This is a genomic window from Pseudomonas sp. FA117, assembly GCF_057370475.1.
This window is the reverse complement of record NZ_CM170675.1, coordinates 3448828-3563219: the sequence shown is the minus strand read 5'-3', so window position 1 is coordinate 3563219 and position 114392 is coordinate 3448828. Positions and strand designations below refer to the sequence as shown.

Annotated in this window: 102 protein-coding genes, 1 tRNA gene and 2 pseudogenes (2 of these 105 only partly in view); 41 read left to right on the top strand and 64 right to left on the bottom strand. The window is 63.6% G+C overall.

The annotated features are described in order from the left end of the window. From AC1TXO_RS16445 to AC1TXO_RS16365, 17 genes are all read right to left on the bottom strand, one after another. Positions 1-1845 carry the 5' portion of a dermonecrotic toxin domain-containing protein gene (locus AC1TXO_RS16445; RefSeq protein ID WP_486402736.1) on the bottom strand. The gene continues 2013 nt to the left of window position 1, outside the view, so only the first 1845 of its 3858 coding nucleotides appear in the window; its start codon is at positions 1843-1845; its stop codon lies off the left edge, out of view. 69 nt (positions 1846-1914) lie between these two features. Next, positions 1915-2718, bottom strand: a complete 804-nt coding sequence (locus AC1TXO_RS16440; protein ID WP_486402735.1) for a ChbG/HpnK family deacetylase — start codon at positions 2716-2718, stop codon at positions 1915-1917. After that, entirely contained in the window at positions 2690-3850 is a 1161-nt protein-coding gene (locus AC1TXO_RS16435) for a GNAT family N-acetyltransferase (protein WP_486402734.1), read from the bottom strand. The genes AC1TXO_RS16440 and AC1TXO_RS16435 overlap by 29 nt, the downstream gene beginning before the upstream one ends. A 3-nt stretch (positions 3851-3853) precedes the next feature. Then, the gene (locus tag AC1TXO_RS16430) at positions 3854-4543 is read right to left on the bottom strand and encodes a GNAT family N-acetyltransferase (RefSeq protein WP_486402733.1); all 690 of its coding nucleotides are present in this window, start codon (positions 4541-4543) and stop codon (positions 3854-3856) included. A gap of 34 nt (positions 4544-4577) precedes the next feature. Then, a complete protein-coding gene (locus AC1TXO_RS16425; protein WP_486402732.1) occupies positions 4578-6488 on the bottom strand; it encodes a hypothetical protein in 1911 nt (636 codons plus the stop codon). Next, positions 6485-7789 (bottom strand): lipopolysaccharide biosynthesis protein, encoded by a 1305-nt coding sequence (locus tag AC1TXO_RS16420; protein ID WP_486402731.1) that lies wholly within the window; start codon positions 7787-7789, stop codon positions 6485-6487. The genes AC1TXO_RS16425 and AC1TXO_RS16420 overlap by 4 nt, the downstream gene beginning before the upstream one ends. After that, positions 7786-8796: a polysaccharide deacetylase family protein gene (locus AC1TXO_RS16415; protein ID WP_486402730.1), complete on the bottom strand. Its 1011-nt coding sequence runs from the start codon at positions 8794-8796 to the stop codon at positions 7786-7788. The genes AC1TXO_RS16420 and AC1TXO_RS16415 overlap by 4 nt, the downstream gene beginning before the upstream one ends. Before the next feature lie 9 nt (positions 8797-8805). Further along, positions 8806-9942: a glycosyltransferase family 2 protein gene (locus AC1TXO_RS16410; RefSeq protein ID WP_486402729.1), complete on the bottom strand. Its 1137-nt coding sequence runs from the start codon at positions 9940-9942 to the stop codon at positions 8806-8808. Beyond that, positions 9935-10900 carry a glycosyltransferase family 2 protein gene (locus AC1TXO_RS16405; protein WP_486406853.1) on the bottom strand — a complete coding sequence of 322 codons (966 nt, stop codon included), beginning with the start codon at positions 10898-10900 and terminating at the stop codon, positions 9935-9937. Before AC1TXO_RS16405 ends, AC1TXO_RS16410 begins: the two co-directional genes overlap by 8 nt. Beyond that, a complete protein-coding gene (locus AC1TXO_RS16400; RefSeq protein ID WP_486402728.1) occupies positions 10900-12267 on the bottom strand; it encodes an O-antigen ligase family protein in 1368 nt (455 codons plus the stop codon). Before AC1TXO_RS16400 ends, AC1TXO_RS16405 begins: the two co-directional genes overlap by 1 nt. Continuing rightward, on the bottom strand, positions 12264-13412 hold the full coding sequence (locus AC1TXO_RS16395) for a glycosyltransferase family 4 protein (protein ID WP_486406852.1): 1149 nt from the start codon (positions 13410-13412) through the stop codon (positions 12264-12266). The genes AC1TXO_RS16400 and AC1TXO_RS16395 overlap by 4 nt, the downstream gene beginning before the upstream one ends. Further along, positions 13409-14983, bottom strand: a complete 1575-nt coding sequence (locus tag AC1TXO_RS16390; RefSeq protein WP_486402727.1) for a GumC family protein — start codon at positions 14981-14983, stop codon at positions 13409-13411. Before AC1TXO_RS16390 ends, AC1TXO_RS16395 begins: the two co-directional genes overlap by 4 nt. A gap of 14 nt (positions 14984-14997) precedes the next feature. Beyond that, positions 14998-16026 carry a polysaccharide biosynthesis/export family protein gene (locus AC1TXO_RS16385; protein WP_486402726.1) on the bottom strand — a complete coding sequence of 343 codons (1029 nt, stop codon included), beginning with the start codon at positions 16024-16026 and terminating at the stop codon, positions 14998-15000. Between the two features lie 11 nt (positions 16027-16037). Next, positions 16038-16685 carry a CpsD/CapB family tyrosine-protein kinase gene (locus tag AC1TXO_RS16380; protein WP_486402725.1) on the bottom strand — a complete coding sequence of 216 codons (648 nt, stop codon included), beginning with the start codon at positions 16683-16685 and terminating at the stop codon, positions 16038-16040. 1 nt (position 16686) lies between these two features. After that, positions 16687-17433, bottom strand: a complete 747-nt coding sequence (locus AC1TXO_RS16375; protein ID WP_486402724.1) for a sugar transferase — start codon at positions 17431-17433, stop codon at positions 16687-16689. After that, a complete protein-coding gene (locus tag AC1TXO_RS16370; RefSeq protein WP_486406851.1) occupies positions 17430-18494 on the bottom strand; it encodes an NAD-dependent epimerase in 1065 nt (354 codons plus the stop codon). The genes AC1TXO_RS16375 and AC1TXO_RS16370 overlap by 4 nt, the downstream gene beginning before the upstream one ends. Positions 18495-18505: 11 nt before the next feature. Continuing rightward, on the bottom strand, positions 18506-19870 hold the full coding sequence (locus tag AC1TXO_RS16365; RefSeq protein ID WP_486402723.1) for a UDP-glucose dehydrogenase family protein: 1365 nt from the start codon (positions 19868-19870) through the stop codon (positions 18506-18508). 385 nt (positions 19871-20255) lie between these two features. Between AC1TXO_RS16365 and AC1TXO_RS16360 the strand changes: the two genes are divergently transcribed. Next, positions 20256-21956, top strand: a complete 1701-nt coding sequence (locus AC1TXO_RS16360) for a sulfatase-like hydrolase/transferase (RefSeq protein WP_486402722.1) — start codon at positions 20256-20258, stop codon at positions 21954-21956. 172 nt (positions 21957-22128) lie between these two features. Here the strand turns inward: AC1TXO_RS16360 and AC1TXO_RS16355 are convergent, their stop codons facing one another. Next, the gene (locus AC1TXO_RS16355) at positions 22129-23553 is read right to left on the bottom strand and encodes an aminotransferase-like domain-containing protein (RefSeq protein WP_486402721.1); all 1425 of its coding nucleotides are present in this window, start codon (positions 23551-23553) and stop codon (positions 22129-22131) included. A 333-nt stretch (positions 23554-23886) separates the two neighbouring features. Between AC1TXO_RS16355 and AC1TXO_RS16350 the strand changes: the two genes are divergently transcribed. Then, positions 23887-25299, top strand: coding sequence for an amino acid permease (locus AC1TXO_RS16350; protein ID WP_486402720.1), 1413 nt, complete (start codon positions 23887-23889; stop codon positions 25297-25299). 57 nt (positions 25300-25356) lie between these two features. Here AC1TXO_RS16350 and AC1TXO_RS16345 read toward each other — a convergent pair whose 3' ends face one another. Then, the gene (locus AC1TXO_RS16345; RefSeq protein WP_486402719.1) at positions 25357-26091 is read right to left on the bottom strand and encodes a FecR family protein; all 735 of its coding nucleotides are present in this window, start codon (positions 26089-26091) and stop codon (positions 25357-25359) included. Positions 26092-26256: 165 nt separating this feature from the next. Between AC1TXO_RS16345 and tam the strand changes: the two genes are divergently transcribed. Next, positions 26257-27033 (top strand): trans-aconitate 2-methyltransferase, encoded by a 777-nt coding sequence (tam, locus tag AC1TXO_RS16340; protein WP_486402718.1) that lies wholly within the window; start codon positions 26257-26259, stop codon positions 27031-27033. Here the strand turns inward: tam and AC1TXO_RS16335 are convergent. The 16 genes from AC1TXO_RS16335 to AC1TXO_RS16260 all read right to left on the bottom strand — a co-directional run bounded on the left by AC1TXO_RS16335 (position 27023) and on the right by AC1TXO_RS16260 (position 45760). After that, positions 27023-27394, bottom strand: coding sequence for a DUF2784 domain-containing protein (locus AC1TXO_RS16335; RefSeq protein WP_486402717.1), 372 nt, complete (start codon positions 27392-27394; stop codon positions 27023-27025). The two genes, tam and AC1TXO_RS16335, sit on opposite strands and share 11 nt — an antisense overlap. Before the next feature lie 106 nt (positions 27395-27500). Next, positions 27501-28970: an NADH-quinone oxidoreductase subunit NuoN gene (gene nuoN / locus AC1TXO_RS16330; protein ID WP_486402716.1), complete on the bottom strand. Its 1470-nt coding sequence runs from the start codon at positions 28968-28970 to the stop codon at positions 27501-27503. A gap of 7 nt (positions 28971-28977) precedes the next feature. Beyond that, positions 28978-30510 (bottom strand): NADH-quinone oxidoreductase subunit M, encoded by a 1533-nt coding sequence (nuoM, locus tag AC1TXO_RS16325; protein ID WP_486402715.1) that lies wholly within the window; start codon positions 30508-30510, stop codon positions 28978-28980. A 58-nt stretch (positions 30511-30568) separates the two neighbouring features. Continuing rightward, entirely contained in the window at positions 30569-32422 is a 1854-nt protein-coding gene (nuoL, locus tag AC1TXO_RS16320; RefSeq protein ID WP_486402714.1) for an NADH-quinone oxidoreductase subunit L, read from the bottom strand. Then, positions 32419-32727, bottom strand: coding sequence for an NADH-quinone oxidoreductase subunit NuoK (gene nuoK, locus AC1TXO_RS16315; RefSeq protein ID WP_008096201.1), 309 nt, complete (start codon positions 32725-32727; stop codon positions 32419-32421). Before nuoK ends, nuoL begins: the two co-directional genes overlap by 4 nt. Positions 32728-32730: 3 nt before the next feature. Then, positions 32731-33231 (bottom strand): NADH-quinone oxidoreductase subunit J, encoded by a 501-nt coding sequence (nuoJ, locus tag AC1TXO_RS16310; RefSeq protein WP_486402713.1) that lies wholly within the window; start codon positions 33229-33231, stop codon positions 32731-32733. A 10-nt stretch (positions 33232-33241) separates the two neighbouring features. Next, positions 33242-33790: an NADH-quinone oxidoreductase subunit NuoI gene (nuoI, locus tag AC1TXO_RS16305; RefSeq protein ID WP_011534620.1), complete on the bottom strand. Its 549-nt coding sequence runs from the start codon at positions 33788-33790 to the stop codon at positions 33242-33244. A gap of 11 nt (positions 33791-33801) precedes the next feature. Further along, positions 33802-34809, bottom strand: a complete 1008-nt coding sequence (nuoH, locus tag AC1TXO_RS16300) for an NADH-quinone oxidoreductase subunit NuoH (protein ID WP_029614116.1) — start codon at positions 34807-34809, stop codon at positions 33802-33804. Continuing rightward, the gene (gene nuoG, locus AC1TXO_RS16295; RefSeq protein WP_486402712.1) at positions 34806-37520 is read right to left on the bottom strand and encodes an NADH-quinone oxidoreductase subunit NuoG; all 2715 of its coding nucleotides are present in this window, start codon (positions 37518-37520) and stop codon (positions 34806-34808) included. Before nuoG ends, nuoH begins: the two co-directional genes overlap by 4 nt. Before the next feature lie 132 nt (positions 37521-37652). Then, positions 37653-39017 (bottom strand): NADH-quinone oxidoreductase subunit NuoF, encoded by a 1365-nt coding sequence (gene nuoF, locus AC1TXO_RS16290; protein WP_486402711.1) that lies wholly within the window; start codon positions 39015-39017, stop codon positions 37653-37655. Further along, positions 39014-39511 carry an NADH-quinone oxidoreductase subunit NuoE gene (gene nuoE / locus AC1TXO_RS16285; protein ID WP_253095364.1) on the bottom strand — a complete coding sequence of 166 codons (498 nt, stop codon included), beginning with the start codon at positions 39509-39511 and terminating at the stop codon, positions 39014-39016. Before nuoE ends, nuoF begins: the two co-directional genes overlap by 4 nt. Positions 39512-39513: 2 nt before the next feature. After that, on the bottom strand, positions 39514-41295 hold the full coding sequence (gene nuoC, locus AC1TXO_RS16280; RefSeq protein WP_486402710.1) for an NADH-quinone oxidoreductase subunit C/D: 1782 nt from the start codon (positions 41293-41295) through the stop codon (positions 39514-39516). 79 nt (positions 41296-41374) lie between these two features. Beyond that, positions 41375-42052 (bottom strand): NuoB/complex I 20 kDa subunit family protein, encoded by a 678-nt coding sequence (locus AC1TXO_RS16275; protein WP_008096180.1) that lies wholly within the window; start codon positions 42050-42052, stop codon positions 41375-41377. A 10-nt stretch (positions 42053-42062) separates the two neighbouring features. After that, positions 42063-42476: an NADH-quinone oxidoreductase subunit A gene (locus AC1TXO_RS16270; protein ID WP_003251427.1), complete on the bottom strand. Its 414-nt coding sequence runs from the start codon at positions 42474-42476 to the stop codon at positions 42063-42065. 727 nt (positions 42477-43203) lie between these two features. Beyond that, the gene (gene aceA, locus AC1TXO_RS16265) at positions 43204-44529 is read right to left on the bottom strand and encodes an isocitrate lyase (RefSeq protein ID WP_012315229.1); all 1326 of its coding nucleotides are present in this window, start codon (positions 44527-44529) and stop codon (positions 43204-43206) included. A 496-nt stretch (positions 44530-45025) separates the two neighbouring features. Continuing rightward, positions 45026-45760 (bottom strand): secretin N-terminal domain-containing protein, encoded by a 735-nt coding sequence (locus AC1TXO_RS16260; protein ID WP_486402709.1) that lies wholly within the window; start codon positions 45758-45760, stop codon positions 45026-45028. Positions 45761-45947: 187 nt separating this feature from the next. On the opposite strand from AC1TXO_RS16260, the gene AC1TXO_RS16255 reads away from it, so the two are divergent. Together AC1TXO_RS16255 and AC1TXO_RS16250 are read left to right on the top strand one after the other, a co-directional pair. After that, positions 45948-47657, top strand: coding sequence for a S8/S53 family peptidase (locus AC1TXO_RS16255; protein WP_486402708.1), 1710 nt, complete (start codon positions 45948-45950; stop codon positions 47655-47657). Between the two features lie 133 nt (positions 47658-47790). Then, positions 47791-49233: a SulP family inorganic anion transporter gene (locus AC1TXO_RS16250; RefSeq protein WP_486402707.1), complete on the top strand. Its 1443-nt coding sequence runs from the start codon at positions 47791-47793 to the stop codon at positions 49231-49233. Between the two features lie 108 nt (positions 49234-49341). On the opposite strand, the gene fusA is transcribed toward AC1TXO_RS16250, so the two are convergent. Beyond that, positions 49342-51453, bottom strand: coding sequence for an elongation factor G (fusA, locus tag AC1TXO_RS16245; RefSeq protein ID WP_486402706.1), 2112 nt, complete (start codon positions 51451-51453; stop codon positions 49342-49344). A 71-nt stretch (positions 51454-51524) separates the two neighbouring features. After that, positions 51525-51953 carry a hypothetical protein gene (locus AC1TXO_RS16240; protein ID WP_486402705.1) on the bottom strand — a complete coding sequence of 143 codons (429 nt, stop codon included), beginning with the start codon at positions 51951-51953 and terminating at the stop codon, positions 51525-51527. Between the two features lie 166 nt (positions 51954-52119). On the opposite strand from AC1TXO_RS16240, the gene AC1TXO_RS16235 reads away from it, so the two are divergent. After that, positions 52120-52422 carry a hypothetical protein gene (locus AC1TXO_RS16235; protein WP_486402704.1) on the top strand — a complete coding sequence of 101 codons (303 nt, stop codon included), beginning with the start codon at positions 52120-52122 and terminating at the stop codon, positions 52420-52422. Positions 52423-52425: 3 nt separating this feature from the next. Here the strand turns inward: AC1TXO_RS16235 and AC1TXO_RS16230 are convergent, their stop codons facing one another. Continuing rightward, the gene (locus AC1TXO_RS16230) at positions 52426-53676 is read right to left on the bottom strand and encodes a 2-aminoadipate transaminase (RefSeq protein ID WP_486402703.1); all 1251 of its coding nucleotides are present in this window, start codon (positions 53674-53676) and stop codon (positions 52426-52428) included. Between the two features lie 122 nt (positions 53677-53798). Beyond that, positions 53799-54695: a transcriptional regulator GcvA gene (gcvA, locus tag AC1TXO_RS16225; protein ID WP_486402702.1), complete on the bottom strand. Its 897-nt coding sequence runs from the start codon at positions 54693-54695 to the stop codon at positions 53799-53801. Between the two features lie 296 nt (positions 54696-54991). Between gcvA and AC1TXO_RS16220 the strand changes: the two genes are divergently transcribed. From AC1TXO_RS16220 to AC1TXO_RS16180, 9 genes are all read left to right on the top strand, one after another. Next, positions 54992-55489, top strand: a complete 498-nt coding sequence (locus tag AC1TXO_RS16220; protein ID WP_486402701.1) for a PaaI family thioesterase — start codon at positions 54992-54994, stop codon at positions 55487-55489. Positions 55490-55579: 90 nt separating this feature from the next. Beyond that, entirely contained in the window at positions 55580-56275 is a 696-nt protein-coding gene (locus tag AC1TXO_RS16215; RefSeq protein ID WP_486402700.1) for a glutathione S-transferase N-terminal domain-containing protein, read from the top strand. Between the two features lie 43 nt (positions 56276-56318). Next, entirely contained in the window at positions 56319-56708 is a 390-nt protein-coding gene (locus tag AC1TXO_RS16210; RefSeq protein WP_486402699.1) for a DUF488 domain-containing protein, read from the top strand. Then, the gene (locus AC1TXO_RS16205; RefSeq protein ID WP_486402698.1) at positions 56695-57177 is read left to right on the top strand and encodes a GNAT family N-acetyltransferase; all 483 of its coding nucleotides are present in this window, start codon (positions 56695-56697) and stop codon (positions 57175-57177) included. Before AC1TXO_RS16210 ends, AC1TXO_RS16205 begins: the two co-directional genes overlap by 14 nt. Positions 57178-57340: 163 nt before the next feature. Then, positions 57341-57730 (top strand): helix-turn-helix domain-containing protein, encoded by a 390-nt coding sequence (locus AC1TXO_RS16200; protein WP_486402697.1) that lies wholly within the window; start codon positions 57341-57343, stop codon positions 57728-57730. Positions 57731-57793: 63 nt separating this feature from the next. Continuing rightward, a complete protein-coding gene (gene gacA / locus AC1TXO_RS16195) occupies positions 57794-58432 on the top strand; it encodes a response regulator transcription factor GacA (protein WP_486402696.1) in 639 nt (212 codons plus the stop codon). A gap of 6 nt (positions 58433-58438) precedes the next feature. Next, positions 58439-60262: an excinuclease ABC subunit UvrC gene (uvrC, locus tag AC1TXO_RS16190; protein WP_486402695.1), complete on the top strand. Its 1824-nt coding sequence runs from the start codon at positions 58439-58441 to the stop codon at positions 60260-60262. 33 nt (positions 60263-60295) lie between these two features. After that, positions 60296-60856 (top strand): CDP-diacylglycerol--glycerol-3-phosphate 3-phosphatidyltransferase, encoded by a 561-nt coding sequence (gene pgsA, locus AC1TXO_RS16185; RefSeq protein ID WP_486402694.1) that lies wholly within the window; start codon positions 60296-60298, stop codon positions 60854-60856. 64 nt (positions 60857-60920) lie between these two features. Further along, positions 60921-60996, top strand: a tRNA-Gly gene (locus tag AC1TXO_RS16180). Positions 60997-61097: 101 nt separating this feature from the next. Here AC1TXO_RS16180 and AC1TXO_RS16175 read toward each other — a convergent pair. From AC1TXO_RS16175 to tssB, 15 genes are all read right to left on the bottom strand, one after another. Further along, the gene (locus AC1TXO_RS16175) at positions 61098-61355 is read right to left on the bottom strand and encodes a PAAR domain-containing protein (protein WP_486402693.1); all 258 of its coding nucleotides are present in this window, start codon (positions 61353-61355) and stop codon (positions 61098-61100) included. Next, positions 61352-62245, bottom strand: coding sequence for a DUF6708 domain-containing protein (locus AC1TXO_RS16170; protein ID WP_486402692.1), 894 nt, complete (start codon positions 62243-62245; stop codon positions 61352-61354). Before AC1TXO_RS16170 ends, AC1TXO_RS16175 begins: the two co-directional genes overlap by 4 nt. Positions 62246-62247: 2 nt before the next feature. After that, positions 62248-65238, bottom strand: a complete 2991-nt coding sequence (locus AC1TXO_RS16165) for a T6SS effector BTH_I2691 family protein (RefSeq protein WP_486402691.1) — start codon at positions 65236-65238, stop codon at positions 62248-62250. After that, positions 65231-66151, bottom strand: a complete 921-nt coding sequence (locus tag AC1TXO_RS16160; RefSeq protein ID WP_486402690.1) for a DUF4123 domain-containing protein — start codon at positions 66149-66151, stop codon at positions 65231-65233. Before AC1TXO_RS16160 ends, AC1TXO_RS16165 begins: the two co-directional genes overlap by 8 nt. Further along, a complete protein-coding gene (locus AC1TXO_RS16155; RefSeq protein WP_486402689.1) occupies positions 66148-68316 on the bottom strand; it encodes a type VI secretion system Vgr family protein in 2169 nt (722 codons plus the stop codon). Before AC1TXO_RS16155 ends, AC1TXO_RS16160 begins: the two co-directional genes overlap by 4 nt. 73 nt (positions 68317-68389) lie before the next feature. Continuing rightward, on the bottom strand, positions 68390-68905 hold the full coding sequence (locus AC1TXO_RS16150; RefSeq protein WP_486402688.1) for an Hcp family type VI secretion system effector: 516 nt from the start codon (positions 68903-68905) through the stop codon (positions 68390-68392). A 134-nt stretch (positions 68906-69039) separates the two neighbouring features. Beyond that, positions 69040-69894, bottom strand: coding sequence for a type IVB secretion system protein IcmH/DotU (icmH, locus tag AC1TXO_RS16145; protein WP_486402687.1), 855 nt, complete (start codon positions 69892-69894; stop codon positions 69040-69042). A gap of 1 nt (position 69895) precedes the next feature. Next, positions 69896-71233, bottom strand: a complete 1338-nt coding sequence (gene tssK / locus AC1TXO_RS16140; protein WP_486402686.1) for a type VI secretion system baseplate subunit TssK — start codon at positions 71231-71233, stop codon at positions 69896-69898. A 52-nt stretch (positions 71234-71285) separates the two neighbouring features. After that, on the bottom strand, positions 71286-72080 hold the full coding sequence (gene tssJ, locus AC1TXO_RS16135) for a type VI secretion system lipoprotein TssJ (RefSeq protein WP_486402685.1): 795 nt from the start codon (positions 72078-72080) through the stop codon (positions 71286-71288). Continuing rightward, the gene (locus tag AC1TXO_RS16130) at positions 72077-72634 is read right to left on the bottom strand and encodes an FHA domain-containing protein (protein ID WP_486402684.1); all 558 of its coding nucleotides are present in this window, start codon (positions 72632-72634) and stop codon (positions 72077-72079) included. The genes tssJ and AC1TXO_RS16130 overlap by 4 nt, the downstream gene beginning before the upstream one ends. Continuing rightward, positions 72631-73647 (bottom strand): type VI secretion system baseplate subunit TssG, encoded by a 1017-nt coding sequence (gene tssG, locus AC1TXO_RS16125; protein ID WP_486402683.1) that lies wholly within the window; start codon positions 73645-73647, stop codon positions 72631-72633. Before tssG ends, AC1TXO_RS16130 begins: the two co-directional genes overlap by 4 nt. Continuing rightward, positions 73611-75377, bottom strand: a complete 1767-nt coding sequence (gene tssF, locus AC1TXO_RS16120; RefSeq protein ID WP_486402682.1) for a type VI secretion system baseplate subunit TssF — start codon at positions 75375-75377, stop codon at positions 73611-73613. The genes tssG and tssF overlap by 37 nt, the downstream gene beginning before the upstream one ends. 3 nt (positions 75378-75380) lie before the next feature. Continuing rightward, positions 75381-75791 carry a type VI secretion system baseplate subunit TssE gene (gene tssE / locus AC1TXO_RS16115; protein ID WP_486402681.1) on the bottom strand — a complete coding sequence of 137 codons (411 nt, stop codon included), beginning with the start codon at positions 75789-75791 and terminating at the stop codon, positions 75381-75383. After that, positions 75788-77278 carry a type VI secretion system contractile sheath large subunit gene (tssC, locus tag AC1TXO_RS16110; protein WP_486402680.1) on the bottom strand — a complete coding sequence of 497 codons (1491 nt, stop codon included), beginning with the start codon at positions 77276-77278 and terminating at the stop codon, positions 75788-75790. Before tssC ends, tssE begins: the two co-directional genes overlap by 4 nt. A 16-nt stretch (positions 77279-77294) precedes the next feature. Further along, positions 77295-77798, bottom strand: coding sequence for a type VI secretion system contractile sheath small subunit (tssB, locus tag AC1TXO_RS16105; protein ID WP_486402679.1), 504 nt, complete (start codon positions 77796-77798; stop codon positions 77295-77297). A 406-nt stretch (positions 77799-78204) separates the two neighbouring features. On the opposite strand from tssB, the gene vasI reads away from it, so the two are divergent. From vasI to tssM, 3 genes and pseudogenes are all read left to right on the top strand, one after another. Next, the gene (gene vasI, locus AC1TXO_RS16100) at positions 78205-78744 is read left to right on the top strand and encodes a type VI secretion system-associated protein VasI (RefSeq protein ID WP_486402678.1); all 540 of its coding nucleotides are present in this window, start codon (positions 78205-78207) and stop codon (positions 78742-78744) included. Continuing rightward, the gene (tssA, locus tag AC1TXO_RS16095; protein WP_486402677.1) at positions 78732-80183 is read left to right on the top strand and encodes a type VI secretion system protein TssA; all 1452 of its coding nucleotides are present in this window, start codon (positions 78732-78734) and stop codon (positions 80181-80183) included. Before vasI ends, tssA begins: the two co-directional genes overlap by 13 nt. Before the next feature lie 8 nt (positions 80184-80191). Continuing rightward, positions 80192-83806: pseudogene (gene tssM, locus AC1TXO_RS16090) on the top strand (type VI secretion system membrane subunit TssM). A 42-nt stretch (positions 83807-83848) separates the two neighbouring features. On the opposite strand, the gene AC1TXO_RS16085 reads toward tssM, so the two are convergent. From AC1TXO_RS16085 to AC1TXO_RS16070, 4 genes and pseudogenes are all read right to left on the bottom strand, one after another. Beyond that, positions 83849-84013, bottom strand: coding sequence for a hypothetical protein (locus AC1TXO_RS16085; RefSeq protein WP_486402676.1), 165 nt, complete (start codon positions 84011-84013; stop codon positions 83849-83851). A 1089-nt stretch (positions 84014-85102) separates the two neighbouring features. Beyond that, positions 85103-85321, bottom strand: a pseudogene (locus tag AC1TXO_RS16080) (single stranded DNA-binding domain-containing protein); the annotation flags it as partial. A gap of 227 nt (positions 85322-85548) precedes the next feature. Next, entirely contained in the window at positions 85549-86235 is a 687-nt protein-coding gene (locus tag AC1TXO_RS16075; RefSeq protein WP_486402675.1) for a DsbA family protein, read from the bottom strand. A 287-nt stretch (positions 86236-86522) separates the two neighbouring features. After that, the gene (locus AC1TXO_RS16070) at positions 86523-87002 is read right to left on the bottom strand and encodes an autoinducer binding domain-containing protein (protein WP_486402674.1); all 480 of its coding nucleotides are present in this window, start codon (positions 87000-87002) and stop codon (positions 86523-86525) included. Between the two features lie 272 nt (positions 87003-87274). Here AC1TXO_RS16070 and AC1TXO_RS16065 point away from each other — a divergent pair, with 272 nt between their 5' ends. Continuing rightward, complete coding sequence (locus tag AC1TXO_RS16065) at positions 87275-88261, top strand: zeta toxin family protein (protein ID WP_486402673.1); 987 nt, start codon at positions 87275-87277, stop codon at positions 88259-88261. An 18-nt stretch (positions 88262-88279) separates the two neighbouring features. On the opposite strand, the gene AC1TXO_RS16060 is transcribed toward AC1TXO_RS16065, so the two are convergent. Both AC1TXO_RS16060 and AC1TXO_RS16055 read right to left on the bottom strand, forming a co-directional pair. Then, on the bottom strand, positions 88280-89149 hold the full coding sequence (locus AC1TXO_RS16060) for a copper resistance protein B (protein ID WP_486402672.1): 870 nt from the start codon (positions 89147-89149) through the stop codon (positions 88280-88282). Between the two features lie 14 nt (positions 89150-89163). Next, on the bottom strand, positions 89164-90882 hold the full coding sequence (locus tag AC1TXO_RS16055; protein WP_486402671.1) for a copper resistance system multicopper oxidase: 1719 nt from the start codon (positions 90880-90882) through the stop codon (positions 89164-89166). A gap of 313 nt (positions 90883-91195) precedes the next feature. Here AC1TXO_RS16055 and AC1TXO_RS16050 point away from each other — a divergent pair, with 313 nt between their 5' ends. Beyond that, positions 91196-93607: a TonB-dependent receptor plug domain-containing protein gene (locus tag AC1TXO_RS16050; protein WP_486402670.1), complete on the top strand. Its 2412-nt coding sequence runs from the start codon at positions 91196-91198 to the stop codon at positions 93605-93607. Between the two features lie 72 nt (positions 93608-93679). Here the strand turns inward: AC1TXO_RS16050 and AC1TXO_RS16045 are convergent, their stop codons facing one another. Further along, the gene (locus AC1TXO_RS16045; RefSeq protein WP_486402669.1) at positions 93680-94657 is read right to left on the bottom strand and encodes a D-2-hydroxyacid dehydrogenase family protein; all 978 of its coding nucleotides are present in this window, start codon (positions 94655-94657) and stop codon (positions 93680-93682) included. Between the two features lie 211 nt (positions 94658-94868). Between AC1TXO_RS16045 and AC1TXO_RS16040 the strand changes: the two genes are divergently transcribed. The 18 genes from AC1TXO_RS16040 to AC1TXO_RS15955 all read left to right on the top strand — a co-directional run bounded on the left by AC1TXO_RS16040 (position 94869) and on the right by AC1TXO_RS15955 (position 109201). Then, positions 94869-95324, top strand: coding sequence for a VOC family protein (locus AC1TXO_RS16040; protein ID WP_486402668.1), 456 nt, complete (start codon positions 94869-94871; stop codon positions 95322-95324). Between the two features lie 147 nt (positions 95325-95471). Further along, complete coding sequence (locus AC1TXO_RS16035) at positions 95472-95912, top strand: Rrf2 family transcriptional regulator (protein ID WP_486402667.1); 441 nt, start codon at positions 95472-95474, stop codon at positions 95910-95912. A 232-nt stretch (positions 95913-96144) separates the two neighbouring features. Next, complete coding sequence (proP, locus tag AC1TXO_RS16030) at positions 96145-97644, top strand: glycine betaine/L-proline transporter ProP (protein ID WP_486402666.1); 1500 nt, start codon at positions 96145-96147, stop codon at positions 97642-97644. 86 nt (positions 97645-97730) lie between these two features. Continuing rightward, a complete protein-coding gene (locus AC1TXO_RS16025; protein ID WP_486402665.1) occupies positions 97731-98804 on the top strand; it encodes a helix-turn-helix domain-containing protein in 1074 nt (357 codons plus the stop codon). A gap of 175 nt (positions 98805-98979) precedes the next feature. Further along, positions 98980-99465 carry a DUF2589 domain-containing protein gene (locus tag AC1TXO_RS16020; RefSeq protein ID WP_486402664.1) on the top strand — a complete coding sequence of 162 codons (486 nt, stop codon included), beginning with the start codon at positions 98980-98982 and terminating at the stop codon, positions 99463-99465. A gap of 10 nt (positions 99466-99475) precedes the next feature. After that, positions 99476-100075: a DUF2589 domain-containing protein gene (locus AC1TXO_RS16015; RefSeq protein ID WP_063545193.1), complete on the top strand. Its 600-nt coding sequence runs from the start codon at positions 99476-99478 to the stop codon at positions 100073-100075. A 93-nt stretch (positions 100076-100168) separates the two neighbouring features. Continuing rightward, the gene (locus tag AC1TXO_RS16010) at positions 100169-100441 is read left to right on the top strand and encodes a hypothetical protein (protein ID WP_486402663.1); all 273 of its coding nucleotides are present in this window, start codon (positions 100169-100171) and stop codon (positions 100439-100441) included. Further along, positions 100438-100740 (top strand): hypothetical protein, encoded by a 303-nt coding sequence (locus AC1TXO_RS16005; protein ID WP_486402662.1) that lies wholly within the window; start codon positions 100438-100440, stop codon positions 100738-100740. The genes AC1TXO_RS16010 and AC1TXO_RS16005 overlap by 4 nt, the downstream gene beginning before the upstream one ends. Then, positions 100724-100957: a hypothetical protein gene (locus tag AC1TXO_RS16000; protein ID WP_486402661.1), complete on the top strand. Its 234-nt coding sequence runs from the start codon at positions 100724-100726 to the stop codon at positions 100955-100957. The genes AC1TXO_RS16005 and AC1TXO_RS16000 overlap by 17 nt, the downstream gene beginning before the upstream one ends. A 32-nt stretch (positions 100958-100989) precedes the next feature. Continuing rightward, entirely contained in the window at positions 100990-101370 is a 381-nt protein-coding gene (locus AC1TXO_RS15995; RefSeq protein ID WP_486402660.1) for a hypothetical protein, read from the top strand. A 103-nt stretch (positions 101371-101473) separates the two neighbouring features. Beyond that, entirely contained in the window at positions 101474-102256 is a 783-nt protein-coding gene (locus tag AC1TXO_RS15990; RefSeq protein WP_486402659.1) for a glycoside hydrolase family 19 protein, read from the top strand. Between the two features lie 66 nt (positions 102257-102322). Then, on the top strand, positions 102323-102850 hold the full coding sequence (locus tag AC1TXO_RS15985) for an EndoU domain-containing protein (protein ID WP_486402658.1): 528 nt from the start codon (positions 102323-102325) through the stop codon (positions 102848-102850). Positions 102851-102923: 73 nt separating this feature from the next. After that, on the top strand, positions 102924-103175 hold the full coding sequence (locus AC1TXO_RS15980; protein ID WP_486402657.1) for a hypothetical protein: 252 nt from the start codon (positions 102924-102926) through the stop codon (positions 103173-103175). A gap of 90 nt (positions 103176-103265) precedes the next feature. Beyond that, entirely contained in the window at positions 103266-104099 is an 834-nt protein-coding gene (locus AC1TXO_RS15975) for a hypothetical protein (protein ID WP_486402656.1), read from the top strand. A 126-nt stretch (positions 104100-104225) separates the two neighbouring features. After that, positions 104226-104741 carry a sigma-70 family RNA polymerase sigma factor gene (locus tag AC1TXO_RS15970; protein ID WP_486402655.1) on the top strand — a complete coding sequence of 172 codons (516 nt, stop codon included), beginning with the start codon at positions 104226-104228 and terminating at the stop codon, positions 104739-104741. Then, on the top strand, positions 104738-105685 hold the full coding sequence (locus AC1TXO_RS15965) for a FecR domain-containing protein (protein WP_486402654.1): 948 nt from the start codon (positions 104738-104740) through the stop codon (positions 105683-105685). Before AC1TXO_RS15970 ends, AC1TXO_RS15965 begins: the two co-directional genes overlap by 4 nt. 67 nt (positions 105686-105752) lie before the next feature. Then, a complete protein-coding gene (locus AC1TXO_RS15960; RefSeq protein ID WP_486402653.1) occupies positions 105753-108149 on the top strand; it encodes a TonB-dependent siderophore receptor in 2397 nt (798 codons plus the stop codon). A 146-nt stretch (positions 108150-108295) separates the two neighbouring features. Beyond that, positions 108296-109201, top strand: coding sequence for a LysR family transcriptional regulator (locus AC1TXO_RS15955; RefSeq protein ID WP_486402652.1), 906 nt, complete (start codon positions 108296-108298; stop codon positions 109199-109201). 48 nt (positions 109202-109249) lie between these two features. Here AC1TXO_RS15955 and AC1TXO_RS15950 read toward each other — a convergent pair whose 3' ends face one another. Beyond that, positions 109250-109666 (bottom strand): RidA family protein, encoded by a 417-nt coding sequence (locus AC1TXO_RS15950; protein ID WP_486402651.1) that lies wholly within the window; start codon positions 109664-109666, stop codon positions 109250-109252. Continuing rightward, on the bottom strand, positions 109666-110985 hold the full coding sequence (locus tag AC1TXO_RS15945) for a flavin-containing monooxygenase (protein ID WP_486402650.1): 1320 nt from the start codon (positions 110983-110985) through the stop codon (positions 109666-109668). The genes AC1TXO_RS15950 and AC1TXO_RS15945 overlap by 1 nt, the downstream gene beginning before the upstream one ends. A 279-nt stretch (positions 110986-111264) precedes the next feature. On the opposite strand from AC1TXO_RS15945, the gene AC1TXO_RS15940 reads away from it, so the two are divergent. Both AC1TXO_RS15940 and argE read left to right on the top strand, forming a co-directional pair. Further along, complete coding sequence (locus AC1TXO_RS15940; RefSeq protein ID WP_486402649.1) at positions 111265-111942, top strand: DUF1028 domain-containing protein; 678 nt, start codon at positions 111265-111267, stop codon at positions 111940-111942. Further along, positions 111935-113095: an acetylornithine deacetylase gene (gene argE, locus AC1TXO_RS15935; protein ID WP_486402648.1), complete on the top strand. Its 1161-nt coding sequence runs from the start codon at positions 111935-111937 to the stop codon at positions 113093-113095. Before AC1TXO_RS15940 ends, argE begins: the two co-directional genes overlap by 8 nt. 103 nt (positions 113096-113198) lie before the next feature. Here argE and AC1TXO_RS15930 read toward each other — a convergent pair whose 3' ends face one another. Then, on the bottom strand, positions 113199-114110 hold the full coding sequence (locus tag AC1TXO_RS15930; RefSeq protein WP_486402647.1) for a LysR family transcriptional regulator: 912 nt from the start codon (positions 114108-114110) through the stop codon (positions 113199-113201). Positions 114111-114231: 121 nt separating this feature from the next. Between AC1TXO_RS15930 and AC1TXO_RS15925 the strand changes: the two genes are divergently transcribed. Next, on the top strand, positions 114232-114392 hold the 5' portion of the coding sequence (locus tag AC1TXO_RS15925) for a CoA transferase subunit A (RefSeq protein WP_486402646.1). Its footprint extends 538 nt past the window's final position; 161 of the gene's 699 nt are visible here — the first part of the coding sequence; its start codon is at positions 114232-114234; the stop codon falls past the right edge of the window.

Below are 114392 nucleotides of genomic sequence, written 5' to 3'. Positions count from 1 at the left end.
CGCCTTTTCCAGGTATGCCGGCGCAAGGTCGTCCAGGCGCTCGTCCAGGCGCTTGACCAGGGTGCCCAGTTGCCAGTCCTGCGGGCGTTCGAGTTCGGCCCGCCACGCGCCTTTGCCGTCATGCACCAACAGTGGCTGGTAGGCGTCGGCATCGGTGGGGTGAACGAGCCTCCAGGCCTGCTGCTTCGTATCGAGGCGTCGCTGGTACCAATGACCGTCCATACGCAAGGGGTGGGTATCCTCCGTCCCGACAGGCGTGCTTTCGAAGCGGTAGGGCGAAAGGTCAGGTCGCCAGAGGCGTTGGCTGCCATCGCCCAGCTCGACGGGCGCGAGGCTTTCCATCAACGGCGTGCTGGACAGCCTGCCGACGACGGTGCCTGCAGCTCCCAGTCCGGCGATGATCGCCAGGTTCAGGCCGACCACCTTCAGATGGCCCAAGGCCTCGTGCCGATCACCGACGCTCCAGGCCTGGTAGCCTTCGTAGGTATCTTCCAGCAGTTGGCAGGCGGTCACGGCCAGCATCACCACGCCAGCCGCAGGAATGACAAAGCTGGCAGCCATCAGGGCATTCAGTCCCAGGCTCTGCCACTCGGCCAGGCGTCGCTTGCGCGCCTGCTCGTCCGCTTCGGCGGTGGGGACGGCGAACAGGCGCGCTTCGGCCTTGAGCCGAGCGAAGTGATCGTCATGCAGGAAGTCGAAGAGTGGTGCGTGGATGTCCAGGCGCTTCAGGTGCAGGTCCGCATTGGCGGGCAGGGTCCAGGGCTGGTCGTAGCCAGTCACCGTGGAGGTGTCGAGGTTCTGCCTGGCGCGGCTGAGGAATGCCGCCTGCTGCGCCTTTGGCAGGTAGCCGTTGAACCGCTCGCGCAAAGCCGGCGTCAGCAGGTCCTCACGCAGTTGCGCCTGCACGGCATCGATATCACTGAAGCTACGCAGCGATTTTTCATGCCGGGGAAGGTAGAGCAGCAGTCCGGCATCGCCGCGATCGATCAGCAGCGCTTCGTGCAGGCGCACGCCGAACAGCTCGAGCTGCTGGCAGTGGCAGGTCGAGTCGTCGTCGATCAAGCGTTGCACGACACTCACCGCAGCGCCGCTGATGTACTGGCGCAGGCGCGCCAGGTCGGCGCTGACGCGAAGGTTTGCCTTGTACAGCGCGATTGCCGAAGGTCGCACCTCGGCGCGGGCGAACTGGCTGTCCAGGTGTTGCTGGTACTGACCGCCCAGATCCAGCTCACGGCAGGTGGTTGCGAATAGCGCAGGGGCCAGGGGCAGTGCCTTGATCTCGAACCGTTCGCTGGCCAGTGCGATATCCACCTCGGTATCGCTGTCGCCGAGGGTCGTCTTGCCGGTCACCATGACCTGACGGACCTCGGTGTCGCCTTGCAGGGCGAGGGCGCTGTCGCGGCTGAAACCGACATCGTCGGCGAAATTGTGCAACGCAGCCTCCAGCAGCGAACGGCGTTCGTGGCTGGTGACGTAGACCTGATGGGTGAAAAGGTGGTGCAGCCAGACCAGTTCGGTCGTGTGCAAGGGGGCCTGGAACTGATGGTCACGCTTGAGACGCTCGGCAAGCAGCGGCTCGGCAAACCCGGTGATAGGCTGAAGCCCCTTCAGGGCACGGGCCAGGCGATAGCGTGCCGTGTCCAGCTGGCCCTGGCTTGCGAGCAGGGCTTCTCGCAATGCCGGTTGGGCGTTGGTGAACCAGTCGGCCTGATCACCCGGGAGTCCCTGTGCCGGCAGGAGACTGTCGCCCAGCTCCTGCCAGTGTGCGGCCGAAAGTGTCGAAGCCCAGATCGGCAGGCGAGTGTGCAGCAATTGCTGGTGAGGGTGGGTAGCGTCGTAGGGCATGGTGGTGCCTCCTGTTCAAGAAGGCGACAGGAGGCACGATTCAGTGACCCGGCGAGCGGTACATAGATGTCAGGTGAGGTGGTTGAATGTGGTACCCGGGGTGCGACACGACAGGTTCAGCTCGGTGTAGCCGATTCGCGCCACCCCCTGCAGGCGCTGGTCGACCAGGCTCTTGAGCGACTCTCCCGTGGCCAGGTACGCATCGCCGAAGTCATGTCCGCCCAGTGCGCTGGGGTGGGCGACCACTTCCAGTACACCATGGCTCGGGGCCAGTCCGGCCTTGAGGTCCAGGGGTGTGCAGACGTAGTCGGCAGTCACCCCGCACAGCTGCTTCAGGCGTCGGTTGAGTAGGGTCTTGAAGGCCCGCTTCACCGGGCCGATGTTGGCTCCGACGTTGCGTGCCAGGCGCACCGGCACGCCCCGCTCACGAGCGAAACGCGCAACCACCTCACCCACCGGCCAGATGTTGTGTACGTGCTGGTGCGAGTCCAGGTGGCTGGGCATGACGCCATGGGCCGCGCAGCGCTGCCATTGGGCCTCGAGCTCCTGGTGCACGGCCTCGCGCTCGCTTGCCGACAGGCGCAGGGTGCGCTGGCGCAGGCCCAGGTCGAACTCGCCCTGGGCGGTGCAGAAGCGTCGCTCGGCGAGGATCGCCTGGCTCAGCGGCCGGCCGTAGGTGAGGTTGAAGTGCAGGCCGATGCGGCCCTTGAGCAACGGCTGTTGCGCCAGCACGCAGGCGGCTTCGAAGGCCGGCATGTTGGCCATCAGCGTTGCCGAACTGATCAGCCCGGCCTGGAAGGCGTGCAGGATCACGGCGTTGATCGGGGCGCTGAGGCCGAAGTCGTCAGCGTTGACTATGACCTGGGATGGCATCCGGGCGTTCCTGTGTTGGGTTGGGGGTGACCGTAGCCGGGCTGTCGGTCTTGCGCAGGCGCGGCTTGAGCCAGCGCCAGCAGCGCAGGGCCAGGCCCAGGGCGATACCGTCGGGACGCCAGCTGTAGCAGCTCAGGCGCCATTGTTCGACCTGCCCGGTCTGGCGCTCGTGCAACTGATGACTGGAGTTCTCGAGGCTTACCCGCGAGGCGTCGATCCAGCTCCAGCCCTCGTCGAGGCCCCAGTGAATCCACTCTTCGAGCAACACCCGGCCACTGCCCAGGTCGCGTTGTTCGGGGACGAACGCCAGGTTGTAGTCGTAAAGCCGGCCACGTTCGAGCAGGCCCAGGCGGTAGCTGATGCAGCGCCCGTCAAGTTCCAGCAGCACCAGGCAGACCAGCCCGTCGGCGGCCAGCGTGGTCAAGGCCTGGTACATCCATTGGCAACGCTGGCTGCCCGAGAAGATGCCGACCTCATCGTCGCCTTTCCAACTGGCGGCCTCCACTGCACTGATCGCGTCGAGCAATGGCCTGATGTTGTCGCGATCCGCGATAACCCGGCGCACCTGGGCACCACAGGCGGCGATGCGCTTGCGTGCACGGCGCAGTTTGTAGCGCGGATCGCCGCTGACTTCCTGGCGATCACTCTCGCTGATCCGGTGCACCGGCACCCGGCAACTCAGGCGCTGTTCGAAGGTCGAACTGGCCGTCGCCCATTGGCGCAGCCAGGCCTGGTCGCCGCCTTCCGGCACCTCGCTCAGTTGCAGCAGGGCATGGGGCAGGTGTCGGCGGATGGCCTGCAGCACTTCCCTGGCATGCTGCGCCGGCAAGTCGAGCAGCAGGGCGATGCGGTCGCTCAGCGGATGGCCCAGGTGACGCACCACCGGCACGTTCAGCGGGCCGACCGCCTGGCGTTCGCGCACTAGCGGCAGGCACAGGCACAGGCGACCGTCGAGGTGACCGAGCAGAACCTGCAGCTGCTGGCCCGGCTGCAGCGTGGCCTCGGCAGCGCGTAGCCAGCCCAGGTGGTTGAAGGGGGTGCTGCCGGCCACGCGCTGGCGCAGCGCCTCGTAGGCGGCGGCGGGGAAACCGTGGGTGCGCAGCGAGGCGCACCAGCTCAATTGCAGGGCCATGGCTCAGGACGCCGTGGCCGTGGCGCTTTCGGACGCCGGCTTGCGCAGCAGTGCGAGGCGCGATTCGCTGTAGCGGCTTTCGCGGAAGAACTTCCAGCGCCCGAACAGGCAGTAGACATTCATGATGCGTCCTTGCTCCTGGTAACCCATGCGCAGGTGCAGCTTGAGCGCCGGGATGTTGTGCTGTTCACAGACGTCGACCACCTTGGTGCAGCCCTGCGCCGCCATGGCCTTCCACAGCGCCACCTGCAGGTCGACCGACAGCTCGCTGCCCCAGTACTTGCGGATCAGCTCGCCGCCGAACTCGAAGAACTCGCCCGGTCCCACCGGGAACCAGCACCCATAGTAATGGCGGTCGTGATAGTGGCGGGCGCTGCCCCAGATGAAGGCCACGGTGTCGCCGTCATCGTCGAGGAACATCAGCCCGGTGTGCCCTTCGGCGGCCAGCTCGCGCATGGTTTCGACACGGTCGCCGAAGTGCCTGGCGAACGCCTTGACGTTGTTCACGGTGATGCTTTCGATGCGCAGTGGCGCATAGGGTTTGAGGCGGTGCGGGGGCACCGGGGTTTCCAGGTCGCGTTCCATCCACACCAGCTCCCAATGATAGAAGACATAGTGTCGCCAGGCGCTGCTCAGGGTGTTGCGCAGTCCCTTGCGCTTGATGCGATCCTGGATCTTGCTCAATGCACGCATGGTGCCTCCTGTTCTTGGCAGGTCGAGGCGCGTCTCATGACGCGCTCCAGGTCAGGGCAAACAGGGTCTGCCCTGGCAGTTGAAAACGGATCTGCCCCTGCCGGCAGCTGAAGCTGGCGCGGCGGGGCTGGTTGTCGGGGCCGAACAGTTCCAACTGGCCGACCGGGCAGTCGCCCAGGGCCAGCTCGACCTGCTGCACGCGCTCGGCCTTGTTCACCCCCAGCAGGCTGCGCTGGCGGCCTTCGGCCATGGCCAGGGCGTCGACTTCGAAGGCGTCGTTGTCCAGGGCCAGCACCTGACGCAGCCAATGGCGCTGGATGAACTGCTGGGCCAGGCCCACCGGCTTGAGCTCGAAACGGTCGTCGCCCAGCACACGGACCATGCCCTTGGGCCATTCGGGTTCGTCGGCGACGTGGAACCAGTTGAGCATGTCCAGCAGGCCATCCTTCGAGGCGTTGATCACTACCGATGCCCACCACACTCCGGCGTAGTGGGTGTTCTGGTCGTAGGGGCTGAGGCTGGAACCACTGGAGAGGTTGGTCTGGTCGAGCAGCAAGGCCTTGCGCGGACGCCCCTGGGCGTCGAGGCCGACCAGAGCCGCGGCCTGGCGTACGCTGTCGCTGTAGCTGCGGGTGGCGAGCAGATCGCGGACCATCCACTCGTGCCAGGCCAGGGCGTCGATCTGCGAGCCTTGCTCCTTGAGCAGGCGCCGGGCCCAGTCGATACCGCGCAGATCCTTGCTGCCCTGGGTGAAGGGCCCGCCGAGCAGGCGCGAGGAGGCGGGCATGGCAATGCGTACCCCGGCTTCGTGGGCGCCGGGCCAGGCGCGAACGCGCTGGGCCATGCCGATGAAGAAGTCGCGGTAGCTCTCGTAGTTGCGGTAATTGAGGTTGGGCTCGTCGGCGAAGGCCAGGTAGTGCAGGCCTTTGCCGCCCAGGCGGGCGGTGGCGGCCAGCCAGGCGTCCAGGCCGTCGTGGCTGGTGCGATCGGCGGCAAGGTCGGCGCGCCGGCCAGTGCCGGCGAGCAGGGTGATGTCCTGGCTGATGCCGAAGCGCTGCGGGTACAGGCGCCGCCAGGCGTCTTCGTAACCGGGCTGGCGGGCCAGCACGTCCATGAAACTGTAGTAGCCGGCGGCCTGCGGGCGCAGGGCGTCCAGTACGGCGAAGCTCGACGCTGGCGGCAGCACGTAGGGCAGGTTGACGCCCAGCAAGGGCGTCTTGCCGAGCACCTTGCCGTGCAGCGCAAGTCGGACCTGGCCCTGCAGGTTGGCGATATCGCCCAACTGGTCGGCGCGCTGGGCGAACAGGTTGGCGCTGCCATCGAGCCAGAACGCCGCCTTGCCACGGCCCTGCAGGCGCAGGCGCCAGGTTTCGTCCCGCGGGCTGGGCGGCAGCGCCTGCTGGTCGAAGCGCCAGTAGGCCGGGTAGGGCTTGAGCGCCACTTCCACCTGCTGGCCGTCGCTCAGGCGCTGGGCCGAGAGCCCGCGTACGCCGCCATGGTACTTGCCGGCCAGGGTCGCGTGCTCACCGGCCTTGACCCGGAAATACAGCTCGACCCGAGGCCCGACCTCGGCGCTGAAGTGCACCTTGGCCGGGGCGAACAGGGCGCGTGTGCTGTCGCTGTGTTCGACCTGGTAGCCGCGGAAACTGTAGCCGGGGACTTCCAGGCGATAAGGGCCGGCATCGGCGGTCAGTGGCCAGCGTTGCTCTCCCCGCAGTTCCTCGGCCTTGATCGCCCGCTCGCCGCGCAGTTGGCCGCGGCCGTCGAGCAGGTAGATGCGCTCGGCATTGGCATCGGCCTGCCAGGCCGGGTGCCAGCGCAGGCGCAGTTCGTCGTTGCGCGCAGGTTGCAGGTACAGGCTGCCATCGCGAATGTCGCCCCACTGCAGGCTGGCCGCCTGCACCAGCGGGGTGCCCAGCGCGCAGAGCAGCAGCCAGGCTTTCATGCCGGCCTCCGTTGCAGCATCTGGCGCAGCGGTGCGAAGTCGCTGGGCAGGATGATCAGGGTACGCAGCACCGGCACGCCACTGAGGCGGCAGTACAGCGCCAGCATGGCCACGGTCACCGCCAGGTAGGCGATCGACGAAGCGGCGGCGGCCCCGACAATGCCCCAGGTCGGGATCAGCAGCACATTGAGCACCAGGTTCAGCGCAGCGCCTGCACCCATCATCAGCGATACCGTGCCGGGGCGGTTCTTGCCCAGCAGGTCCAGGCGCAGGATGCTCGCGTAGCACAGCCCGAGCAGGCCGGGCAGCAAGGCCAGTAGTGCCGGATAGGCCGGCTGGTAGGCGGCGCCGAACAGGGTGACGATCAGCCAGTCGCCGATCACCGCCATGCACAGGCAGGCGCCGAGCATCACCGTGGCGGTCAGGCGCAGTGCCAGTGGCGTGAGTTTCTCCATGCCGGCGTCCTGCTGCAGCAGACGTTTCATCAGCGGTGTGGTGACCGCCTCGGGGACGATCAGCAGCAGTTCGGCGGCGGCGCTGGCCATGGCGTAATGGCCCAGCGCAGTACTGCCGAGCATGGCGCCGATGAACAGGTAGTCCGAGCGCAGGATCACCTGCTGGAACAACAGGTCCGGGTGACTCTTGGCGCTGTAGCCGAGCAGCTCGCGCTGGCCGCTGCGGTCCCAGCGCAGGGCCAGCGGATGCTGGCGGCGCAACCACCACAGGCCCAGCACCAGGACCAGCGCGATGCCCGCCAGCCAGCTGATCAACGCCGCTTCCAGCGCCTCTTCGCGCCACATCCAGAACAGCGCGAGAAACAGCAGCAAAGGTGCGAGCGATTCGGTCAGGCGCAGGGCATTGAACGCGCCGACACCACCGCTGGCGTTGTGCAGCGTCAGCAGGCCGCTCTTGAGCACGGTCATCGGCACCGCCAGCAGCAACAGCCAGGCCAGCAACCCCAGTTGCAGGGTGATGTCCAGCTGGCTGCCGAACTCGCGCACCAGCACCACGCAGACCAGCGTCAACAGCCCTGCCAGCAGGCAGCCGTAGACCAGCACCTGGGTCAGCAGCAGGCCCATGTCGCGCTGCTTGGCGGCCTGGTAGCCGACCGCGCTGTTCAAGCCGCCGCTGGTGGCGGCGCTGATCAGGTCGGGCAGGGTGCTGAGCAGGGCGAACAGCCCCCGTTCGCTGGGGCCGAGGATGCGTGCCAACAGCACGTTGCGCAGCAGGCGCAGGGCGATCATCGCAAGCTTGGTGCCCATGCTCAGCGCCAGGTGGCGCAGGTAGTGATTGCGGCTCATGAGCGGCCTCCGCGGCTGATGCGCCAGGCCAGCAGCGACGGGCGACTGGCGTTGCGCTGGCTGACGCCGATGCGCGGCAGGGCCAGCGGATCCTCATGCCCCTGGCAGATCCCGGCGCGGGTGCCCAGGGCGAAGGGGTAGCGGTGCGCCGCGACCCGTGCGCGAACGCGGTCGTCATGGTCGCCATTGGGGTAGCAGTAGACCGGCAGCGGGTGCTGGCAACCATGCTGCAGCGCGGCGTGGCTGCGTTGCAGTTCCTCGTCCAGGCGCTGGTCGTCGAGGTAGGGCAGCAAGGCGTGGCTGGCCCCGTGCGGGCCGAAGCGCACCAGGCCCGAATCCTCCAGCTCACGTACCTGTTGCCAGTCCATGGCCTGGGGCAGCGATTCGCCGGGGCAGGCGTCGGTCAGTTGCTGCAGGGCCTGCGGGCTGAGGCTCTTGAGGCTCTGCAGGTAGTGCGCCAGGACCAGGCTGCGGGTGTGTGGCCGGTCGTTCATGAAGTAGGCGGCCGGCAGCGGTCGGCCCAGCTTGCGCAGGTACTCGATGAGGCTGTGCCGCGCCGGCTCGCCGTGGCTGCCCCAGAGGGTCTCCCCGACACTCTCCCACCAGAAGCGCTGGCGGCTGCCGATGTAGTCGGTGGAGAGGAAGATGCTCGCCGGCACCTGGTGCTTGCGCAGCAGCGGGAAGGCGTTGCTGGCGTTGTCGCGCCAGCCGTCGTCGAAGGTCAGGGCGACCTTGGGCCGCTGGTGGCCGCGAGCGGACTCGTGGTCCTTGAGCAGGTCCATGAGGCTGACGCAGTCGAAATGCCGCGGCAGCCAGCGCAGCAGGCCTTCGAACGCTCGGGGGCCGACGCACAGTTCGTTGCGATGGGGCAGCGCGGCGCTGGCGTCATCGGCCAGCACCCGGTGCAGCATCAGGATCACCCCGGCGCCGCGCAGTTCGGCGCGGCCCTTGGGCGACTTGAAATACAGCCAGCCACTGGCCTGTTTGATCCGGGTCTTGATCGGCATGTCCGTCGCTCATCGATTCTGGTCGGGGTTCCATTGGCTGTAGCTGTGCCCGCGCAGGAATTGCCACAGGCCGACGCTCATGCCTGCCAGCGTCACCAGCACGAAGGCGGCCAGGCGGAACGGCCTGGGCAGGCGATGACCGGCATCGAGCAGGCCGGCGATTGCGGCGGCGTAGCCGAGCAGTTGCGCGGCCAGGGTCAGGTGATAGAAGTGCGACTGGCCGACCAGCCACAGATTGGCCAGGAGCAGGGGCAGCAACAGTACCGGTGCCAGGCGGCGAATCAGCTTGTGGCTGATCAGGGCGATGGCATACAGGCCGTGACGCATCGGGTTGAGCAACTCGCGCCGCGCGGCCAGGCTCTGCAGCCCACCGACGGTGACGCGCTGGCGGCGGCGGAACTGCTTGTCGGCTTCGTCCACGCCCTGGTCGAGCACGATCGCCTCGGGCACGTAGACGATGCGCTGGCCTGCGGCAGGGGCGCAGGTGCTGATGTAGAAGTCGTCGTTGACCTGGCTGGGAATCGCCTGGTACAGCGGGCGACGCAGGGCGAGCAGGGCACCGTCGGCCGAGACCATGCAGCCGGTGCGGTTCTCCACCTTGCGCACCCAGGCTTCGTAATGGCGGTACAGGCTGTCGCCCAGGCTCAGGCCCTTGCCGGGGTCGGGGATGATCATGTGCCCGGCGGTGCCGCCCACCTGGGCGTCGGCGAAAGGCGCCAGCAGCAGGCCAAGGGTATTGCCGGCCCACTGGTTGTCGGCGTCGGTGAACACCAGGATATCGCCGCGGCAGATGCTCACCGCGGTATTCAGCGCGCCGGTCTTGCCCAGGCGCGGCAGGTCGAGCACCTGTACCCGCGGATCGTCCACGGCGCGGGCCAGCGCCACGGTGCGGTCGCTGGAACCGTCGCTGGCCACCACCACCTGCAGGTCGGCGGCCTGGTAGTCCTGGGCCAGCACGCTGGCCAGCTTGGCCTCGATGTGTCGTTCTTCGTTGTGTGCAGCGATCACCACGCTGACCCGCTGCGGCGCCAGCGGCCCCGGGGTGCGGCGCGGGAACAATGGCGCGACGAGGGTCAGCAGCAGGGGATAGCCGACCCAGGCATACAGCGGCAACAGCAGGCACAGCCAGAAAATGAGCTCAGCCACGGGCGGGCCTCCTTGCGGTGCGGTTGAACAGGCTGAGGATGAATGCGGCGCCGGCCAGGTGCAGGCGCAGCCAGTGCAGGCCCCACAGCTGCAGGGTCAGCAGCGGGTCGCGGTGCCTGAGGCTCTGGCGCAGGCTCAGTGCCAGGGCCGGTAGGGCGCTGATCAGCAGCAGCGCCAGGGCCACGTGGGGGAAGCCGTCGAGCAGCATCGACAAGGCCATGGCATCGAGTACCCAGGCACCGACCGACAGCAGCGGGAAGCGCAGCAGGCGCAGGCTCACGCCGTGGCTGCGCAACAGTTGCAGGTGGCTACCCTGGCGCCACATCTCCTTGCCCAGCCATTCGCCCCAACTGCCCTCGAAGCCCCAGTGCAGCACCACCGGCTGGCGCAGCACGCGCAGGCGCGCGCCAGCCTCGTGCAGGCGCAGGGTGAAGTCCTTGTCTTCGCCGGTGCGCAGGCGCTCGTCGAAGCCGCCGACCTGGTCGAACCAGGTGCGGCGCATCAGCAGGTTGGGGGTGGGCAGCCAGGTGCAGTCCTGCACTGTCTGACCGGCACGCAGGGTGCGACGCTGCCAGGCATGGGCGAACCACGGCGCCTGGCGCGGGGTGTCGCAGTCCAGGGCGAAGACATCGCCTTCACCGCGGCGCTGCAGACCCAGCAGCAGGTCGAGCCAGTTGTCCGGCACCTCGATGTCGGCATCCAGAAATGCCAGCCACTCGCCCTGGCTGACCTGCGCGCCCTGGTTGCGCAGGGCGCCAATGGCCACGCCCGGCAGGCTCAGCACCTGGGCGCCGTGCTGGCGGGCAATGCCTGGACCGTCGTCACTGGAGCCGTTGTCGACCACGATAAGCTCGCAGCTCAGCCCTGCACAGTGCGCGGCCTTGCGCGCGGCATCGAGGGTGCGGCCGATATGCCGGGCTTCGTTGAACATGGGAATGACGATGCTCACCTGGTTCATCATGCGGCCTCCCCGCTACGGGGCTCGGCGGCCTGGCGCAGCAGCACGCTGGACAGCGCCAGCATCAGCCACAGGTACTTGTGGCTGGGTGCGCTCAGGAACATCAGGAACAGCCCGATGGCCAGCATGCTCATGGTCAGGTGGGTCATCAGGTCGGCGCGGTCGTGGTCACCGGCCGCGCGCCAGGCGGCGCGGGCCTGCCAGAAGTTGCGCAGGGCCAGGGCGATCATGCCGACGAAGGCAAGGCCGGCCGGCACGCCGGTTTCGCTGAACAGCTCCAGGTAGGTGTTGTGGGCACGCCGGTAGAGGTCGGTGGTCTTGCTGTTGACCGGCGCGAAGGCCTTGGAGAACCCGGTGTCGGCGTAGTGCAGCGGGAACGTGCCGGGGCCGGTGCCGAGCATCGGGCTGTGGCTGATCATCTCCTTGCCCACGACCAGGTACGAGGAGCGCCGGCCGAGGGATTCGTCCTGGTGCGCGTTGACCCCGGACTTGAGCAGCATCAGCGACTGGATGCGCTCGGCGTAGCCGGCCGGCATCAAGGCTGCACCCAGCGGCAGGACGATGGCCAGGCCGAGCATGGCGAAGCCCAGGTGGCGCGGGCGGATGTGCGCGAGCTGCTCGCGGTAGTTGTACAGCACGATGCCCAGGCTGATCAGCAGCACCACCAGGCCCGAGCGCGACTCGGTCTTGGTCATGCCCACCAGCAGTAGCAGGCAGCAGCCGGCCCAGAACAGTTTGAGCGGAATCTGCCGGGCCTTGATCGCCAGCCACAAGCCCAGCGGCATGGCGATGGTGATCAGCAGGGCGAAGGCGTTGGGGTCGAGCATGGCCGAGGCGCGGCCTTGCTCCTGGTACTTGGTGGAGAAGATGGCGAACAGGCAGGTCACGCAGACGCTGACGGTGATCAACCGCGCGAGCATCGGCAGGTTGAGGTCGCGCCCCACGAGCAGGGTGATGACGAACACCACCAGCCCGACCAGCAATTCGCGCAGGTGCAGTACCGACAGCTCGACGCTGTCGCTGGTCCACAGGCTCAGCAGGTACAGGGCCATGAACGGGATCAGCAAGCGCCACAGGTTGCTGCGCAGACGCTCGCCAGGCAGCTGGCGCACGGCCAGTTGCAGGGTGAGGATCAGCACCAGGCCCAGGCCGATCAGCTTGGCGCCGGAGACGAGGCTGTCCTTGAGCAGCCCTTCCAGTGGCACCAGCGCGGCGATCGCCAGCAGACCCCAGGCCGGTTTGCGGTACAGCACCAGCACACCTGCCAGGCCGACCACAGCGCCGGGTGCCAGGTAAGGGTAGGGGCTGGCCAGCAGCCCCAGCGACAGCAGGGCCACCAGGCCCACCAGCGACAGGGGGATGATCATGCGACAACCTCCTTGGCGGTGCCCTGGTAGACCAGGGCCCAGCGTTGTGCAAGGGTCGGCAGGTGGTAGCGTTGGCGCTGGGTCTGGCGGGCGCGCGCGACCAGCTCTGCGGCCTGTTGCGGATCGTCCAGCAGGGCCTGCAGGTGGTCGCCAAGCGCTTTCACATCCAGCGGTGCGGCGAGCAGTCCGCTGCATCCATGTTCGATGACGTCGGGGATGCCACCGACACCGAATGCAACCACCGGTACGCCGTCCTGCATGGCTTCGAGCAGGATCATCGGTGTGCCTTCGGTGCGCGAGCTGATCACCAGGGCGTCCAGCCGGGTCATCCAGGCCTGCATGTCACGCTGAAAGCCCGGCAGGGTGATGCGCTCGCGCAGCCCGGCAGCGTCGATGCGTGCCTGTAGTGTGGCGCGCTCCGGGCCTTCGCCGAGCATCACCGCGTGCAATTGCGGGTGGCGCTGGCACAGCGGGATCAGGGTGTCGAGGAACAGGTCCGGGCCTTTCTCGCTGGACAACCGGCCAACATAGCCTGCCAGCCAGGGGGCCTGGTGCGATCCCGGGCCGTGCACTGCGGTGTTGCCATCGCGGGACGAGCCCGCTCCCACAGGGGTTGAAGATTGCACAGGTGCCGCGGGCTCCGGCAGGCCGTTGGGGATGACCTGCAGTTTGCTTGCGGGGACACCTGCCTGGCGGTGAATGCGGGCGATGCTCTCGGCTACGCACACGACGGTGTCTACCGTTGGCGTGCGGCACAACTGCAGGCTCAGCCAGGTGTAGAAGCGCTGCTTGGTGCTGCGCGGGGTGAAGCCGTGCTGGGTGGTTACCAGTGGCAGGCGCCACAGCGTCGCCGCCAGCCAGCCGAACACCATGCCCTTGAAGTTGTGCGTGTTGATCAGCGGCCGTTCGCCGCGCTGCGCCGCCAGCAGCCGGAACAGATCGCCCAGGCCGTGGCAGGCCTGGCAGTCGATGCCGGCTTCGCGAAAGCGCATCACCAGCTCCTGCGGCGCGTCGAGAAACAGCACCCGGTGCCTGCCAGGGGTCGCCTGGCAGTGGTCCAGGAGCATGCGCTCGGCGCCGTAGAACCCGCCACTGCTGAGCAGGTGCAGGATCGGCCGGGCAGCGGCGGGCACGGCCGCGTTCAATTGCGCACCCAGTGCAGCAGGCGTGGCAGCGACCACGACTTGTGCGGGTTGGGCAGCGCCGGGGTCTGGTCGTTGATCACCAGCAGTACCGGCAGGCCCAGCTCGTGGCCGATTTGTGCCGGATGCTTGAAGCGGTGGTCGAAGAACTCCTTGACGTAGACCAGGGCAATGGCCAACAGCAAGCCGGTGACCAGGCCGAACGGGATGATCAGACCCGGTTTGGGGAACGATGCCGTGGCTGGTTCGTAGGGCGCGCTGAGAATCCGCGCGTTGGACTGGCTGCCGTCGAGCAGGCCCTGGCCACGGCTTTCTTCGTAGCGCTGGGCATAGGTGGAGAAGGCCTTGTGCAGTGCGTCGATCTCGGTGTCGAGCTGGCGGGTCTTGCTCTGCGTCTCGCGCAACTCGGTGATGCGGTCCTTGTACTCGGCGATGCGCTGGGTCTTCTGGTCGATCACCTGCTGGGTCACGGTCAGGTCCTGCTGACGTTCGCGGATGCGGTTCTCGACGATCTTGAGGAACTGGCCGCGCAGCTGGGCAATCTGCTGGCGGGCCATGACCATCTGTTCGGCACCGGGCTGGAACACCGTGGCGTCACCGTTGTAGCGGGCCAGCTGGGTGGTCAGTTGTTCGCCGAGCTGCTTGATCTCGCGGTCCTCGAAGGCGACGTTGTCGACCGTGGTGGTGAAGGTGTAGGGGAAGGCGTAGTCGACCATTCTCGCCTTGCTCGCGGCCGCCAGGCTGGTCTGCAGGTAGTCGAGCCACTGCTGGTTCTCCAGCTTGCGGTCACGTTGCAGGTTGAGCGCCTGTTCCTCGGTATTGATCGCATTGAGGCGGAAGGTGATTTCTTCTTTCGGGTCGGACGAGCCGATTGCCGTCAGCAGCGCCAGGCGCTGACCCTCCAGATCGCCAAGGCGTGCCTGGTAGTGCAGTTTCTTCTGCTCGTAGAAGGTCTCGGGCAATTCGTTGGACTGCAGGTCCTGGCGATTCTTCAGGAAGTTGTCCAGCAGACGGGCGACGAACAGGGTGCCGAGCCGCGGCTCATCGGCGCTGTAGCTGATCGAGATGACGTTGGAGCCGGGCAGGGTCTCGACCTTGAGGTCCTTGACTGCCTGGTCGGTGAGGGCATCGAGCTGGGTGTCGCGCTCGTCGGCAACCGACTTGCCCAGCAGGCGCTGCAGCGGCTCGACGATACCGTGGCGCAGCGGCTCGATCAGCGTGCGCCGCAGCAGGCCGGGCTCGACCTGGTACTGGCCTTCCTGGCGCAGCTGGCTGATGGTCTGGCGGATCAGCGTGGGCGAGCGCAGGATGTTGCTCTCGGTCTCCATGTCGGCCAGCGACGGCGGGATGAACTGGTCGGCCTGCTGGGCCAGCGAGGAGCTGGTGTCGCTCTGCGACAGCTTCTTCGACTGCACGATGACTTCGGCGGTGATGTCGAAGCTCTGCTTGAGCACCAGCGGCAGGATCACCGCGATCACCGCGAAGATCAGGAACACCCGTTTCACCAACTGGCGGTTGGCGAAGAAGATGCGGAAGAACTCATGCACATAGTTTTCTTTCGGTTGCGTGGTCATGGTCCGTTCCCCGGTCAATTGTCGCTGTCTTTGTTGTCGACGCGGTAGGCGAAGCTGAAGCCGAAGCCCTGGAACAGCACCACGTCGGCCAGTTGCCGGGACAGCTCGGCAGCGCTGGCCAGCTTGGTCTTGGGCACGTAGAGCATGTCTTCGGGCTGCAGGTAGGCAAGTTTCTGGCTACCGCCGGAGAGGGCCTTGTCGACGTCGTAGTTGACCGCGTGCACGGTGTTGCCTTCGCGGCGCATGATCACCACCGAGCCGAGCTTGGCCTTGAGGGTCGGGCCGCGGGCCAGGGTCAGGGCCTCGAGCACCGACACCGGCCGGCGGATCTGGAACGCCCCGGGCTGGCCGACTTCGCCGAGCACGTAGATCTCGTTGGCGGCAGTGGACTTGAGCAGCACGTCGACGCTCATGCGCCCCGGCAGGCTGGCGTAGCGCTCGTTGAGGTAGTCACGCAGCTGGTTGACGGTCATGCCCTGCAGCGGCACCGAACCGATTTCCGGGAAGGTGGCGCGCCCGTCGTTGCCCACGGTGATGTCGCGGCTCATGCCGGTGCCGGGGTGGCTCAGGGCGTTCTTCAGGTTGATCTCGTCGGTCATCGGGCTCAGCACCCGTACCGTCACCTGGTCGCGGTTGGGCTTGAACACGCGCTTGTCGTTGTAGGCCTGGCGAATGCTGCTTTCGGCCTCGCTGGTGGTCATGCCCTCGACGCGTACTGCGGCGTTGGTGGAGGGCAGGGTGATGCTGCCGTCGGGCTGCACCAGCTGCTGGCCGTTCAGGCCGCTGGCGGCCATGAAGTTGAGGTCCAGGGTGTCGCCGGACTGGATGCGGTACACCCCGGAGGAGCGGTTGCTGACGTGGAAGATCACTTCCAGCACGTCCTGCGGACGCAGCACCTGCTCGCGTCGGGCCACTTCGGTGGCCTGGCTCTCGGCAGGCGGTGCGGTCAGTATCTGCACAGGCATCTCGCGGCTTTCCTGGCTGGCGCAACCGGCCAGGGCGAGCACGCACAGGGCAATCGAGGGGTATCTGATGGCGATCATGGCGTGTGTCCTCACAGGTTGTCGTACAGCCACTTGGGCATGTAGTACTTGCGCTTGTTGAACACGCTGCCGATCAGCCGCGCGCCGGCTTGCTCCAGGCGCTGGACTGCGGCCTGCGCCACCTCCTTGCGGGTATCCTCGGCGCGTACCACCAGGATCACGCCATCGACCAGGGTGCCGATCACCAGGCTGTCGGCGCTGGCGTAGATGGCTTCGCCGTCGATCACCACGAAGCGGTAGTGGGCGGCGAACTGGCGCAGCAGGATGCGCAGGCGTTCCGGGTCGAGGCGGTCGCGACCGCGTTTCCAGGTACCGACCGGCAGCACGTCGAACGGCTGGTCGGACAGGTGCACCACGCAATCCTGCGCCAGTGGCGGGGTGTCCTCGTCGAACAACAGGTCGGTGTAGCCGCGCAGTTTGTTCAGCCCCAGTTGCTGGCTCAGGCCGGTGGCGCTGGCACTGCCGTCGATCAGCAGCACGGCGCCTGCGCTCATCAGCGCCAGCTGGCTGGCGAAGGCCAGGCTGCTGGTGCTGGTGCCGGTGCCGGTATTGGCCGCGGTCAGCAGCAGGGTGCGCTGGTCGAGGTCGAGGACAGTGGCGGTCAGGTTGGTTTCGCTCGGGTTGGCGATACTCAGGCTTCTTGAAGTGGAACCGTCCATCTCAACTTGCTCCGTGGCCAGTGAAAACCTTGAACGGGGTCTTGAGCAGGATCTTCAGGTCCAGCATCAGGCTCTGTTCGTTGATGTAGCTCAGGTCGAGCTCTACGCGTTGGTCAAAATCGATGTTGCTGCGCCCGGAGATCTGCCAGAGGCCGGTCATGCCGGGGTAGATCGACAACCGCGCGAGGTGGTTGTCCTTGTAGCGGTAGGCGTTGAACGAGGTGGGGCGCGGGCCGACCAGGCGCATGTCGCCGGTGACCACGTTGATCAGGTTGGGCAGCTCGTCGAGGCTGCTGCGGCGCAGCCAGCTGCCGACCGGGGTGATGCGCGGGTCCTTGTCGATCTTGAAGTCGATGGAGTCGGCGCCATGCTTGTTCAGGTGGCGTACCGAATCCTTGAGGGCCTCGGCGTTGGCGACCATGGTGCGGAACTTGAACATGCCGAACAGGCGGCCTCGGTAGCCGGTGCGTTTCTGCACGAAGAACACCGGACCAGGGCTCGAGCGCTTGATCATCACCGCCAGCACCAGGAACACCGGCGACAGCAACAGCAACAGGGTCAGTGCCGCCAGGCACGACAGCGCGCGGTTGGTTCGCGACAGCGTCCACGGGCGCCCGCCGACACGCCCGGTCATCCAGCCGCGGCCCTGCATGTGAATGGCCGCATCGATGCGCTGGCGGTGCGCCGGATCCATGCGTTTATCCTGGTACAGCGCCTGCAGCTGGGCGCTTTTCGGTTGTCCTGTCATATCACCCTCCGTTGTTGCGACTGCTCGCCTGCAGGTGCGCCGTCTGTGGCGCTGTGCGAGTAGTAGTCCTTGAACCAGGCGACGAATCGCCCGAGCCCTTCATCAAGGGAAATCGCTGGGGTAAAGCCGGTGACCCGGGCCAGGGCGCTGGCATCGGCACAGGTGGCCAGCACATCGCCGGGCTGCAGCGGCAGCAGCTCGATCACCGCGCTGCGCTGCAGGTGCTTTTCCAGCAAGGCCAGGTAGTCGAGCAGCTCCACCGGGCGTTGCCCGCCGATGTTGAACAGGCGCCAGGGCGCGTGGCTGCTGGCCGCATCCGGGCTGAAGGCATCCCACTGCGCATTGGCGTGCGGCGGGTTGGGCATCAGCCGTACCAGGCTCTCGACGATGTCGTCGATGTAGGTGAAGTCGCGCTGGTGACGGCCATGGTTGAACAGCTGGATCGGCCGGCCTTCGCTGATGGCGCGGGCGAACTGCATCGGCGACATGTCCGGGCGGCCCCAGGGGCCATACACGGTGAAGAAGCGCAGGCCGCTGCAGGGAATGTTGAACAGGTGGCTGTAGCTGTGGGCCATGGCCTCGTTGGCTTTCTTGGTGGCGGCGTACAGCGACAGCGGATGATCGACGGCGTCCTGTACCCGGTAGGGGGTGCGCTGGTTGGCGCCATAGACCGAGCTCGAGGAGGCGTACAGCAAGTGCTGCACCGGGTTGCGCCGGCAGCCTTCGAGAATGTTCAGAAAGCCCGCCAGGTTGCTGTCCAGGTAGGCCTGGGGGTTCTGCAACGAGTAGCGCACGCCCGCCTGCGCGGCCAGGTGCACCACGACGTCGGGGCGTTCTTCGGCGAACAGGCGAGCCATGCCGTCGCGGTCTGCCAGGTTCAGGCAGCGCAGCGCAAAGTCACCGGCCTGCTCGCGTACCCACTTCACGCGAGCGTGCTTGAGCGACGGATCGTAGTAGTCGTTGAAATTGTCCAGCCCCAGCACCTCATGCCCATCGCGCAACAGGCGCCGGCACGTGTGGGCACCGATGAAGCCGGCGGCGCCGGTGACCAGCACTTTCATGGTGTGCCGATTCATGGTGCGCCGACCTGCGAGGCAGTCGGCTGCGGGGCGATGTGGCGCAGGCCGATGCCACTGTAGTGCAGGCCATGGGCCGCAACCTGCTCGGGGTTGTACAGGTTGCGCCCGTCGACGATCACCCGAGCCCGCAGCTTGCTGGCCAGCAGCGAGAAATCGACCACGCGGAAATTCTTCCACTCGGTACAGATCACCAGGGCGTCGGCGTCCTGCAGCGTGTCGTCGCGGGTGGCGCACAGCTGCAGGTCGTCGCGGTAGCCGTACAGGCGCCGGCATTCGTCCATCGCCTCGGGATCGTACGCGCGCACGGTGGCGCCTTCGGCCCACAAGGCTTCCATCAGGTAGCGGCTGGGCGCTTCGCGCATGTCGTCGGTATTGGGCTTGAAGGCCAGCCCCCACAGGGCGATGGACGTGCCAGCCAGGCCGCCAAGGCGCTGCTTGAGCTTGGCGAACAGGATGCGCCGCTGCTGGTCGTTGACTTCGCTGACGCTCTGCAGCAGGCGCAGGGGCATGCCGCTGTGTTCGGCGGTGTGCAGCAGGGCTTTTATGTCCTTGGGAAAGCACGAGCCGCCGAAACCGCAGCCGGGGTAGATGAAGTGGTAGCCGATGCGCGGGTCCGAGCCGATGCCGCGGCGTACCGCCTCGATATCGGCGCCCAGGTGCTCGCTGAGGTTGGCCAGCTCGTTCATGAAGCTGATGCGCGTGGCGAGCATGGCGTTGGCGGCGTACTTGGTCAGTTCGGCGCTGCGGTTGTCCATGAACATCAGCTTTTCATGATTGCGGCAGAAGGGCGCATAGAGCTCGGCGAGCTGGTCGTGGGCGACTTCGTCGTGGGTGCCGACGATGATCCGGTCGGGCCGCAGGCAGTCGGCCAGGGCGCTGCCTTCCTTGAGAAACTCGGGGTTGGACACCACGCGCACCTGCAACTGGGCTTTGCCCAGGCGCTGCAGTTCGTCGCGCGCCAGGGTCATGACCTGGTCGGCAGTACCCACCGGCACCGTGGACTTGATGATCAGGGTGCGGTCGGCATCCATCAGCCCGGCGATCTGCCGGGTGACGTTGAGCACGTGGGTCAGGTCGGCGGAGCCGTCTTCGTCGGGTGGCGTGCCGACGGCGATGAAGATCAGCTCGGCGTGGCTCACCGCGTCGCTGGCCTGGGTGCTGAACAGCAGGCGGCCTTCCCTGGTGTTGTCTTCCAGCAGGTCGGACAGGCCCGGCTCGCTGATCGGCGGTACGCCCTGGCGCAACTGATTGATCTTGTGGGCATCCACGTCCACGCAAAGGACCCGGTGACCGACGTCCGCGAGGGCCGCCGCTTGTACCAGTCCTACGTAGCCAGTGCCAAAAACGCTCACGTCCATGTCGGCGTGCCTCGTATGGATGAGTAAGGGGTGTGAAACAGTGGTGTGATTTCTGTATAGCTCAGCTTGGGGAAAATGCGTCAAACCAATGGCATGTTTCGTCGCATTTACAGACGCCAAGCAAAACGGCCATTGGCCACCAACCCTTTGCCAATCCGGGGTTTAGCGTGGAAAGCTACTGGCAATTGGCCGTTTCATGAACTGATGAACGGTCGCAGGCCGCGAATAATGTGGGGTATAGCCGATAGAGCGTCTCAACCGCGATACGCTTTTCGCGCCAGAATAAGGGGTCAAAATATCGACGGAAAATTGACTTTTCCGAGTTGTGATTTGTTTCAGGCCTGCTACGGTTTGATAGAAAACCCATGACCGGAGTGGTCGAATCATGCGCGGATGGATCAAGCTGGCCCTGCTGTTCATCTACCTGGCGAGCTTTCATGCCTATTACCGGGAGCGCATGGAAGCCCTGGGTATAGGGCTGCCGTTGCTGCTCTACCTGGGGGTGGCGGGTGTGCTGGTGGCGGGGTTGCTGCTGGCGGCCTGGATACGCCCGGGCTGGCTGCGCTGGACGCTGGCGCTGGCGTTCGCGGTGAGTGCGGTATTTTTCGATGCTTATATGCGAATTACCGACTCCTACCTCACCTATAGTGCGTTCGTGTCCATGGTCTATGCGGGCGGCTTCATCGAGGAGGCGCTGCAGCAGTATCACTATGCGATCACCCTGGCGGCGTTCTCCTCACTGCTGCTGTTGTTCGGTGTGGGTCTGCGACCTGGCCCTCGCCCACGACTGCCGTGGCTGCTGCCGGTGGCGACACCGGTGCTGGCGCTGGCACTGCTGATCGGCGTGCTGTTCATCCGCGCCGGCGAGGGCGCGCGTGGCTTGCCGGTGATGTATACGCCGCTGGCCTACCTCAGCCTGTTCGGCTACGAGGCGCTGCACGACAGCGTCGGCCCGCGCGCACCGGTAAGCCTGGCGCAGTCCGGCAAGCCCATGGCGCACGACATCGTGCTGGTGATCGACGAGAGCATTTCGGGCAACTACCTGGACCTCAACACCGCGGCAGGCGTGACCAGCCATCTGCTGCAAGCGCCCCCGGGCGTCGATGTCGTCAATTTCGGCTATGCCGCCTCGGTCGCCAACTGCAGTGCCGACACCAACGTCACCCTGCGTTATGGCGGGACGCGCAGCGACTACCTGCGCATCAATTCGACCCTGCCGTCGATCTGGCAGTACGCCAAGCGTGCAGGGCTGGGCACGGTCTACATCGACGCCCAGCGCACCGGCGGCAACCTGCAGAACCTGATGAACGACAGCGAAAAGCGCGATATCGACCGCTTCATCCAGTTCGACGACACGCCCGTGGTGCAGCGCGACATGGCCGCGCTGCAGACACTGGTCGACCTGCTGGGCGACGACAAGGCGCAGCTGATCGTGATCAACAAGGTCGGTGCGCACTTCCCCGTGCACGACAAGTACCCCGACGAGTTCCTGACCTTCCGCCCGGCGTTGCCGCGCGGCCACTACACGGATGTAGCCGACACCGGCACCCGCGAAGGCTTCGATGGCCGCCCCGAAGACTGGGTGCTCTATCGCAACGCCTACCGCAACACCCTGAGCTGGAACGTCGGCGAGTTCTTCCGTCGTCTGTTCGCCGAGGCCGACCTGAGCCAGGCAGTGGTGATCTACACCTCCGATCACGGGCAGGACCTGCACGAGCGCGGCAATCCGGGGCTCAATACCCACTGCGACAGCGATCCGGTGATCGAGGAAGGGTTGGTGCCGCTGGTGGTGATCCAGGGCAAGGCGGTCAAGGCGCTGGACTGGCAGTCGCACCTGGCGCAGAACCGCAATGCCTCCAGCCACTACAACATCTTCCCGACCTTGCTGAAACTGCTGGGCTACGACGCCACTGCGGTCACCGCCACCTATGGTCGGGCCCTGGATGTGCCGACCGAGGACCCGTTCACCTTCAACGTGCGCTTCAATGCACGGCTGGGCGCCAAGCCGGACTTCCGGCACATCGACCTGAGCCAGGTGGTGACGCCGGACAAGGCCAAGGACGTGGCCGTGACTGCGATGCCTTGAGGGGAAGACTCTGAATGCGGGGGAGGGCGTTAGGTTCTGTGTGAAAAGCCTTGATACTCGTTCATGCTGCGTTGAAAACAGCCTCGGAATGCTCATTTACAACTCGTAAACTCCGCTTCCTCGGCTGTTTTCGCCTTGCCTGACCTTCGTCTCAAGACTTTTCACACAGACCCTAGCGCCCTTCCCGCCGCACATGCCTGACCAGCACCTTCTCCAGCAACTCCCACATCCGCGCATCGGTGCTGAACGCCACATTGAAGCGCATCCAGCCGGTGGCCTGGGCGTCGACCATGAACAACTGCCCGGGGCCGAGCATGATGCCCTGCTCGAGGGCATCGTCGAGCAGCGCCGCGCTGTCGGGAATGGCCGGGTGGCGGGTCCAGATGTACATGCCTTCATCCGATTCGATGAACAGCTCGAAGCCCAGGCGATGCAGGTGGCGTCCCACTTCCTGGTGCGCCTCGGCCAGGCGCTGGCGCAGGCGCTTGAGGTGCTTGCGCCAGCGCCCGTCGATGACGGCGGCATACACCACGCGTTCCATCACCTGGGAGGTGGTCAGCCCCGAGCGCATCTTCAACTGCAGCAACTGCTGCATGACCTCGGGCTCGGCCACCAGGTAGCCGACCCGTACGTTGGGCGAGATGCTCTTGGAGTAACTGCCCACGTAGACCACCTGCTGCAGATGGTCGAGGCTAGCGAGGCACGGCTGCGGCTCGGCGATCATGTCGGCGTACAGGTTGTTCTCGACCAGCCGCACCCCGTGCTGCGAGGCCAGTTGCAGCAGGCGATGCAACTGGGCCAGCGGTGTCCGCGAGCAGGTCGGGCTGTGCAGGTGTGGCTGGGTGAAGAACACCTTCGGGCGATGGTGGGCGAGCAAGCGCTCGAGCTGGTCGAGGTCGTAGCCCACCGGGGTGCGCGGCACACCGACCAGGGTCGCGCCCTGGAAGCGCAGGATGCTCATCAGGTTGGGGTAGCCGGGGTCATCCACCAGCACCACGTCTCCCGGCCGCACCAGGGTACGCACCGCCAGGTCCAGGGCCTGGCTGGCGCCGTGGGTGAGCATCAGTTGCGATGGGCTGGCGACGATCGACAGCTCCTGCTGCAGGTTCTGCGCGGTGAGGGCGCGCAGTTCCGGCAAGCCCATCGGGTCGCCATAACCGGACAGCTCCAGCGGGCTGCCAGCCACCTGGCGCATGCCACGACGCAGGCCGTCTTCGTACATCCAGTCGTTGGGCAACCAGCCGCAGCCCGGTTTGAACGGCAACTGGCGGGTCTCGAAGATCTGCTGCAGGTACCACTCGGAGTTGAACGATGGTCGGGTTGTGTCGATATGCGGGGTGTGGGTGTCGAGCAGCTCGCCTGCCGAACGGCTGACGAAGAAGCCCGCGTTGCCACGGCTGACCAACAGTCCCTGGGCCACCAGGCGGTCATAGGCTTCGACCACGGTGAAGGTGCTCACCGAATAGGTCGAGGCGAACGCACGGATCGACGGCACCTTGGCGCCGGGCTTGAGGGTCTGGGTGTCGATGAGCTCGCGCAACCCGTCGATGATCTGGTTGACCAGCGGGGTGGGGGAGTCCGGATGTAGTCGCAGCATGGGGTGCCTTCAGGTGTGCATAACGCCAGGCGCCTGCAGGGTGTCGCGGGTGTATTGCATGAGCGGCCTGTACAGTGCAGTGCGAGTTTCATGCCGCTGTGCATGGCTCAATGTGTCGGACATTTTTACATTAGGTGTCAGATATCGCCAGATGCAACACGTTCAGTCCGTCCGGGCGGCAACCCCGGGCGCGTCAGCAGGCCGCCATGGATGGTCTGCGTGTGTTTCTTCACACCTCCTGCCCGCACTAGCGCTGATGACCAGGTGAGGCCGATAACCATCGGGGTTTCACAGTTTTTCCTTGGATAAAAAGAAACACGGGGTACACAACTGATGGACGCAACATCCACATCCACCACCACCGCGAAAGGCGGGCACGAGAGCCAGCTCAGTGCCTCGCTCAAGTCGCGCCACCTGACGATGATGTCGATCGCCGGGGTCATCGGCGGCGCCTTGTTCGTCGGTTCCGGCAGCGTGATCCACAGCGCCGGCCCAGCGGCTGTCCTGGCGTACCTGGCCGGCGGCATCCTGGTGGTGCTGATCATGCGCATGCTGGGCGAGATGGCGACTTCCTCGCCGGACACCGGCTCGTTCTCCACCTATGCCGACCGCGCCATCGGGCGCTGGGCCGGTTTCACCATCGGTTGGCTGTACTGGTGGTACTGGGTAATCCTCATGGCCTGGGAAGCCTACGTGGCGGGCAAGATCCTGCATGGCTTCTTCCCCGGCGTCAGCGTCAACGTGTTCGTGCTGGCGACCACGTTGTTGCTGATCACCGTGAACTTCTTCAACGTCAAGCACTATGGCGAGTTCGAGTTCTGGTTCGCCCTGATCAAGGTGGTGGCCATCGTCTGCTTCCTGGTGGTGTGTACCGCCGCAGTGATGAACGTGTGGCAGTTCGGTGAGGTGCGCGGCATTACCCACCTGACCGCCGAAGGCTTCATGCCCAATGGCATCACCACGGTGATCGGCGCCTTGCTCGGGGTGATGTTCGCCTTCCTCGGCGCCGAGATCGTCACCATCGCGGCGTCCGAAGCGAAGGATCCGGCCACCCAGATCGTCAAGGCCACCAACTCGGTGGTGTGGCGTGTGTGCCTGTTCTACGTCGGCTCGATCTTCCTGATCGTCTGCCTGGTGCCGTGGAACGATCCGCACCTGGGCATCTCCGGTTACGGCGCCTACCGCCGTACCCTGGAACTGCTGGGCGTGCCCTACGCCGAGCTGCTGATGAACTTCGTGGTGCTGACCTCGGTGAGCAGTTGCCTGATCTCCGGCCACTACACCGCCTCGCGCATGCTGTTCTCGCTGTCCCAGCGTGGCGATGCGCCGTCGCTGTTCAAGATCACCCGCACCGGGACCGGCGTGCCGGTGTACGCGATCCTTGGCTCCTGCGCCGTGGCCGTGGTGTGCGCACTGATCAACTTCAGCGAGACCCTGCGCCCGAAGGACGTGCTGGAAACCTTGATGAACACCACCGGCATGATCGCCCTGCTGGTGTACCTGGTGATCGCCTTCTCGCAGCTGCGCATGCGTCGCAAGCTGATCGCCGAGGGTCGCGAAGTGCGCCTGAAGATGTGGCTGTTCCCCTGGCTGACCTACCTGGTGATCGCCTTCATCATCGCGGCCCTGGTGACCATGGCATTCATGCCTGACTACCAGATCCTGGTGATCTCCACCGGTGTTGCCGCGGCCATCGTGGTGGCCATGGGCGTGGTGCATCAGATCCGCAGCGCCAAGCGCCACTGATCGCAACCTGAGCTGTAGCCAACGCGCGGCCGGCTCCTCCTGGGACCGGCCGCGTGTTCATTTGCGCCGCACCACTGTCAGCCACTCGGTGTAGTGGTCGACCTTGATCGGCAATGCGCCCTGCAGATCGTCCAGCGCCTGGTCGCTGTCGTCCAGGGCCAGGTCGTCGGCGACCTTCAGGTCGGCCAGTGATGCCGCGTCGAACAGCAGCACGCCGCGGTGATGCCGGGCCAGACGCTCGAGCGCTTCGCTCAGCGGCTGGTCAGTGCCGGGCAGGCGCTCCAGGTACCACGCGGCCTGAGTGTCGGCGGTATCGACCTTGACCAGCGTACTGTGCCCAGCGTCGCCAATACGCAATTGCTGGCCACGGTGCAGCGACAGCCTGCGTCCGTCACCCTCGAACTCGACGCGGCCCTCCAGCACAGTGACCTCGCTGCTGTCCTGCAACCTTTCGACGATGAGCTTGGCGTCCAGCGGGCGCAAGCTGCCCTGTGGCGTGACGATGAACAGCGGGCGGGTATCGCCCCGGGCCGCCTCCAGCAACAACTGGCCCTTGAGCAGCTGAATCTGCCGATGGCTCCTGTCGAACGCCAGGTCCACGGCCGAGCCGCTGTCCAGGGTCAGCAGGCTGCCGTCGTCCAGTTGTCGGGTCAGGCGGTTCTGGCTGTCGGTGGACAAGTCGGACAGCTCGAAGCCCTGGCCCATCCAGGGCGAGGCGAGCAGTACCGAGGTACCGATCAGTGCGAGGATGGCCAGGGGCAGGGCGAGGGCTTGGTAGCGCAAGGCTTTCATGGCAGGCAACGTGTGAAGGTTATGCGGATGACCTCCGGCATAGGCTGTCGGTTCCTGCCTTCATGTCAAGGGTACGCTTCCCACGAAGCGGATCGGCCAGGCCGATACCCCGGAATCAGCGCAAAAGGCATATGCTAGGGCTTCCAATTGCCAAAGGAGTTGCCCATGGCCTGGTCCGCTACCCAGTACTCGCTTTTCGAAAACGAACGCACCCGTGCCGTGCGCGACCTGCTCGCCGCCGTGCCGCCCCGCCCGGTGCGCCATGCCACGGACCTTGGCTGCGGCCCTGGCAACTCCACCGAAGTACTGCTGCAGCAGCATGGCGACGCCCAGGTGCTGGCGCTCGACAGCGACCAGGACATGATCGACAAGGCGCGCGAACGTGCACGCCTGAAAGTGCCGCGGGTACGCTGCGAAGTGGCCGATATCGCCACCTGGAAGGCCGCCGATCCGCAGGACCTGATCCTCGCCAACGCCTCGTTGCAGTGGGTGCCCAATCACCAGGCGCTTTACCCGCAACTGATCCGCCAACTGTCCGAAGGCGGCAGCTTGGCCGTGCAGACTCCCGACAACCTCGACGAGCCTGCCCACAAGCGCATGCGCGAGATTGCAGACCAGGGCCCCTGGAAAGACAAGTTCCGCGATTTCTCCCTGCCGCCACGACACAACGGCGCCTTCTATTACGACTTGCTCAGCCCGCTGTGCACACGGGTCGACGTGTGGCGCACCACCTACCATCACCCGCTCGAGGGTGGTGCTGGCGCGGTGGTGGAGTGGTTCAAGGGCTCGGGCCTGCGTCCCTACCTGGCGCGCCTGGACGAGCGTGAGCGCGACAGCTTCCTGCAGCTCTACCTGCAAGCCATGGAGCAGGATTACCCGACGGCCACCGACGGCAAGGTCTTGCTGCCGTTCCCGCGCCTGTTCGTGGTCGCTACCCGTTAGCGCGGCGTCTGCGCCAGAGCACATAGCTGTAGACGCCGAGGTTGAGCAGCAGCACGACCAGCCCGAGCAGCACCTGGACCTGTGGCGTCAACCCGGCAGGGTAGATCAGCGGCCAGACATAGTGCTCGACGAACCCACCCTGGTAGCCGGCCTGGCCGGCGGCCAGGCGCATGCGGTTTTCCCAGGCAGTCAATGGGCATTGCAGATGCAGGCACTCCACCGCCAGACCCCAGGCCAGCACCGGCAGGTGCAGGGCCAGTGCGCCGCGCCAGCGCAGCACCAGCAGCCCGCCGAACAGCACCAGCAGGATGAAGGCCAGGTGCAGCAGCACCAGGGCGTCGGCACCGAGTCGGTAGATCATGGTCTGAGCCGAAGGCAGGGGAAGGATTCATCAGCATAGGGCGTATGGATGCCCAAAACAAAACACCCCGCCGAGGCGGGGTGTTTTTGTTACAGCGTGGTGCGGATCAGCCCACCAGGTGCAGGCCCGCCTGCTGAACCAGTTCCAGCAGCGGTTGCGGATACACGCCCAGCACGAAGGCGAGGATCGCCACGGCCAGCAGCATGACGCCACCGGTACGCTGCTCCCACTTCAGCGGAGCGTCGTGGCGGCGCAGGTTCGGCTCGACCAGGTACAGGGTGACCATCACCCGCAGGTAGTAGTACACGCCGATGGCGCTGCCGATCACCAGTGCACCCACCAGCCACCACAGGTGCGACTCGACACCGGTGGCGATGATGTAGAACTTGCCGATGAAGCCTGCAGTCAGCGGGATACCGGCCAGCGACAGCATCATCACGGTCAGCACGGCGGTCAGGTATGGACGGCGCCAGAACAGGCCGCGGTACTCGTACAGGGCGTCGGCGTCGCGCCCGGCGTAGGGCGAGGACATCAGGGTGATCACCCCGAAGGCGCCCAGGCTGGTGATCACGTAGGTGACCAGGTACACGCCCATGGCTTCCAGCGCCAGGCCCTTGCTCGCCACCAGGGCGATGACCAGGTAGCCGAAGTGGGCGATGGACGAGTAACCCAGCAGACGCTTGAGGTTGCTCTGGGTCAGCGCCAGCAGGTTGCCGACCAGGATCGAAGCGACGGCGATCACTGCCAGCACCGTGCTCAGCACGCCGCTGCTGGCAGCAGGGGAGAGCATGAACAGACGCACGACCACGGCGAACACCGCGACCTTGCTGGCGGTGGCCAGGAATGCCGCGACCGGCGCCGGAGCACCCTCGTACACGTCCGGGGTCCACAGGTGGAAGGGTACCAGCGACAGTTTGAACGCCAGGCCCACCAGCATCATGCCCAGGCCCAGCTGTGCCAGCAGGCTCGGCATGCTGGTGGCGGCCAGGGCCTTGCCCAACTGGTCGAAGGTCAGGCTGCCGGCGTCGGCGTACAGCAGCGCCATGCCGAACAGCAGGAAGGCCGAACCTGCAGCCGACAGCACCATGTACTTGATGCCGGCTTCCAGCGAGCGCTTGTTGAAGAACGCATAGGCGACCAGGCCGTAGACCGGCACCGACAGCAGCTCCAGGCCGATGAACAGGCCGGCCAGGTGGTTGGCGCTGACCAGCACCAGGCCCCCGAGCGCCGACATCAGCAGCAGCAGGTAGAGTTCTTCACGGTTGCCCGGGAAGCCCTTGGAGCCTTCGCCCAGGTAGGCGTGGGCGAGGGTGACGCAGGCCAGTGTCGCCACCAGGATGATCGCCATGTACAGGCAGGCGAACTTGTCGATGGTCACCAGCGAGGTGACCGCCAGTGGCGCGACTTTCAGCGCCGGCAGGATCGACAGCAGGGCCAGGTTCAGGCCCACGGTGGACAGCAGGAAGGTCTGCGAGTGGTTGCGCTTCCAGGCGATCGCCAGCATCACCACCACCGTGGTGATGGTGGTGATCAGCATCGGCGCCAATGCGATGAAGTGTTGAGTGGTGAATTCCATAGCGCTCTTACCGGGCCGAAGCGAGTTGAGTGAAAGCGGAACCGAGCCACTGCTGCACACCGCTCATGGTGGCGGCAGAGGTGTCGAGGAACGGCTGCGGGTAGACGCCCAGCACGATCAGCAGCACCGCCAGGCCCAGCACCATGATCAGCTCGCGTCCGTCCATGCCGGCCAGTACGGTGTCGGCCTTGGCCGGACCGAAGTAGGCGCGGTGGATCATGATCAGCGAGTAGACCGAACCGAACACCAGGCCGGTGGTGGCGATCACGGTGATCCATGGCACGTGGGCGAAGCTGCCGATCAGGATCAGGAACTCGCCGACGAAGTTGCCGGTGCCCGGAAGGCCCAGCGACGCGGCGGCGAAGAACAGGCTGATGGCCGGCAGGTACGCGATGCGGTGCCACAGGCCGCCCATCTGGCGCATGTCACGGGTGTGCAGGCGCTCGTACAGCTGGCCGGAGAGGATGAACAGCGCCGCGGCCGACAGGCCGTGGGCCAGCATCTGGATCACCGCACCCTGCAGGGCTTGCTGGCTGCCGGAGTAGATGCCGATCAGCACGAAGCCCATGTGCGAGACGCTGGAGAAGGCGATCAGGCGCTTGATGTCGGTTTGGGCGAAGGCCAGGAAGGCACCGTAGAAGATACCGATCAGGCCCAGGGTCATGGCGATCGGCGCGAACTCGGCCGAGGCGTTCGGGAACAGCGGCAGGGCGAAGCGCAGCAGGCCGTAGGCCGCTGTCTTCAACAGGATACCGGCCAGATCGACCGAGCCTGCAGTCGGCGCCTGGGCGTGGGCATCAGGCAGCCAGGAGTGGAACGGTACCACCGGCAGCTTGACCGCGAAGGCGATGAAGAAGCCCAGCATCAGCAGGTATTCGATACCCGGCGGCAGCTGCGCCTTGAGCAGGTCGCTGTAGTTGAAGGTGATCACCCCGGTGGTGTTGTAGTTGACCAGCACCAGGCCCAGGATCGCCACCAGCATGATCAGGCCGCTGGCCTGGGTGAAGATGAAGAACTTGGTCGCCGCGTAGATCCGGGTCTTCTTGCCGTCTGCCGAGCTGTGACCCCAGAGCGCGATGAGGAAGTACATCGGCACCAGCATCATTTCCCAGAAGAAGAAGAACAGGAACAGGTCCAGGGCCAGGAACACACCGACCACGCCGCCGAGGATCCACATCAGGTTGAGGTGGAAGAAGCCGACGTGGCGCTGGATCTCTTTCCACGAGCACAGCACCGAGAGCACACCGAGCAGGCCGGTGAGCAGGATCATCAGCAGCGACAGGCCGTCGAGGGCCAGGTGGATGCTGATGCCGAAGCGCTGGATCCACTGGACCTTGTATTCCAGGGCCCAGGCAGGTTCGGCGCCCGGAGCGGGGGCGAGGGTGTAGTCGCCGGTGCCCCACAGCCACAGGCCGATGCCGAGCAGCAGGGACATGGTCAGCAGCGCAATCCAGCGCGGCAGGGTGGCGCCGAAGCGCTCACCCAGCCAGCACAGGAAGCCGCCGATGAAGGGGATCAGGATCAGCCAAGGCAGAATCATGACGGGTTCGTTTCCTTTCGCAGAGTCGCAAGGTTCGCGAGGTTCGCAATATTCAAAGTCATACCGCGGCCACTACCACGGCGCCGAGCACGAGCACGGCACCTACGGCGATAGAGGCGGTGTACCAGCGCAGCTGACCGGTCTCGGTCTTGCTCATGGCGACGTGGCCGCCGCGAGCCATGCGAGGAATCAGGCCGATACCGCGGTCAACCGGATCCTTGCGCAGGATGTGGCTGATCAGCAGGTAAGGTTTGACGAACAGCTTGTCGTAGATCCAGTCGAAGCCCCAGGCGGCGAACCACCAGGCCGACAGGACGCGACCGATGCCGCTGTTGGCGATCGCGGTGACCAGGCGACGCTTGCCCAGGAACAGCACCGCAGCCAGCAGGATACCGGCGATGGCAATGGCGCCCGAGGCGATTTCCAGCGAGTGCTTGGCTTCGCCACCGGCGTGACCGGCGCTCTCAGGCAGCACGCCTGCCAGCGGCGGATGGATCCAGGCACCGACGAAGGTCGACAGCACGATCAGCACGCCCAGCGGCAGCCAGTGGCTGATGCCGTGGCCGGCGTGGGCTTCGGTCTTCGCTTCGCCGTGGAAGGCGATGAAGATCAGGCGGAAGGTGTACAGCGAGGTCATGAACGCGCCGACCAGGCCTGCGTACAGCAGGTTGGTGTTGCCGCTGGCGAAGGCTTCCCAGAGGATCTCGTCCTTGGAGTAGAAGCCCACGGTCAGGATCGGCAGGGCGGCCAGGGCAGCACCACCGACCACGAAGCTGGCGTAGGCCAGTGGCAGCTTCTTCCACAGGCCGCCCATCTTGAAGATGTTCTGCTCGTGGTGGCAGGCAACGATCACCGCACCGGAGGCGAGGAACAGCAGGGCCTTGAAGAAGGCGTGGGTCATCAGGTGGAAGATCGCCGCATCCCATGCACCCACGCCCAGGGCGAGGAACATGTAGCCGATCTGGCTCATGGTGGAGTAGGCGAGGATACGCTTGATGTCGGTCTGTACCAGCGCGGCGAAACCGGCCAGCACCAGGGTGACGCCACCGACCACGCCGACCAGGTGCAGGATGTCCGGCGCCAGGGCGAACAGGCCATGGGTACGGGCGATCAGGTACACACCGGCGGTGACCATGGTCGCGGCGTGGATCAGTGCCGAAACCGGGGTCGGGCCTGCCATCGCGTCTGCCAGCCAGGTCTGCAGCGGCAGCTGGGCCGATTTACCGACCGCACCACCGAGCAGCATCAGGGTGGCCAGGACCATCCAGGTGTCGCCCGCCTGGAATTTCTGCGGTGCCAGCACCAGCAGTTCCTGGACGTTCAGCGTGCCCAACTGGGCGAACAGGATGAACAGGCCGATGGCCATGAACACGTCGCCGATACGGGTGACGATGAAGGCCTTGAGTGCTGCGTTACCGTTGTTGCGGTTGCTGTAGTAGAAACCGATCAACAGGTACGAGCACAGGCCCACGCCTTCCCAGCCGAAGTAGATGAACAGCAGGTTGTCGCCCAGGATCAGGAACAGCATGCTGGCGATGAACAGGTTGGTGTACGAGAAGAAGCGCGAGTAACCGGCTTCTCCGCGCATGTACCAGGAGGCGAACAGGTGGATCAGGAAGCCTACGCCGGTGACCACGCCGAGCATGGTGACCGACAGGCCGTCCAGGTACAGGGTGAAGTTCGGCGCGAAGCCGTCCACCGACATCCACTGCCACAGCAGCTGGCTGTACGCGCCGCCTTCAGGCGGGGCGACGTTGAACTGCCAGATCACGTAGGCGGCGGTGGCGGCCGAGAGGCCGACCGAACCTACGCCGATCAGGGCGGACAGGTTCTCCGAGAACCGTCCGCGCGAGAACGACAGCAGCAGGAAGCCGATCAGGGGGAAGACGAAAGTCAGGAAGAGAAGGTTCATCCGCGCATCTCACTGGCAGCATCGATGTCGAGAGTGTGGAAGCGGCGATACAGCTGCAGCAGGATCGCCAGGCCAATGCTGGCCTCGGCGGCTGCCAGGCTGATCACCAGAATGAACATCACCTGGCCGTCGGGCTGGACCCAACGGGCACCGGCGACGATGAACGCCAGGGCAGAGGCGTTCATCATGACTTCCAGGCTCATGAGCACGAAGAGAATGTTGCGGCGGACCATCAGGCCAACCAGACCTAAGCAGAACAGGATACCGGCGACCGCCAGACCATGCTCGAGAGGGATAGCACCCATGATTTACTCCTTCGCCTCGTTGCGGCCCAGGTGGAAGGCGGTGACGGCCGCAGCGAGCAGCAGCATCGACGCCAGTTCGACCACCAACAGGTAGGGGCCGAAGAGGCTGATGCCGACGGCCTTGGCGTCGACGGTGGTACCGCTGATGCCGGCGCCGCTCGGATTGGCGAACAGCACGTACAGCAGCTCCAGCAGCAGCAGGGCGGCGAGAATCACCGGCCCGGCCCAGATGCCCGGCTTGAGCCAGCCACGTTCCTGGGCGACCGAGGCCGGCCCCAGGTTGAGCATCATCACCACGAAGACGAACAGCACCATGATGGCGCCAGCGTAGGCGATCACTTCCAGGGCGCCGGCGAACGGCGCACCGAGGGAGAAGAAGATCATCGCCACGGAGATCAGCGAAATGATCAGGTAGAGCAGGGCGTGCACGGGGTTGGTGCCGGTGATCACTCGAAGAGTGGAGACCACGGCGATCCCGGATGCGAAGTAGAAAGCGAATTCCATCTTTCTGTCCTTATGGGAGCAAGCTCTTCACGTTGATCGGCTCGGCTTCGTTCTGCGCAGAGCCTTTCGGCTTGCCAGCGATCGCCATGCCCGCAACACGGTAGAAGTTGTAGTCAGGGTTCTTGCCGGGGCCGGAGATCAGCAGATCTTCTTTCTCGTACACCAGGTCCTGACGCTTGAACTCGGCCATTTCGAAATCCGGAGTCAGCTGGATCGCGGTGGTCGGGCACGCCTCTTCACACAGGCCGCAGAAGATGCAGCGCGAGAAGTTGATGCGGAAGAACTCCGGGTACCAGCGGCCGTCCTCGGTCTCGGCTTTCTGCAGCGAGATGCAGCCGACCGGGCAGGCCACCGCACAGAGGTTGCACGCCACGCAGCGCTCCTCGCCGTCGGGGTCGCGGGTGAGGACGATGCGACCGCGGTAGCGCGGCGGCAGGTACACGGGCTCTTCAGGGTATTGCAGGGTGTCGCGCTTGCGGAACCCGTGGGAGAACACCATCACCAGGCTGCGCAGCTGAGTGCCGGTGCCCTTAACGATGTCGCCGATATACTTGAACATGGGTCAAATCCTCACTGGGCCGCGACGGCTGGCGTGTTGTAGAGCACGATCGCAGCGGTCACCAGCAAATTGATCAGGGTCAGCGGCAGGCAGAACTTCCAGCTGAAGTCCATCACCTGGTCATAGCGTGGGCGCGGGATCGAGGCGCGCAGCAGGATGAACAGCATGATGAAGAAGCCGGTCTTCAGGGCGAACCACAGGAACGACAGTTGCGGCAGGATGCCGAACGGACCGTGCCAGCCGCCGAAGAACAGGGTGACCAGCAGCGCCGAGATCAGGATGATGCCGATGTATTCACCGACGAAGAACATGCCCCATTTCATGCCGGCATATTCGATGTGGTAGCCGTCGGCCAGTTCCTGTTCCGCTTCCGGCTGGTCGAACGGGTGACGGTGAGTCACGGCGACGCCAGCGATGAAGAAGGTGCAGAAGCCGAAGAACTGCGGAATGATGAACCACAGGTTCTGCGCCTGGTATTCAACGATGTCGCGCATGTTGAACGAACCTACCTGCACCACCACGCCCATCAGCGCCAGGCCCAGGAACACTTCGTACGAAACGGTCTGCGCCGAGGCCCGCAGGCTGCCGAGCAGGGCGTACTTGTTGTTCGACGACCAGCCGGCGAACAGCACGGCGTAGACCGACAGGCCGGCCATGGCGAAGAAGAACAGCAGGCCGATGTTCAGGTCGGCAACGCCCCAGGTCGGGGTGATCGGGATGACCACGAAGGCGATCAGCAGGGCGCTCATCGCCACCACCGGTGCCAGGGTGAAGATCACGCGGTCGACGAAGGGCGGGTTCCAGTCTTCCTTGAAGAACATCTTCAGCATGTCGGCGGCGATCTGGAACATGCCGAACGGGCCGACACGGTTCGGACCGTAGCGGTCCTGCCACCAGCCCAGCAGGCGACGCTCGACGAAGCTGAGCAGGGCACCGCAGACCACCACCGCCAGCAGCACGACGATGGCGCGCAGCACGGCGAGGATCGCATCGATCACTTCGGGGGTGAACCAGCTCATTGTGCTGCCTCCTGCAGACCTTCGACGGGTGCACCGAAGATGGCAGGCGGAATGCCGGCCAGGCCTTTGGGCAGTGCGACCAGGCCTGCGCCCAGCTCTTCATTGATGCGCAGCGGCAGGCGCAGGGACACGCCGGCCACGGTCAGGCTCAGCAGTGCGCCGTCGTTGACGCCCAGGCGGTCGGCCTCGGACTTGGCCAGGCCCACGTAGGCTGCCGGGATGCGTTCCTGCACCGGTGCTGCACGCGAGGAGTTCTCTTCGCTGCCGAACAGGTGGAAGAACGGCACCGCAGTCCAGGTGCCACGCGCCGGATTGAATGCGCCCGGGATGGCGTTGAACCAGTTCAGGCGATCGCCCTGCGATTCGATCAGGCGTACGCCCGGATCACCGGCACGCAGGTGACCACCGACTTCGTCCTGGAACTTGTTCCAGGCCTGCGGCGAGTTCCAGCCCGGCGACCAGGCGAACGGCACCTGTTGACGGGGTTCGGCCGAGCCCGAGTAACCTTCCATCGAGAAGGCGAAGGCGGTGTCCTTGTCTTGCGGGGTACGCGGCTCGTGCACGCTGATGTTGGCGCGCATGGCGGTACGGCCCGAGTAGCGCAGCGGTTCACGGGCCAGCTTCATGCCCTTGATGCGGAACGCGGCGCTCGGTGCGGCGTTGACGATGCCGGCCAGTTGCGGTGCGGCGGTGGCGCAGGCGCTGGTGACGTGGTCCAGCTGGGTCCAGTCGACCGGCTTGTTCAGCAGGGTGGCACGCAGGGCGTGCATCCAGCGCCAGCCTTCGTGGATCTGGATGCTGCTGTCCAGGTACTGCGGGTCGAACACCTGGAAGAAGCGCTGGGCACGGCCTTCCTGGCTGACCAGGGTGCCGTCGCCTTCGGCGAACGAGGCTGCTGGCAGGACCAGGTGGGCGCGGTCGCTGGTGGCGGTCTTGGAGTGGTCGGCGACGATCACCACTTTCGCAGCGGCGAGTGCCGCGTCGACCTTGGCGGCGGGCACGCGGGCGTAGAGGTCGTTTTCCAGCACGACGATGGCATCGGCCTTGCCGCTGATGACAGCGTCCAGCGCGGCATCGACGGAGTCACCGCCCATCATGGCCATGCCGAGGCTGTTGGCCTCAGGCACGACCAGGCTCAGCGAGCCGTTCTTCTCGCGCAGCTTGAGGGCCTTGGCGATGTTGGCGGCCGCTTCGACCAGTGCGGCGTCGGCCAGCGAAGTACCGGCAACCACCAGTGGGCGCTTGGCGGCGACCAGGGCGTCGGCGATGCGTTGGGCCAGAGCCTTCGCTTCGGCGTCCAGGCCTTCGACGGCCGGGGCGCTCGGGTCGATGGCGTGGGCCACGGCGAAGCCCAGGCGGGCGAGGTCGGCCGGGGCGGCGTGTACACATTCCTCGGCCACGTCGTCGAGCTTGGTCTCGGCCAGCGAGGCGATGAACAGCGGATACAGCGCGTGCTGGCCGATGTTCTTCACCGCAGCATCGAGCCATGGCTGCACTTTCATGCCTTCGGCCATGGCCTCGGCCTTGCCCTTGGTGGCCTGGCGTACGGCCAGGGCGACACGGGCGGCGGTTTGCGTGAGGTCTTCGCCGAGCACGAACACGGCGTCGTGGTCTTCGATGTCGCGCAGGGTCGGAACCGGCAGCGGGCTGTTGTTCAGCACGTCCAGGACCAGGCGCACGCGGGCCAGTTCACCGGCTTCCATGCCCGAATAGAAGTACTCGGCGCCGACCAGCTCGCGCAGGCCATAGTTGCTTTCGAGGCTGGCGCGTGGCGAGCCGATGCCGACGATGGTGCGGCCGCGCAGCAGGTCGGCGGCCTTGTCCAGCGCAGCGTCGAGCGACAGCTTGCTGCCATCGGCCAGCAGCGGCTGGCGTGGACGGTCGCTGCGGTTGACGTAGCCGTAGCCGAAGCGGCCGCGGTCGCACAGGAAGTACTGGTTCACCGAGCCGTTGAAGCGGTTCTCGATGCGGCGCAGTTCGCCGTAGCGTTCACCCGGGCTGATGTTGCAGCCGCTGGAGCAGCCGTGGCAGATGCTCGGGGCGAACTGCATGTCCCACTTGCGGTTGTAGCGCTCGGAGTGGGTCTTGTCGGTGAACACGCCGGTCGGGCAGACCTCGGTCAGGTTGCCGGAGAACTCGCTCTCCAGCACGCCGTCTTCAACGCGACCGAAGTACACGTTGTCGTGGGCGCCGTAGACACCCAGGTCGGTGCCGCCTGCGTAGTCCTTGTAGTAGCGCACGCAGCGGTAGCAGGCGATGCAGCGGTTCATCTCGTGGGCGATGAACGGGCCGAGGTCCTGGTTCTGGTGGGTACGCTTGGTGAAACGGTAGCGGCGCTCGTTGTGGCCGGTCATTACCGTCATGTCCTGCAGGTGGCAGTGACCGCCTTCCTCGCACACCGGGCAGTCGTGCGGGTGGTTGGTCATCAGCCATTCGACGACGCTGGCGCGAAACGCCTTGGATTCATCATCGTCGATGGAGATCCAGGTGCCGTCGGAGGCAGGCGTCATGCAGGACATGACGATGCGACCACGGGTGTCGTTCTCGTCGGTGTACTGCTTGACCGCACATTGCCGGCAGGCGCCGACGCTACCGAGCGCCGGGTGCCAGCAGAAATAAGGGATGTCGAGGCCGAGCGACAGACAGGCCTGTAACAGGTTGTCCGCACCGTTGACTTCGAGCGCTTTGCCGTCTACGTGGATAGTGGCCATGGTTCAAAGTTCTTCGTTGGCCCGCGTGAGCAGGCGTGGCTAATGGAAATCGGTGTGCCTGCGGCCGGCCACGAATCGTTCGGGCCGGCCTGCAGGCTGGCGGGTGGCACGGACCACCCGCGATTCATCTTGTTATGCGCCGACCGTAATCGGCTTGGCCAGGTTCGGGCGCAAGGTATCGCTCGCCGAAGCGGGGGCGACACCGGCCTCGAACTCGGACCGGAAGTACTTGATGGCGCTGCCGAGCGGCTCCACGGCACCCGGTGCGTGAGCACAGAAGGTGCGGCCAGGGCCGAGGAAGTTGACCAGACCCAGCAGGGTCTCGATGTCCTCGGCGCGGCCCTGGCCTTTCTCCAGGGCGCGCAGCATCTTCACGCTCCATGGCAGGCCGTCACGGCATGGGGTGCACCAGCCGCAGGATTCGCGGGCGAAGAACTCTTCCATGTTGCGCAGCAGCGAAACCATGCTGACGCTGTCGTCGACCGCCATGGCCAGGCCCGTACCCATCCGGGTACCGACCTTGGCGATGCCACCGGCGTACATCTGCGCATCGAGGTGCTCGGGCAGCAGGAAGCCGGTACCGGCCCCGCCTGGCTGCCAGCACTTGAGCTTGAAGCCATCGCGCATGCCGCCGGCGTAGTCTTCGAACAGCTCGCGGGCGGTGACGCCGAACGGCAGTTCCCACAGGCCCGGGTTCTTCACCTTGCCGGAGAAGCCCATCAGCTTGGTGCCGTGGTCTTCGCTGCCCTCGCGGGCCAGCGACTTGTACCAGTCGTTGCCGTTGGCGACGATGGCCGGGACGTTGCACAGGGTCTCGACGTTGTTCACGCAGGTCGGCTTGCCCCACACGCCGACGGCGGCAGGGAAGGGCGGCTTGGAGCGCGGGTTGGCGCGGCGGCCTTCGAGCGAGTTGATCAGTGCGGTTTCTTCACCGCAGATGTAGCGGCCGGCACCGGTGTGCACGAACAGCTCGAAGTCGAAGCCCGAGCCGAGGATGTTCTTGCCCAGCAGGCCCGCAGCCTTGGCTTCGTCGATGGCGCGGTTGAGGTTCTTCGCTGCCGTGGTGTATTCGCCACGCAGGAAGATGTAGCCGCGGTAGGCCTTCAGCGCACGGGCGCTGATCAGCATGCCCTCGACCAGCAGATGGGGCTGTTGCTCCATCAGCATGCGGTCTTTCCAGGTGTTGGGCTCCATTTCGTCCGCGTTGCACAGCAGGTAGCGGATGTTCATGGATTCGTCTTTGGGCATCAGGCCCCACTTCACGCCAGTGGGGAAGCCCGCGCCGCCGCGGCCCTTGAGGCCGGAGTCCTTGACGCTCTGCACGATGTCGTCGGCCGACATCTCGGCCAGCGCCTTGCGGGCGGCGGCATAGCCGTTCTTCGACTCGTACTCGGCGAGCCATACCGGTTCGCCGTCGTCACGCAGGCGCCAGGTCAGCGGGTGGGTTTCGGCCGTGCGCGCAATGCGGTTGGCCGGGCCGAAGGAAGTGATGGTCATGCGTAACCCTCCAGCAGTTTGGAGACGCCGGCAGGTTGCACGTCGCCAAAGGTGTCGTCGTCGATCATCAGCGCCGGGGCCTTGTCGCAGTTGCCCAGGCAGCATACCGGCAGCAGGGTGAAGCGCCCGTCGGCGGTGGTCTGGCCGAGGCCGATGCCCAGCTCGCTCTGGATCTGGCTGACGACCGATTCATGGCCGCCGATGTAGCAGACCATGCTGTCGCAGACGCGGATGATGTGGCGACCGACCGGCTGGCGGAAGATCTGGCTGTAGAAGGTGGCCACGCCCTCGACGTCGCTGGCAGGGATGCCCAGCACTTCGCCGATGGCATAGATGGCGCCGTCCGGCACCCAGCCGCGTTCCTTCTGCACGATCTTCAGGGCTTCGATGGACGCCGCGCGCGGGTCCTCGTAGTGGTGCATCTCGTGCTCGATGGCCGAGCGCTCGGTTTCGCTCAGGGCGAAACGGTCGGTTTGGATAAGCGTGCTGTTCATGCTTAGCGGTCCACGTCAGCCATAACGAAGTCGATACTGCCCAGGTACGCGATCAGGTCCGCGACCATGCTGCCCTTGATCACCGAAGGGATCTGCTGCAGGTGCGGGTAGCTGGGCGTGCGGATCCGGGTGCGGTAGCTCATGGTGCCGCCGTCGCTCGTCAGGTAGTAACTGTTGATGCCCTTGGTCGCCTCGATCATCTGGAACGACTCGTTGGCCGGCATGACCGGGCCCCACGAGACTTGCAGGAAGTGGGTGATCAGGGTCTCGATGTGCTGCAGGGTGCGCTCTTTCGGCGGCGGCGTGGTCAGCGGGTGATCCGCCTTGTACGGGCCTTCCGGCATGTTGCGCAGGCATTGGTCGATGATGCGGATGCTCTGGCGCATCTCCTCGACGCGGACCATGCAGCGATCGTAGGCATCGCCGTTGTGGGCCAGCGGCACTTCGAACTCGAAGTTCTCGTAGCCGGAGTAAGGGCGGGCCTTGCGCAGGTCGAAGTCGCAACCGGTGGCACGCAGGCCGGCGCCGGTGGTGCCCCATTCCAGCGCTTCCTTGGTGTTGTACGCGGCGACGCCGATGGTACGACCCTTGAGGATGCTGTTCTGCAGGGCGGCCTTGGTGTATTCGTCCAGGCGCTTGGGCAGCCAGTCGACGAAGTCCTTGACCAGTTTCTCCCAGCCGCGCGGCAGGTCGTGGGCGACGCCACCGATGCGGTACCATGCCGGGTGCAGGCGGAAACCGGTGATCGCCTCGATCACGGTATAGGCGCGCTGGCGGTCGGTGAAGGTGAAGAACACCGGCGTCATGGCGCCGACGTCCTGGATGTAGGTGCCCAGGAACAGCAGGTGGCTGGTGATCCGGAAGAACTCGGCGAGCATGATGCGGATCACGTCGACCTTCTGCGGCACCTGGATACCGGCCAGCTTCTCGACCGCGAGGACGTACGGCAGGTTGTTCATCACCCCGCCGAGGTAGTCGATACGGTCGGTGTAGGGGATGAAGCTGTGCCAGGACTGGCGCTCGGCCATCTTCTCGGCGCCACGGTGGTGGTAGCCGATGTCCGGGACGCAGTCGACGATCTCTTCGCCGTCCAGTTGCAGGACGATACGGAAGGCACCGTGGGCCGAAGGGTGGTTGGGGCCCAGGTTGAGGAACATGTAGTCCTCGTTGGCGCCCTGGCGCTTCATGCCCCAGGCTTCGGGGTTGAAGCGGGCCGACTCTTCTTCGAGCTGCTGCTTGGCGAGCGTGAGGCTGTACGGGTCGAACTCGGTGGCGCGGGCAGGGTAGTCCTTGCGCAGCGGGTGACCTTCCCAGGTCGGCGGCATCATGATGCGGCTCAGGTGCGGGTGGCCAGCGAAGTCGATGCCGAACATGTCCCAGACTTCACGCTCGTACCAGTTGGCGTTGGGCCAGATACCGGTGACGGTGGGCAGGTTCAGGTCGCCTTCGCTGAGCGACACCTTGATCATCACGTCGCTGTTACGCTCGACCGACAGCAGGTGGTAGAACACGCTGAAGTCGGCGGCAGGCAGGCCGCGGCGCTGGGTGCGCAGGCGTTCGTCGACGCCGTGCAGGTCGTACAGCATGCTGTAGGGCTTGGCCACGCCGCGCAGGAAGCTGAGCACTTCCTTGAGCTGGGCGCGCTTGACCCACAGTACGGGCATGCCGGTGCGGGTTTCCTGGGCGACGAATGCTTCGGCGCCAAAGCGGTTGTGCAGTTCGACGACCACATCCTGGTCGTCAGCCTTGTAGGGCGGAATGAAAATAGCGTTGTCCGCTGTCATGGTCTCGGTCGCTTTGGGTCAACGTTAAGAATGAAGCCAGGCCGCCGGCTCCTTCGGGAGCGGGCGGCAGGTCGCTGGATCAGACTTCGTCGGGGCTGCGCAGGTTGGTAACCGCAATGCGCTGTTCACGACGCAGGTCTTTCTGGGCGGGCATCTCGGCACGGTAGATGCCTTGATCACCAACCACCCAGGAAAGCGGGCGTCGTTCTTGGCCGATCGATTCCTGCAGCAGCATCAGGCCCTGCAGGAACGCCTCGGGGCGCGGCGGGCAGCCAGGCACATAGACGTCCACGGGGAGGAACTTGTCGACCCCCTGAACGACCGAGTAGATGTCGTACATGCCGCCGGAGTTGGCGCACGAACCCATGGAGATGACCCACTTGGGCTCGAGCATCTGCTCGTACAGGCGCTGGATGATCGGCGCCATCTTCACGAAGCAGGTACCGGCGATGACCATGAAGTCGGCCTGACGCGGCGAGGCCCGGATGACTTCGGCGCCGAAGCGGGCGATGTCGTGGGGCGCCGTGAAGGCCGTGGTCATTTCCACGTAGCAGCAGGACAGGCCGAAGTTGTACGGCCAGAGGGAGTTCTTGCGACCCCAGTTGACCGCGCCACGCAGCACATCCTCGAGTTTCCCCATGTAGATGTTCTTGTGGACCTGGTCTTCCAGCAGCTGGTCGGTGACGGTTTCCCGCTCGCCTACCGGGTACTGCTCGTTGGGCGCGTCCGGATCGATTCTGGTGAGATTGTATTGCATTGCCAAAGCCTCATTGTTTCAGCTTCGCTTGCCGCTTGCGGCGACCTTCGGGAGCCCAGTCAAGAGCACCGACGCGCCATAGGTAGACAAGACCTGCCAACAGAATTGCTATGAAAACGAGAGCTTCGACGAATCCGGTCCAGCCGCTTTCGCGGACGGACACAGACCATGCAAAGAGAAAGAGGGCTTCGATATCGAAGATCACGAACAGCATCGCGACCAGATAGAATTTGGCGGACAGGCGCAGGCGGGCGCTGCCGACGGGCAGCATGCCGGATTCGAAGGGTTCGTTCTTGGCGCGACCCCAGGCCTTGCTACCGAGCAGGCTGGACAGGCCGAGCATGAAGGCACACAGGCCGACGACACCCAGGAGGAAGATGGCAAAGCCCCAGTTGTGGGCGATGAGTCCTGCCGAATCGGACATGCTTGAAATCCTTATACAGAGACCCAGCTCTGCAGTCTGAAATAAGTAGAGCGGCGACGCAGTGTCGCTGATGCAGTGACCAAATGTCGCAGCTGAATCAATCGCGCTGATTTTATGGGTAAACCCACGGCAAGTAAAATTTCCAGAGCAAAATTATTCGTAGGATTAAGAACAAAAATCTTTCGTAAATCGCTGAAAGCCTTGAATTTCGGGCATTGCACGCGGTTTTGTTAATTATGTTTCTTGCCTGGCGTAACGAGTGGTCAATTTAATAATGATAATTAATATCATTTGGCTGAGCTGCTGTTTACTTTCGCCTCTGTTACCTGCCTAGTTCAATTCACAATCTTGTCACTTGCAAATGAGAAAAACTCTCGTTCTAGCAGTTAAGCGCTTGCCGTGCACCGCGCTGGATCAATGGATGGGTGAATGATGCAGTGATGGGCGTGGTGGGCGCAGGAGGGCGAGCGGGCGCGCGCTGTGCTTCTTTATAAGAGAGGGCATCGAGGCGTTGGCTTGGACGGGGCATGGGCGGTCCTTGCTGGCTGTGCTGCCTCAAGCATAGACCTGATCCCGGGATTTGCCCGGGGCCTGATTTCTTGGCTGCCTCTCGCCCGATCCGCAACGCAGGGTCGCGCCGGCAGCGCGCCAGCGCGCAAGGCGTCGAGGCAGACAAAAAAGGCCCGGGGCTTTCTCAAGCCCCGGGCCTTTTTTCAACAGCCTGCGGTCAGTGGAACTGCTCTTCCTCGGTCGAGCCGGTCAGTGCGGTCACCGACGAGGCGCCACCCTGGATCACGGTGGTCATGTCGTCGAAGTAGCCGGTGCCCACTTCCTGCTGGTGCGCCACGAAGGTGTAGCCCTTGCTGGCGTCGGCGAACTCCTGCTCCTGCAACTTCACGTAGGCGGTCATGTCGTTGCGGGCGTAGTCGTGCGCCAGGTTGAACATGCCGTGCCACATGTTGTGGATGCCAGCCAGGGTGATGAACTGATGCTTGTAGCCCATTGCCGACAGCTCGCGCTGGAACTTGGCGATGGTGGCGTCGTCCAGGTTCTTCTTCCAGTTGAAGGACGGCGAGCAGTTGTACGACAGCAGCTGGTCCGGGTACTCCTTCTTGATAGCTTCGGCGAAACGACGGGCTTCGTCCAGGTCCGGCTTGGCGGTTTCGCACCAGATCAGGTCGGCGTAGGGTGCATAGGCCAGGCCGCGGGCGATGGCCTGGTCGAGGCCGGCGCGCACCTTGTAGAAGCCTTCACGGGTACGCTCGCCGATCACGAATGGCTGGTCGTACGGGTCGCAGTCGCTGGTCAGCAGGTCGGCGGCGTTGGCGTCGGTACGGGCCAGGATGATGGTCGGTACGCCCGACACGTCGGCAGCCAGGCGGGCGGCGACCAGTTTCTGCACCGCTTCCTGGGTGGGTACCAGGACCTTGCCACCCATGTGGCCGCACTTTTTCACCGAGGCCAGCTGGTCTTCGAAGTGCACGCCGGCGGCGCCCGCTTCGATCATGTTCTTCATCAGCTCGTAGGCGTTGAGCACGCCGCCGAAACCGGCTTCGGCGTCGGCCACGATCGGCGCGAAGTAGTCGATGTAGCCTTCGTCACCTGGATTCTTCCCGGCCTTCCACTGGATCTGGTCGGCGCGGCGGAACGAGTTGTTGATGCGCTTGACCACGGTCGGTACGGAGTCGACCGGGTACAGCGACTGGTCGGGGTACATGGACTCGGCCGAGTTGTTGTCGGCGGCAACCTGCCAGCCCGACAGGTAGATGGCCTGGATGCCGGCCTTGACCTGCTGCACAGCCTGGCCGCCGGTCAGGGCGCCCATGCAGTTGACGAAATCTTTTTCCGGGCGGAAAGAGGGGTGGGCACCTTCGGTGACCAGCTTCCACAGTTTCTCGGCACCCAGGCGGGCCAGGGTGTGCTCCGGTTGCAGGGAGCCACGCAGGCGAACGACATCGGCGGCGGTATAGGTACGGGTCACGCCTTTCCAGCGCGGGTTTTCGGCCCAGTCTTTCTCGAGGGCTGCAATTTGCTGTTCGCGTGTCAGTGCCATGGAAATAAACCTCGTCGCATCGATCTTGAGTGTAGTGGTGCGGATGCTCAGGGCGCGGAATCAGAGGCCTGGCGGCTGTCCTGTCCGGGGGAGTGCGAAGGCGAACGGGGAAGGCTCGAAGGGGAAGGGGGGTGCAGTCCAGGCGAAGGTGTGCCCTGCAGTGTCGGCTCGTGGTTGCCTGGCTGCGGTGCGACGCGGTTGCCGGTGCTGCGGTGATGCGCTTCCGTCCCTCGGGACAACTTCTTCGTTGCAGTCGCAATCCCGTCGAACCGCCTTGTGGGCCGTATAGACACAGGACGCCTCCAGAGGTGTGAGGAGGGCGTCCCGAAGGCCCTTGCCAGGGCCCCTGATTAGCGGGAGCGAGGCCATCATGCCCTTGGCGAAAAGAGCCTGTCAAATGTTTTGTAGTGCTTTTTTCGGCTTACTACATCTTTGGTCTAATGCGACTGTCCGGTCAGTTTCAAGGCCTTTGGTCGAGGCCTTGAAAGACCTGGGATCAGTCGAGAAGGTCGACTTTGACGCGCAATGTCATGTTTTCACCGCGCTGGGTGCTGTACGTCAGGGCCGAGGGGCTGTTTCCGGCCTGGCTCTGCTGGTTGTACCCCGCCAGGGTGATCCACTCGCCGAGCCTGCCCGAGACAGTCGTGTCGGTGCTCTGAACCTTCACTACATCCTGGCGTTCCTGGCTCATTCGATCATTATTGGTGCTTATTTGCAGACGAACCGTTTCACCGCTGACACTCGGCGTGACGTAGAAACCCTGGGTGACGTTGCGGTATTGAGTGTCGCTCTGCAGGCGTCCGTAGCCGTCGGTGGAGGTGCTGGTGATGGGGATGCTCTGGCCGATCTGGATCAGTGCCGGCTGGCCTTCGCTGGCCTGGATCTGCTGCAGGCCGCCTTCACGGTTGCTGGTACCGTACTGGATGACCCGGGCGTTGCCGTGGTTGTCCTGGAAGTTGCTGTCGTCGTTGTCGACACTGATCAGCAGGCGCTTGGGTGCGGTATCGAGCTGTTGCAGCAGGGCGCGCAGGTCGTCGATGCGCTCGCGGCTGGCGTTGACGATCAGCTTGTTCTCGAAGGCGCTGACGGTTCCGTCCTTGCCGAGGAACGACTGGGCGGTGGGCAGCAGTTCGGCGCTGCTGCGATGTTGCAGCGGCACGACTTCGGTGGCCGCCTGGGCGGTGAGGCTGGCGGCCAGCAGCAGGGCGGCGATGAGGGGGCGTAGCGGCATGTCCGTGGTCTCCGCAGGTTGAATAGACATGATGGCAAATTTGTCAGCATTGTGCCGGGTCTGGATCACAGGGATTTGAAATGTACGGTGCGGCAGTGGGGGTGTGGGCCCGCAGACTGCAGTGAGCCGCTGAACCATCGCCTGAGCGCAGGGGTCGCAGCACAAAGACCCTTGCAGACCCTTATCCATGAAGCGCTACCTAACTTTGCTGCTGCTTGCTCTTGGACAACATGCCATCGCCGAGCCGCGCATCCAGCAATTGCAGCGCTGCGGCGATGTGCTGTCCGACGCCCCGCAGCACTGGTGCCTGCGCGCGCAGGGCCTGGAGCGCCAGGCGCCGCAGGTGTGGCTGGGTGACCGGGCCTTGCCTGCCAGCGCCGTGCAGCGCGACGGCGATATGCTCAAGTTCACGCTCGACCGGCCCGGCCCGAGCGCTCCCTTGTGGCTGCAGGCCGGCGAGCAGAGAAGCAATCCGGTCTGGCTGACCCGCCAGCGCAGCCATGTGGTCGCCGCGGCCCCGCACGAGGTGGCCAGGAACATGGACGGCCTGACCACCTACCTCGATCTGGTCAGCCTGCTGATCGAGGAAAAGTACGACGGGCGCGTGCAGGCACAACGCATCGCCGACAAGTATGGTGCGCAGGTGGTGGGGGCGATCCCGCCGTTGAATGTCTACCAACTGCGGCTGCCGGTGCGGGATCTTGTGCAGCGCGATGCGATGATCCTGCGCATGGGCAGCGAGCTCAGCGTGGATGCGGTGATCGTCGAGGAGTCGGCGCCGGAACGAGGTGAAGAAGGCGAGGGCGGCAAGGCTACGCCCATCGACCAGGCCGATGAGTGGGCAGCCAATCGTTTCACCGATGCCCTGTACTACTACCAGCGCCGGGTCCCGGCCTCGGACGTGCCTGTCCAACCCGTGCGTGTTGGCGTCATCGAGCGTGAACTGGATTTCGACGCTCCACCCTTTCAGTTCTACCGCGGCGCTTGCAAGCCAGGACAGACCTGCCTTTACGGCCGCGATGGCGTGCACGCGCAGAGTCACGGCAGCCATGTCGCCGGTATCCTGGCCGGGCGCGGGGAGGGGGCGGCAGGTGGGTTTCTCAGCGGTCTGGGCAAGGCCAGCCCCGGGTTCGAGGTGATCGTCGAGCGCAACTCGGATGCAGGCATCACCGCCAATATCGCTGCATCGGTCAACCTGGTCGAGGACGGCGTGCGGGTGTTGAACTGGAGTTGGGGCATCCACCGCGTCGGCGCCAAGAGCGTGGAGGGCGACGAGGTCGATTCACTGGTGCGTTCGGGGTTGGCCATGAGTGGCTACGAGGAACTGCTCGAGGAATTCTTCCTGTGGCTGCGCAGCAAGCACCCCGATGTGGTGGTGGTCAATTCCGCTGGCAATGGCTCGTCGTGGTCCGGCACCGATGAATACCGTCTGCCATCGTCGTTCGTGACCGAGCAGTTGCTGGTGGTCGGCGGGCATCAACGCAGCGAGCGCGACACCTCGGTGGAAGATCCGCAGCATGTGGTCAAGCGCCGCAGCTCCAACGTCGACATGCGCGTGGATGTCAGTGCCGCGGCCTGCCTGCAACCTGCCGATGCCGGCAAGCCGCACTGCGGCACGTCCTACGCGACGCCACTGGTGGCCTCGACGGTGGCGGCGATGTTGTCGATCAACCCGCAGCTTACGCCCGAGCAGGTGCGCATGTTGCTGCGCCGCAGCGCTCTGACCATGGGGGTCGAACAGGACTTCGAGGCGATGGATGCCGAGGACCTGACTGCGCCGATCCTGCCGTCGGAACGCAATGGCCGACTCAATGACCCGGACCTGGGGCGTTCTGCACGGCTGGACATGCAACGCGCGCTGGATCTTGCGGTGCAGAGCCGGGAGCGGGTGCGCTGAGCAGCGCTGCGGTGGCCGCTGTCAGACAAATTCCGTAACATCGCGCCCTTCGATTGCGCTTCTGCCCGTGTGCCGGGTGCTCCCCCAGCGCACCCGTGCGCTGTCGCCCTGACTGGACATTCACAGGACCTACATGAAACCCGCCCGACTTCGCGCCGACGTCCTCGCTGGCCTGACCACTTCCTTCGCCCTGGTGCCCGAGTGCATCGCCTTCGCCCTGGTGGCGCACCTCAATCCGCTGATGGGCCTGTACGGCGCCTTCATCATCTGCACCCTGACCGCGCTGTTCGGTGGGCGTCCGGGGATGATCTCCGGTGCGGCCGGCTCGATGGCCGTGGTGATCGTCGCGCTGGTCGTGCAGCACGGTGTCCAGTACCTGCTGGCCACGGTATTGCTCGGGGGGCTGGTGATGGTCCTGTTCGGCGTACTGCGCCTGGGCAAGCTGGTGCGCCTGGTGCCTTATCCGGTGATGCTCGGCTTCGTCAACGGCCTGGCCATCGTCATCGCCATGGCCCAGCTCGAGCATTTCAAGCAGGGCGAACACTGGCTCGGCGGCACCCCGTTGTTGCTGATGGTCGGGCTGGTGGCGTTGACCATGCTGGTGGTCTACGTGCTGCCGAAACTGACCCGCGCCGTGCCGCCCGCACTGGTGGCGATCCTGGGTGTGGGCCTGCTGGTCTACCTGCTCGACCTGCCGACCCGCACCCTTGGCGACATGGCGCACATCGCCGGTGGCCTGCCGCAGTTGGCCTGGCCGCAGGTGCCGTGGAGCCTGGAGACGCTGAAGATCATCGCGCCTTATGCCGTGCTGATGGCCATGGTCGGGCTGCTGGAGACCCTGCTGACCCTCAACCTGACCGACGAAATCACCGAGAGCCGCGGTTTCCCTGATCGCGAATGCGTGGCCCTGGGTGCGGCCAACATGGTGTCGGGGCTGTGCGGCGGCATGGGCGGCTGCGCGATGATCGGCCAGACCGTGATCAACCTCAGCTCCAACGGGCGCGGACGCCTGTCAGGTATCGTGGCCGGGGTGATGATCCTCCTGTTCGTGCTGTTTCTGTCGCCGCTGATCGAGCGTATTCCGCTGGCGGCGCTGGTCGGAGTGATGTTCGTGGTGGCCCAGCAGACCTTCGCCTGGGCCTCGCTGCGGGTATTGCACAAGGTGCCTAAAAGCGACGTGCTGGCGATCATCGCGGTGACGGTGGTCACGGTGCTGACGGACCTGGCCACGGCGGTGCTGTTCGGCATCGTAATTGCCGCTGTCAACTTTGCCTGGCAGCACGCTCGCGAACTGTATGCCGACAGCCATGAGGACGAGCAGGGCGGCAAGGTCTACCAGGTGCATGGCACCTTGTTCTTCGCCTCGACCACGCCGTTCCTCAACCAGTTCGACCCTGCGCAGGATCCGCATAGCGTGACGCTGGACTGCAAGCACCTGAGCTTCGTCGACTACTCGGCCATCGCTGCCTTGAAGACCCTGCGCGAACGTTATGCCAAGGCGGGCAAGCATCTGCGTGTGGTGCACCTGTCGGAACGCTGCAGGAAGCTGTTGCGGCGGGCAGGGGAGCAACATTGAAGTTCGGCGTTGGCGGGGTCGACGCCATCGCGGGGCAAGTTGCAGCGGTGCTTCGCCGCTGCAACTTGCCCCCCGATGAAATCGCATCAGGCGAAAACGCTGCCTGAGCTATTCCCCCCGGTTCTTCTTCACGATCCCATCGGCAATGCTCGCCGGCGCCTCGGCATAGCGGGTGAACTCCATCGAGAAGCTCGCCCGGCCCTGGGTCATCGAGCGCATCGAGGTGGCATAGCCGAACATCTCGCCCAGCGGCACTTCGGCGCGAATCACCTTGCCGGCGGGCGTTTCGTCACCGTCCTGGATCATCCCGCGACGACGGCTGAGGTCGCCGAGAATGTCGCCCTGGTATTCCTCGGGCGTTACCACCTCGACCTTCATCACCGGCTCCAGCAACACCGCGCCGCCTTTTTGCGAGAGCTGCTTGGTGGCCATCGACGCGGCGATCTTGTAGGCCATCTCGTTCGAGTCGACGTCGTGGTAGGAGCCATCGAACACGGCGGCCTTGAGGTTGATCAGCGGATACCCGGCCAGTACGCCGTTCTTCATCTGTTCCTCGATGCCCTTCTGGATCGCCGGGATGTACTCGCGTGGCACCACGCCACCGACGATCTCGTTGACGAACTCCAGGCCTTCCTTGCCCTCGTCGCCCGGAGCGAAGCGGATCCAGCAATGACCGTACTGGCCGCGCCCGCCCGATTGGCGTACGAAGCGGCCCTCGATCTCGCAGGTGTTGCGGATCTTCTCGCGGTAGGCGACCTGCGGCTTGCCGATGTTGGCTTCGACATTGAATTCACGGCGCATGCGGTCGACGATGATGTCCAGGTGCAGTTCGCCCATGCCGGAAATGATGGTCTGCCCGGTCTCCTCGTCGGTGCGCACGCGGAACGACGGGTCTTCCTGGGCCAGTTTGCCCAGGGCGATGCCCATCTTCTCCTGGTCGGCCTTGGTCTTGGGTTCGACCGCCACCGAAATCACCGGATCAGGGAAGTCCATGCGCTCGAGGATGATCGGCTTGTCGATGTCGCACAGGGTGTCGCCGGTGGTGACGTCCTTCATGCCGATCAGCGCGGCGATGTCGCCGGCGCACACGTCCTTGATCTCGGCGCGCTGGTTGGCGTGCATCTGCACCATGCGGCCGATGCGTTCCTTCTTGCCCTTGACCGAGTTGAGCACTGCGTTGCCCGAGCTGAGCACGCCGGAATAGACCCGGGCAAAGGTCAGGGTGCCGACGAAGGGGTCGGTGGCGATCTTGAAGGCGAGTGCGGAGAAAGGTTCCTTGTCGTCTGCGTGACGCTCCAGGTGCTTGGCTTCGTCGTCGGGGTCGGTGCCCTTGATCGCCGGGATTTCACTGGGGGCGGGGAGGTAGTCGATCACTGCATCGAGCATCAGCGGCACGCCTTTGTTCTTGAACGAGGAGCCGAGAATGGTCGGCACGATTTCGTTGGCGATGGTGCGCTGGCGCAGGGCAGCCTTGATCTCGTCGATGCTCAGCTCCTCGCCCTCGAGAAACTTCAGGGTCAGCTCGTCGTTGGCTTCGGCGGCGGCTTCGACCATGTGCGCCCGCCATTCATCGGCCAGTGCCTGCAGTTCGGCGGGGATCGGTTCTTCGCGGTAGCTGGTGCCCTGGTCGGCGTCGTTCCAGTAGATGGCCTTCATCTTCACCAGGTCGATCTGGCCGATGAAGTTTTCTTCGCTGCCGATGGCCAGCTGGATGGGTACAGGGTGGTGGCCCAGGCGCTGGTCGATCTGCTTCACCACGCGCAGGAAGTCCGCACCCTGGCGGTCCATCTTGTTGATATAGGCCAGGCGCGGTACATGGTACTTGTTGGCCTGGCGCCAGACCGTCTCGGACTGTGGCTCGACGCCGTCGGCGCCGCTGAACACCACCACCGCGCCATCGAGCACGCGCAGCGAGCGCTCCACCTCGATGGTGAAGTCGACGTGGCCGGGGGTGTCGATGATGTTGAAGCGGTACCTGTCGGCGAACTGCTTGGTCGAGCCTTGCCAGAAGGCGGTGGTCGCGGCCGAGGTGATGGTGATGCCGCGTTCCTGCTCCTGGGCCATCCAGTCCATGGTCGCGGCGCCGTCATGGACCTCGCCCATCTTGTGGTTGACGCCCGTGTAGAACAGGATGCGTTCGGTGGTGGTGGTCTTGCCGGCATCGACGTGGGCGACGATGCCGATGTTGCGGTACAGCTCGATGGGCGTTGTGCGGGCCATGGCGGGTCACCTGCAGGTGAGGATTCTCCCACGGTAGCAGACCGGGGAAATCCTGCCGTGCCGCCGGGCTGTCAGTCGGCCTGGGCCTGCAGCATCCAGATGCCGTCGACCTCGCGGGCCAGGCCGCTGGCCGGGAGCAGGGCCAGCAGGCGCTCGTGCAGGGCTGCGTCGGTGAAGGTGCGCAGGGTATCCAGGTCGAGCTGGCCGAGCAGTGGCAGGTCGTTCCTGGTGTACGACAGCCAGGCTTTCTTCAGCGCCTGCAGCACGTCGCTGCCAGCGGTGTTGGCAAAGCGCCGGTGCGCCGGACGGCCGTCGAACTCGAAGGTGTGGCGGTGGCTGTAGCTGCTTTCGTCGCCGCCCAGCTCGATGCAGCGGTGGCAGCGGCAGGGGCCTTCGCCGAAGGCGTTGCGCAGGTAGCTGTTGAAGTCCACGACGGGCTTGAGGGTCAGGCGTTTGTCGACCTCGAACAGGTCGGCGATCAGGGGTTCTTCGGCGCTCACGTGGTGTCCTCGTCTGGTGTGGCGTGCATCGCCCGGCACCCTAACAGATCGGGGGGCGCAGATCACCTGTTGCCGGCCGGGCGTGCTGGCGGCCAAGTAGAGACAACCGCGGTCGCCTGCCGTACTCTACGCGCCCACACGACCATCCACCCCGAGGTAACTTCGCTTGAGCACCCAGTATCCCTACACCGCCACCGTGACCGTCAGCGCCGAAGACCGCGGCGGCGACGCCGAGGCCTCGGAGAACCCCGGCATGCGCGTCGGCCTGGAGGCGGTGACCGAGACGCTGAAGAAGGTGCATTTCGTCGGTACGCTTGCCGCGCCCGAAAAACCGGCCACGCACATCTGCGTCACGCTGGAGAACGGTCTCACCTACTACGGCCCGATCGTCAACGGTCACGCCGAACTCGAAGGGGGCTGGATTGCCTTCGAGTCCGACATGCTCACCCCTGAGGAACTGGGCCTCTGATACTCAGTCCAGTTCGGCCAGGCACTGCTCGAGCACGTCCAGCCCCTGCTCGAGCACCTCGGCCTCGATGGTCAGCGGTGCGAGCAGGCGAATGATGTGGCGGGCCTTGCCACTGGGCATCAGCAGCAGGCCGCGGGCGCGCGCTGCCGCCATCACCTTGGCCAGGGCCGCAGGCGCCGGGCTGCCGTCAGCGTCGACCAACTCGATCCCGCGCATCGCACCCACGCCAGTCAGGCGCCCGAGGTAGCGGCACAGCCCGCGGGTCTTCCAGTGCTCGAAGCGGCGCACGATGGCCTGCTCCTGGCGCTCGCCCCAGGTGGCGATGTTGTCGTCGCTCATCTGCTGGAGGCTGGCCAGGGCAGCGGCGCAGGCAATGGGATTGCCCGAGTAGGTGCCGCCCAGGCCTCCCTTGGGCAGCGCGTCGAGCAGTTCACGTCGGCCGACCACGGCGCCGAGCGGCAGGCCGCCGGCGATGCTCTTGGCCAGCAGCAGCAAGTCCGGCTCGATGCCCAGGCGCGGGAAGGCGAAGCGTTGGCCGGTACGGCCGAAGCCGGACTGGATCTCGTCGATGATGATGAGGATGCCGTGCTCGTCGCAGAATCGGCGCAAAGCCTGGGCGAAGGCCGGGTCCAGGGCCAGGAAGCCGCCTTCGCCCTGCACCGGCTCGAGAATGAACGCGGCCACGTCCTCGACCGCGATCTCGACGCTGAACAGCCGCTCCATGGCCTTGAGCGCCTGCTCGCAGGTCACGCCGGTGTCGGCGCTGGGGTAGGGCAGGTGGTATACCGGCCCTGGCAGCTCGCCGACCCGCTGCTTGTAGGGCGCCACTTTGCCGTTGAGGTTGAGGGTGGCCAGGGTGCGGCCGTGGAAGCCGCCGTCGAAGGCGATGATGGCGCGTTTGCCGGTGGCGCCGCGAGCCACCTTGAGTGCGTTCTCCGCCGCTTCTGCGCCGCTGTTGGTGAGCATGCCGGCCAGGGGGTAGCTGACCGGGACGAACTCGCTCAGGCGTTCCATCAGTGCGAGGTAGGGAGCATGGGGCGCGGCGTTGAAGGCGTAATGGGTCAGGCGCGCGGCCTGCGCCTGGATCGCCTCGACCACCGCCGGGTTGCAATGGCCGAGGTTGAGCACGCCGATGCCGCCGACGAAGTCGATGTAGCGCTTGCCGTCGGTGTCCCAGACTTCGGCGTTGCGGCCGTGGGAAAGCGTGATCGGGTGAACGATGGCGATGGACTGGCTGATACTTTCCTGATTCATGGGCACGCGGAACCTTGTTCGAATGTGCTGCTATCCAAGCGCGCCGGGTGCATGTTCGACAAACGAATTATTCGATTGGGGTCATTCCCTGGATTCTCGATGTTTGGGGACAGCAGCTTCGATCAGGCCGCTTGCTCCACCCGTTCGCGGATCCATTCGACGAAGGCCCTGACCTTGGGCACTTCGGCGGCGTGCTCGGCATGGGCCATGAAGTGCCGGCCATTGCTCGCCACCGGGTGGTCCCAGGGCACCACCAGCTTGCCTTCGGCGAGTTCTTCGGCCACCAGGTAGCGCGGAATCAGGGCGATGCCGCAGCCGGCAATGGCCGCACGGATGCACAGGTAGAAGGTGTCGAAGCGCGGACCGTGGTAGCTGTTCTGGCTGTGCAGGTCCAATCCCAGGAACCACTCGTGCCAGGCTTCGGGCCTGGAAGCACATTGCAGCAGGCGATGCTCGGTCAGCGACTGGGCGCTGTCGAAGCGGTGCGTCTGCAGCAGCTGCGGCGCGCATACCGGCAGCACTTCTTCGCTGAACAGCTCGATGCAGGTGGCGCCCGGCCAGGTGCCCTGGCCGAAGAAGAAGGCGATGTCGGCCTTGGCCTGGACCAGGTCGAACGGTTCCAGTTCGTTGCGCACATCCAGGTGGATACGCGGGTAGCGTTCGCCGAAACCCTTGAGGTGCGGCACCAGCCAGCGCGCACCGAAGGTCGGCTGGGTGGCGATGCGCAACACTTCGGTTTCATCGCCATAGCTGAGGATGTAGCGGCTGGAGATGTCGATCTGGGTGAGGATCTTGTTCACTTCGGTGAGGTACAACGCGCCGGCCGGGGTCAGGTGCAGGCGTCGGCGGATGCGCTGGAACAGCGGGTGCGACAGCATGTCCTCGAGTTGCGCGACCTGCTTGCTCACCGCGCTCTGGGTCAGGTGCAACTCCTGCGCCGCACGGGTGAAGCTCAGGTGACGGGCGGCCGCCTCGAAGCACTGCAGGGCGGTGGTGGAGGGCATGAGGCGTTTGGACATGACGGGTATTACCAGGCAGAAAAAAGAGATTACTCATTCCGAAACGGAATCATGTGCTTCGAAAAGGTCGTTTGTTGAACAACACCCCTAGATTAATACTGACCTGTATCAATGATTACAACCTGATATCGCAGCAGACGAAGCACAGCCTTCTTCGAGTGGGCCGTTATTGCCGGCTTGACGGTTGCGGTCTGTCCACCACCGTTGTGCCGAGCCTCCGATCAACGTGCAGTGTGCTGAACAGCCGGTTACCATCGGTCGACCATCCTTCCCATTCCAACAAGCAAAGGAAGCGCATGAACGAGCAAGGACTTTCCCTCCAGCAACTCGCCGCCCCCGATGGCACCTGCTACGGCTGCGGTTGTGCCCACGCCAGCGGCCTGCACCTGCAAAGCCACTGGGACGCCGATGGTGTGCACCTGGTCTGCCGACACTCACCGGACAGCAGCTTCATCGGCTGGCCGGGGCTGGTCTACGGCGGTCTGCTGGCCATGCTGGTCGACTGCCATTCCAACTGGACCGCCATGGCCTGTCACTACCGTGCCGAAGGGCGTGAGCCCGGCAGCCTGCCGCGCATCGATTGCGTGACCGGCAGCCTCGGACTGACCTACCTCAAGCCTACGCCGATGGGGGTCGAGCTGTTGCTCAAGGCCAGGGTCGAAGGCGAGGTCGGGCGCAAGACCCGGGTCGTCTGCGAGGTCTGGGCCGGTGACGTGCTGACGGTCACCGCCGATTCGCTGTTCGTGCGGGTCGATACCGAAAAGCTCATGCAGCAGGCCCACGCGCGCAGTTGAGCGATACGTCGGCGCGGTGCTGCGAACAGGTCATGGTCAAACTTCGGCGTTGGATCTAGAGTGGGGATTCCTTCGCATCCGGAGCCGACCATGACCGACCTGTCTGCATTTGCCGTTACCCGCAAGTGGCCCGCACAGCATCCCGATCGCCTGCAGCTCTACTCCCTGGCCACGCCCAACGGCGTCAAGGTGTCGATCATGCTCGAAGAGATCGGCCTGCCGTACGAGGTGCACAAGGTCAGCTTCGAGAGCAACGACCAGTTGACCCCCGAATTCATCTCGCTCAGCGCCAACAACAAGATCCCGGCGATCCTCGACCCCAACGGGCCGGGTGGTCAGCCGTTGCCCTTGTTCGAATCGGGGGCGATCCTGCAGTACCTGGCGGAGAAAAGCGGCAAGCTACTCAGTCAGGACCCGGCCCAGCGCTACCAGACCCTGCAATGGCTGATGTTCCAGATGGGAGGCATCGGGCCGATGTTCGGCCAGGTCGGGTTCTTCCATTTCTTTGCCGGCAAGGACTACGAGGACAAGCGACCTCGTGATCGCTACATCAACGAGTCCAGGCGCCTGCTGGGTGTGCTCGACCGTCAGTTGCAGGGGCGTGAGTGGGTGGCCGATGACTACAGCATCGCCGACATCGCCATCTTCCCCTGGGTGCGCAACCTGGTGGACCGCTACAACGCCCGTGAGCTGGTGGGCTTCGAGGCGTTCACGCAGGTCCAGCGGGTGTTGGCGAATTTCCTCGAGCGCCCTGCGGTACAGCGTGGCTTGAAGATTCCCGGGTGATCGGGTCGGCTGCGAGCCGACGGCCATGCCGCAGGAGGTGGTGATGATCTGCTGCAAGCGCGCATACGAACCGGTTTTACCGGAAGATGGCCGGCGTGTGCTGGTCGATCGGCTGTGGCCCCGCAACCTGCGCAAGACCGAGTTGCATGCCCAGTGGCTGCGCGACGTCGCCCCGTCCACTGAATTGCGCAGGGCCTTCCATGGCGGCGAACTGGACTTCGCCGACTTCTCCCGACGCTATCAGGCTGAGCTCGCCGCCCATCCCGAACACTGGTACCCATTGCTGGACCTGGCGGCCCAGGGCACCTTGACCTTGCTGTATGCCGGCAAGGATACCGTGCACAACAATGCGCAGGTGCTCGCCGACTGGCTGGAGGACGAACTGGAGCGGCGTGGTCCCGGCAGTTCGCCAGTGTGCTATGACCACCCCTGATGGCAGCGATGCGCTGATGGAGACGCTGGCGCTGGTTGCGGCCAGCGACGCCCACCGCACCTTCGCCCGTGACCTGACCCGGCGCGCCATGCTCCCGTACTACCGCGAATTCGACCTGCTGTGGATCGAGGAGGCGTTCGACCAGGCATGGGGCTGGCGCGAGCAATGGCTGGTGAAGGAGGGCGAGCGGGTGCTCGGGTTCTGCAGCCTCAGCCAGGACCGCCAGGCGTTGTTCATCCGCGAACTGCACTTGCTGCCCGAGTATCGCGGGCGTGGTGTCGGGCGCTGGGTGCTGGAGCAACTGGCGGCCTGGGCGGCGCAACGACGTCTGCCGCTGCTGCGCCTGATGGTGTTTCGCAGCAACCCGGCCAGGCAGTTGTACAGGCGGGCGGGGTTCGTCGAAATGGGCGAAGACGGCTGCTTCGTGCGCATGCAGCGTAGTATCGGTCGGTCCGCAGCGAAGGCTTGAGCCCGCATGTTCGGGGGTTTGTAGGCACAGGCTCAGACAAGTGGCGCAATGGTGGCTTGTATTGGTTGGATCCAATGTGCATAGTGCCAACTGAATTCATGGCTATTCGCCCGGGTGCTGGAGTGCGCTCGGTGATATCTGATCGAGAAGGGAAGGGAGTCTTATGAAAGGATTCGGCCTGCGTCTGAGGGAAGAACGTGAACGTCTGGGCCTGACCCAGCGTGTGTTCGGGGATATCGGCGGTGTGGAGCCCAACGCCCAGGGCAAGTACGAGAGCGGTGAGCGCACACCACGGCTCGATTACCTGGCGGCTCTGGCAGCCAAGGGCGTCGATGCCCTGTACGTGCTCAGCGGCTTGCGCACGCCTGCACCGCTGGAGAGCCTCAGTGGTGACGAAAGCCGTCTGCTGGGCATTCTGCGTCAGTTGACCTCGGCGGACCGGGCGGCTGTCAGGCACCTGCTCGCACGCCTGGCGACAGAGACCGAAAGCCATGACAATGGCCGCTTGCGCAGGAGCGACCGACAGGCGCATTTCAATGACGTTTTGCGTTAGGTTCGCGATGAAATTTTTTGTTAAGGTGGCCGGATCCAATCGCCCCCACGACGAGGTGTCTGCTTGATTAGGGTACTTGTGGTCGATGATCACGATCTGGTGCGTACCGGCATCACGCGCATGTTGGCCGATATCGATGGCCTGCAGGTGGTCGGCGAAGCGGACTCGGGCGAAACGGCCCTCAAGCTTGCCCGTGAGCTGAAACCGGACGTGGTCCTCATGGACGTCAAGATGCCCGGGATCGGCGGTCTGGAAGCCACGCGCAAATTGCTGCGCAGTCACCCCGACACCAAGGTGGTGGCGGTGACCGTGTGCGAGGAAGACCCATTCCCCACGCGCCTGCTGCAGGCCGGTGCCGCCGGTTACCTGACCAAGGGCGCCGGGCTCGACGAAATGGTCCAGGCGATTCGCCTGGCCTTCGCCGGACAGCGCTACATCAGTCCGCAGATCGCCCAGCAACTGGCGTTGAAGTCGTTCCAGCCCCAGGGCTCGCCATTCGACGCGCTGTCGGAGCGGGAGATCCAGATCGCATTGATGATCGTCGGCTGCCAGAAAGTACAGATCATCTCCGACAAGTTGTGTCTGTCCCCCAAGACCGTCAATACTTACCGTTATCGGATCTTCGAAAAACTCTCGGTCACCAGCGACGTGGAACTGACGTTGCTGGCCGTTCGCCACGGTATGGTTGACGCAAGCCTGTAATCCCTCATGTCCCAACTCTTTGATGCCAGCGCGTTCCTGGCGACCTGCAGCGGTCGCCCGGGCGTGTACCGGATGTTCGACGCCGAGTCCCGGTTGCTTTACGTGGGCAAGGCCAAGAACCTCAAGAAGCGCCTGGCCAGCTACTTCCGCAAGGCGGGCCTGGCGCCGAAAACGGCTGCCCTGGTGGCCCGTATCGCCCAGGTCGAAACCACCATCACCGCCAACGAGACCGAGGCGCTGCTGCTCGAGCAGACGCTGATCAAGGAATGGCGTCCGCCCTACAACATCCTGTTGCGCGACGACAAATCCTACCCGTACGTGTTCTTGTCTGACGGTGATTTCCCACGCCTGGGTATCCATCGGGGCGCGAAGAAGGCCAAGGGCCGGTACTTCGGCCCTTACCCGAGCGCCGGAGCGATCCGCGAGAGCCTGAGCCTGCTGCAAAAAGCCTTCTCGGTGCGCCAGTGCGAGGACAGCTACTACGCCAACCGAACCCGCCCGTGCCTGCAGTACCAGATCAAGCGCTGCAAGGGGCCCTGCGTCGGCCTGGTCACGCCCCAGGAGTACGCCGAGGACGTGCGCCACTCGGTGATGTTCCTCGAAGGCCGCAGTCAGCAACTGGGCAACGAGCTCAATGCCGAAATGGAACAGGCGGCCATGGCCCTGAACTTCGAGAAGGCTGCCGAACTGCGTGACCAGATCGCCTTGCTGCGCCGCGTGCAGGACCAGCAGTACATGGAAGGCGGATCGGGTGATGTCGATGTGATCGCCGCCTTCGTCAACCCCGGCGGCGCCTGCGTGCACCTGATCAGCGTGCGCGGTGGGCGGGTGCTGGGCAGCAAGAACTTCTTCCCGCAGACCGGCATCGAGGAAGAGGTGGCCGAGGTGATGTCGGCGTTCCTCTCCCAGTACTACCTGGGCAACGCCGAGCGCGAGTTGCCGGGCGAGCTGATCGTCAATGTGGTCCATGAAGACTTCGAGGCCATCAGCGAGGCCGTGCAGACCTTGCGCGGCCGTGAACTGACCATCAGCCACCGCGTGCGCGGTACCCGCGCGCGCTGGCAGCAACTGGCGGTCACCAACGCCGAGCAGGCGCTCAATGCACGCCTGGCCAACCGCCAGCATATGGCAGCGCGCTTCGAGGCCCTGGCGCAGGTCCTCAACCTGCCGGAAGTGCCGCAGCGCCTGGAGTGCTATGACATCAGCCACTCCAGCGGCGAGGCCACCGTCGCTTCCTGCGTGGTGTTCGGCCCCGAAGGCCCGCTCAAGTCCGACTACCGCCGCTTCAACATCGAGGGCGTGACCGCAGGCGACGACTACGCCGCCATGCAACAGGCGCTCTCGCGTCGCTTCGGCCGGATCAAGGACGGCGAGGGCAAGTTGCCCGACGTGCTGTTGGTCGACGGCGGCAAGGGCCAGTTGAACATGGCGCGCGAGGTGATGCAGGAGTTGGCGCTGAGCGACCTGACGCTGCTCGGCGTGGCCAAGGGGGTGACCCGCAAGGCCGGCTTCGACACCCTGTACCTCAACGACGCGGCCCACGAGTTCACCCTCAAGGGCGACTCGCCGGCACTGCACTTGATCCAGCAGATCCGTGACGAGGCGCACCGGTTTGCCATTACCGGCCACCGTGCCCGCCGTGGCAAGGCTCGCCGGACGTCGAGCCTGGAGGATGTTGCCGGGGTCGGGCCGAAGCGCCGTCGTGACCTGCTGAAACATTTCGGCGGCCTGCAGGAGCTCAACCGCGCCAGTGTCGACGAGATCGCCAAGGCACCGGGAATCAGTAAAAAGCTTGCCGAGTCGATTTATGCCAGCCTGCATAGCGAGTAGAATGCCGGGTTCAACTCGCAGCCAGTCGTACCGATGAATATTCCAAACCTGCTCACCGTTCTACGCGTCCTGCTCATTCCGATCTTCATCCTGCTGTTCTACGTGCCTTACCACTGGAGCTACGTAGCCGCCAGCAGCGTGTTCGCCATCGCCGCCGCGACCGACTGGCTCGACGGCTACCTGGCCCGTCGCCTGCAGCAGAGCACGCCGTTCGGCGCGTTCCTCGATCCGGTCGCCGACAAGCTGATGGTGGCCGTGGCGCTGGTGCTGCTGGTGCAGGTGCACGCCAACTTCTGGCTGACGCTGCCCGCTGCGGTGATCATCGGCCGCGAGATCGTGGTGTCGGCGCTGCGCGAGTGGATGGCCGAGCTGGGGGCGAGGGCGCATGTGGCGGTGTCGAACCTGGGCAAGTGGAAAACCGCGGCGCAGATGCTCGCGCTGGTCATCCTGCTCGGCAACCCACCGGTGCTGACCTTCTGGGTCGGGCTCGGTTACGCACTGTTGCTGGTGGCGGCGGGGCTGACCCTGGTATCGATGGTGCACTACCTGCTGGCCGCCTGGCCGCACCTGCGCGAAGGCTCGGAACAGAAGTAAAACTTTTTTTGAATCAAGGGGTTGACCTTCCCTGGCAGTTCGCTAGAATGGCACCCATCACGACGCGGGAATAGCTCAGTTGGTAGAGCACGACCTTGCCAAGGTCGGGGTCGCGAGTTCGAGTCTCGTTTCCCGCTCCAAATATAGATCTACAGAGTTCCATGGGAGTTTGTAGATCATTGAAAATAGACGCTTCGGCGTCTTTTTTCGTTATTTTCAAAGCCATCCGTCGGTTCTGCTGTCAATCAATAAGCCAGCCCGGATTACCCTCGACCAAGGTGCCGCCATGGCTGGTGGTGTCTCCCTCCCTTGCTGCCGGTTGGTCCTCGATGATCGTGCAACCAGCACCGGTTTCGATGACCGCGCCACAACTTATCCGGTCGCCGACGCGTGCTATTGCCCTGCCATTCACGAATGCTGCGCTTGCGCCTGTTTCTACGGTACCTTCGCCATGGATAGGGCAACTATGACGATGGCCTACGAGTACGACGGGTTTCATTTCCGCTTTCCTTTTTTTGGTTGAACAGAAGCTTGGTCGAAGGCCTCTGGCGGAGGCGGTGCTGCCCGGACATTGAAGAGCCGACACACGCCATACCAGCAGAGGGCGAGGCCGAGGTTGTAAGGGAACAACACAGCCCAGAACGGCAGTTGCCAGTTTTTCTTGCCCTGCATTTCTCCGGGCTCGCCGGTTCGCCAGGGGGCATAGTGGCGCCAGGCTTCTGCCGGGGTCAGGCAGATGGCATGAAGCGGCCGGTGCCACCAGTTGGGTTCGCCGGGAGGAGGGAGTTTGGCAGGGCCGTGGTTCATGAACTCGCGAAGGTATTCCCAGACTTCGGCGACGTGTGCGATGTCAGACTCAGTAGGTTCGTTGCTATCGACCCATAAGCAGTCTTTTTGATGCAGGCTGCCATCCTCTCTAGGTGGGGCGAAGGCGAGTGCATAGCTGGTGCTGAAGGATGAGCCGCCGAATTCGGTGCGTTTAAAGACGCCGCCGTGGACCTTTTTCCAATCAAAGACTATAAGTTTTCTGCCACGTTGGTAGTAGATTTTCTTGGTTGAGCAGTTGAAGTAAAATCCGGAGAGGTTCCTTATAAAATAGATCCGGTAAAGCAGGAAGGGGAGAAAAATTAAGGGTAAAATTGTCATCATGGCTATGAAGGCAAGGTTGAGGATGTCGATGTTTAATAATTTTATTGATAGTAACTCTGGGTAGACAGCAATCATTCCTCCGAGGATTAGTGCGGTATAAATTTTCCCCATAAATACGGAGTCTGTTACCCATGGGTTTCGTAAGCATAATGTGTTATTATACAAATTTACTAGTTGTCCATTAATTGCAGCTTCATTTCCGGATTTTGCGTTTATACTAAACATCCATTTAACTGTCATGATCAACGCTCGAGACGGAAGATTGAATTAACCTCATTTCCTTCATTCAAGCCTTGATTGGAGCTATAGGCTAAATGCAGTGAGGCATGATTTTGGTTGTTTATCGTATTTCTGAAATTCAGAATTAAGCCGGCGCCTATAACGTAGCAAACAGCGACAAGTGGAAAGACGACCATTTCTCCGTCGTCACGAAGGCTGCTCAAGCTAGCTGACCATTCGCTTGTGCCTACGATGAAGCTCGGTAGGAATACTGTGAATTCAACGATGGGTTGTGTTGAGGTGACTTCGTTGTGGGTGATGGCGGCCCAGTTTGCGGGTTCCCAGTGATTATTGTCATGCCATCTACTGTCGACACCGGTAATGCCGAAGAGTCGCGCTTCCTCTGCGGATATTAACTTTGGACCGTAATGCACATCGTGCCAGGCTTTGAGTTCATCTTGCAGCGAAGGAAATGTGGGGAGTTTTTTTTCATGATCCAAAACGATATCGGATCGTACCTCTCCATCGTTTTTACGATTGCCGAAAATGCCCCGTGCTGCCCAGAGTTCAGTAGGAGAGTGCAGATGCGCATGTGCCTGAGCGTGAAGGTATACGCCTCCAGCAATAATCGCTATTCCTAGAAGCACTACCCCAGCTGCCGCCCACCCGACTAAGGGCACTACTGACGTGGCTCCCGCAACTGCGAGTCCCGCCTCAAGGGCGACCACAGAGCCAGCGGCCATGGTCAGTCCACCGCTAGCTGTATAGGCAGCGGCAGTCAAATTACCGTTGTTGTACTGGCGAACCGCCTTTGAGCCATCTGAGACTAAGCTTAAGCCAATTGCAGGGTATCCCGCTACACGCGCAAAGAGATTACTGCTCAAGAGCTTGATCACTCCGTTACCAAACGCCATCCCCGGCACCGTCGCCCCCAATCGCTGCATTACTGCTTGCTGCGTTTTTCTCACGCTAACCAATGTCGCCGCGGCCGCACCCATCACACCGAAAATCGATGCCACAAATCCGGCGGTGTATTCCAGTGCAGTGCTTTTTTGCAGGTTGTTGTAAGCCGTCTTCAGCGAGATCATGTTGAACCACAACATTCCGGCGTTCAGGCCACCGCCCCCGCCCGATGTGAGCAACCCGAGAAAGGTGGGTTTAACCCGCGCGGTGGTGGTCAATTCAACCGCCACCGTCCGATTGCCCGAAATACGCAGCTGCTTCATTTCCTCAACCTGCGCCATGCCGCTCTTCAAATACCGCTCCACTTCCTGGCTGAACGGGTTTTCCCGGATGGCCTGGTCGGTGATCTGGTAACGCGCCGCCAACAGCCCCAGCGCTTTTTCGGCATCGGCCTCACGCGCCGCCAGCAGTACTTGCTGGCGCAGGGTATGGCTGGCATCCCAGCGGGTCTGGCCACGCAGGCGTTTGAGTACCACGGCATTGACGGACTGGGCAGTGAGGTCGGTGATATTGGCAATGGCCGGAAAACGCCTGGCCAACCCTTCGATGACTGTGTCGATGGCACCCAGAACACTGCCGACCGCATCGGCTTTGTCTTTGAAGGGGTTGAACGGCGCCAGAGCGGTGTAGAGGGGGCTGTCGTGCTGGTCCAGCCACTGCTCCAGGCGTTTGAAACGCCGGTCTCGGTCTTCTGTACCAGGTGTCGGCTGGCCCATCGGGTGAATCAGCAGGGCCAGGGAGATTTCCAGGCCACGGGCCGAGATGCGTTCGTTGCGGTCATAGCACGCCAGTGCGGCAGCGAGGCTGTAAGGGTCATCGATATGCGCAGCTTCGGCCGTGGCCAGCCACGCGTCGTGGTCCTGGCTGGCTTGCAGGGCAAGGTTGCGCAGGCCCGCAATCTGCTGCTCCAGCTCATCGCGTTCGACGAGGAACTGCAGGTATTTTTCGGTATCGATGCGCAGCGCCAAACGCGCACCGTTCGGGGAATAGTCCTTGTGAGTGAGCGCTCGATAGCGTGCCTCGGCTGGGGAGAGAGGGCGTCCTGTGCGGGTGGACTGCAGCCTTATCTCGACCACTTCTGTAGAGGGCATATCCGCTGGATACATTGTCTCCAGTGTTTTGTTCAGCAGCAGGGCGACCAGGTTGCGGTGGTGAAAATGGCGGCTCTGCTGGCTGAGCCGCTCTGCATCGAGCTGGTAGCACGCCGGTACGCCTTCCTGCTCGGAGCCTTGTGCAGGTTTGGTGTGTTCCAACTGCTCGGCGGGCATCAGGTCGTGCAGTTGGTGTTGGTAGGCCGAGACCGACAGGCTCAGGTCCAGGGCCATCCCTTCAGCATCAGCCAGTGCCACCACCACCGGTATTTTCGGCTGGGTGCTGGGGTAATCCCGGGCAATGGCGTCGAGCCTGCCGACGGACAGGATGCCGCCGGGCGCGTGGCTGCTCCAGGTCAGGGACATACGCCGGCTTGCCGGTTTGTAGTCTTCGACCCAGTTTTGTAGCGCACTGAGCGGCAGTACATGGGGCTGGGTGGAGGGGACCTGATTGCCGGCAATCAGCTCGGCCATGTCCAGCTGGCGCATATGCCGTTTGCGAAGGGCTGCTGAAGCGGTGATGCGGGCAGTCGTGGCGTTGGTCCAAAGGTGCGGGCTGTAGCCGATCCACACTTCCTTGGCGGTGTCCTGGCAGGTATCGGCCCATACCCAGCCCATGGTCTGGCTGGACAGGTAGCGTTCGCGCAAGTGGTAGTCTTCCAGCCCTTGATAGCGCAGCTCCTGGTAGCGTCCCTCGCCGTCGTACTCATGAATGACCAGCTTTTCGCCCTGAGTACCTTTCATGAACACATAGATGTAGCCTGGGCGCAGCGCGCGCAGGGTGTAGGACGAGTGCTGCAGCGCGGCGAAGCCTTGTTCCAGGTTGAAGCCTGCGCCTGCGTAGCGACAGGCAGGGGCATCGCCCGTACGCGGCACGATGGCATAGCGCACCGGCAGAATGGGCACGCGTGGGCTGCAGGCCGGGCCGGCTGTGGCGCTGCCGATGGCGGTATCAGTCATGGGTGGTTTCCTTGAGTTGGACCAGCGCGTGCAGCTCGCGAAGACGGGCCTGGGGCGACTCATCGAGGTTGGTGTAGATCTTCGCAGCCTCGTCACTGCTCATCAGCCACATGTGCCCGGCCATCAGCCGAATGAACTGGCCTGCAGTTTCCTCGTCGCGAAAGTTGAGGGATTCCAGCTGCGGCAACAGGGCTTCGATCCATTCCCTGATGCCGGTTAACGTTTGGGCGGCATAGGGCGGCATTGCCAGGACTTCGTGCACTAGCGTGAGGACAAAGTGCTCGCGTATACCTGCGTGAAGCCGATCCAGTTCATGTACGCGAAGGCGCAGCGGTGCTTGCGATATCAGCCGGGCAGTGGTCGGGGTGCGTTCGTGTGTTTTCCATTCATAGGCAGGCCCCCAGTTGGCTCGCCAGCCCAGTGACGACACGGGCCCAAGCCAGGTGTCGCGATGGTCGCTGTCCAATGCCTCGAGCCAGGCTGCAAGATGATCCGGCTTCAAATAAAAAGTGGCTGCTCCCTGATCCGGGAGCGTGACCTGAGTAAGGCTGGTGAAGTGGCCCGCTAGCACTGCGAGGCAAGCGTCGCTATCCAGTGCTATGGCCCCTCCAGCGGGCATCCAGGTTGTGATTGCATGGGCAAGCAGTTCGGGCGCTTCTGAAACGTTGACCAGCAAAGGGCCAAATTCGTGGCGGTCGTCCAGCGCGCTGCGCTTCCAGAGCCATGCATGTTGAGTATTTCGGCTGACGTTGTGGATAAGCTCAAGTACCGATGGGGCATAGGCCGGCACCAATTCGCCTTCTTGCGGTATGGGCCGATAGGCCCAGTACTCGAGTTCGCGGGTCAGGAGCAGCATAAAGCGATAATGATGTCCGAGAGGTTCGCCGGGCAGATGCGAGGGTGTTGTCTTCATTGGACTGGCCCCTTGATACAGCGGCAGTCGGGCAACGGGCAGGTGCCATCGGGGCGCCGCCCGCATAGGCGCTCCAAAGGCTTGCCAGTGATGGGTGCGCTGCTGATGGAAAAGGGGTTGGTGCTCCCGCTTGCAGACTGGAGCAGGGCGCCGTTGATGCGTATGGTCGGGCTGTCCAGGGTGATGCCCGTGTCATCAATCCGGATGGAGCCTCCAGGCCCTTGGATGATCAGAGCTTCCGCTGTTCGCAGGTCGTAGCGCCGGGTGCGCCTGCGGATTTCCAGCCCCGCTTCCAACTCTGCATGGCCCTCGACCTGTTGCTCAAGATTGCCGCCGACGCTGATGTGGTGATTGGCTGTGATCTGGTCGTGGCGGTGATTGCCGACGGCCTCTATACGGTCTTTTGCGATGTTTATTTTCTGGTTTCGGCCTATATCGACAAACGTATCTTGGCCAATCCGGACCCGCTCATCATTGCCCACCGTTTGGCTGCGGTCATGCCCGATACTGAGCGTCTCGTCATGATCGACCTGTTCATTGCGGTCATTGCCGACGAAGGTGGTTTCGTTGTGTTTGACGACGTTGTTCTGATCTTTCTCCGCATGGATAAACACTTCCTGTCGACCCAGTTCATCCTCAAACCGCAACTCGTTGAAACCATCGCCCTTGTGGGTCTGGCTCTTGATGGTCATGCGGGTCTTGTGGTCGGGTAGGTCGTAGGGTGGCAACTGGTTACCGCAATAGGTGCGCCCGGTGATCATCGGTTGGTCGGGGTCGCCATTGACGTACTGGATGATCACGTCCTGGCCGATACGCGGAATTGCCATCGAACCCCAGCTGCCCCCGGCCCAACCTTGAGATACCCGCACCCAGCAGGAGCTGAACTCGTTATTGTTGCTCTCCCGGTCCCATGGGAAGCTGACCTTGACCCGGCCCCATTCGTCGCAGTAGATCTCCTCACCGGACGGCCCGACCACGGTGGCCATGTGAGGGCCGTCGACGTGAGGCTTCGCCAGCGGAGCAGGGCGCCATTCAGTTCTGCCGGGAACCAGCTGAGCGGTTTGCTCGTAGCGCGTGCTTTGATCGACGCCAGCGGCCTCTTCCTGCAAGCTTGTGAGTTGGGTGCCTTTGTGAGCGACACTGTTCACGCGCCAATGAACATTCAGATCGTCGCGTGGGTGGCCTGTGAGTGTGAAGCTCAGTCCAGGCTGCAGCCTGACATCATCCCCTTGGACTTCTGCAATGCGCGCGTCATGGCGCAGGGCAGTGATAAGGTTTTCAGTGAACGGCTTGCCCACGGCATCGCGCTTGTAGCGGCCGGGGTAATCAAAGCGCTCGTAGTCACTGGACTGGTGTTCCAGGAAGGGGCCTGAAGCACGGTGTTCCTGGCGATACGCCGGATGGGTGAACGTGTAGTCGCGCTGGACCTGTCGCGAGGTTCGGACTTGTTCGCTGTAGCGCAAGCGCCGTAAACAAGGTCTGGCCTGATCGCCGCCACTGTTGGACTGATACAGGACGGTGTTGGGGGCGATAACCTCCTCGCCTTCGAAGAACCCTTCGTTATCGTTGCCGGTCTTGAGAGCTCCATGGCTGATCAGCCCAAGGGATAGCAGTTGATCCGTGATGATCAACCTATGCATTTTCTCGCTGTGCTCGAAGCGATAGACGAAGCCCTCTTCAGCTGCCAGGCGGGCGATGAAGTCAAGGTCGGTCTCGCCTGCTTGTACGCAGAACTCGCGCGCTTGGTGATCCATGCTTGCGCGAAGCTCGTATTGATCGATGCCCTGACGCTGAAGCATCAGTTCCAGAATCTGCGGGACAGTCTTTTGCTGGAAGATGCGCCAGTTCGAGCGCAGTCCGGCGCGGGCCAGGATGGGTTCTACCAAGGCCTGGTAGTAGGTGCGGTAAAAGCCACTTTCACCCTGACTGAAACGACTGACCAGACCGTGCACGTGGCGCACCGGACCTTTGCCATCCCAGATCGTGAAGACGATGGGTTTGTCCAGCAACTGGCCGAAATCGATGTCGGGTTCGAAGCTGACCAGTTCCAGTTCGAGGGTGAAGGGCGTACTGATCGCTTCCTTGAGTTCGAACGACACCACTTCAAATTCGGCATTGCCAACGAGTGGCTCGCAGGTGTAACGCAAATCAGATTGGCTGGGCATGCAAGATCCTCGTCCGCCGTCTGAATAGGCTCGAAGTCCGGGCAGGAGAGTCCTGCCCGGAACCTACGCTGGATCAGGCTGCGGGGGCGCGCCAATCATCAGAACCACCGGTTCCGGCTACAGTGTGCTCCCAGACGATCTTCCGATAGGTCAGCGCAACCTCGACGAGCTGCGTGTAGTTTTCGTTCTCCCTGTCTTGCACGTGGGGAAGGACGGTAGTGATGCTCACGATGGTTGCGTCTTCAAGTGTGGTATTGAAGAAATGCTCTTGCTTGCCTTCCGTCGAGGTGCGGTACCAGTTGACTTCGACCATCGGCAGCATTTCGCCTGTCACCAGCGCCTGATACATCAGCGGCGTGGCCTTGTTGAGCGAACTGGTGAACTTGAATGGCTTGTGTACGCGCTGACCGCTGGGTTGGCCATTCTGTGGATCAGTTGGCGTGGTCACTTCGTGCTTGATCTCCTGAACAAGGATTTCATCTTCGTGACCTTGCTGGAAAACGTTACCGACGGAGTCCGCTGTGAATGCCCCTGCGGTGATGTTGCCTTGGGTTTGGCCAGTGATCTTGATGTAAGCGGGTGTTGGCATGGCAGTTTCTCCTGCGTCCATGTGGATAGAACACGCGCACAAAGGGCAGCGTGGCCATCGAAATCGATGGGCTTTTTCAACGAGGCAACCGCCCCGTCAATTCGTTGAAATTGGCTCTGCCGAGGGTCGGCTGTTTACTGCTGCAAGATGCCGTTGAGCGACTGCAGCACCTCGCTGGTGATCAAGTGCAGGCGGTAGCTGTAGATGCCGTAGGCCGTGGCCATTGCAATGGCGGAAATCACCAATGGGCTCCACCAGGGCCACTGCCGGTTCATGCGGAAGTTGCGCGGGGCAACGTTGGTGTAGGGGTCGCAGACCGTTGCCGGCGTAGGTCCGCGAAGCTCACGGATGATTCCGTGGAGTTGGTGGATGAGGGTGTTCAGCGTTTCTGCGCCCTTGGGCGCAAGGGCGTACTTGCCTTTCAGGCCCAGGCACAGGATGAAGTACATGAACTCCAGCACGTCCTTGTAGCGCTGGGGCTCCTGCATCAGGCGCGAGATCACGGTGAAGATCTTTTCGCCGCCGAATGTTTCGCTGTGGAAAATGCTGAGCAGGGGCTCCTGGCTCCAGAGGCTGGCCTGTCCCCAGGGCCGTTCCATCACGGCCTCGTCGATGAACAGGCACAGGCCGTAGGAGTACGCCAAAAGTTGTGTGGTCTCGTAGCCATGCTGACGCACCTCCTGCTGGATGTTTTCAATCTGGTTGCGCACCTGCTGGTGCACTTCCACGATGTTGGGTAACGCATCGAGCGTGCGTAGGCGCATGACCAGACCAAACAGAGGGGCGGCAGTGTCCAGCATCAGGTTGCTGTAGCCACCTCGTAGCTGAAAGTCCGGATCGGCGGGATAGCCTTTGTAAGCAAACTCTGGATTGGATGTAGCGGTCTCAAGTGCTGTGGCGTCAGTGGGCAAAGATTTCCCAAGCATCGATTGCAATAGCTCAGTTCGAGCGGAGGCGGTTTCATTGCGTGCGAGGTTGTTCTCTTGCATCTCACTCACTCCTGATCGCCCAGAACTGCAGTTCAAGCCCAGGGAACTCGCCCGCGATATGAATTCCGAAACCGTTGGCTGTCTTCATGCAGGCCCAGGCCGGATCGCGCCGGTCAAGCTCGAAGTAGCTGAAGCCTGCATGGAAGGGGAGGTCGCGAGGGGCTACCGGCAGCGGATGTAGCGCAATGCCAGGTAGCTGCTTGTGCACCAGGTCATTCAAGGTCTCCAGGGATGTGACCTTGGCTTTCTGGAGGAACAGCTGGCGTAAGGTCGGTGGCGGCAGATCAGCACGCACGGCCAGAATGAAGTCTGCGTCATCGATCAGGCGGCGGTCTTCGAGCGTTGTCGTCATCACGCCGTAATCCAGTGCGTTCAGTGGCAGCGAAACAGCCCGCGGTTGCAGGACCGTGCCCAGGGCGCGACGTAAGCTGTCCTGCAGTGGCTTGAACGAGGTGCGCAAAGCCGTGTGCTGGTAGGCGGGGTACTCTGGCGGCAGCCGGCTCTCGTCGGTGAAGGTCACGAACTCGCCACAGGCCTGGCTCATGTGCAGGTACAACTGCTCAGGGTGGGTCTGCCCCTGCCTGGCCAGATGCTGGAAGCACGGCCACCAGCGGTTCATGGCCTGCAGCAGGTTGAAGTCGCGGATATCGGCGATACCGGATTGGCCCGAGGCGCCTATGCGGCCGGCCAGGTTGCGTGAGCGCTCGCGCAGAGTGTTGGTGATCTCTTCGAGGTAACGCTGTAGTGCCGGCACCGCCCGTACCGAGACGCTGGTCGGGTAGAACCCTTCGTCGAGTTGCAGGCTGCCATCGGGCCGACGTTCCAGGATGCGTGCCATGGCAAGGCGGGTGTAAGCGCTGCTGTCGTCAGCCTTGCGTTTGAGCTGCAGGTTGGGCACCGCCAGATCAACCTGCGCCAAGTCGCCGTCGGCGCTATGAGTGTCCTTGATTTCCTGAGCCTGAGCGCTGTAACGGAAGTTGGCGGCATTGTCAGGCCAGCTCACCTCACGTCCACCCTCGGTGCGCAGCGGCAGGCAGAGGTAGACCTCGCTGTCTTTCGCGCCGTCGTCCTGGATCTCCAGCGGCAGCGGCGGAGGCAGATCCGCCGGGATATCGAATACCGTGCCGTCCGGCATGATGCCGCGTGCGCGGGTGATGGCGATCTTGCCTAGGCTCAGGTACTCGTCATTCAGTTGCAGCTCGCTGAAGCCATAGAAGGCTGCATTCAGGCTGGCGAGACGTTGATGCAAGGCCGCTTCAGCGGAACGGGCGGCCTGCTGGAAATGCTGTGGTTTGACGAACAGGCCTTCAGGCCACAGGACGGGATTACGTGAACTCATGAGCGCTCCGTGTCAGCGTGAGTGGGCGAGAAGGGCAGGGTTGCAGGCGCCATCAGTCCTCCTCCTTGAGCAGGACCTGGGTGTCGTTGAGCAATATCGACAAGATGAGTTGTCGTCCGCGCGGTGGGATGCGCAGCACCTGGCTCCAGGTCGCGTTCTCCTGATCGCGGTAGTCGGCGATTACTGCGATGAACTGGGTCTCGGGCTCGATGGCGGCAAAGGGGATGAACTTGAACTGCCCAGGCCGTAGCAGGTAGTCGTCATCGCGGATGTAGGTGCTGCGCAGCGCCTTGGCGGGGTCCTTGTCCAACAGTTCGTACAGGCTGTTGCGCAGCAGCGAGTCGTCGCGCAGTTGCAGGATCTTGATGGCCATTGGAGTGGCGACCGACTCTGTAGCCACCCTGCCTGCACGCGGTAAGGTCAGCACAACGGTCGGGTCTTCGTAGCGGCCGGGTGTGCTTTCCTCGAAGGGAGAGCGGGCGGGTTCATCGACCTCTTCCACTGGCAGCTCGACGGGCGAGAACGCCGGGAATTGGTCCTGAAGAAACTCCAGCAGGGTCCCTACTTTCTCGGTCAGGGCGTAGGGGTCGGCTGCGCTCAAGCTGACAGCGTAGGGGCTGGGTTCAAGGCTGCTTTCTTGCTCAGTCGCAGCTTCGGGGCTGTTGGGGTTGTTGTTGAGCGTTGGGCTGGCGTTGATGCTGAATGCGACTTCAGTAGGATGATCCTTGGGAGGCCCGACGGGTATCGAGGGGTTCATCGCCACTTGGCCCATTTTGCTCAGGGCCGTGCAGCCTGAGAGCCCGATCAGTGTTGCCAGAAGGCCGGCCACGATTGAATGACGCGTCATGAGCGTTCTCCTGCGATCAGCCGATCCAGCGGGTTCTCTTGCACAGGCTGTTTCACTGCTTGCAGTGCAGCCAGGGGATCGTTGCCCATGCCCGGATCGAAGACCGAGCAGATCTCGGCGACTTCCGGGGCGGCTGTGGGTTTGGGCAGCCAGCGTTGCGCGGGTGCTTCCAGGATGAGTTGGTCGAGTACCGGCACGTCTGCGTTGAACAAATCTTCCAACGAACGGGCATCCGCTTGGGAGAGCTGAGCCAACAGCCGATAACTGCCAACACGAAGCTGGTCACCCTCAAGCAGGCGCCTGGCCGATAGCGGCCCCAGGCTGTCGAGGTTGTCGTTGAGATAGGTGCGCTCGCAGCGGTCGATCACGCAAAAGCTGCCTTCGATCCAGCGGATCTCGCAATGGATCGGCGCCACGCCCTGTTGACGATCATTGATCAGCCACGTGGCTCCCGCGCTGCCGACGGTGCCGCCTGCGCGATCGAATTCGTGCCGGGCGATAACGTTGTGCTGCAACTGGTCGAGGTTGGTGATGCTCAAGATCAAAGTGCTCATGAGCGCCCCCGGAACCGCACGACGGGGCTGATCTGGCCGTGTCGGTCATCGATGAAGCTGGTCCAGCCCAAATGAGCACCTCGGCTGGGGTGCAGGCAGAAGGGCGACAGCGCCTTCTGTTTAAGCCGTAGTTCCAGGTCGTAGGCCAGGCCGTCGCGCAGCAGGAAGTCGATGAGTGCACGCAAGCGATTGAAGTTGATGCCGCTGGGCAGCAGGTCACGTAACTGTGCCTGATCGAGCTCGCTGATCACGATGGTGAACTTGCTGCTGCGGGTTCGCGTGCGGCTGCCGACCATGAAGGAACTGCCCAGCTCCCCATTGCTGCGGCCCAGGCTTACCTGTTGCTGGATGGTCGTAGGTACCGGGCGGGTTTCGAACTCGCGAATCTGCACCTGCTTCAGGTCGAAGCAGTGCGCGATGATGCCGGCAACGGTGCCCGGTGCCCGGCTGCGACTGGCGATCACCCCCGCGAAGCTCAGCAGCCGGCTCCAGGGTAACGCTGTGTCGCCGCGCAGCTGTTTGTCATTCAACCCGAGCAGGGCAAAGATGTACTGGGAGAACCCATCGCGGGCACCCGGTTGGAAACGAATGTAATAGCGGTACTTGCGCCAGATACGGTGTAGCAGGCTGAGCAGGTAGTGATTGAAGAAGTCGAAAAACGCCGGGCGCACGCCGATACCCTGTGCATGCTCGTATGCCACCTGCTCCAGGTAATAGGAAGGTAACGGAGAGTCGGTGCCGTGCAGGCCCATGAACGTGGTGCACACGCGATAGCGATCTTCTGCCTCGGGCATGCGCTCGGCTTTGTAGATGTCCGACACCGGGAAGTTCAGCCGCGGGTCGCTGCCGAGCCGCACACGCAGACGGGCCTGCTCGCTGGGCCAGCGGGGTTCGAGATCGTCTCCGTGAAGCCCGTGAAGGCGCTCCAGCAACTGGTAGAAGTTGTACCGGTGCGCGCCCGCGAGCAACTTCTCGGCTAGATCAGCGGCTGCTTGCCGGTCTGGATGGGCCATGTGTAGTGCTCGTTATTGGTGATGTTGATCACTTCCAGTTGATGGAAGGAATTGATGCTGGCGTACAGGGCGAAGAAGTGCGCGAGCACGCAACCGAACAGGTACAGGTCGCCCTCGCAGAGGAATGCGGCCTGATCGAGCTCCAGTTGCGTGCGCAGGCCGCGAATGGGCTGTCCTTTGATCAGCCAATCCAAAGGCGCCGTCTGGATATCCCGGATGCCGTCGAGGCGTTTGCGGGTGGTGCGTGTCTGCTGAATGTCGTGCAGGGCAGCAAAGTCATACGCGCGGATAACCGCTTTCAATGGCTCGGCCGAGAGCAGCGACAGGTAGTTGAGCGACATGTTGGAGATCAAGGCCCATTGCAACTGGCCGTCGAGCACCGGCCGACAGGGGCGGGTCGGTGCACAGATGTTGGTGTAGCTGGTCAGCGGTGGGGTGACTTCCGAGAGCACATTGATGTCGTCGATGCCCAACGCCAGGGGCAGATCGCGGTTGGTGCAGGTCAGGTCGATGGACGCCGTCTCCAGCTCACCGATATACGCGTTGGCGTCGGCCCGCACGAAGGCGATACGGTGCGTGATGCCATCACCGCGCAGTGAATCTTCTAGGGTGTAGCGGTAGTACAACGCCGTGCGCCCTTGAACATGCTCGATCTCATGGGCGAACGATTCGAAGGGGCGGAAGGTTCGCAGGTGCTTGCCGGCGCTGCCGTCGGTTGTCGTGCGGGTGCTGATCACCTGATCGACACTGAAGATTTCGTAGGCGTGGCGCTCGGCGCCTTTGGGGGTGAGTTCGACCTGGGCGACCTCGTTGGAGAGGTCGATGGGCTCGGCGCTGTGCTTGAACAGGTTCACCGCAGGGGTGCAGAACAGGCTGAAATCGGCTTTGCCGATCCGCAGCGAGTCGGGCAACTGACGGGTGAAGTGGAATTCGAGCGCCACGTGCTGACTTGTCTGGTCAGGCCAGATTTTCTCCAGGCCCGTCAGGGCGAAGAAATGAAAGCGCTCAGGGAAGATGAAGTATTCCTGCAGGATCCGATAACCGTCGAAAACGTTCTGCGGATAGGGCAGCAATGCCTCCTCTGGGCTGAAACCTGGGAAGACGATGCTGTTGGCCGGCAGCCTACGAGCCTGACCATTGATCGTCACGCTGGCATGACTGAGATAGTGAGCGATCCACAAGTACAGCGTGCGCGCTGTCCGGGCAGAACCGCTCAGATGGAAGTCGAGTCTGGCGCAGCCCAGCGTGCTCAGTGGGCGCTCGACCAGGGTGCGCAGGTCGATGCGAACCACTGAGCTGTCGAGCGTTTGGGTTGAACCCACGACATCGATCTCGAATGGATGGATGTCCACAGCGGTGCAGGTGCGGAACTCGCAGGGAATTCCGTCTACAGGCCTGGAGAGCAGACGTGCGCCCTTTGACACCTGTTGCGACTGGCTGAGCGCCTGTTTGCGTGGCGTGAACTGGATGATCGTGGCGCTTGGCAGTGGGCGGAGGTAGTTGGGCCACAGCAGCTGCAACATGGGGTGCGTCAGTTCTGGGAGGTCGTCCTCCAGCTTCAGGCGCAGCTTGGCCGTCAGGAACGCGAAGGCTTCCATCAAGCGTTCCACATCGGGGTCGCTGCCACCTTTGCCCAGCAGCCGGGCAAGTTGCGGATTGTCCTGAGCGAAGTCGTTCCCCAGTTCATGGAGGTAACGCAACTCTTCGCTGAATCGATCCTTGAGCGACATGGATCACCTCACTCGGGTATGACGGTTATGGCCGTTGACCAGCAGTTCCAGTTGCAGCTGCTCCGTGTGGTTGTTCACCTGCACCTGGCAGTCCAGCCTGAAATGCAACTCCTGAGGGGCGTGGCAGTCCGGCACGGCTTTGAGTGAACGTACGTGCACGCGAGGCTCGAAGCGCTGGATGGTGCGGCGGATGTCGGCGCTGACTTGCTTCAGGAGGTCGCCCCTGCTCACGTCATGCCCGTTGAAATCGCGCAGGCCCAGCTCAGGGCTGCTCTGTGAGCAACCCTGGCGAGCGTTGAGCAGCGTTTCCAGGTGGCGCTTGATTGTGGCGAACTTGTGGGAGGCGTTCTCTTGCCTGGACGGCGCCCGAATCACCGATTGATCGGCAACCAAGCGTTCGAAAAATCCGGTCATTGGGTATCGAGCCGGCCTACCAGCGAGATCTCGAAGTTCGCGCCCATGTATTTGAAGTGCGGGCGCACGGCGAGCGAAACCTGGTACCAACCCGGATCGCCAGCAACGTCTGAAACCTCGACCCTCGCGGCGCGCAACGGACGGCGACTGCGCACATCGGCGGAGGGGTTTTCCTGGTCGGCGACGTACTGCTTGATCCACTTGTTGAGCTCCGACTCAAGGTCACGACGCTCCTTCCAGCTGCCGATCTGCTCGCGTTGCAGCACCTTGATGTAATGGGCCAGCCGGTTGACGATGAACAGGTAGGGCAACTGTGTGCCCAGCTTGTAGTTGGTTTGGGCCTGCAAGCCTTCCGGGGTCTTGGGGAAGTTCTTGGGTTTCTGTACCGAATTGGCCGAGAAGAACGCGGCGTTGTCGCTGTCCTTGCGCATGGTCAGCGCAATGAAGCCTTCTTCGGCCAGCTCGAACTCCTTGCGGTCGGAAATCAACACCTCGGTAGGGATCTTCGCCTGAAGTTGCCCCAGCGCCTCGTAGAGGTGCACGGGCAAATCCTCGACGGCGCCACCGGACTGCGGGCCGATGATGTTCGGGCACCAACGGTAGCGGGCAAAACTGTCGTTGATGCAACTGGCCAGCAGGAAGGCGGAGTTGCCCCACAGGTAGTTGTCGTGCCGCCCGTCGATGTTTTCTTCGTAGTTGAAGCTCTTGATCGGCTGTTCCTGGGGATGGTAGGCCGAGCGGAGCATGAAGCGTGGCCCTGTCAGGGCTGTGTGGCGGGCGTCCTCGCTTTCGCGGAAGGCGCGCCATTTGGCATGTCGTGGCCCTGCGAAAATGTCTTTGATTTCCTTCAGGTTGGGCAGCTCTTCAAAGCTGCTCAGATTGAAGAAATCGGGGGAGGGGGCGGCCAGGAACGGGGCATGCGACATGGCGCCCACGGAGGCCATGTAGCTCAACAACTTGATGTCTGGCGAAGAGGGGCCGAAGTTGTAATTCCCCAGCATGGCCGCCACCGGCTCGCCACCGAATTGCCCATAGCCTGCGGTGTAAACGTGTTTGTACATACCGCTGCAGGTAATGTCGGCGGCATTGTCGAAGTCGTCGAGCAAGTCTTCTTTGCTGACATGCAGGACTTCAAGCTTGATGTTCTCGCGGAAGTCCGTGCGGTCCACCAGCAGTTTGAGGCTGCGCCACGAGGATTCGAGCGCTTGGAATTCCGATTGATGAAGAATGGCATCCATTTGCTTGCTGAGTACTCGATCCAGCTCTGCAATCATTTGGTCGACGCGGTGTTTATTGATTAGTTGATCTGGGTCATCGCTTTTGAGTATTTCTGCAATAAAGGCCGATACGCCTTGGCGAGCGACTTGATAGCCCTCTTGAGCGGGCACTAGTTTTGTTTCGGCCATGATCTGGTCGAGCAAGGTGGCATTGCTCAATGTCTCGCCGGATAGTTCAACGGCGAGGGAAGTGCTGGTTGGCTTTGGCATGGGACGCTCCGTTGTCTCAGTCTTCTTTTGGCGCCTCAAGCACCAGGTCCAATTCTTCAGCGAGTTGTTTGCGCGCCTGCTCGTTGCTCAACAGGTGTTGCAATTGCTTGCGGAAGGCGGGCACGTTACCCAGCGGGCCTTTCAGCGCCACGAGCGCCTCACGTAGCTCCAGAAGCTTGCTGAGCTCCGGTACCTGGCGGGCGATGCCGTCTGGCCCGAAGTCATTGATCGATCTGAACTGCAGGTTGACCGCCAGCTCTGCGTCGGCGGCCGTGCTGAGCATGGAAGGCACCGACATGGCCAGGCTGACATTGGCGTCGTTCAACACGTTGTTGAAGGTATGTTTATCGACACGCATGACCGACCGGTCTTCCAGCGCACGGGTGTCGTCCAGGCCGAAGTCGCCCATCACCAACATCTTGTGCGGTAGCTCTACTTCGGCCTGTTCATCGCCGGTGGCCGGGACGTACTTGATGTTGATGCGTTCTTTGGGTGCAACCGATCCTGTGGATTTTGCCATCGCAGAATCTCTCCGTGTTCTTGGGAGTTGTCCGTATTGGATTTTAGTTGCAGTCTGGTATGTAGGAAAATTCCTAATTACTTGTCTGCGGTATAAACAAAAAGCGGGGTTGGTTGTGATTCGCGTAAAAACTTTGCGCTTGCTTTTGTCATGTCGTCGAGTATGAAAATGTAAGAAAATGTTTTTTTGTTTATTGCTGTTCTGATGGGCTAGGCTCTTGCCGATTACAGGGGCTTGAGTGCCTGGAAAGGGCTGTTTCAGATCCGCTAGTCTGAATAGGTCATATCTACCATGTGAAAGGTATTTACTTACGATGCTTGGTAATAAAACTTGTGGCGTAAGTCTTTGTCTGGTGCTCGGCTGTATGCCAATAACCGCGTATTCCGATCAGGATTGCTCGCGGATCGTGTCCAACCTTGAGCGCTTGGCATGTTTCGATGAGTCCGCCGGAACCCCGGCACACTCGGTGTCCATGCAGTGGTCGGCGCCTGAACAGGACTCACCCACGGTGCGTCGGGTGCTGACTCACGAAGCAGGGCGAAGCCCCGACGACCTAACGTTTCGGCTTAGCTCTGAAGACGACGGGTTGACGATCTCTGCACCTGCGATCGCTTCGGCCGCGCCGCATCCCTACCTGGTGATCAGTTGTTTGCAGAACATCTCCAGGCTGCAACTGGTCGCTGCGCAACCCGTTGATGCTGGTCGGGTGACGGTGCGATTGCAGGGGGAGCGCAGTACCACCGCCGCAACCCCTTGGCAGGTGACGGAGAACGGTCAGGTGCTCGACGCCGGCCGGGGCTTGCCGGGCATCGAGCAGATCAAGCAGCTGATCGGCGCCCATCGCATCGAGGTCCAGAGCGACAACCCAGCCGTTGACGGGTTGATCTTCGATGCTCAGGGTCTGGACCCGCTTATCGACGAGGCGCGCAAGACATGTCGTTGGTAGCCGAAGTCAACGCGCAGGAAATTGCCCGGTTGCTCGTACCCATCGACACACAGGTACCGGCCGGCTTGTTTGATGTGGAGGACGAAACCTACCAGGCTATCGACCAGGAAATGGTCAAGCTGGGCGGGCTGCAGGAATCCACCCTCGACTGGGCTTACATCGAGGAAGGGTCACGGCAGTATCTGGCGCAGCAGTGCAAGCACTTGCGCATCGTTGCCCATTTGAGTGCAGCATGGCTTCGCAGCGGTTGTTGGGAGCGGTGGGGATTCACTTTGGCGTTACTGGCCGGCATGGTCGAGCACTATTGGGAGGACGCCCATCCCAAGCCTGGCCCCAAGGGATTTCTGGCCAAGCGCAAGCTGGTTGGCCTGGTGCTCAACCGCTTGAACGAAGCGCTACCGCGCCTGGATCGCTTTACCTTCAGCCCAGCACATGCGGCCGTCGCTCAAGAGGCATTGCAGCGGCTGCAACAACAGCAAGGCGTCGCTCAGTTGGATGAAGCCACCCTGAGTGATGTGGAGCGATTGCTACGCAAGCACATGGAGTTGGCGAGTGGCGCGGGTGAGCCTGCTGCGGCGAAGGCGTTGGCGGCAGCTATCAGGCCTGCGCCGCTGGCCGAGGTCATTGCCACGCCAATGCCCCGCGTGTCGTTAGGCAACGAGCGTGAATCACGACGGGCCGTACTGGCCATGGCCGAGATGATCAATCAGCAAGACCCCTACGACCCAACGGGCTACCAGTTGCGTCGGTTCGGGCTGTGGGCGCATATCCAGGCGGCGCCTCAAATCAAGCAAGGCAATCGCACCGAGCTGATGGCGGTACCGCTGGATATCGGCAGCGACTATGAAGAGGCTATTGCTGGAACCGCGATCGATGCGGCGTTGCTTCAGCGGATCGAAAAAAGCGTGACGGCTTGCCCCTTCTGGATACGCGGCAGTTTCCTTGCGGCCACCGCGGCGACACGACTGGCAATGGGGGAGGTGGCTGAGGCCATCCGCGCGGCAACTGCCCGATTCGTCCAGCGCATGCCCGCGCTGCAGCAGTTGTGCTTCAGCGACGGCAGAGCGTTCTTGGATGATCAGAGCATGGCCTGGCTTAAAGGCACCGCTGAGCAAGCTGGAGCCGATTCTGTTCACGAGTTCGCGGGCCTGCGCGAAGAATTGGTCAGCCAGTTGGAAGCCGGAGGGGTAGAGCCGGTTTTGCTCAAATTGCAGGCCATGCAGGCGGACCTCCGGGCGCCACGTGAGCGCTGCCATACCACCGTCATTGCAGCCGATCTACTGGCCGCCCGTGGCGTGTCCTGGCTCGCCCAGGACCTGTGCGCCAGCGTCGCCCGGACCATGCAGCACACCACCGCCAGTGTTTGGGAGCCGGAGGTGTTTCAACGACTGCAACAGTATGCCGCCCCCCATGCGTTGGTTGATCAGAACAAGGACTAGGACCCTCCATGAATCACCTATGGAAGCTATTGAAACATTGGGCTTTGCCTCTGGCGACTCGGATCGGCTTGGCCATGCCACTGCTGCTCGCGCTGGGTGCCGTACTGATGCTGGTCGCCATCTGGTGGCTCGGGCCGCAGTGGACGTGGCGTGACCAGCATCCACTGGCCAGCCTGGCACATCGCAGTCTGGCCAGCCTGGTGATCGTGCTGGTGCCGCTGCTTTGCTGGCTCTTTGTGCTACGCCGGCGCTATCTTCTGTTGCAGGCAGAACGCAAGCAGGCGCAAGCCGCCGAACTGGACAGCGTATTGCCATTGGTTCGAGCACAAGAGAAAGCCTTGGACCAAGGGCTCTCGCGATTTCTCGATAGTGCAGGCGGGCGACGTGCCTTGTACCGATTGCCTTGGTACTTGGTAATAGGCGACCAGCATGCCGGCAAGTCCAGCTTCATCGACCGCTCAGAGCAGAGCTTTTCGCTGACCCGCATCGATAAGGTGCAGGCGCAGGGCAAACAGGCCAGAGCGCTGGCCTTCCCGATAGGGTGGTGGGTCAGCAACGACGCGGTGATCATTGATCCGCCAGGCGCGTTCATCAGGCAGGAGTCGCTGGCAGGCTCGCCCGCCGACGGATCAGATTCACAGCAAGTGCCGCCTGCATCCCCAGCCAGACTGTGGCAGCACCTGTTGGATTGACTATTGCGCAACCGGAGCCAGAGAGCACTCAATGGCATCTTGTTGATCGTGGACTTGCCCGCTTTATTACACGGCACGCCCGAGCAACGCGTTGCGTTGGCGCATGTACTGCGCACCCGTCTGTACGAGGTAAGCAGTCAGTTGGGTTCGCGCCTGCCGCTGTATGTGGTGTTGACCAAGTTCGATCTTCTGGACGGTTTTGACCAGCTCTATGCGGGCCTTTCCGTCTCCATGCGCGAAAAGATGCTCGGCTTCACGTTCAAGCTGGATGCGATCGGCACGTTCGACGCTTGGCTGGAGGAGTATGGCGAGTACTACGAACAGTTGATCAGCCAGTTGTTCGAGCAGGTAGTGGACAGGCTCGATACGCTGGACAGTGCTGCGCAGCGAGCGCGGCTGTTCTCGTTGCATGCCCAGTTGATCGGTTTGCGCCCGATACTGCTCGGCTTCTTGAAAGAAGCGCTGGCGAGTGATCGCTACACGCCGGCCTTGGTGCGGGGCGTGTACTGGTCCTCGGTCATCCAGCAAGGTGACATGTTCAATGCATTCGTGCGCGAGGCCGCGCAGCCCTACAATACCAAGCGCCCTCTTCTGGAGGGCAAGGCGCAGGGCAAGGCGCTGGTCTACTTCATCCAGCATGCGTTCGGGCGCGTGATCTACAAGGAAGCCGGCCTTGCTGGTGACAACATCAAAGTGGCGCGCAGCAAGCGTCAACTGCTGTGGGTCGGCTCTGGGGTAGGGGTTCTGGCGTTCTGTGTCGCCATCGCCAGCTGGCAACGCTTTTTCGATATCAATGGCGCCAAAGCCGCCAACGTACTGGCCAAAAGCAGGGAATACAGCCATCACGAAGTGGATCAGCGCCTGGACCCGACCGGACGCAACCTGCTGGAGCCGCTTGACCAGATCCGCGATGCAGTGGCGGTGTTTGGCGACTATCGCGCTGCATGGCCGGGTGTTTCCGATTTTGGCCTTTATCAAGGGCGTGCCATTGGCCCGCGTGTCGATGAGGCATATCTCAGCTTGCTCTCCAAGCGGTTCCTGCCGGCCCTGGCCAGCGGTGTGATCGATGCCATGGATGCGGCTCCGCCAGGCAGTGAGCAGCAAATGGCTGCCCTCAGGGTTTATCGCATGCTGGAAGACCGCCAGAACCGCCGCGCCGAGTGGGTCGAAGAGTGGATGGCGCGACAATGGCAGCAGAAATTCCCTGGGCAGGGGCAACTGCAGCGCGACCTCATGCGGCACCTCAAGTACGCCTTGGCCTACGCCGATACCGACCTGCCGCAGTACACCCAGCGTATCGCCCTGGCGCAGGAGACGTTGCGCAAGGTCCCGTTAGCCGAGCGGGTTTATGCCGGCCTCAAACAGCAAGCTGGGGAGCAATTGCACACCGGGCTGGATTTGCGTCATCAGGTCGGGCCGGCCTTCGACCTGGTGTATCAGCCGTCCATGGGTGCCAGCACGGGCGATGATGTCCGGTTGGCGCCGATGCTCACGGCCAAAGGCTTCAAGCAGTACTTCGAGCCACGCAGCCAGAGCTTCGCCGAGATGGCGATGATCGACCAATGGGCGCTGGGCGAGCGTAGCCAGCTCGATTACTCGGATGCAGACCGGGAGGCACTGAGCGAACGGCTGCGCAATTTGTATAGCGCCGATTACATTGACAGTTGGCGCCGTGCCTTGAATGCCTTTTCTGTGGCTGACTTCCGTGACCTGGATCATGGCGTCGCGATCCTGCAGCAGTTGACGGGGCCTGCGGCGCCGCTTCATCGGCTGCTGGATACGGTGAAGGACAACACTTCGCTTTCATCGGTTGAAGTCGTGGACGTGGGGGACGAAACCAAAGCGGTACTGTCCAAGGGCAGCAGGCCCGGGCATCAGCAGGCGTGGACTATTCAAAGGGCTTTCGCTGGGCTGAGCGCCATGCTGCAGGGAACGGCAGAGAAGCCTAGCTACTACGATGAAACCCTGACTGCCATCACAGCCGTGCACGACTACGCCAAGGCGGTGCAGGACAGCGCGGACCGGGGCAAGGCCGCACTACAGGCTGTGCATCAGCGCTTCTCGATGACAGGGCATGACCCCATCGGCACCTTGCAGCGGGTCGCTACCGGCTTGCCTGAACCGATCAATCATCAGGTCAGAAAAGTGGCTGATCAAACGGCCCAGGTGCTGAACGTTGAAGCCCTGCGTGAGTTGGAGCGGCGCTGGGATGCCGAGGTGTACAGCTTCTTCCAGCAGCGCCTTGCAGGGCGCTATCCCTTCGTGGCCAGGGCGCCGGATGCGTCCTTGGATGACTTCGAGGCGTTCTTCGGACCAAAGGGGCGGCTGCAGCAGTTCAATGATCAGTATCTGAAGGTGTTCCTCAAGGACAACCTCGAGGCGTTGCAAGCGGGGCAGGGAGGTCGATCTCTTATTCGCAGCGATGTGATCGAACAGCTGGAACTGGCAGACCGCATTCGCGAAACGTTCTTCGATCAGCGCGGCAACCTGAGTGTGCAGTTCAGTATCGAGCCGTTAGGTCTGAGTGCGAACCAGCGCACCAGCCTGCTGGACCTGGATGGTCAGTTGATTTCCTACACCCATGGCACGAGCCAGATCACTGGCATCATCTGGCCAAATACGCTTGGGAAACATGTGCGTAGCAACCTGACGCTGCTCAGGCAGAACGGCAACAGCAGCAGCCTGGAGTATCGAGGGCCCTGGTCCATGTTCCGCCTGCTCAGTCGCGGTTCGCTCAATGGTCGGACGGCTACCAGCGTGGACCTGAGCTTCAGGACCGGTGATGGCGTGATGCGCTACCGGCTCAGCGCCGAGAAGGCCTTCAACCCCATTACTCAACAACCTTTCAAAGGCTTCCGCTTGCCGCGCGGGTTGCTGCAGCAGCCGTCCAGGGTGGTTCAGGTCAGACAGGCGGGCGCACCTGTCATGTAAGGAGTTGGCAATGCAAAAGGACGAGCGAGTACAAGCTTTGCATTACTGTACCCAGGCCTCGAGCAGCTTGAGGCCGTAGCTGACATCGCCGCACTCAGCTTCCTGAATAAGAAGCAAAGGACCAAGGGAAAGCCACCGTTTTTTAGCTATCGGGTGCTTGATATTGATGCGCCGCGAAGTGGCGATAGTACTGCGGGAGGCAATCATGTCTCCCCCAGGGGCCACATGCGCCATGGACACATTCGACGGCTGAAGGAGCTGATGGTGTGGGTGAGGCCGGCTTTTGTGAATCCGAGTGCGACAGGGGAGATGATTCACAAGGACTATTCGCTCCGCGCGCGCCAGGAGGTCAGGACGTGAGGGATGAAGCGAAGGCCAGAAGATTAGCTTCATTGCCAAGCGAGGGCGGAAGGGCATGCAGGCGGAAGAGGTCGAGGTGATCTGAGTCACTCCTGCCTTGGACTTATTTGATCAGTGCTCGGGTGAGGAAAAGCACAGCTGCAAGGAGGTGTTATTCATGTTTAACAAAGAGCTTGAGTTAAGTTCCTAACATCTACGATGTGCAATTCGTTGTAGATCCGACAGTGTATTGGACCTGAGTTCAGCAGGAGCGGAGCCCCTACTCTGGGCTTTGTTGGATGAAGTGAAGAAGGCTACCACCCCTCATAATTGAGCAGCAGCGTGGCGATGATCTGCCGGCGCCTGATATCGAGCGTACACAGGTCTGCTAGCCCCTCGACGCCAGCTGCGCTATCCACATGGGATAATTGCGGCAGCGCCAAACCGTTCGCGCTGCCGCATGGCGAGCGGCAAACGGTTGGCGCAGCCGCTCGCTAGGCACATCAAGGAAAAACATAAATCCCACTTTTGCAGTTACGGCTAGCCCCTATCCGGGTATTGGCTACTATTCCAACTGTGATTTTTTTACCTCCGCTTCCTCTAATAATTTTTTTCCAGCGTTTTCTTTGATAATTCTTCCATTAGCTGTATTTCCTCCCTCCTTTGCTGCACCTTCTCACGTTCTTTCTGTTGCTGTTTGATGTCTTCTCTCAAGCTCATGATATTGTCTCCAGAACATGAATTAGTTTCTAGCTCAGATATGATTTGTCCGTTTCACTCACCCGGCTACTGGCAAAAATGACAGGTCCACGGCCGCCGAGATGGATGAGGTGAGAGGCGCTGCGCCGGACCGCTTCTACAACCTTCAGCATGTGGTGCAAGTGGACAGCTATTCGAATTGTTGGAGAGTGTGCTGGTGAAGCAGGGGCGGCGGGGCGTGTTGTGTATAGCTCCGGCTCAGTCCTCCGCTTCATCTGACGCAGGTGCTGAGGGAGCAATAGACGCAGATATCGATGCCGATGTCGTAACAGGCCCCGACCCCATCCCCGGCTTGGCACTCAACGAAACCCCCTCCAGCCGATACGGCAGAATGTCCACGCGCCGGGCCTCGACCTTGAACGTTACGCGCGAGTTTTCCTCGTCGTCCTCCCACTCATCACGCACGCAGCGACCTTGCCTGACCTTCGTCTCAAGACTTTTCACACAGACCCTAGTCCATGGAATCCAGGCTTCCACCCTGACGGTTCGTCGATCTACACCATCAATCGCCATGTTCTGTTCGGCGCGCTGGTCAGGATCAAGCGGCGACTCTCGATCAGTTGGCGGAATGTTCCCGAGACGGGCGAACAAGGGCTGCGCGTTCAACACCGCAACCGCGACGCCGTAGCTGTGACGAACGAGGACTACCGGGACATCTCGCTGACAGTGTCAGCAGGCATTTCGGCGTCCGCGCTTTCTGGCGGGACCAGCAGGTCGATCGCCGAAAGCAGGGCATCGGGTTCGACCGTACCGCGCAAGATCAACTCCCGTTGGCTGTGATTGTCGATCAGGCGTAGGGCCGGCGTGACATTCAATCCGTAGCGTTGTGCATCCCGTTTCTGTACCTGCACCACCTGGATGGCTTCCCGGCCCTCCAGGCAGGCCTGCAAGGCGGGAGAGGGCGTGGGGTAGTCCGTGCCGCTGGGCAGCCCAAGGCCGTTGCCCTGGGTGTGCAGGGACACCCACACCACCGCCCCCCAGAATGCTTCGCGCCCTTCGGCCTGGCCTACGCACTCGGCCAGCGCGGCTTCACGGCTGGCGGCGGGCTCGTGCTGTGGCAGGGGGAGATGGTGCCATGCCAGATTGACATGGTCGTTGGTGACGATCCAGCGCTGCAGCCGTGGCAGATACTCTCGGCAATTCGGGCATTCCAGATCGGCATGGAGGACCACGGTAAAGCGGGCCTCGGGGTTGCCATAGATCCACGGCGGGCCGTCGGGCTTCTCGATCATCTGCGCACGAAACGGCTGCCACAGCAGCACGACAACGACGATCAGGGCGCTCCAGCTCAGCGCCCATTGGGTGGTGGTCTTGCTCATCCGTTTGAGCATGGTGCCTCTCCTGGCAGAGGGGGTCGGTAGTGCGGGCCTCGTGGATCTTCCGGGCCATGCGAGTGTCCGCCCCCTGCTCGCTGATCCCGTTTGCCGCGCCAAGATATGACGCGTGGCCTGTTCCTCCAGTTCCCTCATCGCCAGGGCCAGGTACGGATTGATCGGCACGGCACGCCAAGCGCAGTACCTTCTACAAGGTGTTGCGCAAGATTGAGAAGGCCCCAGACCCGTGACAAGGGGGAAGCTTGGCCCAGACAGAAATGTTCCAGCTCCGCCTGCAGGTCTTGTCAGCGCTGTGGGTCGTTGCTGAGTAACGCGGCTGCGGCTTGATGGAGCCGTTCGCTCAGCCACATCACCGACGTCGCCTTGCTGTACATCTCCTGGGGCGAGAGTGGCGAGCGTGGTCGCAGCACAGCCAGGCAACTGTGGCCGCCATCACCCTGTTGCGGCTGAATCCAGCCATGGCTGAGCCCGCAAGCCTGCGCACATTGCCAGGCGGCCGAGTCGTCAGAGAACAGTTGGGCTGTCCAGGGCACGGGAAAGCAGGAGCCTGAGCAACGTGCCCGGGCAGCCCGCATCAGCCCGGGAACTGCATCGTGACGGCCGCAAGCGCTTGCAATATTGCTTGAGTGCAGCTGATGCCGGCCCAGGCTGAAGGAGAATGCATAGAACTCGAAGCCCAGTTCGCCAAGCATCGCCTCAAGCTCGCCCAATAAGGTGGGTAGTCGGTCCTGCCGCTGCCATCGGGCAAGCGTTTCGCGATCCATCGCTGCTCCTGCAGTAGTACACAACCTGTCCTTCGGTGTGAGCCCGACTTTATCGTTCGTCGCCCGGGCAAGAAATAAACACTTTGTTTAATGGCGTGTCCGGCTCGTTGCGAATCAGGCATGCGAGCGTTCGATGCTACATGCCTCGCTGGCAGAGCGGACGTCCAGACCACAGGCGCCGAATGCCCTCCAATAGTTAAATACCACAGCGCGCGCTGGCCTTGCCTCTAGAGTCGTGTTCGACCGGTCTTGTCTATCTGAAGGAGTACGCCGTGAGCATGATTTATCCCTATTCTGAGTCGGATGTAGAGAGCGCTTTTGGCGTGCTTGAAAAGACACTGTTCGACAAGGCACGTGATGCAGAGTGCACGAACTGTGAGCCCAGCCCGAAAATGCTGATCGTTGCGGGTGCACAGGGGGCGGGCAAGACCTTCCTCCTTGAAAAAAAGCTTCTGCCAAGTGGGCGGTATGACAATTATGTGCGGCTCTACCTGCCGTCATTTCGAACGCTTCATCCGCATTATGAGGATATGAAGGACAAAGGTGTTCTTCATGTGTATGAGCATACTGAAGACTTTGTCTGGGCGTTGGGCGGTCGCGTGTTCGGCCATGCGTTTTCAAACCGTTACAACATCATCATGGAAACCGCCCTGGATGATCCCGGATTCGCCGACTTTCCACCGCTGGCCGTAGAGCTCGGTTATCAGTTCGAAGTCCACATGATCGCCTGCCACAAGGAGTTCAGTCATTGGGCAACACTGGACCGTGCTGTTGCCAGTGTCGAAAACAATGAATTCGAACGGTTCTTGCCCCTGACCAAGATCGAGGCGTCCCACCTGAATGCCCGCGCCATTCTCGATGCGTTCGAGGATGCTTGCACGCAGGTGGCGGGCTCTCAAATTACCCTGTATCACCGCGGGATCGAGACTGACATGGAGAGCAAGGCGCTTTGCCACAGCCATTGTGAAGTACCGACCGAACTTGCGCCTGCGCGTGATTTTCACGGGGAGCCTTTCGTCAGGCTGCCGGGTATCAATCCTTCTTTTGAAATTCGCCGGAGCCCAGGGGCAAATTCCCCGTGCTCTTATCCGCAGTACGCCCAAGTGGTCCACACCGGTATGGTCGCCACCAAGGCGCGCCTGGACATGGTAAGGCTCTGCTGCAAGACCCTGGGGCGAGCGCAGAATATGGTGGAGAAAATTCCAGTCGAAGCGTTCAGGGAACTGTCCATGTACGTCATGAAATACATTTACCGTTGAGTCTGTGTGGCAGCATGCTCAGAACCACATCCGGATGCCGACGACAAAGCGTCCTTCATCCACGTTGCCGCCTTCGTCACGCACGAAGTCGGCGGTTCGGCCGTAGGACCGGTTCCAGCTGACGCCCAGGTAGGGGGCGAACTGGCGGACCACTTCATAGCGCAGACGCAGTCCGACCTCCGTGTTGGAGAGGCCCGAACCTGTTCTGCGCTCGGGGTCGTTCTTGCCATGTAGATTGACCTCGACACTTGGCTGCAGGATCAGGCGATTGGTCAGCAGGATGTCGTATTCGCCTTCCAGGCGCGCAGCGCTCTGGCCGTTGTCGCCGATGAACGCCGTGGCCTGGGTTTCGAAGTTGTACAGTGCCAGGCCCTGGATGCCGAAGGCAGCCCAGCGCCTGGACGTGTCCGGTTCGAAGTCCTGGCGCAGCCCGGCCACCACATCCCACCAGGGGCTGACAGAGTGGCCATACAGCAACTGCAGTTCGGCCTTCTCGGTGACTCCATTGGTGCGCTCACCTTCGGAGCGAATCCACAGGCGGTCGATGTCGCCGCCAATCCAGCCCGATGCATCCCAGGCCAGGGTGCTGCCCTCCCTGGCGTCCTGGTATTCCAGCTGGTCGAGCAGGAAGAAGCTGTTGATCGTGCTGTCGTGTACCTGGTGGCCGGCCAAGGGCGGGAATGCGGCCTGGCGGTCAGCGTCGGTTAGGACAGGGATGGGAGTGCGGCTGGTGGTCGTAGGCGTGTCGGCAGGGCTGCGGCTCATCTTTGAGTGATCCATGGAGGCGTGCCCCATGGCCGAATGATCCATCTCTTCAGCGGCTGCACCCAGTACCCAGAGCGAAACGCTCAGGGCCAGCAGGGATGCGGGTGCGAGGGTGCAGGCCATCTTCTGTCTCCCGTTCATTCGTCCACCCGCACTTCGCGGAACATGCCCATCTCCATGTGCATCAGCAGGTGACAGTGGTAGGCCCAGCGCCCCAGTGCGTCTGCAGTCACGCGGTAGCTGCGCCGGGAGCCCGGGGGCATGTCGATGGTGTGCTTGCGCACCATGAAGTTGCCGTCCTCGTCTTCCAGGTCGCTCCACATGCCGTGCAGGTGGATGGGGTGGGTCATCATGGTGTCGTTGACCAGGGTGATGCGCAGGCGCTCGCCGTAGGTCAGGCGCAGCGGCTGTGCGTCGGAAAACTTGATGCCGTCGAATGACCAGGCGAACTTTTCCATGTGGCCGGTCAGGTGCAGTTCGAGGGTGCGTCCCGGCGCTCTGCCGTCCGGATCGATGAAGGTGCTGCGCAGGTCGGCATAGGTGAGTACGCGACGTCCGTTGTTCCGCAGCCCGATTCCCGGATCATCGAGCTTTGCTGTCGGGGTCATGGTCTGCATGTCGACCAGCGGATTGTTGGTTTCCGAATCCGGGTGGCGCTGCATGGCGCCGCCGCTGCTCATGCCGGCGTGATCCATCGCGGGCATCTGGCCGTGGTCCATGCCCGCCATGGCGCCATGATTCATGCCCATGTCGCTCATGCTGATGAGCGGGCGCGGATCCAGCGGCGGTACCGGCGCCTGCAGGCCTTCGCGCAGGGCCAGGGTGCCCCGCGCGTAGCCGCTGCGGTCCATCGACTGGGCGAAGAGGGTGTAGGCCTGTGCGTGTTCCGGTTCGACGATGACGTCGTAGGTTTCGGCCACGGCGATGCGCAACTCGTCGATGGCTACCGGCTTGACGTGCTGGCCGTCGGCTGCGACCACGGTCATCTTCAGGCCGGGTATGCGCACGTCGAAGTAGGTCATGGCCGAGGCGTTGACCAGGCGCAGGCGGATCTTCTCGCCCGGCTTGAAAATGCCCGTCCAGTTGCCGTCCGGGGCCTGGCCGTTCATCAGGTAGGTGTAGGTGTGGCCGCTGACGTCGGCGAGGTCGGTGGGGCTCATCTTCATCTCGGCCCACATCCTGCGGTCGGCCACGGCGGCAGACCAGCCTTTCTCGCCGACGTCATCGATGAAGTCGCCCAGCGTGCGCTTGTGGAAGTTGTAGTAGTCGGACTGTTTCTCGAGCCTGGACATGACCTGCGCCGGCTGTTCGTCGGTCCAGTCGCTGAGCAGCACGACGTAGTCGCGATCATAGGCAAAAGGCTCCGGCTCCCTGGCATCGATCACCAGTGCGCCGTACACCCCGGCTTGCTCCTGCAGGCCGGAATGGCTGTGGTACCAATAGGTGCCGTTCTGGTTGACCTTGAATCGGTACTCGTACAGCCCGTCCGGGGCGATGCCGTGAAAGCTCAGGCCGGGGACGCCGTCCATGTTCGCCGGCAGGATGATCCCGTGCCAGTGGATGGAGGTGTCCTGCTGCAGTCGGTTGCGCACCCTCAGCGTAACGGTGTCGCCTTCGCGCCAGCGCAGGGTCGGGCCTGGCAGTGAGCCGTTGATGGCCATCGCGGTACGTGGCGAGCCGGTGATGTTCACCGGCAACTCTGCGATGTAGAGGTCGAACGCGTTGCCCGCCAGCACGTTGGCCTGGCCCGGGCTGTTCAGGGCCCAGACGGGCGTGCGCCACAGGCCCAGCCCAGCGAGAACGCCGGTCGCGGTCAGGCCTTTGACGAATGAGCGTCGCGTGGTTTTGCTGTGCATGCCGTGGCGTCCAGTCAGGTTGATCGCTGATACCCCGGCGGCGTGCGCTGCCAGCGGGTTCGAGAGGGCGCCGGCGGCGTGACAAGTCGTTCGGTCAGCGTCGCAGGCCCAGACAAACTAGCTATCCGGTGCTGTCAACGGGCTGAGCTGCACATTACTTTTGCGTCAGGGTACGCCTGGGCAGGTTCAGGCAATGCAACTGCGGGAGCTTTTGCGCTGCATAAGCTAAGCATCAATCGATCCAAGCCTTTTCTGCAGGTTTTTGCCCGCTCGTTGCTCATTAGGGCAAACCCACTGCAGAAAAGGCCGATCCATGCCCAGACCGATGCACGTCGCCACGCTCAACCCCGCCCGCCTTACCCTCGCCGTTGTCCTGTGCATCCCTCCTGCAGCCTTTGCCGACGAAGCACAGAGCCCCTCGGCCAGCCGCGACGTGCGTCTGGACCAGGTGATCGTCACCGGCACCCGCGCCCAGGAACGCACCGCCGGAGCCTCGCTGTCGCCGATCGATATCATCTCCGGCGAGAGCCTGGGTGCCAGCGGCTCCGAGGAACTGGGCGCGGCACTGGCGCGGCTGATTCCGTCGATCAGTTTCCCGCGTCCAAGCCTGGTGGACGGCGCCGAACTGGCGCGGCCAGCGCAACTGCGAGGCCTGTCGCCCGACCAGGTGCTGGTGCTGGTCAATGGCAAGCGTCGGCACAGCGGTGCCTTCGTCAATCTGGGCGGTGCGGCGGGGCGCGGCTCGGCGCCGGTGGACCTCAACGCCATCCCGATCTCGGCGATCGACCATATCGAGGTACTGCGCGACGGTGCCTCGGCGCGCTACGGCTCCGACGCCATCGCCGGGGTGATCAACGTGATCCTCAAGCACGATGCCAGCGGCGGCTCGGTCAGCACGCGGCTGGGCCAGTACAACAAGGGCGATGGCATCCAGCGCCAGGCTTCGGCCAATACTGGCCTGGCCCTGGGCGACAGCGGCTGGCTCAACCTGTCGGCCGAAGGCAGCGACAACGACTATACCAACCGCGCCGGTGACGACCTGCGCCCCGCCAGCCTGGGCTCCACCACCTATGGCCAGCAGGTGTTCCGCCAGGGCGAGCCGGCCAACGACAACCTCAAGTTGTTCCTCAACGGCCAGCTCGACCTCAACGAACAGGCCCAGCTCTACGCCTTCGGCGGCTACCGCAAGACCCACGGACAGACGGCGGCGTTCTATCGCGCGAGCAACAATTCCGGGAATGTGCAGAGCCTCTACCCCAACGGTTTCCTGCCGCTGATCAACGGTACGCTGGAGGACTCCTCGCTGACCACCGGCCTGCGCGGCGAGCTGGGCCACAGCTGGCGCTACGACCTGTCGGCCAGCTACGGGCGCAATGACTACGGTCTGAACACCCGCAGCCTCAACAGTGCGCTGTTCAACGACACCGGCAGCACCCCGCTGAGCTTCGATAACGGTCGCCTGACCAACGAGCAGAAGCAGCTGACCCTGGACCTTGCCCGCGATTTCGACCTGGGCTGGTTGCCCTATCCGGTATCGCTGGCGGTGGGCGCCGAGTACCTGCACCAGGGCTATGAGGTCAACGCCGGCGAGCCGGCGTCCTACTACAAGAGCGGCAGCCAGGGTTATGCCGGTTTTCGTGATGCCGATGCCGGGCACTGGACCCGGCAGAACTTCGCCCAGTACCTGGATCTGGAGACGCGCCTGAGCGACAAGCTCGGCGTGTCGGCCGCGGCCCGTCACGAGGACTACAGTGACTTCGGTTCGAACGTCAGCGGGGCGCTCTCGGCACGTTATGACTTCACCCCGGCGGTGGCCTTGCGTGGCAGTGTGTCCACCGGGTTCCGCGCGCCATCGCTGGCCCAGCAGCACTTCGCCTCGACCTCTTCGCAACTGGTGGACGGGGTGATCCAGGAGGCGGGAATCTTCCCGGTCGATGCCCCGGTCTCGCGGTTGTTGGGCGCTGACGACCTGAAGGCGGAAAAATCGCGCAACTACAGCCTGGGCCTGGTGCTGCGGCCCGCCGACGACCTGCAGATCACTGCGGATGTGTACCGCATCGATATCCGCGACCGCATCACCCTGTCGTCCAACCTGCGTCTGAATCCGACGGCCATCGACTACCTGCGCGCCGGCGGTGTGGGCGATATCAACTACACCAGCGCCCGCTATTTCAGCAACGGTGCCGACACCCGCACCACCGGTGTCGACCTGGTGGCCAGCTATCGCTACCAGTTCGACAACGGCGTGCGCTGGAACACCACGGCGGGGTACAACTACAACCACACCAAGGTCACCGACACCCGGGAAGACCCGACCATCCTCGCTCAACTGGGGCTGGCGACCACCTCCTTGCTGGAGCGTCGCGAACGCCTTGGCCTGCTGGGTGATACCACGCCGGAGCACAAGCTGACCCTGGGCAACGACTTCAACCTTGGCAACTGGACAGTGCGCAGCAACCTGGTGCGTTATGGCAGCTACACCAGCTACCAGAACGACACCAGCTTCCCGGACCAGACCTTCGCCGCGCAGTGGCTGCTGGACCTGGCGCTGGACTACAGCCATGACAACTGGCTGTTCACCGTCGGCAGCGACAACGTGACCAACCAGGTCCCGCAGAAGCTGGATTTCGCCAACAGCTCCGGCGGCAACCTCAAGTACTCGACCTTTTCGCCCTACGGCTACAGCGGGGCGTTCTACTATGCGCGCCTGACCTATGCCTGGTGAGCGTGCCGATAGCCCCGGGGTTCGCTGTACATCAGCGTTTTCGCCAGCCTTCGCGGCAGGTCCGGGGCTGGCTCAACGGCGCTGACCCAGTGCCTGCGGATTGACCACGTTGACCGGCGCGCCGTCGAAGAACGCCAGCACATTGTCGAACGCATCACCGAAGTACAGCTCGTAACCGGCCTTCTCCACATACCCCAGGTGCGGTGTGCACAGCACGCGCGGGTGGTGGAGGAGGGGATGGGCGGGGTCCAGCAGCGGTTCGCTTTCGAACACATCCAGCGCGGCAAAGCCCGGCCGACCACGGTCAAGTGCGGTGAGCAGGGCGCCGGGCGCGATCAGCTCGGCGCGGCTGACGTTGACCAGCAGGGCATCGGGCTTCATTCGCGACAGGTCTTCGAGGGTCACGGCGTGGCGGGTGGTGTCCGACAGTCGCAGGTTGAGGCTGAGGATGTCGGCTTGGGCAAAGAACGCTTCACGTGTGGCGGCTGCCTGGTGACCGTCGGCCTGGGCGGCGGCGCGACTGGCCTCGCTGCCCCACACCAGCACCGGCATGTCGAACGCCTCGGCGTAGCGGGCCAGGCGCCGACCCATCTTGCCGTAGCCCCAGATCCCCAGGGTCTGGCCCGCCAGTGCCTGGCCCAGGTTGACCTGCCAGCGCCCCTGGCGCAAGCCTTCGATGGCCGGCAGCAACTGACGGCGGGCGTTGAGGATCAGCGTCCACGCCAGCTCCGCCGGCGCCACGGGCGAGCCACGGCCTTCGGTGACGACGATGCCGCGGGCCGTACAGGCATCCACATCGAGATGACCGGACACCTTGCCCGTCTGGCTGATCAGCTTGAGCTTGGGCAGGCGGTCGAGCAACGCGGCGTCGATACGCGTGCGCTCGCGGGTGAGCACCAGTGCGTCGGCATCGGCGAAGCGGGCGGCGAGCTCATCCTCGGTGGCCGGTTGCAGTTGATGAAGCACGGTAACCTGGTGATTGCCCAGGCGGGCATGGCAATCGAGGGTGCGGATCACGTCCTGATAGTCGTCGGGGATGACAATGTGCATGCGGGGCCGTCCAAGCGGGGTCTGGGAGGCTCAGACGATAGCCGAATTCACCCCCGGCACACGAGCAATGTTGCGAGCAATCTTCAGTGCCTTTGGCCACCGCGTGATGCGTGCAGCGAGCGCATTGCCTGTACCGTGACTGGACGCCTTGCGGCCCTCGATGGAAGATGGCGCGTTGCGCAACCCCGGCCGCCGATTAGCGAGTGATGCGATGGACCTGAAATTCAGCCATGTCGATGTACTGGTCAATGACCTGCAGAGCGCCTGCGACTACTACGCGCGGATCCTCGGTGCACGGATTTCGAACACCCAGGTCTGGGAGCGTGGCGGCCTGCACGTGCGTTACGCCGTGGTGCTGCTTGGGCAGGAGCGCTTCATGCTGGTCCAGCCGCTGGCCGGTAACCTCAGGGCCCTGCTCGATAGCCAGGGCGAGGGCACCATCTACCGGCACTGCTACACCACGCCGGACATCGAGGTGGCCTACGACGAACTGGTGGCCCAGGGCGTCCAGCCCGAGGATGAGAACGGCCAGCCGCTGGCTCGCGACCACCTGCAGGCACCGGGCGGCGGCCGGATCATCTGGCTGCCCAAGCGGTTCGGGCATTTCTCCATCGAGATTCTCGAGGCCGAGGGGCTCGAGCGCTTCATCGACGACCTGTTCGCCTGAGTCACCGAGCACTTGGCGTCTCAGCGAAAAATCAGCGACTGATGCGCTGAGGTGCCGGAGTTGCATGAATGAGCGGATCAAGCGTCTCGTAACTTCTGCTGTGTCGAGCGATACTGCCAGCCTTCCTTGCCACGGCCTGTCCCGCCCATGAGAAACGACACCCGCCTGTCCCGCATGCTCCATGTGCTGATCCACATGGCACGGCACGAACAGCCAGCAACTTCCGAAACCCTGGCACAGATGCTCGGCACCAATCCGGTGGTGGTGCGGCGCACCATGGGGTTGCTGAAGAAACAGGGCTACGTGCAGTCGGAGAAGGGGCACCGTGGCGGCTGGACGTTGGCGCGAGCGCTGGATCGGATCACCTTGCTGGATATCCACGAAGCGCTGGGTGCCTCGAGCCTGTTTGCCATCGGCCTTGCGACCGACCACCCGCAGTGCCTGGTGGAGCAGGCGGTCAACGCCGCGCTCACCGAGGCCTTCGATGCGGCGCAGGCGTTGCTGCTGCGGCGCCTGGGCGGGGTGACGCTGGCGCAGTTGGCGGAGGATTTCGAACGGCGTTTCCAGGCGGGCGGGTGTGCCGGCTGAACTTGCTCAGCAGCGCCAGGGCTGGCGCTGCAAGGTGTCTGTTTCGCGGGTAAAGCCGGCTCCCGCAATCGAAAATTCATCAAGTGCGGAATTATTTAGTGTCCATTTGTATCTGAGCCAATAGGGCCCGTTGCCACTATTGCCGTGACGACGTGGCCGAAAACCGTTCGCCCGCCCGATCTGCCCCAGGGACAGCGGATTGTCACGACAGGTCAGCTACAGAGACGCACTTATGAAATCACGCAAGAGAGTCAAGCCGATCGGCTTGAAAGACATCACCATCGTCGACGACGCCAAGATGCGCAAGGCCATCACCGCTGCAGCGCTGGGCAATGCCATGGAGTGGTTCGACTTCGGTGTCTATGGCTTCGTCGCCTATGCCCTGGGCAAGGTGTTCTTCCCCAATGCATCGCCCAGCGTGCAGATGATCGCCGCGCTGGCAACCTTCTCGGTGCCCTTCCTGATCCGCCCGTTGGGTGGCCTGTTCTTCGGAGCCCTGGGGGATCGCTACGGTCGCCAGAAAGTCCTGGCGGCGACCATCGTCATCATGTCGCTGAGCACCTTCGCCATCGGCCTGATACCGTCCTATGCCTCTATCGGCATCTGGGCGCCGATCCTGCTGTTGCTGGCGAAGATGGCCCAGGGCTTCTCGGTCGGCGGCGAATACACCGGCGCCTCGATCTTCGTCGCCGAATATGCCCCCGACCGCAAGCGCGGCTTCCTCGGCAGCTGGCTGGACTTCGGCTCCATCGCAGGCTTCGTGCTCGGTGCTGGCATGGTGGTGATGATCTCGGCGATCGTCGGCGAGGAAAAGTTCCTCGACTGGGGCTGGCGCCTGCCGTTCCTGGTCGCACTGCCGCTGGGCATCATCGGCCTGTACCTGCGTCACGCCCTGGAAGAGACCCCGGCGTTCCAGCAGCACGTCGACAAGCTCGAGCAGGGCGACCGCGAAGGCCTGGCCTCGGGGCCCAAGGTGTCGTTCAAGGAGGTGGCGACCAAGCACTGGCGCAGCCTGCTGACCTGCATCGGCGTGGTGATCGCGACCAACGTCACCTACTACATGCTGCTCACCTACATGCCCAGCTACCTCTCGCACAACCTGCACTACAGCGAAGACCACGGCGTGCTGATCATCATCGCGATCATGGTCGGCATGCTGTTCGTGCAGCCGGTGATCGGCTTTCTCAGCGACAAGGTCGGACGCCGGCCGTTCATCCTGATCGGCAGCATCGGCCTGTTCGCCCTGGCGATCCCGGCATTCATGCTGATCAACAGCGGCAGCCTCGGAGTGATCTTCGCCGGCCTGCTGATCCTGGCGGTGCTGCTGAACTTCTTCATCGGCGTGATGGCCTCGACCCTGCCGGCGATGTTCCCCACCCACATCCGCTACAGCGCCCTGGCCAGCGCCTTCAACATCTCGGTGCTGATCGCCGGCCTCACCCCGACCATCGCCGCCTGGCTGGTGGAAACCACCGACGACCTGTACATGCCGGCCTACTACCTGATGGTCATCGCGGTGATCGGCCTGCTCACCGGGCTGACCATGAAAGAGACTGCCAACAAGCCGCTGCGCGGCGCGGCGCCTGCGGCCTCGGACCTTGAGGAAGCCAAGGAACTGCTGCAGGAGCACCACGACACCATCGAGCAGAAGATCGAGGACATCGACGAGCAGATCGCCGAACTCGAGGCCAAGCGCAAGGTGCTGGTGCAGCAGCATCCGCGGATCGAGTGAGCCAGGAAGCAGTGATGGCGAAATGATGCAGCCCCCTCGGGAGTGAACCAACTTTCCGGCTCCACTATGGACAGTGAGTCGGAACCATGGAATCAACCTTCACCCCGCAATCCCTCCTTGTAGCGACGCAGGACACTGCGTCGCTACCCACCTTCAGCAGCGCTGCCACGCACACGGCAGCACAAGATCTGGCGCACTGGCAGTTGATCGCCAGCGTGCTGTTCGATGTTGCTGCCCGCATCCCCACGCCTTTCAGCACCTCCCTGACGGTCTACCACTTCAGCCGCTTTCTGTTTTGCAGCGGCCATCTGGACGCCGCCCGTTATCGACGCGATACCACGCGCCTGGGGTGGTGCGACCTTGATCACTACTTGTTACACCTGCCACTGCAGCGTGGCCTGGCCTGCGCCAACGGCCTGCGGGTACGCCCGTGGGACGTGGTGTTGCTCGACCTGGCGCAACCGGCCACGTTCAGCATGGCAGCCAGCGAGGGGATCAGCCTGCTCATGCCGCGCACGGCACTGTCGCTGCTGTTGTTCGACGCCGGGCAGATGCATGGCCTGGTGCTGCGTCGGGAGACGGCCGCGGGCATGTTGCTGGCCCGCCTGATGTCGTCATTGGCGGCCACCGCGCCGCACCTGGGCATGGATGAAGCACTGCGTCTGGCCTTGCCGCTGCTGGGGATGGTCGCGGCCTGCCTGGCCAAGGCCATGGCCGGCAAGGCGCAGGTGCAAGCCCCAGGCCAGGCCGACCTGGGGCGTCGTGTGCGCCTGCACATCGAGCGCAACCTGCACCGTGAAGACCTCACCCCGGCGGTGCTGGCCAAGGAAGTCGGCACTTCGCGTAGCCAGCTGTACCGCTCTTTCGAGCGTTTCGGCGGCGTGCGCCACTACCTGCTGCAACGCCGCCTGCGCCGCTGCCTGTTCGCCCTGTGCGACAGCACCAATGCCGGTCGGCGCATCGGCGACCTGGCCTGCGACCATGGCTTTGTCGACGAGACGCACTTCAGTCGCCTGTTCCGCAAGACGTTCGGTCTCTCGCCACGGGCTGCCCGTACGGCGCTGAACAATGGCGGGGTTTCAGGATTCTGCTGCCTGGTGCCGGTCAACGGCGAGCGACCTGTGCTCGATCACTGGGTCAGGGAACTGATCCATGGCTGAGTACGCAGCAGGGTAAACCTGGGACACACATCCAGGTTTTCGGAACGCCCATGCCGGGACGGCAGGTGCCACTGGCCATAACCTGAGCTCACCACCCACACCGGTGTCAGCCGCTGATGGCCCGTTCCCGTAACGGCCCGCGCCCGGCACCGACAATCGACAAGGAGCGTCTGTCGTGGCGAACCACTCCCTTCATCACCTGATCCAGAGCATTGCCGGTGCCGTGGCCGAGGCCCAGGACAAGATCCAGCGCTTTCAGATGGCGACCGTGCGCCAGTACTTCGATGACGACAACCGTCCGGTCAGTGTCGATGTGCGTCTGCCGCTGCAGTCGCCCGATGCCAAGGAAGGCGACGAGCGCCTGGTACGGGTGCCCCTGCTGTCGCTGGTCGGCTCGCGTTTGCTGACCGTCAAGGACATGCAGATCGACTTCGAGGTCGGCCTGCATGCCGATCACCGTGAGCCGAGCACGGCAACGGCCGGCGATGCCGACCCCGACTCGCCGTGGCCGACCGATACACACACGCCTTTGAACGTCGATATGGGCGTTCGCCGAAATGGTGAAAGCGGGCCAGTGGCGCGCGTCACCCTCAGAGTCGAAACCCAGCCCTCGTCCGAGGGCATGGCACGACTGATCCACAACCTCGATAAATTGATCTAGGAGAGACGTCATGTCTGACTTTGTAATGGGTAACCAATTCCGCGGCCTGCCGATGGCAGACCTGATCGGTGCCCCCCTGAGCGCCGCGTGCGACGCCCAGGTCCGCCTGGCCAATGCCACCGCGAACTTCATCAAGGTGATTGGCTTCCTGCCCCCGGCCGACCCGGCCAACGCCGGCCCCAACGATGTCGGCGACATCCGCAACGTGTCGTTCCGCTACGACCGTTCGGCACCGACCGAAGACGATCCGGCGGCCATCGAGAAAGTCGAGCTGCAGTTGCCGCTGCTGGCGGTGGTCAAGGTGCCCAACCTTGCGATCAACAAGGTGGACATCAGCTTTGACATGGAGGTGCGCAACTCCGAGCAGTCCCGCGACACCGAAGACCGCTCCGGCAGCTTCTCCGCCGAGGCCAAGTTGGGTTGGGGGCCGTTCAGCGCCAAGGTGAACGTGTCCGGCTCGGTGGCCTCGCACAAGGAGAACACGCGCTCCACCGACCAGTCGGCGAAGTACCACGTCGAGGTCCATGCCGTCGACGATGGCATGCCTGAAGGCCTGGCCCGGGTGATGGACATCATCGCCCAGTCGGTCACGCCCAAGATCGCCGCCTGATGTGCGGATGTCCTGAGCGACACGCTGGCGAGGGATGGGCCTGATCCGCAGGCCGACGCTGGCAACCAGTTTTTCCGGAGAGGGAATGCCGTGATGTTTGATTTGACGGATGTTGGATATGTGAAGCGCATCGTGGTCGGCAGCCTCGATCCGGAAAAACTGACCCCGGAGGAGGCGGTCGAGGCACAGGCCGAATTGCTCAACCGCTGCCTGAGCGGTACGCCACGCGGGCGGGTGCTGGGCATCGAGAAGAGCTTCAAGCTGCTCAACATCGGCGAGCACCAGGTCGTGCTGCAGGCATTGACCTACCACGTTGGTTTCGCCCGCAGGCCTTACTGGCTGACGGACGAAGCGGAGCAATCGTGATGGACAGCCTGGAGCGGTTCGTGATGTCGCTGGGCGCCGAGATGCAGCGTGCGCAGCAGGCCTGTGACCGTCTGTGGCCAGGTACCCAGGTGGCTTCGTTGAACGTGGTGCTGGACGCCACGGTGGAGCCGGTCGGGGACGGTCTGGCGTTGCGTGTCGGCGGCACGCCCGCACGCGGACAGGGCAGTCATGCGCTGAGCATCGAGGTGCCGGGCTATGGCAACGAGGCCATCGTCGTGCGCGTGGATGGCGAGTTGCTGGGCATTTACAGGAGGCCAGGCGATGAGCAGGCGCAATGACCGTTCGATGCTGTTGGTTCTATCCCCGGAGGAGGGCAGTGCCTTGAAATCGATCATCGATCTGAAATCGGTTCGCAGCCGCAGGATGTCCGGCCCAAGGCGACTGATGATCGGCATCGGTGCCGGCCTGCTGGTGGCGCTGATGGCGCTGGGCCTGGTACGTCCGGAGCTGGCAATTGCAATCGCCGAATGGGCGGGCCTGCTGTTGGCGTTCTGAACCTGTTCATTCATTCAACAAGGAGCGTCGAGATGAAATCCACCCTTGCAACACTGGCTGGTGCACTGGCACTGGCGACACTGCTGCCGGCGTTCGCCGAGCAGAGATACGTAGGGCAGTTCGAGACCGAGGACGAGTTCCTCGACCTGATCCTGGTCATTCCCGACGAGGGACGTGAAGAAACAGGCCGGCTGCGCATCGATACCTGGTCGTGCAATCTGGAGTTGGGCTCGCCATCCCGGATCGCCGATGCCATTCGCTACCCCATCACCAAGGCTGGTGCTGGCTACTGCGCCGCACTGGACAAGGGCTATGTGCTCGCTTGGCCGGTCGGCAACGATCTTCAGCTCCAGGTGTTCAGTCGCAACAAGAAGGACAGGTTCGGCACTCGCCTGACCCTCGTTCGCAAGTAGCGGCCAGACCCGCTCGACCCACAGCAATTCCTATCGAAACCAGCGCAAGGCGGGCATTGGCCGTCGCCTACGGGAAAGTCATGCCCGCTGCAAGGAGGCAAGCATGTGCATCAAGCAATCGGTTGGTGAGGGTGGCAACAACGACAAGGGCGATGTCCGCACCGTGCAGTTGTTGCTCAACATGAACAGCGGGCGCGGCGAATTCGTCTGTGCCCTGGTCACCGACGGGCTCTGGGGGCCGGGCTCGCGCACGGCCCTGAAGCGCTATCAGGAACTCCAGGGCATTGCCCAGAGCAAGACGGTCAGCGCCAACGACGACACTATCAAGGCCCTGCGCGCAGGCCTGCCGTCGACGATCGGCACGGCGACCTTGTGGGCGGTGCTGATCCATGCCACCGGCGCCAAGGTCGAAGCGTTTCGACAGCCCATCCTCGATGTTTTCGCCCGCTACAAGATCGACACGCCACTGCGCCAGGCGCACTTCCTGGCGCAGATCGCCCATGAAAGCGGGTGCCTGCTCTACACCGAGGAAATCGCCAGCGGCAGTGCCTACGAAGGGCGCAAGGACCTGGACAACACCCAACCGGGCGACGGCAAGCGCTTCAAGGGGCGTGGCCTGATCCAGCTGACCGGGCGAGCCAACTACCGCCAGTACGGCAAGGCCTGCGGGCGCGACTTCGAACTCAAGGATGCACCCACGCTGGTCAGTACCGACCCGTTCCTGGCGGTGGATGTCGCCGGCTGGTTCTGGGACAGCCGCAAGCTCAACACCTATGCCGACCAGGACGACGTGAAGGAAGTGACCCGCCGCATCAACGGCGGCTACAACGGCCTCGACGACCGCATTGCCTACCTGGCCCGCGCCAAGTGGCTGCTGGGCCTGTGAGCGCTTCGCAGGGCATTCGCCCGAGCAGTACCCGAGTGATTAAATCCAACGAAAAGGAGCTTCATGATGAACAAGCGTATTTTCAGAAACTGCACGCGCCTGGCCCTTGCCAGCCTGCTGGCCCTGGTTGGCATCGGTGCCGCCCAGGCCGATCCGACCTGCAGCAAGGGAGTCCTGACCGGCACTCCGCGGATCAATGCCCAGCACATCTTCTGCGGTGAGGTCAGCGCACCTGACGTTGCCAAGGGCTTTCACAGCCGTCCGGGCGGAATCAACCCCGACAGCGTCAGCAATGCACCGGCGGGGACGCACGGCGCGGGTGATATCTACACCTTGAAAAACTTCACCATCGCCGAGGGCGACAGAAGCGGGATCAAGTCCATCTCCACGATGTTCCCCGACCGTTGCACCGAGCAGCAGGTGATCGCTGCGGTGCGCAATGCCTACGCCACGAAGGTTCAGGATGCCTCGAACAAGAGCAAGTATGTCGGCTCCTCGGGGACCGAGTGCCAGACGGGTACACCGGGGGCAGCATTCGACATCGTGTTCTATCTGAACGGCACCCTGATCAATACCGCCTATCCTAAACCCTGATCTGCATCCACTGATCGCCACGGGGCTCTTGCCTCGTGGCGACTGTTGTTCACTGTGCCAAAGGAGTATCCCCATGACCCATTCTCAGGATGGCCTGCAGGTGTTCATCGACGAGGAGGTTACCCGCGACAGCATCGCAATCCTGCGGGAGAAAGCCGAAGCGGTGCGCTACGGATCGGCCGCTGCCACGTACAGCGGTAACGCCTTCCTGGTGACCTTCGAAGCTGATGCCGCCGTGCTGCGTCATCACCACGTGGCGGACTGGCCGGTGCTACGAGTGCCGCTTGCCGATTTTATTCAGCGATTGGACAGGTGGCCCGAGTAAGCGGATCCGCAAGCGTTTCATGCGATGATGGCCAGCCGCTCTCTGCTCTGACACTTCAAGGGCCGGGTGGATGTTTTCGACCAACCATGGATGACCATCGTGTTCAAACCGCTACTCCCTCTCGCCCTCAGCGCCCTGTTCCTGGGCGGTTGCGCCGGCCAGTCGGCAGACAAGGACAAAGTGTCCCTGCGCACCGACAAGGCCGCCATCGTCGGTATCTGGGCCATGCTGCCGTTGAAGAACGGCATCGCCAACGTTGCCGAATACCGTGCCGACGGCAAGGTGCTGCTGCACCCGTTCAACTGCGCCGAGCCCAAGGCTCGGAGCGTCGAGATCTCCGACTACAAGGTCGCCGAGGACGGCAGCTCGATTCATGTCCAGTCCGACGAGCGCGCCTTCGACCTGAAGGTGCTGGGCTTTGCCGAGCGGGCCATGATGCTGGGCATGCCGGTCGCCGGCTCGCAGCTGAACTTCCTCTACCGCAAGGTCGACAAGGTGGCGCCGCTGTGCGATCTGTATGTCGACGGAACGCGTGAGGCAGCGCGGCGGACCCCGTTCCAGCCGGGCGACTTCGTATCGGCGCCTGCCATACCTGCCCATGCCGGGCTGGAGCGCTACCTCGGCAAGTGGGCGAGCACGGCAGGGGCGGTGCAGATCGAAGTCGTGCGCGATGCCAGCGGCGTCTACCTGTATCACCGGCCGGACGAGAACTGGCGCTACCTTTACAATAATGTGAGCTGGACGGGCGATACCCTGGGCTTCAACAGCTATGCCTACACCGAGAAGCCCGCACTGTTCCGCCATCCCTACCACAAGTCCAACACGCCGATGACCCTCGAGCCGCTGGAGGAGGGCAAGGTGCGCATGACCTACCTGATCGACGGCAAGCGATTCGACAGCGTGCTGCAGCGCGCCAAGGACTGAGCTGTCTGTACACGCGGCGCGAGGCCACTGCTACAGGGCGGTGCAAGCAAGCTCGCGCTTGGCGCGCTGGTGAGAACTAATTAGAATCACTCGCATTCGTACCTCATTCTCCCAGCGTGCCTTCGAATGTCCGACCCCGCCGCGGCACCCGATCCCAGCTTCAATGCGCTCTACCGCGACCATCGCAGCTGGCTGCAAGGCTGGCTGCAGCGGCGCCTGGGCGATGCCTGGACCGCCGCCGACCTGACCCAGGACACTTTCGTCCGGGTGCTGGCGGCGCAACAGGCGCGAACCCTGCCGAGCCTGCGCGAGCCGCGGGCCTACCTGCTGACTGTCGGACGTCGGCTGCTGGTCAATCATTACCAGCGGCGCAGCCTCGAACAGGCCTACCTGCAGGCCCTGGCCGATCTTCCCGAAGCCCTGGCGCCGTCGCCGGAGCAGCGCTGGCTGCTGCTGGAGACGTTGCACGCCCTGGACCAACTGCTCGACGGCTTGCCGTGCGCGGTGCGCCGGGCATTTCTCTGGTCGCAGCTCGAAGGGCTCGACTACGCCAGCATCGCCCGGCGCCTCGCGGTGTCCGAACGTACCGTCAAGCGCTACATGGCCAAGGCCTACGAGCACTGCCTGCTGGTGGACCTGTGACCGGCACGGCGCCGGCCGATGCCCGCCAGTTGGCCCGCGAGGCCGCGCAGTGGCTGGCCATGCAGGATGCCGGAGAGCTGGACGCCGAACAGGCCGCCGCCCTGCAACGCTGGCGGGCGCGCAGTGCTGCCCATGAAGCGCTGTGGCAGAAGGCCGAAACCCTGCGTCAGCGCTTTGCCCAGGTCCCGGCGCCGCTGGCGGTGGCCTGCCTGGACCGTCCCGACCCCGAGCGCCGTCGCCTGCTCGGCCAGGTGCTGGGCATCGCTGCGCTGGCGCCCGTGGTGTGGCTGGGCTATCGGCAGTTGTCGCTCCAGGGCTGGCGCGCCGACCTGCACACCGCCACCGGCGAGCGCCGTGGCCTGATCCTGGCAGACGGCAGCCGCCTGCAGCTCAACACCGCCACCGCCGTGAATCTGGACTTCAGCGAGGGCCATCACGGGTTGCAACTGGTGCAAGGCGAAATCGGCCTCGATACGCCCGGGCCGTTGCAGGTGCAGACCCGTGACGGCCTGGTGCGGGCGGCGGCGGCGCGTTTCTGCGTGCGCGAACTGCCCCGCGGTTGCGTGGTGTCGGTGGTCCGTGGCCATGTCAACCTGCAGCCGCTGGCCGGGCCTGCGGTACGCCTGGAGGCCGGGCAGCGCGCGATGCTGGGCGCGTCCGGGGTGACGGCCAGCGAGCCGTTCGACGTGCAGTTGCCAGGTTGGCAGCAAGGGCTGCTGATCGTCGAGGACCAACCCTTGGGCGAACTGCTGCGCGAACTGGACCGCTATCGTCCGGGCCTGCTGCGCTGGGACCCGGCCCTGGAGCGCCTGCCGGTAACCGGCACCTTCCAGCTCGATGACACCGACCGGATCCTCGCCTTGCTGGCGGCGAGCCTGCCGCTCGAGGTGCACTATCGCACCCGCTACTGGGTATCGCTGACCCCGCGCAAGAAAATTGCCTGAGCGCTGTCCCTTTTTTTTCACTCGCCTGTCATCACGGGTATCGTCCCCTGACTTGAGAGCGTTCCGGATGTCCCGCACCCCCTTGCTTCGTCCCTTGTCCACGCAGTTGCTGCGCGCCGGCCTGCTTCTTGCCCTGGGCCTGCCTGCGACGAGTTGGGCCGATGAGGCGCCGCGGCGCAGTTACCAGGTTCCGGCTGGCAGCCTTGGCGCGGCGCTGACCCGCTTCGCCGGCCAGGCAGGCGTCAGCCTGTCGGTGGACCCGGCGCTGGTCGCCGGACGCAGCAGCGCCGGCCTGGCCGGTGAGTACGCGGTGGAGGAAGGCTTCGCCGCCTTGCTGCAGGGCTCCGGCCTGGTCTTGGTCATGGCCGGTCCCGGCAGCTTCACCCTGGTGCGTCAGGTCGAGCGCGTCGAGGGCGCCCATGTACTGCCCGACACCAACGTCCACGGCCAGGGCGCTGCGCTGAGCGGCGACGCCTATGCCGGGGGGCAGGTATCGCGGCGCGGCAGCCTGGGCATGCTCGGTGAGCGCGACTACATGGAAACGCCGCTGAGCATGACCTCCTATACCAGCGAGATGCTGCAGAACCAACAGGCCCGCACCCTTGCCGATGCGGTGGCCAATGACCCTTCGGTGCGCAGTACCAACCCTGCCGGTGGGCGCTTCGAGCAGTTTTCCGTGCGCGGCTTCAGCCTGTACAACAGCGATGTGGCCTACGGTGGCCTGTACGGCGTGCTGCCGACCTATTCGATCGACATGGAGATGATCGAGCGGGTCGACATTCTCAAGGGGCCGGGCGCGCTGCTTGGCGGCCTGGCGCCCAACGGCAGCATCGGCGGCGGCGTGAATATCGAGCCCAAGCGCGCGGGCGACCAGCCACTGACCGAGTTCACCGCGCTGTATGCCTCGGCGGGGCAGGCTGGCGGGCACCTGGACATCGGCCGTCGTTTCGGTGAAGACCAGCGCTTCGGCCTGCGCCTGAACGCGGTACGCCAGGACGGCGATACCGAATGGGATCACCAGCACGTGGACCGCGAGGCCACGGTGCTGGGCCTGGACATGAAAGGCGAGCGCACCCGCCTGTCGCTGGATGTCGGCCATCAAGAACGTGACGTGGATGCACCGATGGAACGCGTGGGCCTTGCCGCCGGGCTCAAGGTGCCGGATGCCAAGGACGTGCACCACAACTTCGCCCAGCCCTGGAGCTACTCGCGGGCCAAGGATACCTTCGGCGCCGTGCGCGGCGAGTACGACCTGAACGACAACTGGATGCTGCTCGGGGCCCTGGGCGCGCGCAAGGGCGACTACGACTTCATGCGCCATGCCGTGCAGGTGGTCAACGACGCCGGGCGCTTCACCGTCAGCCCACGCGCCTTCCAGCGCGAAGAGGACGTGGTCACCGGCACGGTCGGCCTGCGTGGCTGGTTCAACACCGGCGCCGTCGGCCATACCCTGAACATCAGCCTCAACCGCTTCGACCTGACCTTCGACAACAGCGGCGCGCGCTATGCCAACGGTGTGAGCAACCTGTTCGACCCGGTGACCTTGCCCGCACCCGGTGCGCCCCTGGCCGACGACACCCCGACCCACACCAATACCGTGCTGTCGAGCCTGGCCCTGGCCGACACCCTGAGTTTTGCCGACGACACCGTGCTGCTCACGCTCGGCGCGCGCCTGCAGCGGGTCGAGATCGACAGCTCATCGCCGGGCGAGGCCGACCAGCGCTACGACGAGCGCGCCACCTCACCGGCCGTGGGCCTGGTGTGGCGTACCACCGAGCAGCTGTCGCTGTACTTCAACTACATGGAGGGCCTGACCCAGGGCCAGGTGGCGCCGGAAACCGCGAACAATGCCGGCAAGGTGTTCGCGCCGTATCGCAGCAAGCAACTGGAGGTGGGTGCCAAGTACGACATGGGGCGTTTCAGCACCACCGTCAGCCTGTTCCGCATCGACAAGCCGTCGTACTTCACCGACGCCCAGAACAACCTCAGCGCCGACGGCGAACAGCGCAACCAGGGCGTGGAAATCAGCCTGTTCGGCGAGCCGCTGGAGAACGTCCGGGTGCTGGGCGGTGCGATGTTTCTCGACGCCGAGCAGACCCGCACCGCGAACGGGCGCAACGACGGCAATCGTGCCATCGGCGCGCCGGTGGTCAATGCCAACCTGGGCGTGGAATGGGACTTGCCGGCCATCGACGGGCTGACCCTCAGCGCCCGCGTGATCCACACCGGCAACCAGTATCTGGACGCCGCCAATCGGCAGAAGATCGATGCCTGGCAACGCTACGACCTGGGCGCGCGCTACGCGCTCAAGCTCGCCGACAAGGAGGTCACCTTGCGCGCCAGTGTCGAGAACGTGCTGGACAAGACCTACTGGGCCTCGGCCAACGTCCCGGACGGCACCGCCACCGGTCTGACCTTGTCGACGCCACGGACCTGGCTGCTGTCGGCGACGGTCGGCTTCTGATCCGCAGCCGCCTGGGGCGCAAGTGAGCGAAAATATGCTCAGCCCCCAGGCAAATCCTAGGCTCCACTGGCCGCACGCGCAGCAGCCACTAAGGTAAGGTGAGAGGAAAATGCTGCGCGCCGCTCACGGCGCCCAAGAAGGTGCCCATGGCTTCCTACACCTTGCGACAACTCAAGTACTTCGTCACCACCGTGGAGGCCGGCAGTGTTGCCGAGGCTTCGCGCCAGCTGTACATCGCCCAGCCGTCGATCTCGACCGCGATCAAGAGCCTGGAAGAAAGCTTCGGCGTGCAGTTGTTCATCCGCCATCACGCCCAGGGCGTGTCGTTGACGCCCAGCGGCAAGCGCTTCTATGCCAAGACCAAGGCGTTGCTGCAGATGTCCCACGAGTTCGAGCAGAACGCGCTGGCCGACAACGACACCGTGGCCGGACAGATCGACATCGGCTGCTTCGAGACCGTGGCGCCGCTGTACCTGCCGCGGCTGATCGCAGGTTTTCGCGAGCGCTACCCCGGCGTGGACATCCGTCTGCGCGATGGCGACCAGCAGGAGCTGGTCCAGGGCCTGACCGCCGGCACGTTCGACCTGGCGTTTCTCTACGACCATGATCTGGACGGCACCATCGAAGCCGAACCGCTGATGCCGCCGCAGAAGCCCTATGTGCTGCTGCCCGAGAAGCACCGTTTCGCCAGCCAGGCCCAGGTGTCGCTGCGCGACCTGTGCCCGGAGCCGATGATCCTGCTGGACGTTGCGCCAAGTCGCACCTACTTCGTCAGCCTGTTCAACGAAATGGGGCTGACGCCGAACATCGTCTTCAGCTCGCCGTCGATCGAGATGGTGCGGGGTATGGTGGGGCAGGGGTTCGGTTTTTCGCTGCTGGTGACCCGGCCACATTCGGAGTGCACCTACGACGGCAAGCGCCTGGTGATGCTGGATATCGCCGAGCCCGTGGCGTTGTCGGGGCTGGCGGCGGCGCACCTCAAGCGGGTGCAGTTGACCAAGCCGGCGCAGTTGTTCGTCGAGTTCTGTCGGGAAGAGTTGGCGAAGCTGTAGAAGGCTTCGCGGCGGTTCGGCCAGCCGAACCGCCGCGAAAGTCTGTGTTTACTGCTGATCCGGCACCACGGCGATCACATCGATTTCCATCAGCCACTCGGCCTGTGCCAGGCCTGCGACCACCAGCCCGGTGGAGATCGGGAACACGCCCTTGAGCCACTTGCCGACTTCCCGGTACACCGGCTCGCGGAAGCGTGGGTCGGTGATGTAGGTGGTGGTCTTGACGATGTGCGACAGGTCGGAGCCGGCTTCTTCAAGCAGCTGCTTGACGTTCTTCATCGCCTGCTCGGCCTGGGCCTGCGGATCACCGAGGCCTACCAGGCGGCCTTCGAAGTCGGTGCCGACCTGGCCGCGCACGTAGATGGTGTTGCCGGCGCGCACGGCCTGGCAGAGGTCATTGTCCAGGGTCTGGTTAGGGTAGGTGACCTTGGTGTTGAACATGCGGATGCGGGTATGGGTAGGCATCAGTGGGCTCCGAGGGTGCTGACGTTGCGGGTCGGTTGGTCTTGCTGCTCATCCGCTGCGCGTTGCTCGCGGTCGCGGTAGGCCAGGTAGGTGCGCTGGGTGGCGATGTGGCCGGCGACATGCTTGGCGTCGTGCCATACGCCCCAGATGAACGACGAGCCACGGCGTGACAGCCAGGGCAGGCCGAGGAAGTACACGCCCGGTTCGCGCGCCACGCCACGCTGGTGCTGGGGCTTGCCGTTGGCGTCGAAGGTGTCGACCTGCAGCCAGCTGAAGTCCACGCCGTAGCCGGTAGCCCAGATGATGCTGGTGACACCGGCCTTGACCAGGTCCAGCTCCAGCAGCGGCTGGCTGATGCAGTCCGGGTCGGCCAGGCGCTGACGGGCTTCGGGCTCTTCTGGCAGGTCCAGGCCGTTGCGTTCGATGTAGGCATCGGCGGCGTCGAGCAGGGCCAGGTAGTTCTCGTCGCCACGGCGGATGTTGTCGGCCAGGTTGTCCTGGAAACGCACTACACCATCGTCGAACGACTGGGTCAGGCCAACCAGGGTCATGCCCTGGTGGGCGAGGGCGCGGAAGTCCACGGTATGGCCGCCGCGTGCGCCGCTGACGGCGATGGTCACGTGCTCGCGGCCGGGCTTGGCGATTTCCGCGTCCCATTCACCCAGCACGCCCAGCCACCAGCAGAAGTCGCGGTTGCGGTAGGCGCGCGGCGGGCGGTCGTGGGCGCCGACCGAGAGGTAGACCTGGCGTCCGGCGCGCATCAGTTCTTCGGCGATCTGCACGCCGGAAGAACCGGCCCCGACCACCAGTACTGCGCCATCGGGCAGTTGCTGAGGGTTGTAGTAGGCGGCGGAGTGGATCTGGTGCAGACGCTCGTCCTTCGGCGCGATGGCCGGAATCACCGGCTTCTGGAACGGGCCGGTAGCGGCGACCACACGATTGGCGTGGATCACGCCCTCATTGGTTTCGATGGTGAAGCCTGGGCGGTCGCTGTTGCGCACCACTCGCTTGACCTCGATCCCGGTGCGCACCGGCAGGTTGTACTTGCGCACGTAGCGTTCGAAGTAGTCGGCGACCTGGTCCTTGCCGGCGAAGGCGTCGGCGTCGAGGTCGAATTCAAGGCCGGGGAAGCGATCGTGCCAGACCGGCCCGTTGGCCACCAGCGAGTCCCAGCGCCCGGTGCGCCAGGCCTCGGCGATGCGATTGCGCTCCAGCACCAGGTGCTGTACGCCGAGTTTGCTCAGGTGTTCGCTCATGGCCACGCCGGCCTGGCCGGCGCCGACCACGAGGGTGTCGATTTCGAGATTGTTCAGTGTCATGTCCGAGCCCTTGTTCAGGCGGTTTTTGTCAGGTCGGTTGTGGAGGACCGCCGTTACCTGGGGCCAGACTAGGGATGCGCGGAATTTCGCGAAAATAGTATTTAGCTGGGGCTTGCCGATAAATTGGCGAGGGTGCCGGGCGCGGTGTGTTCTTCGCGGGTAAACCTGCTTCACCTGTCCAGTGCCCAGTTTTTTCCTCGCCAATGCCTAGGAAAATGCTCGTTTCGTGCTTGCCAGGGCTTGCCGAGAATGCCGGTAAACTCAGAAAGGAGCTGCACCATGACCTTCTCCATCATCGGCCGCTGCCAGGAAACCGGCCAGGTCGGCATCGCCATCAGCTCGTCCAGCATCGCCGTCGGTGCCCGCTGCCCGTGGGTGCGTGCCGGGGTCGGGGCGGTGGCCACGCAGAACATCACCTTGCCAGCCCTCGGCCCGCAGATCCTCGATGCCCTGGAGCAGGGCCAGCTGCCGCCCGCTGCAGCGCTGGACCGGGTGCTCAGCGCCAATGGCTGGAGCGAGTACCGCCAGGTGACGGTGATCGACAGTCACGGCCAGGTCGCCCTGTTCACCGGCAAGGAAGCGCTCGGCGTGCACAATGCCGTGGCTGGCGAGCAATGCGCGGCTGCCGGCAACCTGCTGGCTTCGCCCCAGGTGATCGAGGCGATGGTGCACGCATTCGAGCAGGCCGGTGGACACCTGGCCGACCGTCTGCTGGCGGCGATGCACGCGGCCATGGCCACCGGTGGCGAGGCGGGGCCGGTACATTCGGCGGCGCTGAAGATCGCCGGCGAGCTGACCTGGCCGCTGGTCGACCTGCGCGTGGACTGGGCCGAACACGACCCGATCGGCGAACTCGACCGCCTGTGGCAGGCCTATCGCCCGCAGATGCAGGACTACGTCACCCGCGCGCTCAACCCGACCACGGCACCGAGCTATGGAGTGCCGGGCGATGAGTGACTTCGCCAGCCGTGACCTGCTGCAACGCCTGATCGGCTTCGCCACGGTCAGCCGCGACTCCAACCTCGAGCTGATCGGTTTCATTCGCGATTACCTCGCCGGGCTGGGCGTCGAGAGCGAGCTGTTCATGAACGAGGAGGGCACCAAGGCCAACCTGTTCGCCACCCTCGGCCCGACCGACCGCGGCGGTGTGGTGCTGTCGGGGCACACCGATGTGGTGCCGGTGGACGGTCAGGCCTGGACCGTCGAGCCGTTTCGCCTGAGCGAGCGTGATGGCCGCCTGTATGGGCGTGGCACGGCCGACATGAAAGGCTTCATTGCCTCGGTGCTGGCAGCGGTGCCGGCCTTTCTTGCCCAGCCGCTGACGATGCCGGTGCACCTGGCGTTCTCCTATGACGAAGAGGTCGGCTGCCTCGGTGTGCGCTCGATGCTGGAGGCGCTCGAGCAGCGCCCGAACAAGCCGCGCCTGTGCCTGATCGGCGAACCCACCGAGCTCAAGCCGGTGCTTGGCCACAAGGGCAAGCTGGCGATGCGCTGCCAGGTGCACGGCGCCGCCTGCCATTCGGCCTATGCGCCCTATGGCGTCAACGCCATCGAATACGCGGCGCAACTGATCGGCAAGCTGGGCGAGATCGGCACTGAGCTGGCCCGCCCCGAAAGGCATGACGAGCGTTTCGATCCGCCGTTCTCCACGGTGCAGACCGGCGTGATCAAGGGTGGGCGTGCGCTGAACATCGTCCCCGAGGAGTGCGAATTCGACTTCGAAGTGCGGGCCTTGCCGGGCTTCGAAGCCAACACCGTGGCCGAGCGCCTGCAGCACTACGCCGAAGCCGAACTGCTGCCGCGCATGCGCGCGGTCAGCGACGCCAGCGACATTCGCTTCAAGCCGCTCAGTGCCTATCCGGGGCTGGCAACGCCCGAGGACAGCGAAGCGGCTCGCCTGGTGGCGCTGCTCAGTGGTTCGGAGGCGTTCGGTACCGTGGCCTTTGGCACTGAAGGCGGGTTGTTCGACCAGGCGGGGATCCCGACCGTGGTCTGCGGGCCGGGCAGCATGGATCAGGGGCACAAGCCGGACGAGTTCGTCAGCGTCGAGCAATTGCGTGGCTGCGATGCGATGCTGTTGCGCCTGCGTGATTATCTCGTTGGTAACTGAGGTGCTTGCCGAAAGATTTTCAGCGCCTGTGAGATCGAGCGCCGCGCGGGCGGCGCTCGATCTCACAGGCGCTGAAAAGCTTCAGGCAGGCACCTGTCAGCCCTCACGCAATCCCATGTGAACACACCTCCGGTGGATGAGTATGCGACAGCAGCACATCCAGCAGCGCCTGCGCCGCAGTGGACAGCTTGTGGTCGCTCAGGGCGATGACCCCGATGCGCCGCTCCACCGCCGGCTCGACCAGGGGCACGCAACGCGCCCCAAGTTCCTGCATCTGGGCGATGCACAGCGCCGGCACGGCACTGACGCCCAGGCCGTTGGCAACCATGCGCCCGACCGTCGACAGTTGATGGCTCTCGAACGCCACCGCCAGCCGTCCATGCCCGGCGGCCAGGTGCTGCTCCAGCAGCAGACGCACGGCCGACGGCCGTTGCAGGGCGATGAAGTCCTGGGTCAGCAACTCGTTCCAGCTCACCTGGGGCAACAGCGCCAGCGGTGAATCGCCAGGCACCACGGCGACGAAACGGTCCAGGTACAGTGGATGAAACTGCAAGGTATCGCTGCGCTCGGGCTCGAAGCCTATGCCCAGTTCGACGCGGCGGTGGCGCACCAGTTCCAGCACCTGCTCGTTGATCACGTCATGTACGGTGACGTTGACCTTGGGGTAGCGCTGGCGGAACACCTTCAGCGACTGCGGCAGCAGGTTGCCGGCGAAGGCGGGCATCGCCGCCACCGACACCCGGCCCAGTTGCAGGGTGAAACGCTGGCGCAGCATTTCCTCGGTATCGTCCCAGTCGGCCAGCAGGCGCCGGGCCAGCGGCAGCAGGACTTCGCCCTCGGCGGTCAGGCTGACGCTGCGGGTGGTGCGGGTGAGCAGGGCGCCGCCGAGGTTGTCTTCGAGCGCCTTGATGGTCAGGCTCAGTGCCGGCTGCGAAATGTGCAGGTGCTCGCCGGCCTGGGCGAAGCTCTGGTACTTGGCCACGGTAACGAAGGCGCGCAGTTGCTTGACGTTCATGGCAGGTCCGCAGGTTGTTTTGCAAAAGTTATCAATCGATGACGAAAACAAAATTAACAAATCAGTCGCCAGCGGTGAAGATGGCACTCACACGCTCAAACAACTACAAAGGCGGATCAGCATGGCCGGACTGGACAAGCGCGTAGCAACCTACGAACAGGCTCTCGAAGGCCTGACCGATGACATGACGGTACTGGCCGGCGGCTTCGGCCTGTGCGGCATCCCCGAGAACCTCATCGCCGAGATCAAGCGGCGCGGGGTCAAGGGCCTGACCGTGGTGTC

Bases quoted from the DNA above. Each gene is read 5' to 3' on its own strand.
- AC1TXO_RS16390 (WP_486402727.1), bottom strand. From the start codon at position 14,983: ATGACCACGCAACCGAAAGAAAACTATGTGCATGAGTTCTTCCGCATC.
- AC1TXO_RS15945 (WP_486402650.1), bottom strand. From the start codon at position 110,985: ATGACACTGAACAATCTCGAAATCGACACCCTCGTGGTCGGCGCCGGC.
- AC1TXO_RS16425 (WP_486402732.1), bottom strand. From the start codon at position 6,488: ATGAAAGCCTGGCTGCTGCTCTGCGCGCTGGGCACCCCGCTGGTGCAG.
- AC1TXO_RS16400 (WP_486402728.1), bottom strand. From the start codon at position 12,267: ATGATCATCCCCCTGTCGCTGGTGGGCCTGGTGGCCCTGCTGTCGCTG.
- AC1TXO_RS16350 (WP_486402720.1), top strand. From the start codon at position 23,887: ATGGACGCAACATCCACATCCACCACCACCGCGAAAGGCGGGCACGAG.
- icmH (WP_486402687.1), bottom strand. From the start codon at position 69,894: ATGCAAGAGAACAACCTCGCACGCAATGAAACCGCCTCCGCTCGAACT.
- AC1TXO_RS16335 (WP_486402717.1), bottom strand. From the start codon at position 27,394: ATGATCTACCGACTCGGTGCCGACGCCCTGGTGCTGCTGCACCTGGCC.
- proP (WP_486402666.1), top strand. From the start codon at position 96,145: ATGAAATCACGCAAGAGAGTCAAGCCGATCGGCTTGAAAGACATCACC.
- AC1TXO_RS16440 (WP_486402735.1), bottom strand. From the start codon at position 2,718: ATGCCATCCCAGGTCATAGTCAACGCTGACGACTTCGGCCTCAGCGCC.
- tssE (WP_486402681.1), bottom strand. From the start codon at position 75,791: ATGACCGGATTTTTCGAACGCTTGGTTGCCGATCAATCGGTGATTCGG.
- nuoI (WP_011534620.1), bottom strand. From the start codon at position 33,790: ATGTTCAAGTATATCGGCGACATCGTTAAGGGCACCGGCACTCAGCTG.
- AC1TXO_RS16060 (WP_486402672.1), bottom strand. From the start codon at position 89,149: ATGGCCTGCACCCTCGCACCCGCATCCCTGCTGGCCCTGAGCGTTTCG.
- nuoC (WP_486402710.1), bottom strand. From the start codon at position 41,295: ATGACAGCGGACAACGCTATTTTCATTCCGCCCTACAAGGCTGACGAC.
- AC1TXO_RS16215 (WP_486402700.1), top strand. From the start codon at position 55,580: ATGACCGACCTGTCTGCATTTGCCGTTACCCGCAAGTGGCCCGCACAG.
- fusA (WP_486402706.1), bottom strand. From the start codon at position 51,453: ATGGCCCGCACAACGCCCATCGAGCTGTACCGCAACATCGGCATCGTC.
- AC1TXO_RS16365 (WP_486402723.1), bottom strand. From the start codon at position 19,870: ATGGACGTGAGCGTTTTTGGCACTGGCTACGTAGGACTGGTACAAGCG.
- AC1TXO_RS16150 (WP_486402688.1), bottom strand. From the start codon at position 68,905: ATGCCAACACCCGCTTACATCAAGATCACTGGCCAAACCCAAGGCAAC.
- AC1TXO_RS16085 (WP_486402676.1), bottom strand. From the start codon at position 84,013: ATGATTGCCTCCCGCAGTACTATCGCCACTTCGCGGCGCATCAATATC.
- AC1TXO_RS15985 (WP_486402658.1), top strand. From the start codon at position 102,323: ATGAACAAGCGTATTTTCAGAAACTGCACGCGCCTGGCCCTTGCCAGC.
- tssK (WP_486402686.1), bottom strand. From the start codon at position 71,233: ATGAGTTCACGTAATCCCGTCCTGTGGCCTGAAGGCCTGTTCGTCAAA.
- nuoL (WP_486402714.1), bottom strand. From the start codon at position 32,422: ATGAACCTTCTCTTCCTGACTTTCGTCTTCCCCCTGATCGGCTTCCTG.
- AC1TXO_RS16165 (WP_486402691.1), bottom strand. From the start codon at position 65,238: ATGACTGATACCGCCATCGGCAGCGCCACAGCCGGCCCGGCCTGCAGC.
- nuoF (WP_486402711.1), bottom strand. From the start codon at position 39,017: ATGACCATCACTTCCTTCGGCCCGGCCAACCGCATTGCGCGCACGGCC.
- nuoN (WP_486402716.1), bottom strand. From the start codon at position 28,970: ATGGAATTCACCACTCAACACTTCATCGCATTGGCGCCGATGCTGATC.
- AC1TXO_RS16380 (WP_486402725.1), bottom strand. From the start codon at position 16,685: ATGGACGGTTCCACTTCAAGAAGCCTGAGTATCGCCAACCCGAGCGAA.
- tssG (WP_486402683.1), bottom strand. From the start codon at position 73,647: ATGGCCCATCCAGACCGGCAAGCAGCCGCTGATCTAGCCGAGAAGTTG.
- AC1TXO_RS15970 (WP_486402655.1), top strand. From the start codon at position 104,226: ATGTCCGACCCCGCCGCGGCACCCGATCCCAGCTTCAATGCGCTCTAC.
- AC1TXO_RS16035 (WP_486402667.1), top strand. From the start codon at position 95,472: ATGAGAAACGACACCCGCCTGTCCCGCATGCTCCATGTGCTGATCCAC.
- AC1TXO_RS16200 (WP_486402697.1), top strand. From the start codon at position 57,341: ATGAAAGGATTCGGCCTGCGTCTGAGGGAAGAACGTGAACGTCTGGGC.
- aceA (WP_012315229.1), bottom strand. From the start codon at position 44,529: ATGGCACTGACACGCGAACAGCAAATTGCAGCCCTCGAGAAAGACTGG.
- tssB (WP_486402679.1), bottom strand. From the start codon at position 77,798: ATGGCAAAATCCACAGGATCGGTTGCACCCAAAGAACGCATCAACATC.
- AC1TXO_RS16405 (WP_486406853.1), bottom strand. From the start codon at position 10,900: ATGAACCAGGTGAGCATCGTCATTCCCATGTTCAACGAAGCCCGGCAT.
- AC1TXO_RS16155 (WP_486402689.1), bottom strand. From the start codon at position 68,316: ATGCCCAGCCAATCTGATTTGCGTTACACCTGCGAGCCACTCGTTGGC.
- AC1TXO_RS15980 (WP_486402657.1), top strand. From the start codon at position 102,924: ATGACCCATTCTCAGGATGGCCTGCAGGTGTTCATCGACGAGGAGGTT.
- AC1TXO_RS15950 (WP_486402651.1), bottom strand. From the start codon at position 109,666: ATGCCTACCCATACCCGCATCCGCATGTTCAACACCAAGGTCACCTAC.
- AC1TXO_RS15960 (WP_486402653.1), top strand. From the start codon at position 105,753: ATGTCCCGCACCCCCTTGCTTCGTCCCTTGTCCACGCAGTTGCTGCGC.
- AC1TXO_RS16415 (WP_486402730.1), bottom strand. From the start codon at position 8,796: ATGCCGATCAAGACCCGGATCAAACAGGCCAGTGGCTGGCTGTATTTC.
- AC1TXO_RS16270 (WP_003251427.1), bottom strand. From the start codon at position 42,476: ATGTCCGATTCGGCAGGACTCATCGCCCACAACTGGGGCTTTGCCATC.
- AC1TXO_RS16255 (WP_486402708.1), top strand. From the start codon at position 45,948: ATGAAGCGCTACCTAACTTTGCTGCTGCTTGCTCTTGGACAACATGCC.
- tssJ (WP_486402685.1), bottom strand. From the start codon at position 72,080: ATGACGCGTCATTCAATCGTGGCCGGCCTTCTGGCAACACTGATCGGG.
- AC1TXO_RS16000 (WP_486402661.1), top strand. From the start codon at position 100,724: ATGAGCAGGCGCAATGACCGTTCGATGCTGTTGGTTCTATCCCCGGAG.
- uvrC (WP_486402695.1), top strand. From the start codon at position 58,439: ATGTCCCAACTCTTTGATGCCAGCGCGTTCCTGGCGACCTGCAGCGGT.
- AC1TXO_RS16385 (WP_486402726.1), bottom strand. From the start codon at position 16,026: ATGATCGCCATCAGATACCCCTCGATTGCCCTGTGCGTGCTCGCCCTG.
- AC1TXO_RS16230 (WP_486402703.1), bottom strand. From the start codon at position 53,676: ATGAATCAGGAAAGTATCAGCCAGTCCATCGCCATCGTTCACCCGATC.
- gcvA (WP_486402702.1), bottom strand. From the start codon at position 54,695: ATGTCCAAACGCCTCATGCCCTCCACCACCGCCCTGCAGTGCTTCGAG.
- AC1TXO_RS16045 (WP_486402669.1), bottom strand. From the start codon at position 94,657: ATGCACATTGTCATCCCCGACGACTATCAGGACGTGATCCGCACCCTC.
- AC1TXO_RS16360 (WP_486402722.1), top strand. From the start codon at position 20,256: ATGCGCGGATGGATCAAGCTGGCCCTGCTGTTCATCTACCTGGCGAGC.
- AC1TXO_RS16175 (WP_486402693.1), bottom strand. From the start codon at position 61,355: ATGAAACCCGTCGTACTCGTAGGCCATCGTCATAGTTGCCCTATCCAT.
- AC1TXO_RS16275 (WP_008096180.1), bottom strand. From the start codon at position 42,052: ATGCAATACAATCTCACCAGAATCGATCCGGACGCGCCCAACGAGCAG.
- AC1TXO_RS15995 (WP_486402660.1), top strand. From the start codon at position 100,990: ATGAAATCCACCCTTGCAACACTGGCTGGTGCACTGGCACTGGCGACA.
- AC1TXO_RS16015 (WP_063545193.1), top strand. From the start codon at position 99,476: ATGTCTGACTTTGTAATGGGTAACCAATTCCGCGGCCTGCCGATGGCA.
- AC1TXO_RS15940 (WP_486402649.1), top strand. From the start codon at position 111,265: ATGACCTTCTCCATCATCGGCCGCTGCCAGGAAACCGGCCAGGTCGGC.
- AC1TXO_RS16210 (WP_486402699.1), top strand. From the start codon at position 56,319: ATGATCTGCTGCAAGCGCGCATACGAACCGGTTTTACCGGAAGATGGC.
- AC1TXO_RS16205 (WP_486402698.1), top strand. From the start codon at position 56,695: ATGACCACCCCTGATGGCAGCGATGCGCTGATGGAGACGCTGGCGCTG.
- AC1TXO_RS16050 (WP_486402670.1), top strand. From the start codon at position 91,196: ATGCCCAGACCGATGCACGTCGCCACGCTCAACCCCGCCCGCCTTACC.
- AC1TXO_RS16250 (WP_486402707.1), top strand. From the start codon at position 47,791: ATGAAACCCGCCCGACTTCGCGCCGACGTCCTCGCTGGCCTGACCACT.
- nuoK (WP_008096201.1), bottom strand. From the start codon at position 32,727: ATGGGTGCTATCCCTCTCGAGCATGGTCTGGCGGTCGCCGGTATCCTG.
- AC1TXO_RS16055 (WP_486402671.1), bottom strand. From the start codon at position 90,882: ATGCACAGCAAAACCACGCGACGCTCATTCGTCAAAGGCCTGACCGCG.
- tssF (WP_486402682.1), bottom strand. From the start codon at position 75,377: ATGTCGCTCAAGGATCGATTCAGCGAAGAGTTGCGTTACCTCCATGAA.
- AC1TXO_RS15990 (WP_486402659.1), top strand. From the start codon at position 101,474: ATGTGCATCAAGCAATCGGTTGGTGAGGGTGGCAACAACGACAAGGGC.
- tssC (WP_486402680.1), bottom strand. From the start codon at position 77,278: ATGCCAAAGCCAACCAGCACTTCCCTCGCCGTTGAACTATCCGGCGAG.
- AC1TXO_RS16160 (WP_486402690.1), bottom strand. From the start codon at position 66,151: ATGAAGACAACACCCTCGCATCTGCCCGGCGAACCTCTCGGACATCAT.
- nuoM (WP_486402715.1), bottom strand. From the start codon at position 30,510: ATGATTCTGCCTTGGCTGATCCTGATCCCCTTCATCGGCGGCTTCCTG.
- nuoJ (WP_486402713.1), bottom strand. From the start codon at position 33,231: ATGGAATTCGCTTTCTACTTCGCATCCGGGATCGCCGTGGTCTCCACT.
- nuoH (WP_029614116.1), bottom strand. From the start codon at position 34,809: ATGAGCTGGTTCACCCCCGAAGTGATCGATGCGATCCTCGCCGTGCTG.
- AC1TXO_RS16025 (WP_486402665.1), top strand. From the start codon at position 97,731: ATGGAATCAACCTTCACCCCGCAATCCCTCCTTGTAGCGACGCAGGAC.
- AC1TXO_RS16375 (WP_486402724.1), bottom strand. From the start codon at position 17,433: ATGACAGGACAACCGAAAAGCGCCCAGCTGCAGGCGCTGTACCAGGAT.
- AC1TXO_RS15955 (WP_486402652.1), top strand. From the start codon at position 108,296: ATGGCTTCCTACACCTTGCGACAACTCAAGTACTTCGTCACCACCGTG.
- AC1TXO_RS16070 (WP_486402674.1), bottom strand. From the start codon at position 87,002: ATGGATCGCGAAACGCTTGCCCGATGGCAGCGGCAGGACCGACTACCC.
- tssA (WP_486402677.1), top strand. From the start codon at position 78,732: ATGTCGTTGGTAGCCGAAGTCAACGCGCAGGAAATTGCCCGGTTGCTC.
- AC1TXO_RS16430 (WP_486402733.1), bottom strand. From the start codon at position 4,543: ATGCGTGCATTGAGCAAGATCCAGGATCGCATCAAGCGCAAGGGACTG.
- AC1TXO_RS16040 (WP_486402668.1), top strand. From the start codon at position 94,869: ATGGACCTGAAATTCAGCCATGTCGATGTACTGGTCAATGACCTGCAG.
- AC1TXO_RS15975 (WP_486402656.1), top strand. From the start codon at position 103,266: ATGACCATCGTGTTCAAACCGCTACTCCCTCTCGCCCTCAGCGCCCTG.
- tam (WP_486402718.1), top strand. From the start codon at position 26,257: ATGGCCTGGTCCGCTACCCAGTACTCGCTTTTCGAAAACGAACGCACC.
- AC1TXO_RS16220 (WP_486402701.1), top strand. From the start codon at position 54,992: ATGAACGAGCAAGGACTTTCCCTCCAGCAACTCGCCGCCCCCGATGGC.
- nuoE (WP_253095364.1), bottom strand. From the start codon at position 39,511: ATGAACAGCACGCTTATCCAAACCGACCGTTTCGCCCTGAGCGAAACC.
- AC1TXO_RS16010 (WP_486402663.1), top strand. From the start codon at position 100,169: ATGTTTGATTTGACGGATGTTGGATATGTGAAGCGCATCGTGGTCGGC.
- pgsA (WP_486402694.1), top strand. From the start codon at position 60,296: ATGAATATTCCAAACCTGCTCACCGTTCTACGCGTCCTGCTCATTCCG.
- AC1TXO_RS16260 (WP_486402709.1), bottom strand. From the start codon at position 45,760: ATGCCGCTACGCCCCCTCATCGCCGCCCTGCTGCTGGCCGCCAGCCTC.
- AC1TXO_RS16420 (WP_486402731.1), bottom strand. From the start codon at position 7,789: ATGAGCCGCAATCACTACCTGCGCCACCTGGCGCTGAGCATGGGCACC.
- AC1TXO_RS16370 (WP_486406851.1), bottom strand. From the start codon at position 18,494: ATGAAAGTGCTGGTCACCGGCGCCGCCGGCTTCATCGGTGCCCACACG.
- AC1TXO_RS16075 (WP_486402675.1), bottom strand. From the start codon at position 86,235: ATGCTCAAACGGATGAGCAAGACCACCACCCAATGGGCGCTGAGCTGG.
- nuoG (WP_486402712.1), bottom strand. From the start codon at position 37,520: ATGGCCACTATCCACGTAGACGGCAAAGCGCTCGAAGTCAACGGTGCG.
- AC1TXO_RS16435 (WP_486402734.1), bottom strand. From the start codon at position 3,850: ATGGCCCTGCAATTGAGCTGGTGCGCCTCGCTGCGCACCCACGGTTTC.
- AC1TXO_RS15930 (WP_486402647.1), bottom strand. From the start codon at position 114,110: ATGAACGTCAAGCAACTGCGCGCCTTCGTTACCGTGGCCAAGTACCAG.
- AC1TXO_RS16355 (WP_486402721.1), bottom strand. From the start codon at position 23,553: ATGCTGCGACTACATCCGGACTCCCCCACCCCGCTGGTCAACCAGATC.
- AC1TXO_RS16345 (WP_486402719.1), bottom strand. From the start codon at position 26,091: ATGAAAGCCTTGCGCTACCAAGCCCTCGCCCTGCCCCTGGCCATCCTC.
- AC1TXO_RS16130 (WP_486402684.1), bottom strand. From the start codon at position 72,634: ATGAGCACTTTGATCTTGAGCATCACCAACCTCGACCAGTTGCAGCAC.
- argE (WP_486402648.1), top strand. From the start codon at position 111,935: ATGAGTGACTTCGCCAGCCGTGACCTGCTGCAACGCCTGATCGGCTTC.
- AC1TXO_RS16170 (WP_486402692.1), bottom strand. From the start codon at position 62,245: ATGACAGTTAAATGGATGTTTAGTATAAACGCAAAATCCGGAAATGAA.